The organism is Fulvimarina manganoxydans, assembly GCF_900176465.1.
Taxonomy (GTDB): Bacteria; Pseudomonadota; Alphaproteobacteria; order Rhizobiales; family Rhizobiaceae; genus Fulvimarina; species Fulvimarina manganoxydans.
Window position 1 is genome coordinate 1 of sequence record NZ_FWXR01000022.1, and the last position, 88,931, is coordinate 88,931.

Genomic DNA, 88,931 nt, shown 5'->3' on the forward strand with positions numbered 1-88,931 from the left:
ACAGACCGCCGGCGGCGATCAGACAAGAGCAAAGCATGAACATCAGGCAAGCCGCTTAAGCCCAGAATCCTGTCTCAAATCCTTGCCCCGGTACACCTTCGAAATCTCGGCTGTTCGCGGTTGCCACGACACAGTCATTTGCAGCCGCAACGGCAGCAATGATCATGTCGAGGGGACTCCTTGGCCGACCTTGGGCCTTCCCCTCCGCCATCAATCTCGCCCAGATCATGGCCGCGTCTTCATCGAAAGCCAGAATTCGCCCTTCGAACAGTTTCGGCGGACCTTCAGGGCCGGAAAACCAAGCAGCCAGCTCCCGGCGCTTCTGTCCGTCGGGCTTTTGAAGAATGCCTCGCCATATCTCGGCAATCGTCAACGTAGCAACGAACAAGTCCTCGTCACGGCGCTCGCCGAGCCATTGCAGGAGCAATTGGGACGGTCTCGGCTGAATCGCGTAGCTTAGGATGTTCGTATCGAGACAATATCGGGTCAAAACTCGATCTCGCGATCCCCGCCCTTTGCTCGCTCGAACTCGATATCCGAGCCGACGAGAGGCGAACGTCGCAGCGCTTTGATGACACCGCCTCTCCCCGATCGTCGCTCGTCATTCAGCAGTGCTTCCAACTCATGTCTGATGAGGGCGGCCTGTCCATCGTCCGCGATCAGTCTTTCCGCCAGAGAGCGGATAAGATCACGATCCGTCGACCGGGCGAGAACCTGGAATTCCTGCAAGCTCTCGGTCGGATGCGAGTGCTGGTCGGACATCGTTCTGTCTCCCATCCACGGCGTTGCTGCGGCAATGCGGGAAGCTTGGCGACCATCGCTTCCAGATCATTAGAGCATGATGCCGAAAAGTTGCATGACTTTTCGGATCACATCATGCGTCAAAACAAAAACTTAGAGCGAAATCGCGATTTCAGTTTATCGCATTTCGCTCTAACGGGAAGTCAGTCGCGGGTCGATCATGAAAGTCACTGGAGCTGAAGCGGCGGGGTGCGTCCCTGGTCCTCCAGCTCCCATTCGGCCGACCAATCGCGGCCCTTGCGAGACAGCGTCATGAAGTTGCGCTCCTCCACATAGACCGTCTTGATCGAGGGCAGGCGATGGAGGCGGATCTTACGCTTTGGAAGCGGGCTCTCGCCGAGCCGCGCCAGCATGGTGAGGACGACCGCATAGGCCTTGGGCGGGGCGCGATGGGCAATGCCGGAAGATACGAGCTGATGGAGATGGGTTCCATCGCGAAGCCGCATCTCGCCGCGCGTCGCCAGATGGATCTCGCCTGAGACGATGGTGATTGGCCCGGCGCCGCTCTCCTGATGATTGGCCAGCAATTTCAAAAGTCTGATCCATTCCTCGCGATGGGCTCGGCTCTGCCACTGATCGCGCAGATCATCCTCATATTTGCGGGCCGGCTCCACCCAATCGGCAACGAATTCGAGCCAGGAGAGGCGCGGCCCCATGACCGGCACGCTGGACATCAGGAAGACACGGTCGCCCTTGGGCGTCTCGGCCAGCATCCGTTCCAGGCCCGCCCAGCCCTTCGGGCCGAGCACGCGCTCCAGGCGGCGTTCGCTGCGAAGATCGGGCACGACGATGCTGTAGCCGGGATAGCGCAGGGCATAGCCGAGGCCTTCGCCCGTCCGGTCGGGCATCGCCGCCGGCAGATCGTCCTCGGTCGCGCCGAGCTGGAACAGAAGAAAGATCTCGCGCGCCGCCTCGAACAGGCCGCGGCCGACGGGGCCATCCAGAAGCGGTGCGGGATGGCTGCCCCAGCCGTCGATGATGTCGTGATCGTCCCACATCATCGCGCCCGGCACCTCGGCCGAGAGATGGCGCATGGCCGGCCGTGAATAGGTCAGGCAGTAGCGCTCCAGATAGAACAGCCGGATGGCGTTCTGCGCCGCCTCGCTCAAGGCCATGGTGCCGCGCTCTTCATCGGGCAGCGTGTTCCAGTGGACGATGTCCGGATGGCATTGGAGGACGTCGTCGGCATAGAGCTGGTCGCCGCCTTCCATGATGAGCGCGAAGGGCGAGACGGCGTGTTCGGCCGCGAGCCGGTCCCACATTGCGTCCCGCTCTTCGAGGGGCCGGTCCATGTCGCCGGCCTCCTGCCCGTTGCAGGAGACATAGGCGATGCGCGCATCGGCGGGCCCTGGCGGCATGATGCGAAATGTCTCGCCCTCGAAGTCATATGAAGCCGGGGCGTTTTCGGGCAGATCGAGGGAAAAGCGCCAGACGCTCGTCTCGAAGAGGTCCTTCAGATGCTTTGCCTCGAGCGCGCCATGGCCGTCCAGGGTCAGGCTCGGCGCGGGCTCGGCGCTCGGCCGCGCGACGATCGCATCGACATGGTGGACGCCCTCCGAACAGCCGCGCGAAACGAGAATCGGACCGGCGCGAAAGCCAGCGCTCGCGGGCGCGTCATGCATCTGAGCCTGCGTCATTGCAGCATCGTCCTCGTCGCGGGTTTCGCGAGCGGCGGAAAGGCCCGCCGCGCTCGTTAGGCGACTTATGCCGTCTTCGCCGCTTCGCAACAGGGATGAGGCCGGAGCGGCAAAAAGACTTCTGTGATGCCGCCGGCGGTCAAAATCTCTGCATCCGGTCCGATCGGCCCAGGATCAGGGCTCCTGCGGGGACGCAATCGGCTTTCTCATCCGTCATTTGGAAGAACGAAAGGGCTGTTCGATCACTCAGCGATCCCCGCCCCGGACACACCGGGAAGGTCGCCGAAACGCGCCGGATCGGGCTCGTTCGCATCAGCAGGATTTGCCGCCGAAGCGACCGGCGCCTTTTGCGGCTGGGTCGCCGCTTGCTGGCCCGTCAGCCCGTCGAGAAGGCTCTTGAAGGGGCTGCGGGCCGGTGCCTTTTCAGCCGCATCGAGCGCAAGAGCGCTGGTCGCGGCTCTCGCGCCGCCGCGCTCGTCCTGCCGAAGGGCCGCGAAGTCGAAGCTCGTCTTGCCCGCCGCGACATCGGCCTGTGTCGCGAGCCGCGCCCGGCTTCTCAGGCTCTTACCGATCTTCTCGTAGAAGGCGTTGCCTCCGGCAATCGCCACATAATGCATGTTCGGATAGGAGAAATTATAGCCGGCGGTGTGGAAGAACTTCGCTTCGCGCACATTCTCGGCCCGCTCGCCGCGCAGCACCTTGGCCGCCGTCGCCATGGCGAGCTCGCGGCCGGCATTCATCTCGCGGGTCATGACGCCCGGCGCGAATTGCCTCGGCTGGCCGACGACCGCGCAGACATCGTTCGGAAAGGCGGAGCTTTCCACACGGTTCATGACGACCGTCCCGACCGCCATCATGCCGGCCTCGCTGGAGCGGTTCGATTCGAAATACATCGCCCGGGCAAGGCATTCCCGCTCATCCGGGTTGACCGAGGCGAGAACCTCCTCGACAGGGGAGCGGCTTCCCATGCAGCCGCTCGCCAGGAGCGTTGAGACCAGCACGCCGGCAGTCGCCGCGGCACGAAGGGAAAAGATCGTCGTCGTCATGGCGGATAGCCGTCACGCCAGAATCGGGCGGCTTCACGACACAATCGGTTACAGTCCGTGTTCAGTCGTCCTGCTGTTGCCCTTGGGCATCAGTTTCAGCCATGGCCTCCAAGAAGCGATCAAGCCGATCCCGCCTTGAACGCTTCCGAATGGCGCTTGAAATTGTCGAGGATCGACTGCCAACCCTGACGCTGCAGCTCGACCGGATTCTGGGTCTCGGTGTCGAACGTGGTGGACACCTGTGTGCCGCCCTTCATCGGGGTGAAGGTTGTGCGAGCCTTTCGGCCATCCGCGATCACTAGCGTCAGCGCCTGTTGAGGCTCGACCTCTTCGAACGTTCCTGCAAAATCGAAGCCGAAGCTGCCGTCCCGTGCTTCCATGCGGGCCCTATAGGGACCCCCCACGCGAATGTCGGCGTCGGCGCTCGGACAGCACCAATCGGGCGAAGCGAAGTTCCACTGCGTAATATGATCGGGCTGCGTCCAGCACTGCCAGACGTGATCGACGGGCGCATCGATCCAAGTGCTGATCGTAATTGTGCTGATCGTGATGGGTTCGGATGTCATTGCTCTCTCCTCAGACAATGATCACCCGAACTTATCAGACCGGTGTCGCAGGGTCCCACAGAAGGCGCGCGAATGGGCGCCGAATACGTATCAGACCCGGCGTTCCACCATCATCTTCTTGATCTCGGCGATCGCCTTGGCCGGGTTGAGGCCCTTCGGGCAGGCCTGGGTGCAGTTCATTATCGTGTGGCAGCGATAGAGCTTGAAGGGGTCTTCCAGCGCGTCGAGGCGCTGGCCGGTGGCCTCGTCGCGGCTGTCGATCAGCCAGCGATAGGCCTGGAGGAGCACCGCCGGGCCGAGATAGCGCTCGCCATTCCACCAATAGGAGGGACAGGAGGTCTGGCAGCAGAAGCAGAGAATGCACTCGTAAAGACCATCGAGCTTCTCGCGGTCGGCATGGCTCTGGCGCCATTCCTTCTGCGGCTCCGGGCTCTCGGTCTGTAGCCAGGGCTCGATCGAGCGGAGCTGGGCGTAAGGCACGGTGAGGTCGGGGACCAGATCCTTGACCACCGGCATATGGGGCAGCGGATAGACCTTCACCGAACCGTCGATCTCGTCCATGCCCTTGGTGCAGGCCAGCGTGTTCGCGCCGTCGATATTCATGGCGCAGGAGCCGCAAATGCCCTCGCGGCAGGAGCGGCGCAGGGTCAGCGTCGAATCGACCTTGTTCTTGATCCACAGCAGCGCGTCGAGAACCATCGGGCCACAATCATCGAGATCGACATAATAGGTGTCGATACGCGGATTGTTCCCGTCATCGGGCGACCAGCGATAGATCTTGAATTCCCGAATATTGTTCGAGCCCTTTGGCCGATCCCAGGTCTTGCCCTCGGTCAGCGTCGAATTTTTCGGGAGTGCCAGTTCGACCATGGTCCGTCACATCCGGTCCTAGTTTTGGAATCGTTCGCAACATAACGAGTGCGCCGCAAAACGGAAGAGACGAAACAGCGCGGTTTTCGCCTCAAATCGATTAAGGGCTTAGAGCCTGTCCGGAAAACCCCTCGAGTCGGCTTGGCGGCTCTTAGGCTTTTTGGCCGAAACCGCCAAGCCTTGCGCGATGATGAGAGCGAAAGCGTCGGCGATCGCGGCCCGTCACAGGCCGAATCCATTACGCGGCAGACCCTTCCGCGCGGCGTTCGCCGATGCGGTTTTCGATCCGCCGCAGATCGCCTGCCGTGATGTAGCCTGCCTCCTCGGCAGCGGAAGCGGCCGCTTGCAGGGTCGGCGCAAGCGTCACCGTCACGCCGCTTTGACGCAAATCCTCGATACCGTCCGTGATGTGGTCTTTCAGAACGCCTTTGGTGACGTCCCGGATATGAACTTGCCTGATGCGCCCCGGATAGCGGCGCGCGGCATCGGCATAGATCGCCCCGTCATCCTGGCCGGAGTCACCGATAAGCAGGAAGGGCAAATTGGGACAGGCGGCGAGGATCTGGTCGATCATCTCGCCCTTGTGCCCGTCATGGCCACCCGTCAGCCATTTCGCCTTGTCGAGCCCGAAATCCTTGAGCATCATCGGCCCACGCGGAATTTCGTGAATGGTCAGGAAACGGTCGAAAAGATCGAAGAGGTTCCAGGGACTGGAGGAGACATAAAAGACCGGATGGGTCTCCGGCCCGTCGGCCCCCTTGGCCAGCGCGCGATAGAACTCCGACACGCCCGGAAAAGCGGTCCGACTTTCGGCGGAATTGGCTACGACGGTCCGCCAATGCTTCAGGAAATTGAAGGCGCCGGTTCTTACGATCGTATCGTCGATATCGGAAATGACGCCATATTCGGCTTTGTCCGACACGACACGGATCCAGGCTTCGGCCCCGAGCGGCGCCATATCGTAGCCGGGGGCGTCGATCAGTTCCAATTCGACGATCGCCCAGGGTGCTTCGAGCGGATCGGCGCCGGGGGGAATGACGAATTCGAAATAGCCTTCTTCGTCCGTGACGACCTGGCCCTTGGCTTCGCCGAAGCGCCAAGCGACCTTCGCCTTTCGGATTTCATCCGTCTCATAGCGTTTGATCGACAGGCGGATGTTCTGAATGGTCGAGGTCGTCGGCGGAGCGCCGATCGCGCCATTTTCCTCCAGCACACGGCCCCGCACCCAGACCCCGTCCGGGCCGGCGATCCCGTGAAAGGCGAGGATCATCGGCGTGCCGAGCCAGCCGGCCCGCCGCTTCACGGCAAAGCGCGCCCGGTCCCAGCGGTTCTCGACCCAATGCACGGTCCGTCGGAGCGCTCGTTCCACCATGCTTGGCCATCTAAGGAGACCATCACAAAAGCATAGGGCTGAGGATGAAGGCGCCGGCGATGGCATTGTCATGGGGCTTACCTGCCTGCCCAATAGGCAGGATATGACGCAAGGATAGGCATTTGCTGGGCTCAGTTGCCGATCACGAGCGTCCTCACGAGACGGTGGCGGCGATCTCGGCTTTGCGAAGAGGCAAAGCGCCAATGCGGCAGATTGCCTCCGCAGCACTGGGGGGCAACCGGACAAGGAGTTCGGAAATTCGCCGGGCTGTAGAACGGCGCCCATGACATTCACATGTCTTATTGGCGCACCAAGTCACGTCGTATCCCCACGGCACCGCACTTCAGAATAAGAGCGAGCCTCGACACTTCGTCATTCTCGGTCTCCGGACCGAGAATCCAGAGCGGCGTTTCAAGCTACGGAAACCATGGAGGAATGCTATCTTGCACCGCTTTTGGGCGGCGCCAAGCCTGGATTCTCGGCACGGTGGCCGAGAATGACGATGCGTGGCGGTGGGCGGCTTAAATCTCAACGGGTGGGAAAGTTGATACGCCGTCAGGCTGCTGATGTTGTTGCGTCTGGCGGACTTGTCGATTTCGTCAGCATGAGGCGGGCAAGAGCGTTTCATGACAGCTACCACCAACCCCGGACGGTAACCTAAACTTCCATTATTGCACATCGAGCAAAAAGCGGTCTGGCACGACCCTTGCAACGTTTCTCATCGTGCGGTGCGTCTAGGGTTCCGGCTCGTCTTCATCCTTCAAGGTGGGACGGGTGGCTGGTCCGAGAGACGCACTCCCCGCCGGCCGGCGGGGAGACACGGCGGGCCAAAATCCCGGGAGAACGCCGCACGGACCCGCGCGAGAAGCGGGCCGTCTCCCGGTCCTTATCGCGCGATAACCTCGTCGGTCGCTCCGGCTTGATGAGGCAAGGAAGAGATAGAGCGGGGTCGTGACGAAACGCCCGGCGCTCTCAAGCGACGAAAAGGATGACGCTTCATGAAGATGCTCGCCTCCGCCCTGGCCCTCACCGCCGCGACGATCCTCGCCACACCCGGCGCCACATTCGCGCAAGAAAAGACCGACTTCTCGGTCTGCTGGTCGATCTATGCCGGCTGGATGCCCTGGGGCTACATGCAGGATTCAGGCATCTTGAAGAAATGGGCGGACAAATACGGGCTGACCATCGAGGCGGTGCAGATCAACGACTATGTCGAATCGATCAACCAATACACCGCCGGCCAGTATGACGGCTGTTCGATGACCAATATGGACGCCCTGTCGATCCCGGCCGGCGGCGGCGTCGACACGACCGCCCTCATCGTCGGCGACTATTCCAACGGCAATGACGGCATCGTCCTGAAGGGCGAAGGCGAGGACACGCTGGAAAAGATCGCGGGCCAGTCGGTCAATCTCGTCGAGCTTTCGGTCTCCCACTATCTTCTCGCCCGCGCCCTCGACACGGTCGGCCTGTCGGAGCGCGACATCACCGTCGTCAACACCTCCGATGCGGACCTCGTCGCCGCCTATCAGACGCCGGACGTCACTGCCGTCGTCACCTGGAATCCGCTGCTCTCGACCATCAAGGCGATGCCGGAGTCCCACGAGGTCTTCGATTCCTCCCAAATTCCCGGCGAGATCATCGATCTGATGGTCGTCAACACCGACACGCTTCAAGCCAATCCCGATTTCGGCAAGGCTCTGACGGGGGCCTGGTACGAGACGATGGAGCTGATGCAATCGGGCGACGAAGAGGCGCTCAGCGCCATGGCAGCGGCCTCGGGCACGGATCTTCAAGGCTATAAGGATCAGCTCGCCACGACGCAGATGTTCTACGAGCCGGCGCAGGCGGTCGACTTCACCAAGTCGGAGAAGCTGCCCGAGACGATGACCTTCGTCGCGAACTTCCTCTTCGACCACGGCATTCTCGGCACCGGGGCGCCGAGCGCCGATTTCGTCGGCATCGCCTATCCGGGCGACAAGACGACGGGCGACACGAACAACATCAAGCTGCGTTTCGATACGACCTACATGCAGATGGCCGCCGACGGCTCCTTATAAGGGAACCGGACCATGCGGCTGATCAACCGCAAGCCCACTCGCCCGGCGCGCGTCGCGCTGGGCGCCCTGCCCTTCTTCTTGGCGATCCTGGCTTACGCCATCGGCAGCGCGATCCGCCGGGCGGAAAACCCGGCCGACAAGCTCCTGCCCTCCTTCGAGGCGATCGCGGCGGCCTTCTCCAACATGGCCTTCGTCGCCGATCGGCGGACGGGCGACTATCTTCTTTGGGTCGACACCTTCGCCAGCCTCGAGCGGCTGGCGATCGGTATGGCGATCGCCGCGTTTCTGGCGCTCGTCCTGGGCCTTCTGATCGGCGTCCTGCCGATCGGGCGGGCGCTGTTCTCGCCCTTCGTTTCGGCCTTCTCGCTCATCCCGCCGATCACCGTCCTGCCGATCCTCTTCATCGTTCTGGGGCTCGGCGAGGCGGCGAAGATTGGCCTCGTCGTCGTCGGCACCGCGCCTTTGATGATCCGGGCACTCGGCCAGGCGATCCTCGACATTCCGCGCGAACAGATCGTCAAGGCCGAGACCCTCGGTGCCTCCACCTGGCAGATGACGATGCGGGTGATCCTGCCGCAGCTCTGGCCCCATCTCATCCGCGCCGTGCGCCTCGGCCTCGTCCCTGCCTGGATATTCCTGATCTCGGCCGAAGCCATCGCCTCGACCGAGGGACTCGGCTATCGCATCTTCCTCGTTCGCCGTTATCTCGCCATGGATGTGATCATCCCTTACGTCCTATGGATCACGCTTCTCGCCTATGCGATCGATCGGGCGCTCGCCCTTCTGTCGAAGCGTCTCTTCGGATGGGCGCATCTCGCGGGGGAAAGCCTATGAGCTTCGTCACCGCCCGCCAGATCGCCGTCTCCTATGGCGATGCCCTCATCCTGGAACGAGTGTCGCTGGAGGTTCAAAAAGGGGCCTTCGTCACCATTGTCGGCGCGTCGGGCTGCGGCAAGTCGACCTTTCTGCGCATCCTTCTCGGCCAGGAGCAGCCGTCCTCGGGCCATGTAGAGATCGACGGCCACCCCATGGCGCCCGAGCCGGACCCCGAACGCGGCGTCGTCTTCCAGAAATATTCGGTCTTCCCGCATCTGACCGTCTTGCAAAACCTGATGCTCCCCTTCGAGCTGGAGGGATCGGCCTTTCTCGGCCGCGTTTTCGGGGCACGGAAGCGCGAGGCGCGGGACAAGGCGCAAGCGATGATGGAGACGATCGGTCTTGCCCACGCCGCGAAGCGGTTTCCCGCCCAATTGTCGGGCGGCATGCAGCAGCGCCTCGCCATTGGCCAGGCGCTCCTCAAACGCCCGAAGATTATGCTCCTCGACGAGCCCTTCGGCGCGCTCGATCCCGGCACGCGCAAGGACATGCAGGCGCTTCTCCTGGAGCTGTGGCGCGAGACCGGCATGACCGTCTTCATGGTCACCCACGACATTCAGGAGGCGTTCGAACTCGGCACGCGCCTCCTCGTCTTCGACAAGGTGCGCCACGACCCGCAATATCCGAACGCCTATGGCGCGACCGTCACCTACGACCTGCCGCTCGACCATGGCGAACGCAAGAAGACCGCCGCCATCGAAGCGGCCCTCATCCAATCGCAAACGGACAAGGCCTGAAGCATGAACGACACCCGTTTCGACCAACCCGCCCGCACGAGCCGCAAGGCCGGTGCCCGCAAAGGCCCAACGCGCACCCGGCTGCACCACCCCAATTTCGACGCCAAGGAAACGCGCGGCTGGAAGGCTTTGGAAGCCGAGGACAAGCTCTCGGCGGAAGGCTGGAAGCGCGAGGTTAAATGGGCGCTCGACATGGGCCTGCCCGGCGCGGACTCCATCACCGATAAGTCGATCCCGACCTTCGCGCGCGGCGAGCTTCCCCATTTCGCCGGCATCAACACCTTCCTGAAGGCCCCCTACGTCGAGAATGTGCGCGACGTCGGCAAATACGACGCCGCCGTTCTCGGCATTCCCTTCGATAGTGGCACGACCTACCGGCCCGGCACCCGCTTCGGGCCCCAGGGCATCCGCCGCATCTCGGCCCTCTACACCACCTATAATTACGAACTCGGCGTCGATCTGCGCGAGCAGATGACCTTATGCGACGCCGGCGACGTCTTCACCATTCCCGGCAATCTGGAAAAGTCGTTCGACCAGATCTCGCGCGGTGTCTCCCACGTCTTCTCGTCCGGGGCCCTCCCGATCATGCTCGGCGGCGATCACTCGATCGGTTTCCCATGCGTGCGCGGCATCGCCGAATGCACCTCCAAGCGCATCGGCATCATCCATTTCGATCGGCATATCGACATCCAGGAAAAGGATCTCGACGAGCGCATGCACACGACGCCCTGGTATTGGGCGACGAACCTGCCGAATGTGCCGGCGGTCAATCTCGTCCAGCTCGGCATCGGCGGCTGGCAGGTGCCCCGCCCCGGCGCCAAGGAGGCCTATAAGCGCCAGACCAACGTCCTCACCATCGAGGATATCGAGCATTATGGCCTCGAAAAGACCGCCGAGATCGCGCTGGAACTCGCCTGGAAGGACGCCGACGCGGTCTATATCTCCTTCGATGTGGACAGTCTCGATTGTGGCTTCGTACCCGGAACGGGCTGGCCGGAGCCGGGCGGCTTCCTGCCGCGCGAAGCCTTGAAGATCCTCGGCCTAGTCTCGGCGCCCGGCATTTGCGGCCTCGAAGTGGTCGAGGTCTCGCCGCCCTACGACACCTCCGACATCACCGCGCTGATGGGGGTCCGGGTCTGCGTCGAGGCGCTCGGCTCCATGTGCGCCCATGGCACGATGGGCAAACACAAGAGCATCATCGACAAGCCGGTGGCCTTCTGATCACCGGGCAGAGGACGAGACCCATGCATCGCGGTCACGACGACCATTTCCATCCCTATGACATGCCGCACGGCCATATGGGCGCTGGGCACAATGCTCAGGCGACGGCCCAATGGCAGCTGCCCCACGAGCATCACGCCCATGGCGGCGAGTCGCAGGACCACCATCACGAGGCGGATTTCGACCTCGTCGAAAAGGCCTTCGCGGAGGGCTTTTATGCCGCCAGCGATCCGACGAGCTTCCTGAGGCTCGCCGGGGTGCCCTTCCGCGCCAGGACGAGCGAGGGAACCGACCTCTCGCTTCTCCGGGTGGAAGAGACCTTGCGCGTCGACACCGGTTCTCTCGCCCCCCATCTCGGGGGCGGGAGCTTTCGCTACGACCCGCTCCCCGCCGCCATGATCTCCAAGCGCCGAGCGCTTGCCTTCCAATATTTCGACGGCAGCGAGGTGAGAACCTTGTCGCTCGAAGAGGCGCGAGGTCTGGAGCGGATCGAGCCGTAAGATCAGGAAGGCCCAGAAGCGCCGGCCGGTCGAAGGATGCCCGCCCGGCGCTATTCTTTCGCCCTGATCCCCATCAGGAAAGCGCCGATCTCGTGAAGCTGCCCCACGTTCCGATCTATGCCTCGCGCCGCTCGCCGGTCCTTGCCCGCAATGTGGTGGCGACATCCCAGCCGCTGGCCGCAGAAGCCGGAATCGCGGCCTTGCGGCGGGGCGGCAATGCGGTGGATGCCGCGCTCGCCGCCGCGATCACGCTCACCGTCGTCGAGCCGACCGGCAACGGTCTCGGCAGCGACGCCTTCGCCATTCTCTGGGACGGCAACCGTCTCCACGGCCTCAACGCATCCGGCCGCAGCCCCCGCGCCTGGACGCCCGACCGCTTTGCCCACCGCGAGGCGATGCCCGCCACCGGCTGGGAGAGCGTCACGGTTCCCGGCGCCGTCTCGGCCTGGGTCGCACTGTCGGAGCGCTTCGGGCGCCTGCCCTTCGCCGATCTCCTCAGCGATGCGATCCGCTATGCCGAAGACGGCTTTCTCGTCTCGCCTATCATCGGCGCGCTCTGGGCGCGTGGCGCGTCGATGCTCTCCGGCGAGCCCGGCTTTGCCGCCCATTTCATGCCGGGCGGCCAAGCACCGAAGGCCGGCGAGACCTTCGCCAGTCCCGATCTCGCCCGCTCCTTGCGGCTGATTGCCGAAAGCCGGGGCGAGGCCTTCTATCGCGGCGAACTCGCCGAGCGCATGGCGCGCTTTGCCGCCGACAACGGTGCGGCGCTGACTTTGTACGATCTCGCCGCCCATGAGGCCGACTGGCCGGGCACGATCCATCAGGGCTTTGCGGGCCGCGAGGGGGCGGTCGATCTTCATGAAATCCCGCCCAACGGGCAGGGCATCGCGGCACTGATGGCGCTCGGCATCCTCGAGCATTGCGGCATCGAGCGTTTCGCGCCCGACAGCGCCGATGCGCTGCATCTCCAGATCGAGGCGATGAAGCTCGCCTTTCGCGACGTTTCGGCCTTCGTCGCCGATGCGCCCCATATGACCGATCCGAGCACGTCCGATCTCCTCGCCCCGAGCTATCTGAAGGCGCGGGCCGCGCTCATCGATCAGGATAGGGCGATCGACTTTCAGTCCGGCGCGCCGAAGGCGGGCGGCACGGTCTATCTGTCGGCGGCCGACGAGGCCGGGATGATGGTCTCCTTCATCCAGTCGAATTATGCCGGCTTCGGCTCGGGCGTCGTCGTGCCGGGCACGGGCATCTCGCTGCAGAATCGCGGCGCGGGCTTCTCGCTTCGCCCCGACCATCCCAATCGCGTCGGCCCGGGCAAGCGGCCTTTCCATACGATCATTCCGGGTTTTCTCATGCGTGAAGGGGTGCCGGTCGCGAGCTTCGGCGTCATGGGCGGGCCGATGCAGGCCCAGGGCCATCTCCAGATGACGCTGCGCACCCAAGTCTGGGATCAGGACCCGCAAACGGCGATCGACGCGCCGCGTTGGCGGGTGATCGAAGGGCTCGCCGTCGCGGTGGAGCCGGCTATCGGCGAAAAGGTCCTCGCCGATCTGAGCGCGCGCGGCCACGAGCTCAGCCTGGAGCCGCCCGAGGCGAGCTTCGGCTTCGGCGGCGCGCAATTCGTGGCGAAGATCCCCGGCGGCTATGTGGCCGGCTCCGACCCGAGAAAGGACGGCGCGGCGGTGGGGTTTTAACGGGATCAGCCCGCCAGCCGCTTCACCCAGAACTGCATGTCCTTCTCGCTCTCCTCGATCTCGCCGATGTCGCGCCAGGACATGGGGGCGTGGATGGCGTCCATCTTGGCATAGCCGCGCTTCATCCAGAAGGGATCGAGCGGGCTGTAGTCCTTGGGCCGTGCCGGATGGTCGGGCGGGCGGATCACCGCGCAGAAGGCGACGAGCGAAAAACCTTGCTCGCGGGCCGCCGCCTCGCGCTCCTCGAAGAAGCGATGGCCGATGCCATATCCGCGCCAGTCCGGCAGGAGAACCGATTCAGCGCAATAGAAGACCGCGGCCGGATCGATATCGTTCTTGGCGAAGCTTTCGGCGAGCTGGGGCTGATGGTCGGCGAGCGGGGCGGCAGTCGAGGCGCCGACGATCTCGCCGGAGGGCGCCCGCGCCACGACGACGACCGCGCCGGGCGAGGCCACATAGGTTTCGAGATAGCGGCGCTCGTAAGCCGCATCGCCGGCATAAAGATAGGGAAAAGCCGCAAAGACAGAGATGCGCAGACGCGCCACCTCGTCGAGGACCGGCCGGATCGCCTCGCCGGTCAGTCTTTCGATCGTGGGTGTGCCTTGGCGATCAGCCATCGAAACCGAGCGTGCCCCGGCAGCCGGCGGTCTCGCCGCTCTTCAGACGTGGGTCCGCGACCCGTCCGATTTTGGCGATCGCGCCAGCCTCGTTGGTCAGGATGTCGAGCTCGCAGACATAGGTCGGCCCGGCAGCGGCCGCCGCCGCCGCTGGCGCCGCATCCGGCGCGGCAGGGGCCGCAACGGTCTCGGTGTAGCGCTTGCGCCATGTGTAGCGGGTGCCGCCGCCGCGATCGACATATTCGGAATAGGGCTGGCCATATTGGGAGAAGAAGCTCGTCGCGGGCTTGCCCGCCCAGCGCCCCTGAAGCGTCGTCGCGCCGGAAGCGCCCGCATCCGCCCCGCCGGTGCTCGTGCAGCCCTGAACCGCGACAAGCGGCAGCAAGCAGAAAAGCAAAGCCAGTCCCCGGTGGATCACCACGTCAATCCCTCTCGAATGACACACCGTCCCAGGATGGGACGCGCCACGCCCCTGATGGACGCGAGGGAACCCTTTCGTCAAGCGAGCATCTTGGGGCTCGTTCACCGGCCCGCCATCTCCCGCGCTAGGATCGCGACCCGATGCGCTCCGCGGCTGGGCGCGCCGGGGCTGGGCAGGCCTGTCATGATATTGCAATAATCGGAAGGATGCGCCCGAAGCCCATCCGACACGCCATGCGCGTTCGGGCCCTTTGGGCGCGAGAAGGCTTTGCCGGCCGGAACCGGACCATTGCCGTGCTGATCGCGCGGGGATAGGCAAGGGACGATCGGTCTCGTCCGCCCTCACCAGCGGGCGGGAAGCGGCAATGGGTAAAAGGGTTGAGAGATGACGCCGGACGCGTTCAAGGCCTGGCGCAAGAGCCTGGGGCTGAAGCAGAAGGACGCCGCCGACAAGCTCGGCCTGAAGAAGCGCGTCATCCAATATTACGAAAAGGGCGCGCGGGACGGCAAGAATATCGAAATCCCCAAAACCGTCGAACTCGCCTGCTTCGCCCTTTCCATGGGCGTTGAGACCTATGACGGCCGCCAACTCCCCGGCGCCGTCGCGATCGCGAGCGAGGGAACCGAGCCGGCGGGAGAGGTTATGCCAGCTTAAAGACCGCCTTCGCCGCAATTTCGTATCGCGATCGAAACAAGGATTCCGCGTCGAAAAAGCGAATGCACCAGCGCCAGCAGGTTTCCCCTTCCCTCGCCCCGACCTTGTCCCTATAAGGCGGCCTCAGCCTGATGACTCAATTTGCGACCGGTCGGACCGAGCGGCTTTCGAGATGAAAGCGCCGGATGGCCGGTCTTCGCACGCCGACAAGATGGACTGAACCCATGCCCAAACGCACCGACATTAAATCCATCCTCGTCATCGGTGCGGGGCCGATCGTCATCGGACAGGCCTGCGAATTCGACTATTCCGGCACGCAGGCGATCAAAGCCCTCAAGGAAGAGGGCTACCGGATCATCCTGGTCAATTCCAACCCGGCGACGATCATGACCGATCCCGATCTCGCCCATGCCACCTATGTGGAGCCGATCACGCCGGAAGTGGTCGCCAAGATCATCGAGAAGGAGCGGCCCGATGCGCTTCTGCCGACCATGGGCGGGCAGACGGCGCTGAACACGGCGCTCTCGCTCCAGCGCATGGGAACGCTCGATCGCTACAATGTGGAGATGATCGGCGCCAATGCCGCCGCCATCGACAAGGCCGAGGACCGCGCGCTGTTCCGGGAGGCGATGGCCAAGATCGGTCTGGAGACGCCGCGCTCGGTGCTCGCCAATGCCGCCGGGCCGAAGGCGGAGGACCGCAAGGCCCATGAGGCGCGCCGGGCGGAACTGAAGGCCGCGATCACCGATACCGACGCGCTCAACGCCGCGCTCGACAAGCTGGAAGCCGAATGGCAGCTCGGCGAGGCCGATCGCAAGCAGCGCTATATGGGCCACGCTTTGGCCGCGGCCGCCAATGCGCTCGACCATGTGGGCCTTCCCGCGATCATCCGCCCCTCCTTCACCCTCGGCGGCACCGGCGGCGGCATCGCCTATAACCGCTCGGAATTCTTCGAGATCGTCGAGGGCGGGCTCGACGCCTCCCCGACGACGGAAGTCCTGATCGAGGAGTCGGTGCTCGGCTGGAAGGAGTTCGAGATGGAGGTGGTCCGCGACCGGGCGGACAATTGCATCATCATCTGCTCCATCGAGAACGTCGATCCGATGGGCGTCCATACCGGCGATTCGATTACCGTCGCCCCGGCACTGACGTTGACGGACAAAGAATATCAGATCATGCGCAACGCCTCGATCGCGGTCTTGCGCGAGATCGGAGTTGAGACCGGCGGCTCCAACGTCCAGTTCGCCGTCAATCCCGAGACCGGGCGGCTCGTGGTCATCGAGATGAACCCCCGCGTCTCGCGCTCCTCGGCGCTCGCCTCCAAGGCGACCGGCTTTCCCATCGCCAAGGTCGCGGCTAAGCTCGCCGTCGGCTACACGCTGGACGAACTGGAGAACGACATCACCGGCGGGGCGACGCCGGCCTCCTTCGAGCCCTCGATCGATTACGTCGTCACCAAGATCCCGCGCTTTGCCTTCGAGAAGTTCCCGGGCGCAACGCCGATCCTGACGACGGCGATGAAGTCGGTCGGCGAGGTCATGGCGATCGGCCGCACCTTCGAGGAAAGCCTGCAAAAGGCGCTGCGGGGCCTGGAGACCGGCCTGTCGGGCCTCGACGAGATCGCCATTCCGGGGATCGAGGAGGGCGACGACCTCAACGCCGTGCGCGCGGCGCTGGGCACGCCGACACCCGATCGCCTGCTGATGGTCGCCCAGGCGATCCGCATGGGCACGAGCCTCGAACAGGTCCATGCCTCCTGCAAGATCGATCCCTGGTTCCTCGCAAGGATCAAGGCGATCATCGATCTCGAAGCGCGGGTGAAGGAGCATGGCCTGCCGCAGGATGCCGACAATCTGCGCTTCTTGAAGTCGGTCGGCTTTTCCGATGCGCGCCTCGCCCATCTTTCTGGCAAGACGGAGGTCGAGGTCGCCGATCTCAGGCGCTCGCTGGAGGTCCATCCGGTCTATAAGCGCATCGATACCTGCGCGGCCGAATTCGCCTCGCCCACCCCTTATATGTATTCGACCTATGAGCGGCCCTTTGCGGGCGCCCCGCGTTCCGAGGCCGAGGTGTCGGATGCCAAGAAGGTCGTCATTCTGGGCGGTGGCCCGAACCGGATCGGCCAGGGCATCGAATTCGACTATTGCTGCTGCCATGCCGCCTTCGCGCTCGGCGATGCCGGCTATGAATCGATCATGATCAACTGCAATCCGGAGACCGTGTCGACCGACTACGACACCTCCGACCGGCTCTATTTCGAGCCGCTGACGGCCGAGGACGTTCTCGAAATCCTGCGGGCGGAAAAGCAGGCCGGCACGCTGCACGGCGTCATCGTCCAGTTCGGCGGCCAGACGCCGCTGAAGCTCGCCGAGGCGCTGGAGGCCGCCGGCATCCCGATCCTCGGCACCTCGCCCGACGCGATCGATCTCGCCGAGGATCGGGACCGCTTCCAGAAGCTCCTCAACACGCTGACCCTCAAGCAGCCGCGCAACGGCATCGCCCGGTCGGTCGAGGAAGCGCGGGAGATCGTCAAAGAGATCGGCTATCCGGTCGTCATCCGCCCCTCCTATGTTCTGGGCGGGCGGGCGATGGAAATCGTCCATTCGCAGAGCCAGTTCGAGCGCTATATCAGTCAGGCCGTGGTCGTCTCCGGCAAGTCGCCGGTCCTGATCGACAGCTATCTGTCGGACGCGATCGAGGTGGATGTGGACTGCCTGTCGGACGGCACCGACACCCATGTCGCCGGCATCATGGAGCATATCGAGGAGGCCGGCATCCATTCGGGCGACTCGGCCTGTTCGCTGCCCGTCCATTCCCTGTCGCGCGAGATCACCGACGAATTGGAGCGCCAGACCCGTGAAATGGCGCTGGCCTTGAAGGTCGGTGGGCTGATGAACATCCAGTTCGCCATTCAGGGCGGCGAGATCTACGTCTTGGAGGTCAATCCCCGCGCCTCGCGCACCGTACCCTTCGTCGCCAAGACCATCGGCCGGCCGATCGCCAAGGTCGCCGCCCGCATCATGGCCGGCGAGACGCTGACCGACGCCTTCGCCGCCTATGGCGGCTTTGCCGACGTCAAGAACCTCAACCATATCGCGGTGAAGGAAGCCGTCTTCCCCTTCTCTCGCTTTCCCGGCGTCGACACGCTGCTCGGGCCGGAAATGCGCTCGACGGGCGAGGTCATGGGCCTTGCCGGCGATTATTCGCTGGCCTTTGCCAAGAGCCAGCTCGGCGCCGGCGTCGAGCTGCCGCGTGAGGGCACGGTCTTCGTCTCGGTCAAGGATTCCGACAAGCAGCGCATTCTGCCGACGGTCAAGCGGCTCGATGAACTCGGCTTCCGCATCATGGCGACGAGCGGGACCCAGCGCTTCCTGACCGAGAACGGCATTTCGGCCGAAAAGGTCAACAAGGTGCTGGAAGGCCGTCCGCATATCGAGGACGCCATGCGCAACCGTCAGGTCCAGATCGTGTTCAACACGACCGAGGGCGCGAAGGCTCTGTCGGATTCGCTCTCGCTGCGCCGGGCCGCTCTCCTGCACAAGCTGCCCTATTATACGACGCTCGCAGGTATGGAGGCGGCTGCGGATGCCGTTGCCGCCCTGAAGACCGGCAATCTTGAAGTCCGGCCTCTCCAGTCGTATTTTACAGCGGCGTGAAGCGAAGGCCGGTCTTTGAACGACCGGCCGCGTCGTTTCAGGTTTTCGCGGGTTCTTCGGACAGACGCCGCGAACAGGATTTCAAAGTCCGCTGAACCCGGCTGGCTCCGGGCGGCTCCTCGTCGCTCGGCCCGGCCTGTCTTTGTATCCCGGCCCCGGCCGGCAATGAACGAGAAGAAGACGCCCGGCGCGGTAGACGCGAAGGGCGTTTCGAGAAGGTGGAGGCCCTATGGAAAAGGTTCCGATGACGCAGCGTGGCTTCGAAGCGCTGAAGGAGGAACTGCGCCGCCGTCAGCAGGAGGAGCGCCCCCGGATCATCCAGGCGATCTCCGAAGCGCGCGCCCATGGCGACCTGTCCGAAAACGCGGAATATCATGCGGCCAAGGAATCCCAGAGCCTTAATGAGGGCCGGATTTCCGAGCTGGAGGATTTGACGGCGCGCGCCGAAGTCATCGACGTCACCAGGATGTCCGGCGACAAGATCAAGTTCGGTGCCACCGTCAAGCTGGTCGACGAGGAGACCGACGAGGAGCGCAGCTTCCAGATCGTCGGCGAGCAGGAAGCCGATGTGAAATCCGGTAAGATTTCCGTCACCTCGCCCATCGCCCGCGCCCTGATCGGCAAGAGCGAAGGCGACACGGTGGAGGTCGCGGCTCCCGGCGGCGCGCGCTCCTACGAAGTGCTGGAAGTCGTCTGGCGATAGAGCATGATGGGGAAAAGTTGCATGACTTTTCCTATCACATCATGTGTCAAGACAAAGGTTTAGAGCGAAATCGCGATCCCAACTCGGTCGCGTTTCACTCTAGGAGAGGCGCTGAGCGATGAGCGGAACGGCGGCCAAGCGGTGGACGCTTCAGGAGTTTCTCGACTGGGAAGAACGCCAGGAGCATCGCCACGAATTCGTCGATGGTGAAATCCGCATGATGACCGGCGGGACCAAGGGTCACGCCGGGATCGCTCGCAACATTCTCTTCGCTCTTTACGGCCGGTTGCGCGGCTCGCCCTGCCTTCCCTTCGGAAGCGACCTTCGGGTGACCATTCCGTCCTATGGCAATGTTCGCTATCCCGACGTGACAGTCGATTGCGGGCGCCAGGATCCTGATTCTCAAGAGGCATCCAAACCCGTCGTGGTCTTCGAGGTCCTGTCGAAATCGACCGCCTGGTACGACCAGACGCGCAAGCTCCGGGACTACGAGGCCTGCCCGGACATCCTGCATTATGTCTGCGTCTCCCAGTCCGAAGTGCGGGTCAGCGTTTGGCTGCGCGATGGGGATGGCCGGCTGGTGGCGCAGGACGACATCACCGATCTGACTGCGACGCTCGATCTGCCTGCGATCGGGGTCGATCTCGCCTTGGCCGATATCTATGAGGGCCTTGCGCCGATCTCGGAACCGCAAGCCTGATGCCGCGTCGGGCGCCATGACGAGACCGAACGCACGCGACCTCGAGGTTCTCGCGCCGAACTTCAAGCGGCGCCTGTCGGGCGTCACCTCGACGATCGTCCAGCTCGTCCCGCACCAATCGAAGCGGCTGCGCATCGCCTCCTGCGGCCCCGACGTCCTGCCCGCCAATGTGCCCCGCCTGCCCTATCGCGCGTTTCCCGGGCTCTGGCGGGCTCCCAAGACGCGCCCGACCCGCATCTGGCACGCCCGGCGAAACACCGAGATGCTGGCGGGCGTGATCATGCGGGATGCCTTTCGCATGCCGCTCTCCCTGGTCTTCACCTCGGCCTCTCAGCGCATTCACACCGGCTGGACGCGCTGGCTGATCGGCAGGATGGACGCGGTGATTTCCACGAGCGCCCGCACCGCCGCCTATCTTCGCGTGCCGAACAGCGTCGTCATGCATGGGATCGACACGGCGCGCTTCTCACCGCCTGCCGACAAAGCCGCAGCGAAAGCGGACATCGGCCTGCCGCCAGACAGGAAAATCGCCGGTTGTTTCGGTCGGGTGCGGCATCAGAAGGGTACGGATGTCTTCGTCGACGCCATGTGCGCGCTTCTCCCGCGCCTGCCCGACTGGATCGCGGTCGTGGCCGGCCGCACGACCGGCGAACACAAGCAGTTCGAAACCGATCTGAAGGAGCGCGTGAAGCGCGCCGGTCTCGAGACGCGCATCCTCTTCGTCGGCGAGCATTCGCCCATCGATCCCTGGTACAAGGCGCTCGATCTCTTCGTCGCGCCCCAGCGCTGGGAGGGTTTCGGCCTGACCCCGCTGGAGGCAATGGCCTGCGGCGTGCCAGTCGTTGCAACGACAGTCGGCGCCTTTCCCGAGCTCTTGGTCGAAGGCGAGACCGGCCATCTCGTCGAACCCGGCTCCCCGGACGCGATCGCCTCGGCTGCGGACACGATCATGAGCGAGGCGGTCTTGCGGGTGCGGATGGGCGAGCATGCCCTTGCCCATGCGAAGGCCCATTTTGATCTGTCCCGGGAGGCCCGGGAGATCGAGGCCGTCTATGAGGCGGTCTGGCGCAAGGCCGAGCGGCGCGAGACGACGGCCCGATAGACGATGCGCGCAATCGGCGTGATTTTGATCTTGTTCCTTCGACAGCACCGTGAGATCGTCCGGCAATGGCGAACAAACTCGATATTCCCGCCGACTTGACCGAACGCATCGAAGCTCTTGCGTCTCGATATCGTCTCGATGGAGCGCTGATCCTTCGCAGCGCCATCGAGGATGGCCGCTCTCTCGAATGGCAGGAGACCTATTTTCGCGAGGTCACCGCCGGTCTCGCTGAGGCCGAGAAAGGCGATTTCGTCGACAGCGAAGCCGTGACGGCTCTGCAAGCGCGCTTCCGCGCACGTTGAGGCCAGAGTCACCCGTCCTCCCCGGCCGACACGAAATCGGAGAAATCGACCTGAGGTTTGCGCATGGTCAGCCTCGTCAGTCGGCCGGCCTGATAGGGCAGAAGTGACAGCTGCGTCGCGAGGCGGCGCCAATGATAGGGGGCGTTTTTCGGCGCAAGGCTCGGCCGGCGGCGGGGCGCCCCGATCTGGCTCGTCGTGTCGATCGGGGGCTCGAAGCCTTCCGCCTTCAAGATATGCGCCTGGATGGCGAGGGCCGGCTCGGCCTGGCCGACGACGAGGCGGCCGCTGGCAAAGAGGAAAGCGTCGGACGGTCCCGCCCGGTCAGAAGCGGCAAGAAGGAGCTTGCGGGCCCCGCGCGGCGTGACGAGATAGGCGGCGGAGCCGGCCTTGTCGCGGGCGACCTGCGAGATGCAAAGCCCTTCGGCCATAGGCATTGCGCCGGTCCGTCCAAAATATTTGCGCCGGCCGATATATTCCAGATTGATCAGATCGAAGCGCTCGCCCGCCTCGCCCGGAAGGCTCGCAAGAGAGGCCGGCAGCCGGCGGGACAGAACCGCATCGTCCTCGAGAATGACGAGCGGTCGCATCTCCTCGCAGCAGCGCTCCCAGAGCGCCTTGTGGGAGAAGAAGAGGCCAAGTTCGGCGCCGCTCAAGGGGCGTTCCCAGCTTGCGGCGAGACGCTCGCGCTCAGCCTTGGCGATGTCGTCGGGTCCAAAGGCGGACAAGCGTTCCAGGGTGAGGCCAAGCCGGGCGCCCTGGTCCTCCATGAAGGCCCGCCGATCCCTCGCCCTGTCCAGATTGATGAAGACGAGGCTGACGTCTTCCAGGGCCATCGCTTCACTCCGTCCAGGTGCGCGGGAAGAGGAGGATGAGCACCGTGACGAGTTCCAGCCGGCCGAGCAGCATGGTGATCGACAGGATCCAGAGCGCGCCATCGGGCAGCGAGGCGAAATTGCCGGCCGGGCCGATGATCTGGCCGAAGCCGGGGCCCACATTGGCCAGCGCCGTGAGGGTGCCGGAAAAGGCCGTGATGAGATCGAGGCCGAACATGGACAGAAGCACGGTGCCCATGAGCAGGGTGCCGAAGAACAGGAAGAAGAAGATCGTCACTGTCTGGATGCCTTCCGGCGCGATCTCGCTATTGCCATAGCGCAGGCGGATGACGGCATGGGGCCGCACGAGGCGCCGGAAATTCGTCTCGACCAGATGATAGAGAATATAGAGCCGGTTCGCCTTGATGCCGCCGGCGGTCGAGCCGGCGCAGCCGCCGAGGAACGTGGCGAGGAAGAACAGACCGATCGCCGCATTCGACCAGAGGGTGAAATCCTCCGACGCATAGCCGGTCGTGGTGATGATCGAGACGAGATTGAAGGTCGAGGAGATCAGCGCCTCGCCGAAGTCAGTGCCGTTGATCACGCGGCGCGAGATTGCGATGGCGAGGCTGAGGACGAGACAGATGAGCAGGAAGAGCTTGATCTGCGGATCGCGCCAGAGATGGAAGCGGCGTGGCAGGAAAGCGCGGATATAGACGACGAAGGGCAGCGAGCCGAGGATCATGAACAGCGTCGAGGCGGCGAGAATGCGATTGTCATCGAAATAGCCCATGGAGGCGTCATGGGTCGAATAACCGCCGGTCGACAGCGTCGTCATCGCGTGATTGACCGCGTCGAAGAAGGTCATGCCAAGCGCCGTATAGACGATGGCGCAGGTGAGCGTCAGCGCCGTATAGGCCGCCACCAGCCCGCCGGTCAGCTGGTTGATGCGCGGCAGAACCTTGTCCGACTTGTCCGAGCTTTCCATGTGGAACAGCGCCATGCCGCCCGCGCGCAAGGACGGCAGAATGAGCAGCGCCATACCGATGATGCCGATGCCGCCCAGCCATTGCAGCAGCGAGCGCCACATCAGAATGCCGCGCGGCAGGGCGTCGAGACCGGAGATGACCGTCGACCCGGTCGTCGTCAGGCCGGACATGGATTCGAAGAAGGCGCCGGCATAGGTCAGATTGACCGAGGAGACATAGAGCGGGATCGCGCCGACCGTCGCGCCGAAAATCCAGACCGAGGTCGTGACGAGAAAGCCCAGACGTTGGGTGAAGCGGGGCTTTTCCTCGCGGGTCGCCACCGCGATCATGGCGCAGACCATGCCGATCAGCGCGCTCGAACCCACAAAGACCTTCCAGTCCGGATTCTCGTCGGCGAGATCGATCAGCGCCGGGACCAGCATCGCCCCGGCAAGGGCGAGGCCGAAATTCGCGGTGACATTGGCAATGGTCCTGAAAATGGCCGGCTCTCCATGGCATCGAACGGGATCGGGCGTCTGAAGTCCATTCGCCGACCGGTTCCGCATCGCCCCCGATGCGCATCGTTTCACTCAGCGAAACGCCCGGCCCTCAAAATTAAACCACCAAGCGATCTTAAAGCCGGATACCACTCTGTCGCCCGGCCCGGCGGTGCGACCGAATACTCCGTGCCGACCCCGCGCACAACGCCCGCATCTGAGACGCTCTGCCCGATGTTGCGGCGCTGCACGGCCTCGCCTATTGAACGGGCCAAGCATTACGTCCATCTGCCTCAGTGACCAAGAGCGAGGGCCATCATGAGCGAACGTCACGCCGAAGTCCTGATATTGGGTTCGGGACCTGCCGGATATACGGCGGCGATCTATGCCGCACGCGCCATGCTGAAGCCGTTGATCGTCGCCGGTCTCCAGGAAGGCGGCCAGCTGACCATCACGACGGATGTCGAGAACTATCCGGGTTATGCCGATCCCGTGCAGGGCCCCTGGATGATGGAGCAGATGAAGGCGCAGGCGCTGAATGTGGGCGCCGAGATGGCGAACGATCTCATTGTGTCGGCCGATCTCGATGTCCGCCCCTTCCGGCTGACCGGCGATTCCGGCACGGTCTATACCTGCGACGCGCTGATCATCGCGACGGGCGCCCAGGCGAAATGGCTCGGCCTCGATTCGGAAGCGAAATTCCAGGGTTTCGGCGTTTCGGCCTGCGCCACATGCGACGGCTTCTTCTATCGCGGCAAGGATGTCGTGGTGGTGGGCGGCGGCAATACGGCTGTCGAGGAAGCGCTCTATCTCGCCAATATCGCGAAATCGGTCACCCTCGTTCATCGCCGCGACGAATTGCGCGCCGAGCGCATTCTTCAGGAGCGCCTGTTTGCGATGGAGAACGTCTCCTTGCGCTGGAACAGCGAGATCGAGGAAATCGTCGGCGAGGAGAAGCCGATGAAGTCGGTGACCGGCGTGCGCCTGAAGGATCGCTCGACCGGCGACGTCTCCGATCTTGCGGCCGACGGCGTCTTCATCGCGATCGGCCATGCGCCGGCGGTCGAGCTTTTCGAGGGCAAGCTGAAGCAGAAGCCCTCCGGCTATCTCTGGGTCGAGCCGGGCACGGTCCGCACCTCGCTCGAAGGCGTCTTCGCCGCCGGCGATGTGGCCGACGACGTCTATCGCCAGGCGGTGACGGCGGCGGGCATGGGCTGCATGGCGGCCCTCGACGCCGAGCGCTATCTGCAGTCACGCCCTGTCGCGGACGAAACCAAAGTCGCGGCCGAATAGGCCATCTGGAAGGCGCGCGACCACCCGGCGACGCCGACGACCGCTTCCAAGGAGGCATTTGATCTATGGCCCTCGACTGGGACAAGCTGCGGATCTTCCACGCCGCGGCCGAGGCCGGGTCTTTCACCCACGCCGCAGAGGCCCTCAATCTCAGCCAGTCGGCGATCAGCCGGCAGGTCGCGGCCTTAGAACAGGAAGTCGGCGTCTCGCTGTTTCACCGTCATGCGCGCGGTCTCGTCCTGTCCGAACAGGGCGAGATGCTGTTCCGCACGGCCGACGACGTGTTGCAACGGCTCGAGACCGTTCGGGTCCAGCTCACCGAGACCAAGGAGAAGCCGACAGGCAAGCTTCGGGTGACGACGACGGTGGGCCTCGGTTCGGGCTGGCTGACGGAGCGTTCGAAGGAGTTTCTCGAACTCTATCCCGATCTCGAACTCCAGCTCGTCTTCGACAATGAGGAGATCGACCTGACCCTGCGCAAGGCGGATGCCGCGATCCGGCTGCGCCAGCCTCAACAGCCGGATCTCATCCAGCGCCGCCTCTTCACGGTGCATCTCCATGTCTATGCCTCGCCGACTTATCTCTCACGATTCGGCTCGCCGGAGACGGTCGAGGATCTCGATCAGCACCGCATCATCACCTTCGGCGAGCCGGCGCCCAACTATCTGCGCAATCTCAACACGCTCGAAACCGTCGGTCTGCCCGACGGCCAGAGCCGCTCACCGATCCTGCAGATCAACAATCTGATTGCCATCCGCTCGGCGATCGAGAGCGGCATCGGGCTTGGCCTCCTGCCCGATTACATGATCGATAAACGCTCCAAGCTCGTCCAGATCCTGCCGGAGATGGAGATGCCCACCTTTGACACCTATCTCTGCTATCCCGAGCAGATGCGAAACGCGGCCAAGCTCAAGGTCTTCCGGGACTTCTTGATCTCCAAGGCCCGGACATGGACCTTCTGAGGCGCCTCGGCTTCAGGCGAAAGCCGGCCGATGGAACGCGAGCCTTTGCCGATCGTCTCGTTTCCATGACAGACGACTTGATCGACGCCCTCCGCCCGGCCCCCTCCGTCGCGCTTGATGAGACGGGCCTGCCGCTGCGCATCGTCGCGATCGCCGACACCCATGGCGAGTCGAGGCTTTTCGCGCGTCTTCTTCAAGGGCTTCATGGGATCGAGACGGCACGCGACGCCGCCATCTATCTTCTCGGCGATCTCGTCGATAGAGGCCCAGACAGTCGCGGCTGCCTCGATATCGCGAGCCGCATTCTTCGAGAGCGGCCGGCCTCGCGGGTCTTTCTCGGCAATCACGACGAATGGTTCCTGCGCTTTCTAAAAGGCGATCTGAGCGAGGACGAAGCCCTGAACTGGCTGAGCCAGGGCGGGTCCGAGACGATCGAGAGCTACGGTCTTGCGGCGGATGGTAATCTGTCCCGTGTCAAAGACGCGGTGATCGAGACGGCACCGGATCACCTCGCGCTTCTCAACGAAGCCGAGGCGATCGGTCTCGTGGGCGATTTCGCCTTCGTTCATGCCGGTGTCGATCCGGCCAAGCCACTGGACGCTCAGGACCCCCATGACTGCGTCTGGATCCGGGCGCCCTTCATGCGCCATGAAGGCCCGCTTAGCCATGTGGTCGTCCATGGCCATACGCCCCAGAAGGGCCGCCGCCCGACGGTGACCGAGAACCGCATCTCGATCGACACCGGCGCCTGTTTCGTCGGAACCATGACGGCGGTCGTTATCGACCGGGCTGCCGGCAGCATCGACTTCTACGCCGTCGACCGGGGCGGCACCTTCTCGGAGATCGCGGCCCATCGGCTCGATCGCGGCTTCGGCACGGTTCTCGACCGGTTCGGCCCCAGCCGGCCGATGGCCGCCAAAGGCTGATCGGGCGCGGTCTGAGACGAAACCGGCCCGCCGAGGAAACGCTCGGCAGGCCGGATGGACCCTGAAAGGTCTCGCCTTCTGGCTTACATCCCCTTGGCTTTTTCCGCGATCGCCTGGATGCCGGCGTCATAAATGCCGCCGATCGCGTTCTCGGCCTCTTCGTCGGTGGCATTGGCCGCATCGAAGGTGCCGGACCAGGAGAGGGTCGCGGTATCCCCCTCGCCCGAGACCGAAATCGTCGATTCGTAATTGGCCACCGGAAGCGGGCTCTCGACGATCCGATAGGTATAGGTGTGGGCCGCATCGTCGCGCGAGACCAGTTCCTCGACGATGGTGCCGCCGCCCTTGAGGGTCAGCGTGCGCCGTTCCTTGCCGTCCGCTTCGCCATCCTCGCAGGATTCGACAGCCGGGTGCCAGTCGCCGATGGCGCAGAAATCGCCGACCACCTGCCAGACCGTATCCGGCGAGGCGGCGACCTCCGTCGACTTCTCGACCCCGAGCGCGAAAGCGGGCGTTGCCGCAAGGGCAAAACCGAAGGCGGCGAGCGGCAGAGCATAAGATTTCATGATGTGGTCCTCCCGAACATGAAAGCCGGCCATTCGCGCCAGGGATCGCCAATGGAAGAACGACCACGGCAACGCCGCGGCGCCATCTTACGGCCAGCTGGTTGGTCAGTGTCCGAGCGAGAATTTATCTCGCTGCCCGAGACTGACAAGCTGGCGGATGGGTAGAGCCAAGCAGATCGCGATGCTCCGAGGCTGACCACCGGCCTCGACAGCCGCCCGAGGCGTTTCCTCGGCGCCGGCTCCTTCTTAACATTTGGCATGTGGCGCATAAGAACGGCAACTGAGGCTAGACCCAAACAAAAAACGCCGCCCGCTGGGAGCAGACGGCGTTTCGCATTCGAATGTCTTTGGCTCAGGCTTACTGAACGGCCTGGGTGTTTGCCTCGTCCTGCAGCGCGGCGGCTTCGCCGGTCGCGTTCTGGCCCGGCGAGAAGGTCGCGCCCGAACCCGGAACCAGCGGCTGGTCGCCCGATGCCATGTCACCCGTCGTCTCGGCGGGCGTGCCGGCGGCGACGGCGTTCCGCTCGTCGGCTTCGTTCATTTCGATCTGCGATTCATTGCCAGGAATGATCGTCTCATTGGTCGCGTTCGCGACCGGTGCATCCGTCATCACATCCGGCTGGGCGGCGACGGCATCACGCGTGGCGGCATTGTTCTCTTCGATCACCGTCTCCGAACCCGGAACATTCGGGATGGCGTCCTGGGCGAAGGCCGGGAAGGCAAAGGCGGAAACGCCGGCGATGATGGTGGCGGTGCGAATGGTCTTCAACATGATTTTGCGTCCTTTGATGTCTGGCCACCGGGTCTCGGGCGGCCCGTCAATTTTCGCGAACCTTTTGTCTTGGCTCGTTCGGTCGGATAACGGCAGGATGGGCAGATAGTTTCCGGACGAACTGTCAACCGTGCGTGAACGAGAAAAGATCACGCATGACAGAACCGTGAAGGTACGAAAACCGGTTCGAATGACTGGTCTACTTGACGTTACGACGTCTCGATATTGGCGGCTCTGCGCGTTTCGTTTGCGCCGCTCCCCTCGCGAGGATCGGTTTTTCGTTCAACGATCAGGTCCCGATGGCTAGTCAAATGTGCCTCGATCGCGCGGCGACAGGCTTCCGCGTCGCGTTCTGTCGCCGCTTTCAGGATCGCCGCATGTTGGGGGATCGTCTCAGGCCGGAAACCATAGGTTGGCAGGATGGCGACGACCTGCTGGCGATAGCGCTCGAAACTGTTGCGATGGGCCTCGCGCAGCGTCGTCGACGGGCAGGCCGACATCAGCACCTCGTGAAACTCCCAGTCGATGCGTGTCCAGACCGGGATGACGGGCTTGATCTGCGCCATCTCGTTCATTCGATGCTCGATATGGGCGAGCTTGTGATGGGCGGCATAGAGCCTCGCCTCCCATTCCAGATCGCCATGAAGAAAGGCGAGCCGGGCCCCTTCGGCCTCCAGAAGCAGGCGATAGGCGAGCGTCTCCTCCAGCTTTTCGAAAGAGGCCTCGGGCATATGGAAGCCACGCTGCTCTTCCGTTGTCAGGAGCTGCTCGCCGGTCAGGCGCAGGAACACCTCCCGGATCGCCGTCGCGCCCATTCCGTATTCGTCCCGGAAGCGATCGGGGCGCAGGCGCTCGCCGGCCGCGAATTCTCCCGAAATCAGCCGCCCTTTGAAGGATTGGTACATCGCCTGGGGCGAGACACCGATGCGCCGTGTCGTCAAGGTCGCCCTCGCATGGCTCTCCCCCTCCTCCCACGAGTCCGCGCCTCCCTCGCGCCGATCTCGACATTTCTATTTTCGCGACTTGAGAAAATTTTCGAAATTATGTCAATCGACGAAAATGACGCTTGTCTGCGAACACAGGTTTGCTAGGGTCGCGGCGCCAGAAGGGAGTGCTGGCCAGACGGGAGTGGTCTCAAGGAGGGGTCGCTCGAGCTCCGGCTTGCCGCCTGAATTCTCGAGGGAGGAAATCATGACGATCATCAAGAGCGCGATCGCCGCGCTGACGGCCACCACGCTGCTCGCAGGCGCGGCGGCGGCCCAGACCACCACGCTGCGCATCCAGACCCATTACGGCCCGGAGACGCCGTCGGGTAAGCTCGCGGCCGAATTCATCGACGACGTCCAGACCATGTCGGGCGGCGATATCCAGATCGAGATGTTCTATTCGTCCTCGGTTGTGAAGACGGTCGAAGCCTTCGACGCCGCCGCCAACGGCATTCTCGACTGCGACATGACGGGCGGCGCCTATCAGACCGGCAAGAACCCGGCCTTCCAGTTCGTCGGCGACATCATGGGCGGCTACGACACGCCCTATCAGCAGCTGTCCTGGCTCTATTACGGCGGCGGTCTGGAAAAGGCCCAGGAGCTCTACAACCAGTTCGGCATGCAGCTGATCGGCTGGTGGATCTATGGTCAGGAATCCCTGGCTTCCTCGACGGAGCTCAAGGGTATCGACGATCTGAAAGAGTGGAACTTCCGCTCGCCTCCGGGCCTGGAAACCGAGATCTTCGCCTCGCTCGGCGCCAAGCCGACCGTTCTCGACTTCACCGAAGTGCCGACCGCGCTGGAGACCAAGCTGATCGCGGGCTCCGACGCGTCCGGTCTTGCGAACAATGTCGGCCTCGGCCTCTACGACATCGTCAACAACGCGACCTATCCGGGCTTCCACTCGATGCCGTCGGATCATCTGGCCTGCAACAAGTCCGTCTATGACGCGATGCCGGACGCCCATAAGCGCATCCTGAACGTCGCCATGCAGGCGCTCGCTCTGAAGACCGCGCTGACATTCGAGAAGAAGAACGCGGAAGCGGCCGCCCAGCTGCGCGAGAAGGGCGTCAATCTGTGGGATTGGAGCCAGGAGGATCGCGCCAAGTTCCGCGAGGCCGCTCAGGCCAAGTGGCAGGATTGGGCCGAGAGAAGCCCCGAGGCCCGCGCGCTGGTCGACAGCCACGTCGCTTATCTCAAGGAACTCGGTCTGATCGCGAGCTCCGATGGCGGCGAAGCCGGCAACGAGGCGGCCGCCGAGGGCCAGAGCGCCAACTGATCGCGCTTTCACGACAACAATGACTTGCGGGCCGGCAGGCGAAAGGCATGCCGGCCCGCCGACAAGCCAAGGACCAAGGGCGGGAGGCCAAGAATGGTCGAACATGAGAAGACCGGTCCCGTCGACTGGATCGTCTGGGGTTTCTCGCGGATCGCGATGTGGGCGCCCGCCTTCGTCGTGGCGATCATGTTCTACGAAGTGATCATGCGTTACATCTTCGTCGCGCCCACCTTGTGGGTAAACGAGATGAGCCTTTGGGTCGCGGGCGGCATCTATCTCTCCGCCGGGCTCTACGCCATGCAGCAGCGTAGCCATATCCGCATCACGCTGATCTACGATGCCTGCCCGCGATGGCTGCGGCGCAGCTTCGACATCATCTCGACGCTCTGCATCCTCACCTTCGCCTTTGTGCTTATTTGGGGCGGATATGGCGAAGCCTACGACAAGCTGATGCGCTGGGAGACCTTCGGCACGGCCTGGGACCCGCCGATCCCGGCAACCTTGAAGCCGGCGATCCTCTTCGCGCTTCTGGTTCTCTCCTGCCAGGCGATCTCCAATCTCATCGCCGATTGGAATGCCGATCCCCAAAGCGAGGATCCGGCCGAGGACTTCTACATCCCGACCGAGGATCAGCCGGACGGCAATACGCGCAAGCCCGCAGGCCGATAAAGCACTCCGCGACAAGCCAGCTTGTCGCGGCCTCCGGCTTTTGCCCACGTCAAAGCCCCGCCTCTTTTAGTTAAGGACGCCGCCGATGGACGTCGGAACGATCTCCCTCATTCTGCTTTTCGGCCTCTTCGCCCTGCTCGCGATCGGCATGCCGCTGGGCTTTGCCTCCGGCTTCCTGGCCGTCGTGACCATGGTGCTGAAATTCGGCCCCGACCTTCTGTTCCGCAATTTCGGCACCGGCCCGCTCGGCATTCTCTCCCAGCGCATCTACGGCGTCCTGACCGACTATGTCCTCATCTCGGTGCCGCTCTTCATCCTGATGGCGACGCTGCTCGAACGATCCTCGATCGCCAAGGATATGTATGAGAGCCTCAATATGTGGTTCTCGCGCACGCGCGGCGGCATTGCCGTCGTCACCGCCGTGATGGCGATCATCATGGCGGCAATGAGCGGTATCATCGGCGGCGAGGTGGTACTTCTCGGCCTCATCGCCCTGCCCCAGATGCTGCGCCTTGGCTACAACCAGAATCTCGCCATCGGCACGATCTGCGCGTCCGGTTCGCTCGGCACCATGATCCCGCCCTCGATCGTCCTCATCTTCTACGGCCTGACCACCGAGACCTCGATCCAGGCCCTGTTCCAGGCGGCCTTCCTGCCCGGCTTCATCATGGGCGGCCTCTATATCGTTTATATTCTGGTGCGCACGCGCATCAATCCGGACCTTGCCCCGCTGCCCGAGCCGAGCCCGGGCGACCTCACCGGTCTCGATAAGATCAAGGCCTTCGGCACGCTCGTCGGCTGGATCGCTGGTGCCATCGGCGTCCTTGTCGTGGCCTCCGCGATCATGCACGAGGTCCAGAATTCCGTCGGGGTCCTCAGAACCGGCGAATACGACCCGTTGGATCTGACGACGGTCCTGATCTGGGCGGTCGTCGCGGTCGCCGGCCTTCTTGGCCCCAAACTCGCTCTTCCCGGCTTTATCGTCTCCAAGACCTGGGAGATGACCCGCGGTCTCATCGCGCCGATGTTCATCGTCGTCGTGGTGCTCGGCTCGATCTATGGCGGCTTCACCGGCATCACCGAGGCGGCCGGCATGGGCACGGTGGCGGTTCTCATCATCATCATCCTGCGCGGCGAGTTCACGTTCAATCTCATCAAGGAAGCCTCGATGCGGACCTTCCGCTCGACCGGCGCGATCATCTGGGTGACCTTCGGCGCGACGGCGCTCGCCGGGGCCTACACGATCGCCGGCGGCCCGACCTATGTCGCCAATCTGATCGTCGGCTCCGATCTCGGCACTTGGGCGGTGCTCGGCTTGATGATGATCATCTTCCTCATCCTTGGCTGTCTGATGGACTGGGTCGGCATCGTGCTCCTCGTCATGCCGGTCTTCTTGCCCATCGTCCTGCAGCTGCCGATCGAGGAGATCGGCCTTCTGGGTGGGCTCGCGGTCGATCCGCGCTTCGTGTCGGTCTGGTTCGGCGTTCTCTTCTGCGTGAATATGCAGGTCTCGTTCCTGTCACCGCCTTTCGGTCCCGCCGCCTTCTATCTGAAGTCCGTCGCCCCGCCACACATCACCCTGCCGCAGATCTTCAAAGGCTTCATGCCCTTCATCGCCCTGCAGCTCTTCACCCTCGCCTTGATCTTCTTCTTCCCGGAGATCACCATGGCGTTCAGGTCCGAATAGCCCGGCCGGCAGGATCATGGTTCAGAACGGGCGCGATGGCTTTCAAGCGATCGCGCCCGTCGCCCGTTCACTTGAAAGCACCCCCATGCTCGACTTCATCCGTCTCGACGCCTCCGACAATGTCGTCACCCTCACAAAGCCCGTCCAGACAGGCCACGACGTCGATGGCGTCGCCACCACCAGCATGATCCCCAAGGGCCACAAAATGGCCATTCGCGCGATCGCCAAGGGCGAGGCCGTGCGCAAATATGCGCAAGTCATCGGCTATGCCTCGGTGGACATCGCGCCCGGCGATCATGTCCACACCCAGAACACCGAATTCCGCAACACGACCGCGACCTACGAATTCTCGACCGATCTTCGCCCGGCCGAGATGGTGCCGGAATCAGCCCGCGACAGCTTCATGGGCTATCGCCGCAAGAACGGCTCGGTCGGGACCCGCAACTATATCGCCATCACCACCTCGGTGAATTGTTCGGCGACCGCGGCGAGGCGCATCGCCGACCATTTCGGGCCTGACGAGCTCGCCGCCTATCCCAATGTCGACGGCGTCGTCGCCTTCGTCCACGGCACCGGCTGCGGTATGGCCGGCGACGGCGACGGCTTCGAGGCGCTGCAACGGGTCTCTTGGGGCTATGCGCGCCATCCCAACCATGCGGGCGTCCTGATGGTGGGTCTCGGCTGCGAGATCAACCAGATCGATTGGCTGCTCGAAGCCTATGGCCTGGAGCGCGGACCGATGTTCCAGACCATGAACATCCAGGATGTGGCCGGTCTTCGCCGGACGATCGAGCTCGGCATCGAGAAGGTGAAGGCGATGCTGCCGATCGCCAACGAGGCCAAGCGCGAGCCCTGCCCGGCCTCGGAGCTGAAGGTGGCACTCCAATGCGGCGGCTCGGACGCCATGAGCGGCATCACCGCCAATCCGGCCCTCGGCTATGCCTGCGATCTTCTCGTCGCCCAAGGCGGCACGGGGGTGCTGGCCGAAACGCCCGAGATCTACGGCGCCGAACATCTTCTCACCCGCCGGGCGATCGACGAGAAGGTCGGCCAGAAGCTGATCGAGCGAATCCGCTGGTGGGAAGACTATACGCTGCGCAACAAGGGCTCGATGGACAACAATCCCTCGCCCGGCAACAAGCGCGGCGGCCTGACCACGATCCTCGAAAAATCCCTCGGCGCCGCCGCCAAGGGCGGCACGACCCCGCTGACCGGCGTCTATAAATATGGCGAGCCGGTCACCGCCAAGGGCTTCACCTTCATGGATTCCCCCGGCTACGATCCGGCCTCGGTCACCGGCCAGATCGCGTCGGGCTGCAATGTCGTCGTTTTCACCACCGGCCGAGGCTCGGCCTTCGGCTCTAAACCGGCACCGTGCATCAAGATCGCGACCAACACCGACATGTATACGCGCATGGTCGAGGACATGGACATCAATGCCGGCGCCATGCTGACCGACGGCGTGACGCTGGAGGAAAAGGGCCGCGAGATCTACGAGACGATCCTGCGCGTGGCGTCCGGCGAGAAGTCGAAATCGGAAGCCCAGGGCTTGGGCGATGAGGAATTCGTGCCCTGGCAGATCGGCGCGGTGATGTAGTCCCCTTCCCCATAGCGGACATTTGGCCGGAGCTTCCGTAACCGCCCCTTGCAGGCTGCGCCATCTGTCGCCTATTTTACGACAGATGGCGCAGCATGGCTGCAAGACCGGGGGCGCGTGAGACATGGAACAGGGTGAATTTTCAAAGGTCACGTCGCTTCTCGGCGGCGAAGCGACACTGAGACAGGCTGTGAACTCGCCTTTCGAGGCCCATGAGCTGATCGAAAGCGGGATTCCCTCCGGCGCCCTGTCCGCCCTCAGGGCCCATATCGCCGATCTTCCCTTTGCCGCTGTCGAACGGGTGGTCGGCATCAGCCTGAGAACGGTGCAGCGTCACGAGGCGGAAGGCGGAAAGCGTCGTCTCAGCACCGAACAGAGCGGCCGCGCCTGGAAATTCGCGGAGATTCTCGGTAAAGCTACGGAGGTCTTCGGCACACAAGCTGCAGCGGAGGACTGGCTGAAGCGCCCTGCACTTGCGCTCGATCAGCGAACGCCCCTCGAACTCCTCTCGACGCCGGCCGGCACGAAGCTCGTCGAAGATCATCTCACGCGCCTGGAATATGGCGTCTATGAATGATCGCGCCGTCATTGCCCTTCGACACGAGCGGTTTTCGCTTCTGGCGTCTCGACGACGCTCGCTTTGCGAAGAGCTGGGATAGCGGCGAGGGCAGTTTCCGCGTCGGTGGACGGTGGAATGCGCCTGGCCAACGCGTCGTCTATGCCGCGCTCGATCCCTCGACGGCCATTCTCGAAGTCGCCGTGCATAAGGGATTTCGCACCCTCGACACGGTTCGGCATGTGCTGACCTCGGCCCGGATCGCCGATCCGAGCGCCGTGCATATCGTCATGCCTTCCGACATTCCCAATGCGAATTGGCTGACCCCAGGTCTTTCCAGCGCGGGTCAGAAGGCGTTCGGGGCCGACCTGCTCCGCCGGCATGCCGTGATTGCAATTCCCAGCGTCGTTTCGCGCCATAGCTGGAATCTGATCTTTCAGGTCCCCGCCGGTTTCGTTCTTGACGACATCCAGCAAGAGCCCTTCGCGCTCGATCCCCGACTTCATCCTCCGTCCTGAGGAACGCGCTGGGCATACCGTCCGTGAAAAACGAAGCCGCCGGGCCTTTCGACCCGGCGGCTTCCGCATTCCCGCTTGTCGTAAGCCGCGCTTACTCCGCGGCGACCGAGAACTGGTTCATCGTGTTGTCCTTGCCGCCGGCCTTGAGGGCCGCTTCGCCGGCAAAGTATTCCTTATGGTCGTCGCCGAGGTCGGAGCCGGCCATGTTCTGGTGCTTGACGCAGGCGATGCCCTGGCGGATTTCCTCGCGCTGCACCGTCTTGACGTAGCCGAGCATGGCTTCGTCGCCGAAATAGCGCTTGGCGAGATTGTCGGTCGACAGCGCCGCCGTGTGATAGGTCGGCAGGGTGATGAGGTGGTGGAAGATACCCGCCTCGCGCGCCGCATCCGCCTGGAAACTCTGGATCTGGCGGTCGGCCTCGATGCCGAGCTCCGTCACGTCATACTGGGCCGACATCAGCTTGGAGGCGTCATAGGCGCTGACGTCGCGGCCCTCGTTCGACCAGGTCTCATAGACATGCTGGCGGAACTTCAGCGTCCAGTTGAAGGAGGGCGAGTTGTTATAGACGAGCTTGGCGTTCGGGATGACCTCGCGGATGCGCTTCACCATGCCGCCGATCTGGGCCACATGCGGCTTCTCTGTCTCGATCCAGAGCAGATCGGCGCCGTTCTGGAGCGAGGTGATGCCGTCGAGGACGCAGCGATCCTCGCCCGTGCCGGGCTTGAACTGGTAGAGGTTCGAGGGCAGGCGCTTGGGGCGCATCAGCTTGCCGTCGCGCTTGATGACGACGTCGGACGGCTTCAGATCGTCGATCGAGACCTCCTCGCAGTCGAGGAAGGCGTTGTACTGATCGCCCAGATCGCCGGGCTCGGCCGAATAGGCGATTTCCTTGGTGAGGCCCGCGCCGAGCGAGTCGGTCCGGGCGACGATCACGCCGTCGTCGACGCCCATTTCCAGGAAGGCGTAGCGCAGGGCCCGGATCTTGTGGATGAAGGCCTCGTGCGGAACTGTGACCTTGCCGTCCTGATGGCCGCACTGCTTCTCGTCCGACACCTGGTTCTCGATCTGAAGCGCGCAGGCGCCCGCCTCGATCATCTTCTTGGCCAGGAGATAGGTAGCCTCCGCATTGCCGAAACCGGCATCGATATCGGCGATGATCGGAACCACATGGGTCTCGTGATTGTCGATCTCGTTCTGAATGCGCTGGGCCTTCGTCTCGTCGCCGGCCTCGCGGGCCGCGTCGAGATCGCGGAACAGCATGCCGAGCTCGCGGGCATCGGCCTGACGCAGGAAGGTGTAGAGCTCCTCGATCAGCGCCGGCACGGAGGTCTTCTCATGCATGGACTGATCGGGCAGCGGGCCGAATTCGGAACGCAGCGCCGCGACCATCCAGCCGGACAGGTACAGATAGCGGCGCTTGGTCGAGCCGAAATGCTTCTTGATGGAGATCATCTTCTGCTGGCCGACGAAACCATGCCAGCAGCCGAGCGACTGGGTGTATTGGGACGGATCGGCGTCGTATGCCGCCATGTCTTCGCGCATGATCTTGGCGGTGTATTTGGCGATGTCGAGCCCGGTCTTGAACTTGTTCTGGGCGCGCATGCGGGCGACCGCCTCGGGCTCGATGGCGCCCCAGGAATCGTACTTCTTCTTGAGGTCGGTGATGTATTGGATGTCGCTCTGATAGGTCGTCATCTCGGTGCCCCCTTTGGGAATGGAATTGTCAAATCTTGTAAGTCCGGTCTGCCAAGCGCGCCGGCGACTGCAAGAGCCGAAGGCGGCGGCTGAACCGCTTGGGTCTGTTGTGCGCCCTGAGCGGCCGCCTGTCGACGCAAGCCGGTGGTTCAGCTTGTCGAAATCGAGTCACGCTGTTGCACTGCGACAGGACAAAATCTGTCGATTTGTAAAGATTGTGACAGATCCATTTGCCCTCTGATCAGGCCACACGCCTTCCGATCCATGAATTTCGGCGGCTCTCGCCTCACTCCCGAGAGATCATAACGCTGTGAGACAATGACTGGCGCGCCGGCCCGAACGCGTGTTAGATCGGATCCCTGTCCATCAGGGCCGGCAGTCAATTTCCCCTCGCCCCACCGGGTATCCGCTTGGCGGAGGGGCCGCGTCCTTTAGCCTTCCGTCTCCCGGGCGAGACTCGTATCTGCCGACCGTCCTTCCGCCGGCAGATCGCGCCCCCCGCATGATCAGTCGAGTTGCCCATGGTCGGCCTTGCCTCGAAAGCCAGAGAAGACAGAGTGCTGCTCGGCATCGTGCTGACGCTCGCCGCCTATGCGGGCTTCTCTTGCATCGATTCCAGCGCCAAATGGCTCGCTTTGGCCGGGCTTCCCGCCTTTCAGATCGCCTTCATGCGCTATTTCGGCCATTTCCTGATCTCGACCGGGCTGATCGCCCGGGGCGGCGTCTCGCTCGATCGGTTTTCCACCGAGCGCTTCGGCCTCGTTCTGTTACGCTCGGTGCTGCTGATGGCCTCGACAGCGCTCAATTTCATCGCCGTACGCTATCTGCCGCTGACGCTGACCGGCACGATCATGTTTTTGGCGCCGATCCTCATCTGCGCCCTGTCCTTCCCGCTTCTGGGCGAGCGCGTCGGTCCCTGGCGCTGGTCGGCCATCGTCGTCGGCTTCTTCGGCGTCGTCATTGCCATTCGCCCCTTCGATGCCGACTTCCATTGGGCGGTGTTCCTGTCTCTGACGAGCGTCACCTGCATGTCCGGCTATTCGATCCTGACGCGAAAGCTCGCCGGCATCGTCGCCCCCGACACGATGCAGTTCTATAGCGGGCTCGTCGGCACGCTCGCGCTCCTGCCGCTGGCAATCCTCGTCTGGGAGATGCCCGAGACGGGGCTCGAACTGACGATCCTCGTCTCGATCGGCTTTTTCGGCTGGTTCGGCCACCAATTGCTGACGACTGCCTTTTCCTATGCTCCGGCCAGCGCCCTGACGCCGTTCTCCTATGTCTTCATCGTCTATCTAACGATCTGGAGCATCGTGCTCTTCGACGAATGGCCGGATCATTGGACCATCGTCGGCGGCGCGATCGTCGTCGCCTCGGGCCTCGTCATCTGGTTCCGCGAAAAGCGGCTCGACAAGGTCAAGCGCCTCGCGCCGCATCATTGAGGGGGTCGAAGGCTCTCGCCATCATCGAAAATCTGCGGAGCTGGCAAGCTAGGCAGCTTCAAAACCGTCAAGCCGATAAGGGCGAACGAGAAGATCGGCGGAGATCGACCATCCATTTGCGATCCGGTGGATCATCTCGACCGTCAGCGGGCGTCGACGCGCAAGAACGTCGTCGGCAAGGTCCGGCGTGCCGATCAAACCATTGAAGTCCTCGCGCGTCCTTTCGCCGGACAATAGGAACTGGTTTAGAAGCGAGATCGGATCGGGCGCTTCGACCGGCCAACGCTGCTCTTCATAGGCATTGACGAGGGTGGCGAGGACATCGAGTTTGTCCCCATCGTCGCTTCCAGGCACAGCACCCCAAAGTCGCTCGATTTCAGCCAGGGCCGCCGCATGATCCTGATCGCTTCGGATTGGGCGAATATCCATTCTGCGGCTCCCTTCAAAACTGCGACACAGTGCGCGCGTCGACGCGGTCGTATTCGGCATGTGTGCCGATGAATTTGATGAATGCGATGCCCCGATGGAAGTCGAAGGCCGCGATCAATCGGAAATTCCCTCCGGCAATCTCGAAACGGATGCGTTCGCCGTCAATGACTTTCGCCTTTGGAAAGGTCGATTGGACGTCGGCCGTGCTTCGCCAGGACGCACTTTTGGCGAGGGTATACCAATGGGCAAGCGATGGCTCGGCACGCGGATCCTTGCTACAAAAAGCGATCAGGGCCTGCCGAGAGATGATACGCATACCGACGCGGTCCTGCATTCCTCATGATCGGTTTGCTACCGAAAATGATCGCCGAACAGAAGTCCTTTTCACTCAGCGGATCCCAACCCCGTGAGAGTGGCACCCAACGCATTTGCGTGCCCGAACATTAATGTATACATTAATCGCCGAGACTGCGATTGGCGGCGAATCGCCGAAATGCGGCATCTTCCGAGGATATCATGACCACCGAGACCCCGAATAAGCTGCGCTCGCGCGCCTGGTTCGACAATCCCGCCAATCCCGACATGACGGCGCTCTATCTGGAACGCTATCTCAATTACGGGATCAGCCAGGAGGAGCTGCAGTCCGGCAAGCCGATCATCGGCATCGCCCAGACCGGCTCCGATCTGTCCCCCTGCAATCGCCATCATCTCGAACTCGCCAAGCGGGTGCGTGAAGGCATTCGCGACGCGGGCGGCATTGTCCTCGAATTTCCGGTCCATCCGATCCAGGAGACCGGCAAGCGGCCGACCGCCTCGCTCGACCGCAATCTCGCTTATCTCGGCCTCGTCGAACTCCTTTACGGCTATCCGCTCGACGGCGTCGTTCTGACCATCGGTTGCGACAAGACGACGCCGGCCTGTCTGATGGCGGCGGCGACCGTCAACATCCCGGCGATCGCGCTCTCGGTCGGGCCGATGCTGAATGGCTGGTTCCGGGGCGAGCGCACGGGCTCGGGCACCATCGTCTGGAAGGCCCGCGAGATGATGGCCGCCGGCGAGATCGACTATGCCGGCTTCATCAAGCTCGTGGCTTCGTCGGCTCCGTCCACCGGCTATTGCAACACGATGGGCACGGCGACGACGATGAACTCGCTCGCCGAAGCCCTCGGAATGCAGCTTCCGGGCTCGGCGGCGATCCCCGCGCCTTATCGCGACCGGCAGGAAATGGCCTGGCGCACCGGCAAGCGCATCGTCGACATGGTCCACGAAGACCTGAAGCCGACCGACATCATGACGCGCAAGGCCTTCGAGAACGCCATTCGCGTCAATTCGGCGATCGGCGGCTCCACCAACGCGCCGATCCATCTGAACGCGATCGCCCGCCATCTCGGCGTCGAGCTCACGGTCGACGACTGGCAGACGATCGGCGAGGACATCCCCCTCCTCGTCAATCTCCAGCCGGCCGGCGAATATCTCGGCGAAGACTATTACCATGCCGGCGGCGTGCCGGCGGTCGTCAACCAGCTGATGGAACAGGGCCTGATCCACGAGGATGCCCTGACCGTGAACGGCAAGACGATCGGCGAGAACTGCAAGGGCGCCGAGATCGCCGACGCCAATGTCATCCGGACCTATGACGACCCGCTGAAGCCGCGCGCCGGCTTCCGGGTTCTGAAGGGCAATCTCTTCTCCTCGGCGATCATGAAGCTGTCGGTCGTTTCGGAGGAGTTCCGCAAGCGCTACCTCTCCAATCCCGACGATCCGATGGCCTTCGAGGGCAACGCCGTCGTCTTCGACGGGCCGGAGGACTATCATCACCGGATCGACGACCCTTCGCTGAAGATCGACGAGCATTCGGTTCTGTTCATGCGCGGCGCCGGGCCGATCGGCTATCCGGGCGCAGCCGAGGTCGTGAACATGCGCGCCCCGGATTATCTCATCAAGCGCGGCATCACCTCGCTCGCCTGTATCGGCGACGGGCGCCAGTCGGGCACGTCGGGCTCGCCCTCGATCCTCAACGCCTCGCCGGAAGCGGCTGCCGGCGGCGGACTGGCCCTACTCAAGACCGGCGACAAGGTGCGCATCGATCTCGGCAAGGGCACGGCCGACATGCTGATCTCCGAGGAGGAACTGGCCGAGCGGCGCCAGGCACTCGAGGCGGCCGGCGGCTTCCCCTATCCGGATCACCAGAGCCCCTGGCAGGAAATCCAGCGCGGCCTCGTCGGTCAGATGGAGACCGGCGCCTGTCTCGACATGGCGACCGCCTATCAGCGGATCGCTCAGACCAAGGGCCTGCCCCGGGACAACCACTGACACCGACCGGTCCGGCCGGGTGCGTGAGGCCCGGCCATTCCCGCGTCCGGGCCGCCCGATGGCGGTCCTCCCCAACAGAAGACAAGGCAGAGACAAGACGTGTCGAAACGCTTGGAAGGCAAGATCGCCGTCGTGACGGCGGCAGGACAGGGCATCGGCCGGCGGACGGCCGAGCGCTTCGCGGAAGAAGGCGCAAAGGTCTATGCCTCCGATCTCGATCGGGCAAAGCTCGAAGGCCTTGATGCGCTGGGAATTACGACCGAAGCGTTGGACGTGACGGACAAGGAGGCCATCAGGGCCTATTGCGAGCGCCTGCCGACGCCTCAGGTGGTCTTCAACTGCGCCGGCTTCGTCCATCACGGAACGATCCTCGAATGCGACGAAGCGGCCTGGGACTTCTCCTTCGATCTCAATGTGAAGGCGATGCACCGCATCCTGTCGGCGCTTCTGCCGCGCATGATCGAGGCGGGCGGCGGCTCGATCGTCAACATGTCGTCGGCTGCCTCCTCCATCAAGGCGGCGCCGAACCGTTACGTCTATATGGCCTCGAAGGCGGCCGTCGTCGGCCTGACGCGCTCGATCGCGGTCGATTTCGTCGGCAAGGGCATTCGCTGCAACGCCATCTGCCCCGGCACGATTGAATCGCCGTCGCTGGAGGGCCGCATCGCCGATCTCGGCAAGAGCGTCGGCGGCACCGATAAGGCGCGCGAGATGTTCGTCTCGCGCCAGCCCATGGGGCGTCTCGGCACCCCGGACGAGATCGCCAATCTCGCGCTCTATCTGGCATCCGACGAAAGCAGCTTCACCACCGGCACGACCCAGGTGATCGACGGCGGCTGGTCGCTGTGATGGCGAGGGAATGACCGGAAAAGGGCGCTTTCCGGCAGAACCTGACCGACGCGACGCAACTCGGCCACGCCGAAGACGCGTGACACTCGGGCTCGGCCCCAGGATGACGCCGGCGAGAGTTTGAACGCCGATGCAGTTCGCCGAATGAGGATGGCATGGGTCATCGTGGCCTCGCCCCTGCCAGCGGCGTCAATATGGGAGGAAAACAATGCGGATTCTCGTCCTCGGAGCGGCGGGCATGGTGGGGCGGCGGTTGATCGACCGTCTTCTCGCCGAAGGGACGATCGCCGGCCAGGCGATCGACGTGATCGACGCCGTCGACGTGATCGCGGCTGAAATCCCGGCGACCGGCAGGATCACGATCGACGTGAAAGCGAGCGACGTCTCCGATCCGGACGAGATCACGGCGCTGATCGACAAGCGACCCGACATCATCTTCCATCTGGCGGCGATCGTCTCCGGCGAGGCGGAGGCCGATTTCGAGAAGGGCTACCGGATCAATCAGGCCGGCATGTCGCATCTTCTGGAAGCGATCCGGGCAAAGGGCGGGAACTACCGCCCGCGCCTCGTCTTCACCTCCTCCATCGCGGTGTTCGGCGCGCCCTTCGAGGAGCCGATCGGCGATACCTTCCTGATGGCACCGCTCACCAGCTACGGCACCCAGAAGGCGATCTGCGAACTCCTCCTCAACGATTACAGCCGCAAGGGCTTCGTCGACGGCGTCGGCATCCGCCTGCCGACCATCGTGGTGCGGCCCGGCAAGCCCAACAAGGCGGCCTCCAGCTTCTTTTCCGGCATCATCCGCGAACCGCTCGCCGGCCAGGAGGCGATCCTGCCCGTCGCCGACGACGTGCGCCACTGGGTGGCAAGCCCTTCGGCCGCCATCGGCTTCCTCATGCACGCCGCGACCATGGATACCGAGCGCCTCGGCGCCCGGCGCTGTCTGACCATGCCGGGGCTGTCCGTCACCATCGCCGAGATGATCGAGGCGCTGCGCATGGTGGCAGGCGACGAGGTGGCGGGGCGCATCCGCCGCGAGCCGGACGCAGTGATCGAAAAGATCGTCGCCGGCTGGCCGCGCGATTTCGCCGCCGATCGGGCACTTCAGGCCGGTTTCACGGCCGACCCGGACTTCGCCTCGATCATCAAGGCGCATATCGCCGACGAGAAACAAAGAGTCGCACAAGCGGGCGCGTAAAATGGGAGAAACGGACCGATGAACCAAACCACGGACACACCGCGGATCGGCTTTGCCGGCGTTGGCCTGATGGGCCAGGGCATGGCGAAGAACATTCTCGAAGCCGGCTTTCCGCTGACCGTCCTTGCCCATCGCAAACGCGAGCCGGTCGAGGACCTGAAGGGACGCGGGGCGGAAGAGGCGAGCGATGCCGCCGATCTCTGCGCGAGATCCGATATTCTCGTCCTCTGCCTGCCCGGCTCGCCACAGGTGGAAGCATTTGTCGCCACCTTCCTCGCTGGTGACTGCGAGGGAAAGACGATCGTCGACTGCTCGACCTCGAACCCCGTTTCGACCCGCGCGCTTGCCGAGAGCTGCCGGGAGAAGGGCGCGACGCTGATCGATGCGCCTTTGTCGCGCACGCCGAAGGAGGCCTGGGAAGGCACGCTCGACGTGATGGCCGGAGCGAGCGAGGCGGACTTTCAACGTGTGAAGCCGCTTCTCGAAAGCTTTGCCGGCAAATTGGTGCGAGTGGGCGAGACCGGCGCTGGCCATACGATGAAGCTACTCAACAACTTCATCTCTCTCGGCTATGCCTCGATCTATGCCGAGGCCTTTGCCATCGGCGCCAAGAACGGGCTCGATCCGGCGACGATCGACGGTGTCATTTCCGGCGGGCGCATGGACTGCCCCTTCTGGCAGACCTTTAAGCTCTTTGCGGTCAATGGCGATCGGGAGGCCCATAAATTCGCGCTCTCCAACGCCCATAAGGACATGCGCTACGTGGTCTCCATGGCGACGGAGTCGGGTGTCGCGACCCGGATGGCCGGGCCGATCAAGGACGGGCTGGCAACGGCCGAGGCGATCGGGCGTGGCGGGGATTATCTACCCTTCCTGACCGAGATCGTCGCCGAACTGAACGGCGTCAAGCCGCTCAAGACGACGACGGGCTGACCCCTTGATGGGCGCGGCGCTCTTGAAGGCCTGTTTCGCGATGGCTTGCACGGCAGGCAGGCCCTGCCCTGCCGCCGCCTGCCGCCGGACGGGCTGACCGGATGGCGGGGCGCGGGAGCGATCGGGAAAGACGGGGCGGACGGCGCGTCCTGCCGCGCGGCTCGCGGCCAAGGCCTTCGCGGGAGGGGATCGAGCGGCTGCCGGCGCGGGACCGGGCCTATCACGAACTGAAATTCCGCATTCTCGAAGGCCGCCTCGCGCCTGGCACGACGCTTCTGGAAACCGAGGTCGCGGATCTTCTCGCTCTCTCGCGCACACCCGTGCGCGAAGCGCTCATCCGCCTGGAGGAAGAAGGTCTCGTCGAGGTCAAGCCCCGTCATGGCGTGACGGTCAAGGCGCAGTCGCTGGAGGATATCCGCGAGATCCTCGATGTCTTCTCTGCTCTTGAAGTGAAAGCCGCCGGCCTTCTCGCCACACGCGGACTCGCTGCCGCCGACGCGGCCAAGCTATCGGACATGCTCGACGCGATGGAGGATCATACGCGCTCGGGCGAGATCGAACCCTGGTCGGAACTCGACGACGTGTTCCATTCGGAAATCGTCGCCCTGTGCGGCAATCGCCGCCTGCAACTCACTTTGCAGCAATATTGGGGGCAGCAATATCGGGCGCGGGTCGCGATCGTTCGCCTTCGCCCGCCCCCGTCCCAATCGGACGCCGAGCACCGGGCCATTCTTCATGCGATCCGGGACGGAGACGAACGCTTGGCGATGTGGCTGCATCGACAGCACCGCGACCGGGCGGATGCAGCTCTCATCCGCCTCCTGGCGACCCAACTCGACGTCTCCGTCGCGCCATAGGTTTCAACACGAGCGACGGGCCGCGAGAAGGGTATTCCTGATGCGTCGTTTCGCAAATGGTCGTTGGATCTGCAGAGTTCGAAGGTGAGACCGATACCCCCGACGCTTTATGATCCTCGAACTTGAAGAGTGTGGGGACCCATGCCTCCGCCGTCAGAGCGGCATTCGGGTCGAGGAAAACGAAGGCGAAAGACCGCAATCGTTTAGGACTTTGAAGAGCTTGCGAGGCATGGGCTCCCGGCCCTGACGGGACGAGGATGCCGACCGGCATCAATGGCTGCGACCAAACCTCTTATGCATTCATTTGAGGCAGGAGAACTAACGCGGCTCCTGGCCCGGAATGAGACCGCCCGATGGCGTCGAGGCTTCAGCCGTTGGCGTCACGCCGCCCTTGGTAGGCAGGCCTGAGGGCACGCCGCGATTGTCGCCGAGACCGAAGAGGAACGGTATACCCTGACTGACAGGACGCAGCACGACACGGCCGTCTGGCAGGCGGACGGGACGGCTTTCCTCACGCTCGCGCTCGGAAAGACGAACGCCGACAATGTCGTAGCCGTCGCGGTCTTTCAGCTGCGCGTCGGCTTGCATCGGCAATAAAAGGGGGGCGGTCAGAGCCGCCGAGACGACGGCAATGACCGAAAGAAAGGGTTTGCGCATGACACTACGCCTCCTTTTCCCATTCGACCCTCTCACCAGGCAATTGATCCCAGCGGACATATGAAAGCGCCGCTTTCGCATGGCTGCTGGCAGCCTGATCAGCCTTTTGCCTGACGAGAATTGACTGCAAAGGTCGTTTCTTCGTCGGGCTGTCTTACAGCGCCGTTTCCGAAGGAGTCTGGCCGGGTATGATGCCATCGGACGGGGTGCGCTGTTCCATGGGCGTCGGCTGGTCCATGGTGGTTCGATTTGCGCCGGTGCAACCGGCGAGAGCGGCGAGGCCCGCAAGGGCGATGATGAGGCTTTTCTGTTTCATGAGTGCGCAACGCGCCGAGAGAGCGGCGAGTTGCAACGGTTGCGATCACACAAAGGCGAGGCCGCCTGGGCGCCCCTCATCAGAAAGGACTAGAAGCGTTCGGGAATGTCGCGCTTGGGCTCGCCGGGATGCAGTTCGCTGAGAAGGCGATGGACGGCGCCGCGCACCCTTCCAAGCCGCTCGCCCTCGATCGCGCAGAACATCGTGAAGAGCCGGCCCTTCGATGTCCAGAAATACAAAGGCACGCTCAGCGCGCCGCCGCTCGCCTTGACCGAATAGATGCGCCGGGCAAAACCTTCGCCATTGAGATCGATGACCAGGGGTTTGTCGGCGATCGCCCAATCGCTCGCGGGCGCGGCTGGATCGGGAATGACCGGACCGGCGACCTCGTTCACCTTATGGGCGAGCCAGTTTTCGACCGGCCCCCAGGGCCAGACGGCCGGATTGGTCACATCCTCGACCTTCAGCCAGCGCGAGGCGGGTGGACGCGGCGGCGCGGCGGCATAAAGACAGGTGAAGCCACCGCCGCAATCGGGGCCGTCGCACGTGAATCGCTGGCCGACATCCATGGTCGCATCGGCGGCGGGACCGGCGGTCCAGCCGGGAACCGATGTCTCGGCTTTGGAAGAGGAAACGCCGACCGCAATGACGACGAGGCTTGCCGCCGCAAGACGTAAGGAGCCGAGGATCGAAGACGATCGGATCAAGAGAACCATCCCGTTGGCAAGGCAAGACTACTCTGCCGCCCAGCATAGGAAGGGAGCCTTGCCGAGACCTGTCGCGCCTGGCCTCTCGGAAATGGCCTCCAAGCTCAGACCTTGCGCGCGATGACGAGATGGCCCGGCGCCGGTTGGCCTTCCTGCATGCGCACGGTGATTGGCTGAAATAGCTCGATGTCAAAGCCTGCGGCGGATAGCGCTTCCCGCATATAGGCTTCGCCGTGATGGAAGCGCTGCGCCTTGCCGACCGCGAAAGGCCGCCCAGCAAGGCTCTCTTCGTCCATCGTCTCGGTGGAGACGGCCAAAAGGCCTTTGGAGGAAAGCCGCGCGGCGGCCTTGCCGAAAAACGGGGCGAGATCGCCGAGATAGGGCAGGACATCCGTCGCGACGATGAGATCGAACGCTTCGCCCGGCGCGCCGCTTTTTAAGAAGGCGACAGCCTCGGCGACGAAGAGCCGATCATAGACCTCCTTTTCGTAGCAGATCCCCACCATCGCTTCGGAGAGATCGACCCCCGTCATATGGCCCGAGCGCTCTCGAAGGATTTCGCCCGACAGGCCGGTGCCGCAGCCGAGATCGAGAACCCGCTCGAAGGCGCCGGCCTCATTCGGCAAGCGTTCGCCCAAGAGGGCAGGCACGCCATAGCCGAGCTGATGAACGAGAATGTCCTCGAAGGCTTCGGCATGCTGGTCGAAAAGCGTCGCGACATAGGCATCGCCCGCGCTTGCCGGCGTCTCCCCGGCGCCAAGGCCCGCCAGCCTGATGCGCACACCGCAATGATCGGCGGGGTCGATGGCGAGGCAACGCTGATAGGCGGCGACGGCAGCGGTCAGATCGCCCATCCGCTCGGCCGCCAGCCCCGCGTCATAGGCTTCGCCCAAGGCGTCCTCGTCGAATTCGGTGGTCAGGCTCGCGGTGCCGGCATCGCCAGGGCCGGGCTCGTGCCCAGCCTCAGGCGCCGCGATGGGGGTCTTCGGATCGAAGGGGGTGCTGTCACTCATGCCCGCCTCTTTAGCCGCCATCGCCGAGCGGAGAAAGACGCGATATCAGGCGCGCTTCGGTGAAACATCGCGCTGCGGGAAAGGCTTCTCGCGAGCGCGACAGGCTCAAACGCTACGGTCCGACCGGAGACGATCCGGCCGCAACACGTGCCCGGCGATGATTGCGCCGGGGCGGAGCGGCCCAAGAAAGCTCAGCGGCGTGACCAGGTCTGCGACTTGCAGAAGATTTTCAGCGCGCAACCCGTAAGCTTCATCGACGCGCCGTTGACCTTGGCGCTGCCGGCATAGGTCTTGTTCGCCGCAGGATCGGTGATCTCGCCCGAATAGGACCCGCCGCTGCCGCTCATCCGGCCGATCTGGCGGCCCTTGAACTGACCGGTCTGCAGGGTGATGCAATAGGCGTTGCCGCAAGGAGCGATCTTGGCAGTTTCGCCGCTGGCGGTCTTCCAGGAGCCGACGACGGGCTCGGCCGCACCGGCGGCACCAGCGCCGATCAAAAGCGCGGCGATGGCGAAAGTGGTTGATTTCAACATGCTGTCCTCCCGATTGTTTCAGGGATGCGCCTGCCATTCCCGGCGACCTCCGCGCTTCCCTTGACGTAAGAGTAAACGAAGGCGCGAGTGTGAGAAAGAGCAAAGTTCCGGCGCTCCTGCGACGGCCGGACATCTGCCGTTCCTACGGACGAGGATGGGAGAAACCGATCGCCCTTGTTGCTCTGCGACAAGGCAAAGGAGAGACACGTTTTTCGGAGCCCGAAGCCCCGCCTCGGACCCCGAAAAGATCGCCGCCTGTCGGCCAAGCGCGGCGATAGGTTCATCCGGGATCCGGCTGATGCAGATTGATCCCGTATCAATGCCCGCGCGGCTCTTGAGCGGCTCTTAAAATCCGGATCGCGAAGCGATCAAACGGATTTCGCATCAGTCGGCGACGGGGGTTTCCAGCGGAATACCGCCACCCTCGCCCGCCCGATCGGTCTGGAGCGGCAGCGGATTGGCGCTGGAGGTGTCGGGCGCCGACATGCCGATCGCGCCGATATTGTTCTGAAGACCGCCTGGGCCGCGGGGCTCCTCCTCATTGGCGCTTTCGCCCTCGCCGACGCCGGGCAGATTGCTTCCCGCGCCGATCGGCGCCAGAGCTTCGCCCTCGCCGGAGATGGTCGTCCCCGGCAGCGGTGCGCTGTCTTGCGATTGGGCGTAAGCGGGGCCGGCAGCAAGGACAGCCGCCATTGCCAGCGCGGCGAGAATAGGATTGCGATCGCGGGATGCGGCCATAGGGGAAGGCTCCTCGGGTCAGACGCCAGAAAGCTGTTCGACGGTTCGGATCACGGCTGTCGAATGACAGGGGGCTTCAGAGCCGGCAAGCGGGCTGGCTCGATCGCGTTCCCCTGCCAGGCTACCAGCCGCGTTCGATCATGTCGGTTTCAACGGCGAGACCCGCCCCGATGATCCCTCACGATCCCGTCAGACGAAGCAATATTGGTCAAGGGGAGAGGTCAGGCCGTGGCCGGCGAATCCACTGAAAGAAGCGCGAACAGATCGTCCGCAAGGCCAAGAAGGGCGTCCGCCGAAACGGAATTGAAGACCGCTGGCACCTCTTCGCCTGAGGCCATCATGTCGCCCACCCGCTCGTCGCTGAGCGGCAGATGGATGAAGCCGAACGCCTCGATCCCCAACCGGTCGGCATGGTGGGCGAGCTTATAGAGCGTATCGTTGCACAGATAGCCGCCTGCATTGGTCGACCATTCGAAATCCAGCCGATGGCGCCGCAGAAGACGCGCGAGATCGCTTAAAGGAAGGCGGCAGGCATGGGTGGCTGGCCCTTCGAGGATACTGGGACCGGCGGGAAAGCGACCAACGGCGTCCTCCAGGCCAAGCTCGCGCCGGTTGCGCGCGAGAAGCTCGATCCGCAGTCGCTCGGCCGACATGTGCAGTCCGAACAAGATCACACCCCGCGCGCCGCTCTCCTCGATCGCCGCCTGCAGCACCGGCCAGCTGTCGTCCCAGGAAACGGGGAGCGTCACCAGGGCGCGGCCGGGCCGTTGCGGCGCTTGGCGCAACGCCGCGACGAGATCGGCGCTCGGATTGAAGGGAGCGCCGGGAAAAGGCGCGAAACCGGCGATGAGAACCGTCATGTCGTTTCGGGAGCGTTAAGGTTTAGAGTGGCTCAAACCGGCACAGTCATCCTGCGAGGCGAACCACGTCAGAAAAGTTTTACTTGCCAAGCGGCGAGGTCCATAGCATTGATAGGCGTGTTCGGGCAAATTCGCGAACGCTAGGTATGGACGATTTGCGTATCGGAAGCGCCTCTTCCGGGCGGTCCTCTTGGGCCGCGATGTGTTGGTCCCTTTCCTGAGTCAAGACTTGCCTGCCACCGCCTTCGGGCGCAATTGAATGCCAAGGAAAAGGGTTCCGATCATGGCGCAGACCGGCACGGTCAAATTCTTTAACACCGAGAAGGGCTTCGGCTTCATCAAGCCGGACAATGGCGGCGCAGACATCTTCGTGCATATCTCGGCTGTCCAGGCTTCCGGTCTTCCGGGCCTCGAGGAAAACCAGAAGGTTTCCTTCGAGACCGAGCCGGACAAGCGCGGCAAGGGCCCCAAGGCCGTCAATTTGCAAGCGGACGCCTGATTTCAGGCTCGACCAATCTTTGAAACGATCCGCTTGGCGGATCGGATGGATGCCGGCTCTCGATGGGCCGGCATTGTTGTTTCTGGCCCCTAAAGCGGCGAACACCGTTTGGGTAAGCAGTCGCGAGCGAGAGACGAAACGCTGGGCAACCGTCTTTCGACCATCCGGCGCTCGCTCTGAAAGCCGCCACGCCCATCGAGCCCGAGCCACAGTCGCTCTCCCCTTGCGCCCAAAAGCGCAGGAGAGGTGATCCAGCCTTCAACTCGGGAGGATCGTTGATCTGACGGTGTCAGACAGTGACGGCATGCCCACCTCTTCGACCGCGACCATGACGAAGCATCGGGGGATCGCTCTCACCTGCAAGCGCTGCAGATATCTTTCGCTTCGTCATGCGCCTAAATCTGAAGCATGATGGGAAGAATTTGCACAGATCGTCGATAGTATCTTCCGTTAGTATAAGCGCCTGTATTTGGAACTTCGATTGATCGCGTTCCGCTCAAAGCGCGGAGCGGAAAAGAGGGTCCCGATTCTTCGACCACCCGGCGCGGCATCAAGGCGTTCAAGACCATCTGGCAATGCCGATCGATCGCCTGATCCGCTAAGGCCGAGGCTGGTTCTCCATCGGGGAAGGCCTCACGCCTCCAAACAGTGGAAGAAACCGCCCTTCCCGATCTCTTCCAGCGCTCGGCAACACGCGATCAGTTGCCGCCTCCGCCACCGCCCGCCGATGGCGCTTCGACATTCACGTCGGGAAGCTGAACGTTCACGTCTCCACTGCCGCCGCCGAAGAAGCCACCATTGAAGAGAAAGAAGCCACCGATCACGATGAGCGCGATAAGGAGGCCCGCGACGAGCCATCCGCCGCCGCCGCCACCTCCCCCCGAGCCTCGGTCATTGTTGACGATGACCGTGCGCTCACGCGGCTCATTCGGCGGTGTGTGGGTCATGCCTCTAGCTGCCTGTTCGTTGTTTATAATCCGGCTAACGAACAGGATCGCCAGAGATTGGTTCCCTCGAAGTCGGGTAAGGCTCGCATGGCGGACCTTGCTGCCATTCGGGAAAAGAAAATCGCTCCGGCCGAGCACCGCCTCAGCGTGCGTCCTTGGCCCGGCGTAACGAGCCGCCCGGCCTTTCGCCGAGCGGCAGTGTTTTAAAGGTTCAGGCGATCAGCTCGCAAAGCGCCCGGCGCTGGGCAGCGTGCGCATCAAGAACCAGTAGGAGAGACCGGCCGGAACGAGGCTGGCATACCAGGACATGCCCGAGAAGATCAGCGCCACGACGACGCCGATCGCCATCGCGATCACCGCAGCCCAGTTGACGCCCTGATAAGGGCCGTTCTCGTCATAGAGCTTGTCGAGATCGAGTGTCTGCCGGCGAAGGACGAAATAGTCCACCACAAGGATCGCGAAGATCGGCCCGAGAAAGGCCGAATAGGTCTGGATGAAGAGGTTCAGCCCGGCCGCGGACTCGTCCTTCACCAGCTCCCAGGGGAAAGTCGCGAAGGCGAGAAGGCCGACAAGGACGGCCGAGGTGCGGAATTTCAGCTTGAAGACATCCATCAGCGCGTAGGCCGGCGGGACTACATTATTGAGGATGTTGGTCGTCACCTGGGCAAAGGCGATAAAGAGCAGGGTGACGACGAGCAGGAGCTTGTTGTCGACGGCGCTGGCGAAGACCTTGATGGGATCGACCTCGCCTGTCGCGCCCGAGACCATGAGGCCGATCAGACCCATGAACAGCGTCGCCGGCAGGATCGAATTGGCATAGATCGCGACCTGACCGAGCGGCCCGACACTCTTGCGAAGCTCGCGCGAATAGTCCGACACGTTCAGCATCATCGTGCTGTAGATGCCGAGAAACAGCATCGTCGCGCCCCAGAAGGGCGCACCCCAGGTGCCTTCGACATTGACGAGGTTCGTCGAGATCTCGTCGCCATATTTCCCGATGACGCTGAAGAACATATAGACGAGCGCGCCGATGATGAAGATCGAGCCGATATTCTCCAACCACTTGATTCCGTGGAAACCGAGCACGGAGAGGCCGATCTGCAGGAATTGGAAGCCGACGAAGAAGACGACCATGTTGTCATAACCGAACAGCGTCGCCGAGACGAGGTTCAGCGCGCCGGCTCCGATCCAGCTCTGAAAGCCGAACCAGACGATTGCCGGTACGGAACGCACCAGCGCCGGAATTCGGCTGCCCGTAAAGCCGAAGGCCGAGCGCGCCTGGACCATGAAGGGGATGCCGTATTTATGGCCGGCCTGGCCATTGATCATCAAGGCGAGGCCGATGACCAGGCAGCCTATGGCGATGGCGAGCACGGTCTGAAAGAGGTTCAGCGTGCCGACCAGCCCCGAGCCGACGGTAAAGGTGCCGATCGAGACGCAGCCACCAAGCCAGGCAAAGAGATAGGACCAGGGGTCCATGATCCGCGTTGTCTGGGGCGCAAGGCTTTCCTCGCCAATCGCCTTTTCATTCAGCGGTTCGACGCCGGGCGCTCCGGTTTCGTTTATCGTGCTCATTGTCCGCTCTCCTCCCAATTCATTTTTCATTCTCCTCCCGGTTCCATCACATGATCGGCTCCGCATAGGCGCCGACCTTGCTCGTCTTCAGGCCACAGACGACGAGCGCCTCGACCATCCGCGTCGCCACCGTCACGCCGTCGATGACCGGCACGCCCGTCTCCTGAGTGAGCCATTCGGTGAGATCGGCCATGCCCGCACAGCCGAGAACCACGGCCTCGCAGCGATCCTCCTCGACCGCGCGCAAGATCTCGGCCCGCACCTTCTCGCGGGCACCCGACCCCTCTTCCTCCAAGGCAAGGACGGGGATCGCCGCCGAGCGGACACGCCGACAGCGATGGGACAGGCCATAGCCGTGAACGAGATGCTCGATGACCGGCACGGAGCGCGGCAGCGTGGTGACGACCGAAAAGGAGGTGGAGATCATGCTGGCGGCAGTCACCGCCGCTTCGCAAATGCCGAGCACCGGCCCGGAAAAGACCTCCCGACAGGCGCCGATGCCCGGATCGTCGAAACAGGCAACGACGACCCCGTCCAGGCTGTCCGCCTCGGCCTGTCTCAGGCGGGCGATCAGGCCGGGCACCGACATGGCCTCGTCGTGATGGCCTTGGATGCTCGGCGGTGCAGGCGGCTCGCCCGTTGCCGCGACGATCGTCGTGCCCTGGCTCGCCACGCGGCGCGCGCTCTCGACGATCTTGTCCGTCATCGACGCCGTCGAATTCGGATTCATGACCAGAATCTTCATGGCTTCTCCCTTGTCGCCAAAGATTGTCGACAAAATTTGTTAGCACGTTTCTGTGTGTTTGTCAGCAAGGCGTTGCGAGGTCCGATGATGATCGGCTAGAGCTTCGAGTATGAGCGAGAATATCCCTGCCGATCAGAGCATTGACGCTGCGCGCGTTCCCGAGGATGCGATCACGGCATCCATCCTCGCCGCCGTTGCAGAGCATCGCCTGCCGGCTGGCACCAAGCTCGGCGAACAGGCGCTGAGCGATCTGTTCGCGTGTCATCGCTCCAATGTTCGGCGCGCGCTGACGAGCCTTGCGGCGCAGCATGTCATCGAGCTTCAGCCCAATCGTGGCGCCTTCGTCGCCACACCGTCGCCGGAGGAATCCCGCGAGGTCTTCGAGGCCCGGCGCACGATCGAACGCACGCTTGCGCGGTTGGCGATCAAGCGGGCGCGCCCCGAGGATATCGCCGAAATGCGCCGGTTGACCGTTCAGGAAGCCGAGGCGCGAGCCAGGAGCGACAAGCCGGCCGAACTGCGTTTGTCGCGCGCCTTTCACATGCAGCTTTCGGTGATTGCCGGAAATAGTGTCCTGAGACAGTTCCTGACGGAACTGACCCTCCGGACGACCCTCATTCTCGGGCTTTACGGCGATCGCGGATCATCTTCCTGCGCGAAAGACGAACATGGTCCGATCGTGGATGCGCTCGAGGCGCGCGACGAAGCGCGTCTCGTCGCCCTGATCGACGAGCATCTGGCGCATTTGGAAGCCGGGCTCGACTTCGACTGCCCGGCGAACCGCGCAATGACCCTGGCCGAGCAGCTGATCCCGCAACGACCACTTTGAACGAAAGCCGTCGCGCCAGGATTATGCGGCGGCCAAGCCGTTTCCCGTTGCATCTTGGGGCGGCATAGGGATCTCAAACGGTCGGACGACCGAGATTCCCGGCTCCACTCTCCGCTCGGAAAGTCGCGACCACCGGCCAATCCCGTTCACGGGCTCTGCGGCCGAACTTCCGGCCGCCCACCTCTGCCCTGTTTCAATCGCCCGAAGGCAAGACCCCGAAGGCAAGCCCCCCGAGACAGCCCGAACGGGCGCTCCAGATCACTTCACGTCTGACGGAATGAAATACGCCCCTCATGACGGGAGCGAGGCATCTCGTCGTGAGCCTTGCCAATTGCGCCTTGAAAATTGAGCCTCGCCTCGCCGTGCTGCGCAAGATGCGGCCAGTCCCGGATCGGACGATCGGCAAGAACGGAAGGTGTGACACATCGCGCCGATTGGCAATCTTCTCCAATGGCTAAGCCACGGTTTTCACGGTCGAGATCGCGGCGGCCTACAACTGGCGGCTGGGAAGGGAGTCAATACGGTCGAACTTATCCGCATCGCTGATTTTCTCACTTTGCAGGATAAATTCCCGTCTTCCCTGAACAAGCCCGAAGAGCCATCCCGAACCGTGTCGGCGCGCTCACCGCTTCCATTCTGAGGCTTGACCTTTGCCAATCTTGAGGTACGCTAATCAATAGAACTCACCGACGCGTTCCCGCGAGGAGGCGGGCGCCGGCGACACGGAGGACATCCCCATGAAGCGAAGCCTGGCTCTCGCCGCGCTTTTCGGCGCGCTCAGCGCAACGAGCGCTTTTGCGCAGACCGAGATCAACATTCTCCGGGCAGCGACCAGCCCCGAGCAGGAGGCCTATTACGAGGGCATCGCCAAGGCCTATGAGGCCGAGCATGACGGGGTGACCATCACCTTCGAATATGTCGCGAACGAAGCCTATAAGGCCAAGCTCCCGACGCTGCTCCAATCCGATGCCCGGCCCGACATCTTTTACAGCTGGGGCGGCCAGACGCTTCTGGAGCAGGCGAAAGCCGGCTTCACCCAGCCGATCGGCGAGATGCTGCCGCAAGAGTTTCTTCAGACGATCCCCGAGGCAGGCCTCAACGCCTATACGGTGGACGGCAAGCTCTATGGCCTGCCGCTCTATGCGACCGAGGTGGTCGTCTGGGTGAACACCGAGCTGACAAAGAAGGCCGGCGTCGACCATACGGCGATCAAGACCTGGGACGACTTTCTCTCGGCGGTAAAGACGCTGAAAGAGGCGGGCGTGACGCCGATCATCGCCGGCGGTCAGGACAAATGGCCCCTGCATTTTTATTGGAGCTATCTGGCGGTGCGTGAAGGCGGCCCCGATGTCGTCACCAACGCCATGGCCGGTGAAAGCGGCGGCTTCGAGAACGAGGCTTTTGTCGAGGCGGGCAAGGATTTTCAAGAGCTGATCGAGCTCGAGCCGTTCCAGGCGGGCTTCATGGGCACGACCTATGAGACCGCAAGCGGCATGTTCGCCGACGGCGCTGGCGCCTTCCACGTCATGGGCGACTGGGACTATCTGCCGATGCGCGAGCGCTCCACCAGCGGCGAAGGCCTGCCCGATTCCCAACTCGCCATCATGACCTTCCCTGTGGTGTCCGATCCGGTCTCCGAAGGCGGTGATCAGGCGACGCTCGGCGGGATCAATGGCTGGGCCGTGTCGAGCTCCGCCGAGCCGGAAGCCGTCGACTTCCTCGCCTTCATGCTGAGTGAGGAGCATCAGAAGGAGGCTGCCCGCCAGCAGCTCTTCATCCCGATCGTCAAAGGAGCGGGTGAAGCACTGGAAAATCCCTTCTTCCGGGAGGTCAGCCAGCATATCGAGGCGAGCAGCTACCACCAGATCTTCCTCGACCAGTTCCTCGGCGCCTCGGTCGGGGCGACGGTCAACGACATCTCGGCCGATCTGGCGCAAGGGGCGGTGAGCCCGGAGGATGCGGCGGCACAGGTCCAGGAAGCCTGGGATTTCCGCTAAGTCGAAGGGTGGCTTGGATCGGCATCTGCCGGTTCGGGCCGCCTCCTTCGGCAGCTCCTTTAGGCAAGGAGGCGAAACGGGGCGGCATCGGCCCGCTAGCGATGGACGCATCCATCATCGCGGCCGGGACGGGGCGTGAGGCTCGAAAGCTCTGGATGCGCGGCGACTGAGGCACGGTGGCCGGGGCACAGCCCTCCGCGCATCGTCATTCTGGGGCCCCGTCCCGAGAATTGAGGCTTTGGTCCTGGCGACTGCGTCTTGAAGGCGGCTTCGTCGAGGACGTCGGAGACATCGAACGTTGTTCCGGATTTTCGGCACTGTGGCCGAGAATGACGAAGTTTCGATGCTCGCTTCCCGTTTCGTCCGAACTTCCGGTGCCGACGAGATAGAGGCCTGAAGGCGACGACCAGTTGGCTAAGCCGACGGCCAAACGACTGCCCCCTAAGAGAACAGGCCCCTTCGCCCTCGCCGAACACAAAAGACCGAGCAAAGCGGCGGACCTTACGCGCGGCCCGCTCGTTCGTTCCGCCGGACGGTTCGCCGACCGCTGCAAGGCCAACCGCTAGACCCATTCACCAAACGGGAGGGCCCTCAATGGCCAGCCTCGACGCGGCGCGTTCAAGCGAGCCGCTCTCCCTTCGCCTCAGGCGCGGGCTCGGCAACGGCCGCGTGACCGCCGTCCTGATCCTTCTGCCGCCGGCGCTGATCCTTTTCACGCTCTTCGTCATCCTGCCTCTATCGGAATCGGGCTATTACGCCTTCTTCAACTGGAACGGCTACGGCTCGCCGACCGACTATGTCGGGGTGGAGAATTTCGAGCGCATTGTCGGCCATTCGATCTTCCAGACCGCGGTCGGCAACACGCTGAAGATTGTCCTGATCTCGCTCTTCATCCAGATGCCGCTGGCGCTCGTGCTAGCGCTTCTGATCTATCGCAAGACGCCGACCAACGCCGTCTTCCGGCTGATCTTCTTCGTCCCCTATATTCTTGCCGAGGTCGCGGCCGGTCTCATCTGGAGCTTCGTCTTCGACGGCAATTACGGGGTTTCGGCCTCGATCGCGGCCGCCATCGGCAGCGAGCCCTATTTCCTTCTCGCCGATCGGGACTGGGCCTTCGTCGCGGTCATGACCGTCATCGTCTGGAAGTATTTCGGCTTCCATATGATGATCTATATCGCCGCCCTGCAGGGCGTGCCCGAAGACCTCATCGAGGCGGCGCGCATCGAGGGGGCGAGCCGCACCCAGATCGTGCGTTATGTCCAGGTGCCGCAGATCAAGCCGGCCCTCATCGTCAGCGCCTTCTTCGCGATCATCGGCGCCCTGCAGGTCTTCGACATCATCATTCCGCTCACCAATGGCGGACCGTCGAACCAGACCCACACCATCGTCACCTATCTCTACACCTTCGGCCTGACACGCCTGAATATCGGCTTCGGCAGCGCCGTCGGCGTCATCCTCTTCATCGCCGCCGTCACCGTCGCGGTCTTCTATCAGCGCTTCTTCATGAAACGGGGGGCCGTCGCATGAGCCGCGCCCAGCTTATCCGCAACATCGCGAGGGTCGCCTTTCTCTGCCTCGTCGCGAGCTTCGTTCTCGCGCCGATGCTCGCGACCGTCCTCGGCGGCTTCAAGACCAATGCCGAGATCCGCACGGGGGCGCTTGCCCTGCCCGAGACGTGGAACCTCGAATTCTACGCCTCGATCGCCGAGGATCCGATGTTCTGGCGCTATCTCCTGAACTCGCTCCTCATCTCGATCGGCTGCGTCCTTCTCACCCTCTTCGTCGGGGCGGCCGCCGCTTACGTCTTTGCGCAGATCCGCTTCTTCGGCTCGCGGATGCTGTTTTCCTATCTTCTCCTCGGCCTGATGTTTCCCTTCGCGACGGCGATCCTGCCGCTCTTCATCAAGGTCCGTGATCTCGGCCTTCTTGACACCTACTGGGCCGTCATCCTGCCGCAGACCGCCTTCGGCCTGTCGCTCGCGATCCTCCTTTTCCGCACCTTCTTCGAGCAGCTGCCGAAGGATTTGTTCGAGGCCGCCTATCTCGATGGCTGCGGCTATGTGCGGTTCTTCTTCCGCTTCACCCTGCCCCTCTCGACGCCGATCCTAGCGACCGTCGGGGTCTTCGTCTTCGTCCAGAGCTGGAACAACTTTCTCCTGCCTCTGGTCGTCCTCAATTCGCGCGAGGCCTTCACCTGGCCGCTCGGCATGATGCAGTTCCGGGGCGAATACGTCACCCAATGGAACCGGACGCTCGCCTTCGTGACGCTGAGCATCCTGCCGGCCATCGTCTTCTTCCTCGCCGCCCAGAAATACATCGTCGCCGGCCTGACCGGTGGCGCCGTCAAGGGATGACCACCGCCACAATGACCATGATCCAGAACCCGATCCTGCCCGGCTTCAACCCCGATCCCTCGATCGTCCGGGTGGGTGAGGACTATTTCATCGCGACCTCCACCTTCGAATGGTATCCGGGCGTCCAGATCCATCATTCCCGCGATCTCGAGAACTGGCGCCTCGTCAAACGCCCGCTCGATCGCGCCAGCCAGCTCGACATGCGCGGCGATCCGGATTCGGGCGGCGTCTGGGCGCCGTGCCTCACCCATTCCGACGGCCTGTTCTGGCTGATCTATACGGATGTGAAACGGCGTGACGGGGGGTTCAAGGACACCCACAACTATCTGGTGACCGCCCCTTCCATCGAAGGGCCCTGGTCCGATCCCGTCTATCTCAACTCGTCCGGCTTCGACCCCTCGCTGTTTCACGACGAGGACGGCCGCAAATGGCTGGTCAATATGATCTGGGACCACAACCATGTGGCGCCGGGCGACCGCTTCGTCGGCATCGCGATGCAGGAATATGACCCCAAGGCCGAGCGTCTGACCGGGCCGATCCGCAACATCTATCGCGGCACGCCCTCCAAATTCACCGAAGGTCCGCATCTGTATCGCCGCGACGGCTGGTACTGGCTCTTAACGGCGGAAGGCGGCACCGGCTACGACCACGCCGTCACCATCGCCCGCTCCAAGAGGCTCGAAGGGCCTTACGAGACCGATCCGCGCCAGCATGTGCTGACGGCGAAGGGAACCGAAGGCACGCTCCAGCGCGCCGGCCATGCGGACATCGTCGAGACGGCCGATGGCGACTTCTACATGGTCCATCTCTGCTCCCGGCCTTTGTCGCTCACCGACAATCGCCGCTCGCCGCTCGGCCGCGAAACGGCGATCCAGAAGCTCGAATGGCCGGCCGGCGAGTTTCCGCGTCTCGCCCATGGCGGAACGGCCCCGGCCGATCGGGTGGAGGCGCCCAAGCTTGCCGAACATCGCTTCGACCCGCCGCCTGCACGCACCGATTTTGCCTCCCCTGACCTGCCCCTCGCCTTCCAATGGCTGCGCACGCCGGAGCCGGGCCGGCTCTTCTCCCTCACCGAGCGACAAGGCGCCTTGCGGCTGTTCGGGCGCGAAAGCCCCGGCTCGGCCTTCGAACATGCGCTGATTGCCCGGCGACAGACCGACTTCGCCTTCGCCGCCGAGACGCAAACCGATGTGGAACCGGGGGACTATCAGCAGCTCGCCGGGCTGATCTCCTGGTATGGCCGCGACAAGTTCCACTATCTGGCGGTCTCCGCCGACGAGGCCGGCAACCGGCTTTTGACGGTCTATAGCTGCGCCGGCGATTTCCCCCTCGCGCGGCTCACCTTTCCGCTGGAAAGCCCGATCGCGCTGCCTCCTACGGGCGTCGTCCGGCTCGGCTGCGACGTCGACCGGGCCGACTTGCGCTTCCGCTACGCGCTCGGCGACAGCCAGGACTGGACCACTCTTCCCATCGTTCTCGACCAATCGGCGATCTCCGACGAGGCCGGGAGCGGCGAAGGCGCGAACTTCACCGGCGCCTTTATCGGCATGGCCGCCCATGACACCTCGGGCCGCGGCCGGCCGGCCGATTTCCTGTCATTTTCCTACGAGGCGCGCTGATGGCCGATGTTCGATTGGAAGGGATCACCAAGCGCTTCGGCAGCCTGACGGTCATCCCGGACCTTCATCTGACTGTCCCGGACGGTTCTTTCACGGTCCTGGTCGGCCCGTCCGGCTGCGGCAAGTCCACGCTTCTGCGCATCATCTCCGGTCTCGAGAACCCGTCGAGCGGACGCATTGCGATCGGCGGAAAGGACGTCACCAAGACCGAGCCGTCCCAGCGCGGCATCTCCATGGTATTTCAGTCCTATGCGCTCTATCCGCATATGACGGTCGCCCAGAACATCGATTTCGGCCTGCGGCTCGCCAAGACGCCCACGGTCGAGCGCGAGGCGCGTGTCGCGGAAGCTGCCCGCATCCTGGCGCTGGACGACTATCTCGACCGCAAGCCGGCGCAGCTTTCGGGCGGCCAGCGCCAGCGCGTGGCGATCGGCCGCTCGATCGTGCGCAAGCCCGAGGTCTTCCTCTTCGACGAGCCGCTCTCCAATCTCGATGCGGCTTTGCGCACCCAGATGCGGGTGGAACTCGCCCAGCTTCATCAGTCGATCGACGCGACGATGATCTACGTCACCCACGACCAGGTCGAGGCGATGACGCTGGCCGACCGGATCGTGGTCATGAACAAGGGGCGCATCGAGCAGGTCGGCGCGCCGATGGACCTTTATGACAGGCCGGAAACGGTCTTCGTCGCCGGCTTCATCGGCTCGCCGAAGATGAATTTCGTCAAGGGCGCGGCGATCGGGCACGAGGAGGCCGAGACCGTCGGCTTCCGGCCCGAACATGTGACGGTCTCGGACGGCGGCGAGGGCTTCGAGGCTCACACCAAGGTGGTCGAGACGCTCGGCGCCGACACCATCGCCTATGTGGAGGCCGACAGGCTCGGCGAACTGACCGTCAGGCTTCCAGGCCATATCCGCCTGAAGGCGGGCGAGACCTTAAGGCTCGCGCCGCAGGACGAATATCTTCACTTCTTCGATCAGAACGGACAGCGAATGGAGGTCTCCCGATGAGACGTTTGGGCATCGGCGTGATCGGCTGCGGCGTGATCAGCGAAATCTATTGCAGCAATATTCCGCGCTTCTCCAATCTCGCTCTGCGGGCGGTCGCCGATATGAGGGCCGAGGCAGCCCGGGCCAAGGGTAAGGCCCATGGCGTCCCAGCGGTCAGCGTCGACGAGCTTCTGGCGCGCGAGGACGTGGATATTGTCCTCAATCTCACAGTGCCTCAGGCCCATGTGGAGGTCGGCCTTGCCGCGATCGCGGCCGGCAAGCACGTCTATTCGGAAAAGCCGCTCGCGGGGAGCGTCGCCGAGGCGCAGCGCCTGGTGGAGGCGGCCGAAAAGGCCGGGCTTCGCATCGGCTCGGCTCCCGATACCTTTCTCGGCGGGGCCCATCAGAGCGCCCGCGCGCTTCTCGACGAGGGGCGGATCGGCACGCCGACGGCGGGAACCGCGACCTTGATGCTCGCCGGCCATGAGCGCTGGCATCCCAATCCCGACTTTTATTATGCCGGGCCGGGCGCTGGGCCGCTGATGGATATGGGCCCCTATTACATCACCGCGATGGTCCATTGCCTCGGCCCCGTCGCCAGGGTCTTTGCCCGAGGCGCCAAGGGACGCAGCGAGCGCGTCATCGCGACGGGCCCGCGCGCCGGGGAAGCCGTGCCGGTTGAGACCCCGACCCATATCACCGGCATCTTGGAATTTCACAGCGGCGCCCTCGTCCAGATCGCGACGAGCTTCGACGTGCGCGCCCATCTCCACACGCCGCTCGAACTCTACGGCACCGAGGGCTCGCTCGCGATTCCCGATCCGAACCGCTTCGACGGCACGGTCCGCCTGTTTGAGAGCGAATGGCGGGACCAGCCGACCACCCATGCCTTTGGCGACGACAATTGGCGCGGCCTCGGCCTTGCCGATATGGCGGCGGCGATCAGCGAGAACCGGCCGCACCGCGCCAATGGCGACCTCGCCTTGCATGTGCTCGACGTCATGGAGTCGGCGCTCAGATCCGTCGAGACCGGGCAGATGGAAACCCTTCGAACCGATTGCGTCCGGCCCGAGCCGATGGCGCGCGAGACCACACTGACAGAACAGGACGCGGCATGAGCCAGACCAACAAGACGGCCCTCATCTTCTATGGCGGCTGGGAGGGTCACGAGCCCGAAGCGACCTCGAAGATCGTCGAGACGATGCTCGCGGACGAAGGCTTCGTGGTGACGCGCGTCGCCGGCACGGACATCCTCTCCGATGGCGGTCTCGAGCGCTTCGACCTCATCGTGCCGATGATGACCCAGGTCGAGGTCGCCAAGGACGGGCTCAGCCATCTCGTCGCGGCGATCGAGGCGGGAACGGGTCTCGGCGGCTTTCACGGCGGCATGGGCGATGCCTTCCGCAAGGAGCCCGCCTATCAGTTCATGACCGGCGGCCAATGGGTCGCCCATCCCGGCAATATCATCGATTACCGGGTCGAGATCACCAAGCCGGACGATCCCCTGGTCGAAGGCATTGGCGACTTCGACTACCACTCGGAGCAATATTATCTCCATGTGGATCCCGGCATCGAGGTGCTGGCGACGACGATCTTCAGCGGCGAGCATGCCCCCTGGACCAAGGGAACCGTCATGCCCGTCGTCTGGAAGCATCGCTATGGACGGGGCCGTGTCTTCTACTCTGCCCTCGGTCACGTGGCCGCCGAGTTCGACGCGCCGCAGATGAAGGAAATCCTGCGCCGAGGCCTCGTCTGGGCCGCAAGTTGCGACTGAGCGCAGTCGAGGAACAACCTATTCGGCGTGTCTTACTCGGACGGGGCGATAAAGGAGCACCCTCGCCCAAGGGCGAAGCCGGAGCAGGATGTCGAATTCGGCCGCATTCGCCGTCAGCAGCGTCAAGCCGAACTTTTCCGCCTGCAGGAACAAGGCGCAGTCGTTGAGCGCCTTGGCCCGATCGTTCTTGGCATAGCCCTGCGTTCGGGCGAGGATGCCGGCAAGGACGGCGGCCGCCCCATGACGTCGGCATCCGGCACGAACAGGCGATGCCTCGGCATCGCCTCGACGATCCGTTTTATGGCGGCCTTCACATTCGGCATGCGCGGATCGTCTTCGCTGAGGAAGCCGATCGCGAAGATCAATTCTTGGACCGCGACCATCAAATGGTTCACAATGCGAATATCGGCTAGGCGGTCGACGGCGTCGGGCGCCGTTCCCTTCATCTGATCGAGATAGACACAGGTATCGAGAAGCAGCGGACCACCCGCAAAAGCCGTGTGCCCCAGAAAAGGCAGTGCGTCGTCACGGCGCCGGGCGAGCGTTCGGCCGGGATCGATCCGCTTGACGCGCTCGGCCGCAGCGAAGTCGAAGGCCACGGCGTCAGAGGCCGAAGTCGATCTCGGGATCGACCGTCCCGCGAACCTCATGAAACGCGTCCGCAAATTTGTCTTCGAGGGCGATGGTGGCCAATGCGAATTCGAGAAGTTCGGTATCCGAGGTGATGCCCGTCGCGGTCTTCGCCTTGTCGATCAGTTCGCGGCTCACCCGCCCCGCAATGCGTCCATCCTTGGCAAGGGTCAGGCCGTCTTCGGCAGCCGCCGTGAGGACGGCCTCCACCATCCGGCCGGACTTCAGCGACGGGACGACCATTTCGGATCGCAGATTTTCGCGGCCGCCTCTCTTCATGTCGCTCACCTTTAGGATGCCCCATGATGGGAAGTCGCGAACCCGCCCCTCACATACATAGGGGGCGATGCGGAACGCCGTCAGTAGCCAAGCGATGCCCCCTGAGCATGCTGCATCCGCGTTCAACAATTTGCTTTCATCGTTTAACATGACGATCTTCGGAGCGCGTTCAATCGAAAAGCGTGGGGCGCAAGAGGCGGGCAAGAGCAAGGAATGCTGCGAGCCTATCCTGTTTGCCTGCGACCCGACGAGCGATCCTCCCTTTGCCCGCTCCCACACGCGGCTTGACGGCTATCCTTTTCGTCGGGGGCGCCCTGCGACGTTCCTCGCTCGATCCCGTTCTTTGAAGAACGAGAACGACAGGCAAGAGCGAGGTTTCGTCTTGGCAAGTGGCAATGAACCGAACCCGGACACCGCGCGTGGCTGGTACACGATCTTCGGCAAGCGGGGCTCCCGGCCGTGGGGGCGGATGTTTCTCATCATCGGCGCCTTCATTCTCGTCGGCGGCCTTCTGGCCTTCGCCTTTTCCTGATTGAAAGGGATGAAGGGCCGAGCAGGGCCGACCATCCTTGGAGAGCTGACGCGATAGGCCTCAAGCAACGCCCGGATGCAGAAGCGGTCGGAGAAGCGGGTTCGGAAAACGCCGCTCCACCGTCACCGCATAGAAGGTCTCGGCGATATCGGGCAGTCGGGCAGCCTCGACGAGGAGCCCCGTCTCGATCTCGTCCTTGACGACGATAGGCGGGAGCACCGCCAGCCCCACATCTTCGCGCGCCAGAAGACGCATCATCGCCATATCCTCCACCTCGGCCGCGATCTGCGGGCGAAGGCCGAGCCGGTCGATCAGCGCGTCGAAGCCCGCACGCACGCCGCTATCGGCCGTGGGGAGGATGACCGGATGCGCGCTCAGACGCTCCGCAAGGTCCTTGGCCCCATCCGCCAGCCGTCTCGGCGTGCCGATCAGGCTGACCGGCTGTTCGGCCAGGCGATGGCTGACATAGGGGGTCAGCGCATCGCGCGGCGGCGCCTGATTGACGAGGGCAACGTCGAGGCTGAGCGCTTCCAGCGAGCGCAGGAGTTCGGCTGTTCCCCCTGAGCGCAGAACGAGTTCGATATCCGTGCGGCCGAGAAGCGGCTTCAAGAAGGCGATCTGGAAATTGCGGGACAGGGTCGCCAGCGCGCCGACCCGAAGCGCCTGACGGCTGGAGCCGGTCTCGCTGAGCGTGCTCAAAAGCTCCTCGCCCACGGCGAAGATCGTGTCGGCATGGTCGAGCGCGATGCGGCCGGCCTCGGTCAGATGCAAACCCCGGCCGCGTCGCTCGAACAAGGCATGACCGATCTGCTCCTCGAGCTTGCGGATCTGCACCGACAGGGCCGATTGGGTGAGATTCAGCCGCTCGGCCGTGCGCGTGAGATTGCCGTCATGGGCGACAAACCAGAAGTAGCGCAGGTGATTATAATTCAGTCCGCTCATGATCGTTCGATCATAGCGAATGATAGATGCGAAACAATGCATTTTATTTCGTGGGTCAGCGACGCTATTTCGCACTGCAATGTGTCTGAACCCGTTGCCCAAGGAGCGCTGCCATGTCCCTTGATCTCCTGCCGCTCGCGGCCCCTCTGCCGCTTCTGATCGCCGCCGCGATCGCCTTTCGCCGGCCGGGACGCCGCCCCCATCTCGTGCCGGGCCTGAGCGAGGCGGCGGGGCTGGCGGCCTTCGTCGTGACCGGTCTCGCCTGTGTCCTTCTGCTTGCAAGAGGCCCCGGCACCAGCCCGCTGATTGGCGTCGGCGGCATAGGGCTGTCGGCCCGTCTCGATGCCGTCAGCGTGGCGATGCTCCTCCTTGTCGGCTTCGTCGGCTGGATCGTCCTTCGTTATGCCCGAACCTATCTCGACGGCGAGGCGCGCCAGGGGCTCTTCATGGGCTGGCTCTTAACGGCGATCGCCTCGGTCCTTCTCCTCGTCCAGGCCGGCAATCTCGTCCAGCTGGTGATCGCCTGGATCGCCACGAGCTATTGCCTCCACAAGCTTCTCGTCTTCTATCCCGAGCGGGCGACGGCCCAGCGCGCGGCCCGCAAGAAGAGCCTGTTCTCAGGCCTCGGCGCGGCATCGCTCGTCGGCGCCGCGGCACTTCTCGCCATCACCTTCGAAACGACGGATATCGCGACGATCAACGCCGCCGCCCGTGCCGGCGGGTTGGACGGCTCCGCCCTTACCGCCGCCGTTCTTCTGGCCATCGCCGCCTTGTTGAAATCGGCACAGTTTCCGACCCATGGTTGGCTGACCGAAGTCATGGAGGCGCCGACGCCCGTCTCCGCCCTTCTCCATGCCGGGGTGATCAATGGCGGCGGCTTCCTGCTCGTCCGCTTCGCCGACGTCATGGTGGGCGCGCCCGGCGTTCTCGGCATGCTGGCGATCATCGGCGGCTTCACGGCGCTGTTCGGCGCGTTGGTGATGCTCACCCAGCCGGCGGTGAAGACATCGCTCGCCTGGTCGACCGTCGCGCAGATGGGCTTCATGATCCTGCAATGCGGTCTGGCGCTCTTCCCCCTCGCCCTTCTCCACATCCTCGCCCACTCGCTCTACAAGGCCCATGCCTTCCTCTCATCAGGCGGCGCGGTCGAACAGGTCGCCTCGATCCGGCGGCCGGGACCGATCGCCATTCCGAGCTGGGCCGCGGTCGGCCGGGCCTTTCTCGTGGCGCTCGTCATCTACGGGGCGATCGGCGCTCTCTTCGGCCTCGCCTTCGGCTTCGAGCACAAGTCGGCGCAAGCGCTGGCGCTGGGCGCGATCCTGATCTTCGGCGTCGCCTATCTTCTGGCCCAAGGCCTCGCCGATCAGGCGCCGCGCCTTCTGACGCGCCGGACCATGCTCTATTCGGGCTTAGCGGCGATCGCCTATTTCGCCCTTCAGCGGCTCGCCGAATGGCTGACGAGCGGAGCCTTGCCGGCAACGCCCGCGCCGGGACGCCTGGAATGGACGCTGATGACGCTCGCCGTCGTAAGCTTCGGCCTCGTCGCGGTCGCACAGGCGCTCTTCCCCCTCTGGTCCTCTCATCCAGCCGCCGCGGGCCTCAGGGTTCATCTCTCCAACGGTCTTTACGTCAACGCCGCGCTCGACCGCATGCTGGGCGGATGGGCGCTCCGCAAATCCTCGTAAGGGTCGAAAGGAAAGGACAAATCCATGCTGACGATCGCCGAGACCGCCTCGCCCTTCGACACCAAGACCATCCTCGATGCGGCCGACAGGGCCGGCCGCGCCATCCCGCCGCTCTGGCCGCTCGCCTCCAGCGTCGCCGTCAATCCGTTTCTCGGCCAGACGGGGGAGAGGCTCGAGGCCACCGCCGCCCGGCTGCGGCGTGTCGCCGGGACGCGCGCGACCATGCCGCGCAATTGGTATGCGGACCGGATCGACGCCGGTGAGATCGCCGATGCCGATCTTGCCGCGGCGCTCGAGGCCGCCCCGCCGGCCATACGCCCGGCGAGCCTCGCCGCCCTGAAGCAGGCGGCACGGATCGAGCTGCCCGAGCCGATCGCCCTGCCGACCCTGGCGGATCTCGCCGGAGAGGCGTCCGGCATCGACTGGCCGGGCTTTGTCGCCGAGCGCTTCGGCCATTGGGCGGCAGGTTATTTCGATCAGGGTCAAGCGCTTTGGGAAATGCCCCGCGCCAACGGCGCCTATCTGAGCTGGCGAGCGAGCGCCATTCATGATCTGACCCCCGAGATCGCCGGCCTCAAGGGCTTTGCCGCAAGCGTCGCCGCGACGCCGGAAACGGCCGCCGAAGCGATTGCCACTGCGGTCGAACACCTCGGCCTTCGCGAAGACGCGCTGGAGGCCTACTTCCATCGGCTCCTGACGAGCCTCGGCGGCTGGGCGCAGGCAGCGCGCTACCGGCTTTGGCAGGCCGAGCTGGCGGGAACGTCCGACACGAGCCTTACCGAGCTTCTCGCCATTCGGCTTGTTTTCGAGGTTGCGCTTCTCAGGCACTATCGCGACGACATCGCGAGACGCTGGCGCGCCGTCGCCGACGGCTTTGCCAAGCCTATTCTGCCAACCCCGGACGACCATATCGACGCGATCCTTCAAGAGGCGGCGGAACGAGCCTCCCAACGCCGGCTCGCCGCTCGCTTTGCCGAAGCCGCCTCGAAGCACCCCGGTGTCTCGGCCCCGTCCGCAGGGCGGCCAGCCCTGCAGATGGCCTTCTGCATCGATGTACGTTCGGAGGTGTTTCGCCGGTCCCTGGAAAGCCTCGATCCGGCGATCCAGACCCTCGGCTTCGCCGGCTTCTTTGGGCTGCGGGTCGATCACCATCGCTTTGCCTCCGATGTGGTGGAGGCGCGTCTCCCGGTGCTTCTGAACGCCGCGCTCGAGACGAGAGCGGGCGCGCCGACCGCCGAGATGGAAAACAAGGATCACGCCAAGCGGATCGCCTTGCGGGCCAAGCGCGCCTGGGGCCGGTTCAAGCTCGCGGCCATCTCCTCCTTCGCCTTCGTCGAAGCCACCGGGCCGGTCTATGTGGGTAAGCTCCTGCGCGACGGTTTGGGGCTGAAGGCCGACGGGCGGTCGGAGGATCCGCAGCCGCGTTTCGATCCGGAACTCGATCTCGAAACGAAGGTGGCGACGGCCGCGACGGTGCTGAACGCCATGTCGCTGACCGGCGGCTTTGCCCGGTTGGTGGTCCTGGCCGGCCATGGGGCGAGCGTCGTCAACAATCCCCATCACAGCGCGCTTCATTGCGGCGCTTGCGGCGGCTATTCGGGCGAGGTCAATGCGCGGCTTCTGGCCGGCCTCCTCAACGATCGCGCGGTTCGGGAGGAACTCGCCCGGCGCGGGATCGCGATCCCCGCCGACACGCTGTTCCTGGGCGCGCGGCACGATACGACGACCGACGGCGTGACGCTCTATGCCGAGGACCACGTCTCGCGCGACCATGCCAAGGATATCGACCGGGTCAAAGGCTGGCTGGAGGCGGCCGGCGCGCTCGCCCGGACCGAGCGCTCGCACCGCCTGCCGGGCGCCGACACGAGCGAAGCGGTGATGGCCCGGGCGCGCGACTGGGCCCAGTTGCGGCCGGAATGGGGACTTGCGGGCTGCGAGGCCTTCATCGCCGCGCCGCGTGCCCGCACGTCGAGCCTCGATCTCGGCGGCCGCGCCTTTCTCCACGATTACGATTGGCGGCGGGACGACGGCTTCGGCGTTCTCGAACTGATCCTGACTGCGCCGGTCGTCGTCGCGAGCTGGATCAGCCTGCAATATTACGGCTCGACCGTCGCCCCCGAGATCTTTGGAGCGGGCAACAAGCTTCTCCACAATGTCACCGGCGGGATCGGCGTTGTGGAGGGCAATGGCGGGCTGCTCAGAGGAGGGCTGCCTTGGCAGTCGGTCCATAATGGCGAGGACTTCGTCCACGAACCCTTGCGCCTGTCGGTCCTGGTCGAGGCCCCACGCGAGGAGATCACCGCGATCCTCGAACGCCATCCTGAGGTGCGCGCCTTGTTCGACAACAAATGGCTCCACCTCTTTGCCCTCGACGAGGCGGGGCGCTTGGCCTTTCGCTATGACGGCAATTTGGGCTGGGAGGACGCGACGGCGAACAAGGCAGAGCGCAAAGAGGCGGCCTGACGTCCTAGAAGGGCCGGCTGGACACACCTCGCCGGCCCTCGATCACTTCTCCCAATTGCTGCCGATCGGCTCGCGATCGAGCTCTTTCAGATCGTCGACGATGTCCTCGGCCTCTTCCTTATCGTCGCTATTGGCCCTTTCAGGTCGATCGATGGCGCTGGGCGTCGTCGTCAAAGCGAGCTTGAAGAGGATCGGGAAATGATCCGAGCCGATATGCTCGCGCCGATCCATCGAGACGAGCGAGAAGTGATCGTCATGAAACAGATGGTCGAGCGGCCAGCGCATCAGCGGATAGCGGGCATCGAAGGTGTTGTAGAAGCCGCGGCCGACGCGCGGGTCCAAGAGGTTCGACAGACGCTGGAAGAGCCGCGTCGTGTGGGACCAGGCGACGTCGTTGAGATCGCCGCAGACGATGGAGGGCATGCCGTCGTCCACGACGATGTGCGCCACCTTGACGAGTTCGGCATCGCGCCCGGCGGAGTCGGCATTGGGCACCGGCGGTTCGGGATGGACGCAATAGAGCCGGAAATGGCGCCCATTGCGCAGCTTCACGGTGACGAGGAAGGACGGGACCTTGTCCATCGCCAGGAAATGCACCTCCACGTCGTCGAAGGGCAGGCGCGAGAAGAGGATCATCCCATAAGAGTTGTCGTAAGGGCGCGAGACCACATGGGGGTGGCTTTCCCGCAAAGGCTCCAGCCCCTTCGCCCAGCCCTCGTCGGTTTCCATGAACAGGGCGAGATCCGGGTCCGCCTTCTTCGCCATGGCGAGCGCCCGGCCATAGTCGCGGTTCGACATCTTCACATTGGACGACAGGATCGAGACCGTGTTCGGCCCATTCGGATCGCCGCCATAACGCTGGGACTGGCGCCGGCCGAGCGGCGAGAACTTCGCCACCCAGAAGCCTTGCGCCGCTGCGATGATGAGAAAGGCGACGACGAGGCCCCACCGCCAGCCGGCCTCTGGCACGAGGACGCCTGCCGCGAGGGCGAGCAGGACCGAAAGCACCAGCATCTGCAGACGCGGAAACTCGAAGATGCGCACCGCGCCATGGATGATGCGCGTATAGGGAAGGGCCGTCGCGATCAGAAGAAGACCGGCGAGGACGGCGAGAATAATGGTTGCGATGCTCAAAGCATGCCCCCTTTTGCCAAGGTCTCGCGCAAAGTCTCGGTCGACGAGCTGCGTGAGCCGGGCGATGAAGAATGGCCGGAATGACGAAGCGGTGCCAGCATCGAAGGACATCCCGTTCGGCGGTTCGAAGGCGGCGGTTCGTTTGCTCAGCTAGGCGAAGGCATGAAAACGTCCATTGAACTTATGAAAATCGGCGCATGGGGCCGGTCAAAGCTCTTCCGCCCCGAAGTTTCGAAGATCCGATCCTGTTCCGTCATGAGCGGCCGACGGAATTTGACATTTCGCCCGGATTGATGTTTGTCGGCCCCAAATCCCGCGACCTTTGTCCGCGAGCCACCGACCGGGCCCCTCGTTCTGCTTGAACCGCAGATGAGACGAGCCGCCCGGAGGTCAACATCCGCCAGCGAGTTTCGCTCGCGGATGCCATACCGCTTTGGGCCATCGGTCTTTCGGGCGCGGGTTCGACCCACCACCTTTCGTGTGAGCGATGCGAAGGGATCGGAAGGAAGACGATGTTTGATTCACTCCAGGACCGCCTCGGGTCCATCCTGAATGGCCTCACGGGCCGCGGCGCACTTTCCGAAAAGGATGTGAGCGCGGCGCTGCGCGAGGTTCGTCGGGCTCTCCTGGAAGCCGACGTCGCGCTGGAAGTGGTGCGTAGCTTCACGGACCGGGTCCGCGAAAAGGCGGTCGGCGCCGAAATCCTGAAGTCGATCAAGCCCGGCCAGATGGTCGTCAAGATCGTCCATGACGAGCTCGTGGCGATGCTCGGCGAAACCCAGGTGCCGATCGACCTCAACGCGCCCGCTCCCGTCACGCTGATGATGGTCGGCCTTCAGGGCTCGGGTAAGACGACGACCACCGGCAAGATCGCCAAGCGGCTGAAGGAGCGTCAGAACAAGAAGGTTCTGATGGCCTCGCTCGACACGCGCCGGCCGGCCGCTCAGGAACAGCTGAAGGTGCTGGGCGAGCAGACCGGCGTCGACACGCTGCCGATCATCGCCGGCCAGGGACCGGTCGAGATCGCGAGCCGGGCCCATCAGGCGGCGCGCCTCGGCGGCTATGACGTCGTCATTCTCGACACCGCCGGCCGCACCCATATCGACGAGCCGCTCATGATCGAGATGGCCGACATCAAGGCGAAGGCGAACCCGCACGAGATTCTTCTCGTCGCCGACAGCCTGACCGGCCAGGACGCGGTCAATCTCGCTCGCTCCTTCGACGAGCGCGTCGGCGTCACCGGCATCGTGCTCACCCGCGTCGACGGCGACGGGCGCGGCGGCGCCGCGCTCTCCATGCGCGCCGTCACCGGCAAGCCGATCAAGCTGATCGGCGTCGGCGAGAAGATGGATGCGCTGGAGGACTTCCATCCCTCCCGTATCGCCGATCGCATTCTGGGCATGGGCGACATCGTCTCGCTGGTCGAAAAGGCCGCCCAGACCATCGACGCGGAAAAAGCCGCGGCGATGGCCAAGCGCATGCAGGCCGGCAAGTTCGATCTCGACGATCTCGCCGGTCAGATCCGTCAGATGCAGGGCATGGGCGGAATGGGCGGCATGATGGGCCTGATGCCCGGCATGGGCAAGATGAAGGACCAGATGGCCGCCGCCGGCCTCGACGATAAGATGTTGAAGCGCCAGCTCGCCATCATCTCCTCGATGACGGCCCATGAGCGCGCCAATCCCGACATCCTCAAGCACAGCCGCAAGAAGCGTATCGCGGCCGGCTCCGGCACCACCTCCGCCGACATCAACAAGCTGCTCAAGATGCACCGCCAGATGGCCGACATGATGAAGGCCATGGGCAAGGGCAAAGGCGGCGGCATGATGAAGCAGATGATGGGGGGTCTTGCCGGCAAGATGGGGCTCGGCGGCATGGGCGGAATGCCCGGCGGCATGCCGGACCTGTCCAAGATGGACCCCAAGCAGCTCGAGCAGATGGCGAAGGCCATGCAGCAGGGCGGCGGTGCCGGCATGCCCAATATGCCCCCCGGCCTTGGCGGCCCTGGCGGATTGCCGGGCTTGCCCGGCTCCGGTGGCGTGCCTGGGTTTCCCGGTTTGCCGGGGAAGAAGAAATAGGACCGCTCGATCAGAGACGATCCTGAGACCTGAGACGGACGCGGGCGAGAGACACAAGAAGGCCCGCGCCGACACACCTTAAGACAGAAGGAAGACTTAGACATGCCCGTGAAACTTCGCCTCGCCCGTGCCGGCTCGAAGAAGCGCCCCTACTACCACATCGTCGCCGCCGACGTTCGCGCGCCGCGCGATGGCCGCTTCATCGAGCAGCTCGGCTCCTGGAACCCGATGCTGCCGAAGGACGCCCAGCGCGTGACGCTCAACGAAGAGCGCATCAAGCATTGGCTGTCCAACGGCGCGACGCCGACCGACCGCGTCCTGCGCTTCCTCGACCAGGCGGGTATCGTCAACCGCCCGGCTCGCAGCAACCCGACCAAGGGTCTGCCGGGCAAGAAGGCCCAGGAGCGTGAAGCCGAGCGCAAGCAGCGCGAGGAAGAGGCCGCGGCCGCAGCCGCCGAGGCCGCCAACGCACCGGCCGAAGAGGCAGCTGCCGAGTAAATTCGGCGATCGGCCTGACGCGCTGCTTTCGAAGGGCCTTCGCTTGCGCAACGGACGATATGCCTGCGCGCGGCTGGAGCGGTCCTTCAAGAGCCTTTTGCAACGATCATTGATCGCAACCCGCAAGACGCGATCTCCGACCACCGAAAGTTAGCGTTAAGGCTTAAAAAGCATTATGCAGCCTTGGGGGCGGCGTCTGTCGGCGTCGCCCCTTTGTCGTATGAGGCCCGCCCTCAGCTTCCAAGGCCCGTTTTCCATGACCAACGCCCTTGCTACAACTTTAAAGCGGTATGCCCCCGAAGAGGCCGATGAGATCGCCAAAGGCGTCTTCGATCTCGCGCCCGTTCCGCTCTGGCTGGAAGACTATAGCGGCGTGAAGCGATTGCTCGACCGATGCCGGGCCGAGGGCGTGACCGATCTGAAGCGCCATTTGTTGGAGCACCCAGAGCTTGTCGAGGAAGCGGCAGGGTCGATCCGGCTTCTGGCCGTCAACGCCAAGACACTCGAGCTCTTCGAGGCCGAGAGCTTCGATACGCTGCAGGAAAACCTGTCCAGCGTGTTTTCCGGCGACATGTTCCAGACCCATGCCGGCGAGCTGGTCCAGCTCTTCGAGGGGCGAAACGGTTTCGAGAGCCTGGCGATCAACTATACGCTGAGCGGACGACGGCTCGACGTTCAGGTCAAGGCGCGCATCCTACCGAAGGGCCAAGAGGATTGGAGCCGGCTTCTCATCTCGACCGAGGACGTGACCGAACGGGAGGAGGCGGTCCGGGGTCTTGCGTCCAGCGAATCCTTTTCGCGCGGCCTCTTCGAACATTCGCCCGTCTCCCTCTGGGTCGAGGACTTTAGTGCGGTCAAGACGCTGATCGACGATGTGCGCCTGCGAGGCGTTACCGATTTTCGGACCTTCGTCGATGTTCATCCCGAATTCGTCGAACGCTGCATGAGCGAAATCCGGGTCATCGACATCAATCAGCACACGCTGGACCTCTTCGCCGCGCCCGACAAGGCAACGCTCCTGGCGCATCTGTCGGACGTCTTCCGTGACGACATGACCCCGCATTTCAAGGAACAGCTGATCGACTTGTGGGAGGGCAAGCTCTTCCACAGCCGGGAAGTGGTCAATTATGCCCTCGGCGGGGAGATGCTCCATGTCCATATGCAGTTCTCGGTGTTTCCCGGCCATGAGCGTGACTGGTCGCTGGTGCAGGTGGCCCTGACCGACATCACGGCGCGCAAGAAGGCCGAGGCCTATCTCGAATATCTCGGCAAGCACGACATCCTGACCAAGCTTAACAACCGCTCCTATTTCGACGACGAGCTCAACCGCCTGGAACGGCGCGGGCCGATGCCGGTGACGATCATCGCGGCCGATCTCAACGGGCTGAAGGACACCAATGACACGCTCGGCCATGCGGCCGGCGACGCGCTTCTGCGCCGGGCGGGCGAGGTCTTGCGTGAAGCCGTGCAGCGGCCGGCGACCGCCGCCCGCATCGGTGGCGACGAATTCGTCGTCATCCTCCCGGCTGCGGGCGAGGCTGAGGGACGTTCGATGATGACGGCGATCGAGGAGTTGGTCGAGGTCAACAACCAGTTCTATGGCGGCGGCCACCTCTCCCTATCGATGGGTCTCGCCACCGTGGGCGATGGCGAGCGGCTGGAAGACACCGTCAAGCGCGCCGACGCCCAGATGTATGAAGCCAAGCGCGCCTATTATCTGGAGCCCAAGCACGAAAGACGGCGCAATCGCACGACGCCACGCGTGTGAGCATTGGCAGCGGGCCTACAAAACGCGCCCCACCGCACGCCCGATCACGCGATGATCATCTCAGATCCGAGATCGGCTAAGGTCTGACCCCGCAGAATCAGCTCCGTGTAACCGAAATCGAAGTGAAGGCCATCGGCCTCCTGTCGCGCCAGCGAGAGGAACGACTGGCCATCGCCGGCGAAATTGAGAAGCTGGATCAGATCCTCTTCCACATCCGAGAGCCGAAAATCCTCGACGATCACGCATCCCGCGCCGGCGGCGTCGAAGACGAAGACGTCGTCGCCGAGCCCGCCATTCAGGAGATCGTTTCCCCCACCGCCAGAGAGGACGTCGGCGCCTTCGGCCCCATAGAGGAAGTCGTTGCCGCCACCGCCCGCCAGTCTGTCATTGCCGGTTCCGCCATGAAGCACATCCGAACGCCACGTGCCTGACAAAACGTCGTCGCCGGCAAGGCCGAAGACCAAGGAGCCGCTCAAGTGATCGTCGCCACCCGTTCCCTGGCGGCTGCTCGTGAAGGCGACGTCGCGATCGAGAAAGTCGAGCCAGCCGCTATAGCTGCGGTCTTCGAGCCTGTTATCGGCAATGTCGTAATGGCGGTCGAGATGGAGCGGCCCGGCAGCCAGGAAAGTGACGCGCTCGATGCCAGACGCGATGTCGATGCCATAATCTTGAGAGACAAAGGCGATCGTCCCGTCGCCGAGCCGGGTCACGGTCCAGTCGCTCATATCGCCCTGGAGCTGCAGCGTGTCGAGACCCCGCCCCCCTTCCACGCGGTCGGCGCCTGTCCCAGTCTGGAAGATATCGTTTCCGGCAAAGCCTTCGAAATAGTCGTTACCCCCCTTGCCGGCGAGACGGTCGTCGAAATCCGTGCCGATTAGAAAGGCGGAATCGCCGCAATGGTTAGGGTTGGAGGCCGCGGTGTCCTTGTCCTCGACAAAGATCGTGGAGCGTTGCAGCGCCGATAGATTGGAGACGATGACGAGACTGTCGCGCTCGGTGAATTCGTAAAAGCTCGAGGCGGCGATGCGCTCGATCGAATTGACGAGAAGACCCTGGACATGGGCCGACCAGCCGCCAGGAATGTTATACAAAGCGAAGGGGCCATAGGGCCAAGCCGGATTCGCATAGTCGTCGCTGAAGAGGATCAGGTTATCGGTCGAGGATTCAAGGCTGTAATCCTGGCCAATCAGACCCGGCGCGTTTTCGAGCGCGTCCTGCAAGGATCCGGCGTCCCCGGCCGCCCGATGGACGATGTCGTTCTCATAGCCGATATTGAGGACACGGTCGCCCTCGTCATAGATCTCCGGCACGGCATGGGCGATATAGCTGCTATTTGCGAAGAAGCCGCCTGCAAGACTGTCGGCATATTCGGCCATGATGTTGGTGTAGGCCGCGCCGAGCGAATAGCCGGTGACGAGGACGTCGCTCGCATCGACACCCTTGGCTATCGCGTAATCGCGGACTGCCGCGAGAATCGGCTCCATGTTTGGGGCGATCTCTCCGCTATTGAGTTGGGTATAATCGGGAAGATCGAGGAGCGAATTCGTCCCTGCAAAAGTCACCGACAGGCGCGTGACGGCGCCGCTCTCGTCGCGCTGTTCGAGAATTTGGGCTTGGGCGCCGGAATAGAGACGGCCGGTGATCGGACTTTCGATAATGTAGTAGCCGTCGAAGTCGCGGGCGCTTTCCGGCAGACCCAGCGCGGCCGGCTGGATAGCCGACCAGCCGCGCGGCAACTCCGCCGAAATGGCGTTCGCGGTAAGCCCGGCCGGCAGAAGGCTGCCCAGCGTGTTGATCCCCCGATCGAGATCGATCCCATAAAGTTTGTCGAATTGGACCTGGACCGCCAGCTTGAAAGTCGTCAGGGCCAGCTCGGTCGACTGTGCCGTGCTGTAGCCTTTATAATCGAACATCGCCATGAATTGCCTCCCAACTCGTTTTCCCATTTTGTTTCGAGCATTAGGGACAATATCGAACGTTTACGTCAAGTGCTGATTGCATTCGATCGCGATCAGGGTTCGGCGCTTGCGCTAGCCGGCGATCCTCGGATATGGCCGACCCTCACGATACCGCTGGTTCACACGGCCGATCTATGATCCTCCAATCCCCTGTCCTTCTTGCCGTCATCGGCGGCGCGCATGGCATTCGCGGCGAGTGCCGGGTCAAATCCTTCACCGAAGACCCTCAGGCCTTCGCGTCCTATGGGCCGCTCTACGACAAGGCGGGCCAGCGCTACACGGTGATGGCGGCCCGCCTGCAAAAGGCCATGCTCTTGGTGCGCTTCGCCGAAGTGAGCGACCGGACCCATGCCGAAAGGCTGAACGGGACGGAGCTTTTCGTCGATCGCTCCGTCCTGCCGGAAACGGAGGAAGAGGACGAGTTCTATCTCGACGATCTCATCGGCCTCTTCGCGCGCCAGGTCTCGGGCGAGCCCATCGGCGAGGTGGTCGCCGTCCACAACTTCGGGGCCGGCGATATTCTGGAGATCGAGCCGGCGAGCGGGCAGACCGTCATGATCCCCTTTTCCGAAGCCGCCGTCCCCGAAATTGATATCGAGGACGGTTTCATCCTCGTCGAGCCCTATGCGGCCGGTCTCGCGTCAATCGAGGAGCCCGAAGAAGAGGAGAATGGGGGCGAGGCGCAGGAGAGCCTTGATGAGCTGAACAGCGATGCGGGCAACGATGATTGACGGAGAGGACGCGCCGCGTCATGCCGGCAGACAAACCCCTGGGCGCACCAGCGGGAGAGACTTGCGCGGCTCCATTGGGCATCGATCGGCGTCGCCGAAAGTGCACCCACCGGCATTCGCGATAAACGCAAAGGATCATCCATGGTCATCGTCTCCGGCACACTCCGTCTTCTCGCAGACGATCTGCCCAAAGTGCGGGTCGCGGCGGCAACCGTCATTGCCGCGACGCGCGCCGAAGCCGGCTGCATCGTTTATTCTTTTGCCGAAGATCTCCTCGAGCCTGGCCTCATCCGCATCTATGAGGAATGGGAGAGCCGCGAGGCCTTGAGCGCCCATGGCCGCTCGCCCCACATCGCCACCTGGCAAGAGACGCTGCGCACCGTCACCGTTCTTGGCCGCGATCTCGACGTGACCGAGGCCGGCGCGCGCGAAAAGCTTGGTTGAGACGCAAGCGAGCCCATTGATCCATGCCTTTTGCCGCGACCATCCTCACCCTCTATCCGGACATGTTTCCGGGGCCCTTGGGCGTCTCGCTGGCGGGCAAGGCGCTGTCGCGTGGGGACTGGTCGCTCGAGACCGTCCAGATCCGTAACTTCGGTCGCGGCAAGCATCGCCTGGTTGACGACACGCCGGCGGGCGGCGGGGCGGGCATGGTCATGCGCCCCGATGTCGTCGCCGAAGCGATAGACCATGCGGCGCCCGAGGGCGACAAGCGGCCGAGGCTGATGATGAGCCCGCGCGGGCGCCCGCTCGACCAGGATTTTGTGCGCGGCCTCGCCGACGGTCCTGGCGCGGTCATCCTGTGCGGCCGCTTCGAGGGCGTCGACGAGCGGGTCATCGAGGCGCGCGGGCTCACCGAAATCTCGATCGGAGATTATGTGCTTTCAGGCGGAGAAATCGCCGCGCTGGTTCTTCTCGATGCGGTGGTTCGCCTCCTTCCCGGCGTCATGGGCAATGCGCTGTCGGGCACCCATGAGAGTTTCGAGGACGGGCTTTTAGAGCATCCGCATTATACGCGGCCGGCCGAATGGGAGGGGCGGATGATTCCGCCCGTTCTCACCTCCGGCGACCATGGCGCGGTGGAGCGCTGGCGCCGGACGGAAGCAGAGCGCCTGACGGCCGAGCGACGGCCGGACCTTCTGCGCCGTTGAGGGGCGCCGCCCCCGCAAATTCGCAAAGGTGGATCATCGCTTCCGGCGATGGCCGATTCCACGGGTTTTGGCGAGGTTCGTGTCGCTCCAAGGACTTGCGAGGCCGAAACGGGCTGACCATATTTTTACCGCCCGGAGGGAAGCGACCCGTCGGGCCCCTGTGAGATCGACAAGGTTTGTTCTTGAGGAGGATGCTTTGAACGCCGTTGATTTCGCCTCGCCCCTATTCGTGCGCACCAGCCGCAGTCTCGTCCAGGAAATCGCCTCGACCGCTGACGCGATCGATTTCCTGCTGGGTTGGACGGAAACCCGGCACGACATCCTGGCCGAAACGGTGCTGCGCGCCTGCTATGACGTTCAGCTTGGCCGCAAACCGGTGTCCGTCGTCGAAAAGGGTTTTAGCCAATTCGCTCGGCGGGCTGGCATTTTAGAGGATTCGATCAAGGTCATGCCCTGGATCGCGGCAGGCCGTCAAAATGGAGGCCATGTGCCGGCCTAAGGCAGGGATGCGGGGTCGATCGGCTTTCGGCCGTCGACCCCTTTTCGGGTGATCACAACATGGTTGTCCCTGCCTATTCGGTCGCCATTGCCCCACATGGCGGTCGATGAACCATCCGTCGAAACACTCTCATACGAAATCCGTTTGATCGCTTCGCGATACAGATCTCCAAGCCGCTCAAACGCCGCGCGGGCTTTGATACGGGATTAGCCTGAATCAGCCGAATCCCGTATCAGGCCGCGAGCGACGTCTCGGCCCAGTGGCGCGAAGGGGCTCGGCGTTCGGCTTCCACAAGCCGGAACCGGCCGAGAAGCTCGGAGAGTTCGTTGCTCTGGCCAACGAGATTGTGACAGGCGGCCGACGCCTCCTCGACCATGGTGGCGTTCTGCTGGGTCCCATGATCGATCGCGCCGATCGCGACATTGATCTCGGCAAGCCCCATATGTTGCGACTGACTGGCCTCGACGATCGTCTGGATATTGGTCTGGAGCGAGGTGATCCCCGTCGCGATCAGGCCGAGCGCGTTTCCGGCCTTGCCCACCAGATCGACGCCGTTGCGAACCTGATTTCCTGAGCGTTCGATGAGATCCTTGATTGTCTTGGCGGCGTTCGATGAGCGCTGCGCCAGTTCTCGAACCTCTTGAGCCACGACGGCAAAGCCGCGTCCCGCCTCTCCGGCCCGTGCCGCCTCGATGCCGGCATTGAGCGCCAACAGATTGGTCTGGAAGGCGATCTCCTCGATCATGTCGATGATCCGGCCGATCTCCTTGGAGGAGGCCGCGATCGCATCCATGGCGCTGACCGCGTCGCGAACCACCACCTCTGAGTCCTTGGCCTGGCGATGGGCGCTGTCGACGACGTCTCCGGCGTCACGCGCCCGCTCGGCCGTGGTGGCGACCGCCCGAGTCAGCTCTTCCGTCGTCGCGGCCGTCTGCTCGACCGCCGCGGCCTGCTGCTCGGTGCGTCTCGCCAGATCGTCGGAGGCAACGCGGATCTCGGCTGTCGCCCCATCGATGACGCTTGCCGCTTCCTGAACCTGCCCGAGCGCGGCGGACAGGGTTTCCAAAGAGCGATTGAAATTGTCGCGCAACGTGTCGAGCTCCGATCCAAAGGGCCGCGTCAGCCGCAGGCTCAAATCGCCATCGGCCAGCCGTTCCAGCCCGTCGCCGATCTCGGCCACGGCCCGAACGCGGGGGGTGACGTCGGTCGCGTATTTGACGATCTTCGAGACCTTGCCTTCCAGGTCGAAGATCGGATTGTACGAGGCTTGGACGAAGACCTCGCGCCCACCTTTGCCGACGCGCTTATATTCGGCTGAGAAGAACTCGCCCTCACCCAGACGCCGCCAGAAATCGGCATAGCTCGGCGAACGCACATAATCCGGTTCGCAGAACATCCGGTGATGCTGTCCGACGATCTCGGAGAGCTCGTAACCGAGCGTCTTGAGGAAATTCTCGTTGGCGCTGAGAATGGTCCCATCGACGGTGAATTCGATGACCGCCTGGGCGCGGCCGATCGCATCGAGTTTCGCATCGGCCTCGATCGAGCGTATCCGCGTCTCGGTGATATCGCTGGCGATCTTCACGACCTTCAAGACGCGCCCGCGACGATCGAGAATGGGATTATAGGAGGCTTCGATAAAGATCGGAGCACCGCTCTTGGCGATGCGCAGATAGCGGCCCGTGGCGAATTCACCCTTGGCCAGCTTCGCCCAGAAGGCCTTGTATTCCGCGCTCTCACGTTCCGTTTCGGAGACGAAGATCGCATGGTGACGGCCAATGATCTCGGATGCCGCATAGCCGACGGCCCGGCAGAAATTCTCATTGGCCGAAAGGATCGTTCCGTCCGGCTTGAATTCGATGATCGCCTGGGACCGCGAGAAGGCTTTAAGGACAAGATCGGCAACCGTCTTATCGGTCGAAAAGAAGGACATGGAGCACCCCCGCAATCGATGGATCATGAGTGATTTTTCAATCTCACTGATAAACCCCCGCCCTTGCGGAAACTTGAATCGTACGCGAACAATTGTGTCCATTGAGCTTGAAGAGGCGATCGTCGGATAAGACTTTGGAATCGGTCCGCGCCGTCTCCCCACGCTCGAAAGCCGGTGTCTATCCGAGGCGAATGCGACGAATGACGAGGAGCGCTCGATATCCTCTGGGCATCGGGAAGAGCCGCCATACCGTTTCGCTTTACGCCACAAGGCGAGCAAAGGCCTCAGCGATTGCGAACCAGAGGCGTGCGTCTCGGCCAGGGCGTCTTCTTTCTCTCCCGCACGAAGGTGAAAAGGCCGGAAAGACCGACAAGCGTCATGCCGCCAAGCGCGATCGCATCCGGGTATTCGGCGAAGAAGACGGCGCCCAGCACCGTCGCCCAGACGATCTGGCTGTATTGGGTCGGCGCGACGGAGGCGGCCGAGGCGAGACGCGTCGCAAAGACGAGACCGGTATGGCCGAGGCCCGAACACAGTCCCGCAAAGACCAGCAGCCACCATATATCGGCGCCGGGCATCTTGAAATCGCACAGCATCAGGACGCCGTTCAGCGCCGCCGAGGCGACGAGAACCGCGCCAATAATGGTGATCCGCCGCTCGCTCGCCCCGATGCGTCTGAGGACGAGGACCGTGCCCGCACCGCAGGCTGCACAAGCGATGGCGGCGAAATGGCCCGGCAGGATGGCCTGAAAGCCCGGCCGCACGACGAGAAGCGTGCCAAGGAGGCCGACGACGACGGCGCTCCAGCGCTTCCAGCCGATATCCTCCTTGAGGAATATCCGCGAAAAGACGGTCACGAAGATCGGCAGAAGGAAGATGAGGGCATAAGCCTCGGCGAGCGGCAGCGATGTGAAGGCGATGATGCCGGCGATCGTACCACCGGCGCCGAAGGCCATCCGCAGCGCCATCAGGCCCGGATTGGCGATCCGAAACGTATCGGCCCAGGAATCCTCGGGACGCTTGGTGAAGAGCGCCGGCAGAAAGGCAAAGAGCGAAACGAAGAAGCCGATCTCATAGACCGGCAGGCTCGGACCGAGCGCCTTCAGGGCGGCATCGCCGCAGGCAAAGACAAAATAGGCAAGAAAGGCCAGGAGGATTCCGGTCTGCATGGGGAGAGGATCGGCTCTTTGCGGGCGGCGCGGAACGGGGCGCGGGGCGAGCTTTAACGAAGAGGCCGGGCGCTGCCCAGCACCAGGCCGAGAATTCGCCAGATGGAGCCATCTGAAAATTGCATAGCTGAGATGCGAAAAATGCAACTCTAGACGAAATGATTTGCCAGCAGGCGGGCTCGCAAGGTCCGAGAGATCATGAAAAAGGACGGCGAGGGGAAGCCGTCCTTTTTCATTCTGCGGGGTGCGATCGAGGGGGATGATCGCTTGGGGGTGCCTGAACAACGGGGCCGTCAAAGCTTGGTTCCGGTATGACGCGAAAAAAATCGGCCGCTTTAAAAAAAAGTCGGCTCCATCCGATCCGGCGAACAGCTGCGATAGCTTTTCTTCATCATAGGTTCAGACGCCAAATGCCTATGGGGGAGCGCGTGAAACCAGAGACAGTCAATGGGCGTATCTAAGGTGCAAGGACTTTGTTAGGCTGCCTTCGCTCAGGTGTTTCGGCAGGTCGATATGGACCCGACGACCCTCCGTGCGACGCTCGAGTACGATTGAGATCGATTGAGATCGATTGCCGCGGAGCAATTCGTCGGCTTAATGTCACGCTTGCGCAGAGTTATGTTCGGCAAAGCGCTTCGGATCGGGACCGGAAATGGACAGAGCTGAGATGTCCGAGACCATGGCGCAGGGCCTCTCGCCCGACGATGTTGCGAGCGAGGAAGCCGCACAGCCTGCCCAAGAGCGCTTTTCCGCCGAACTCGTCGTGCGCGGTCAATCGGAGGCCCGTCGCCTCGTCGAGGAGATCGCCCCGACCCACATTCTCTCGATCCTGACGCCCGGCCGCGCCAATCTCGGTCCCAAGGGCTTTCCCGAAGAGCGTCATCTCGTCGTCAGTTTCGCCGATGTGGAGTCGGCAAAGGATACGGATGCCCCGAACGAAGACATGGTGCGACGTTGCCTGGCTTTCGCCCGCGCCATTCCGGCCGAGGGCCGGCTTCTGGTCCACGGGCTGCAAGGGGTGAGACGAGCGCCGGCCATGGGCCTCGGCCTTCTGGCGGACCGGCTTTCTCCGGCCGAGGCGGCCCAGGCGCTCAGCCCCGCCTGTAGTCAACCGGCCGATCCCCAGTCCCTGGTCATCGCCCTTTTCGACAAGGTGCTGGGACTCGACGGCCAGCTGAAAGCTGCCGCCGCCGCGCGTTTCGTGCCGGGTCGCAACACGCTGCGCCGCCGCATCGCCGGCGAATAGCGTCAGCTGGGCCCTGGAGGCGGACATTTACCGCTGGGGCACCATTCGCCGTTCTGGATGGCACAACCGCCCTGCAGATTGCCGGACGACTTGTTATATACGAGCTCATGAGCCTCTATCCTGCCGCAGCGCCGGCCGCGCCCCGATCCACCGACGCCCGTCTCGTCGCCGTTCTCGGGCCGACCAACACCGGCAAGACCTTCCTTGCGATCGAGCGCATGGTCGCCCATTCGTCCGGAACGATCGGCCTCCCCTTGAGGCTTCTCGCCCGGGAGGTCTATTCGAGGGTCTGCGAAAGGGTGGGCGCGGCCCATGTCTCCCTCGTCACCGGCGAGGAAAAGATCACCCCGCCCCATGCGCGCTATTCGGTCTGTACGGTCGAGGCAATGCCGCGCAAGCCGGGCACGGCGTTCGTCGCCATCGACGAGGTGCAGCTCGCCGCCGATCTCGAACGCGGCCACATCTTCACCGACCGCATTCTGAATGCCCGCGGCTATGAGGAGACCATGCTGCTCGGCTCGGGCACCATGGCGGGCGTTCTCGCCAAGCTCTTGCCCGGCATTCAGACGACGACGCGTCCACGCCTGTCGCATCTTGCCTATGCGGGCCAGAAGAAGATCACGCGCCTGCCGCGCCGCACGGCCATCGTCGCCTTCACGGCCAACGAGGTCTATGCGATCGCCGAGCTGATCCGGCGCCAGCGCGGCGGGGCGGCCGTCGTCCTCGGTGCACTCAGTCCGCGCACGCGCAACGCCCAGGTCGAGCTCTACCAGAATGGCGAGGTCGATTTTCTGGTCGCCACCGATGCCATCGGCATGGGCCTCAATCTCGACGTCGATCACGTCGCCTTCGCGCAAGATTGGAAATATGACGGCTTCCAGTTTCGCCAGCTGACACCGGCCGAATATGGCCAGATCGCGGGCCGGGCCGGGCGTCATCTGCGCGACGGGACCTTCGGTGTGACGGGTCAGGTCGATCCGCTGCCGGGCGAGCTCGTCGAAGCCCTGGAGGGACACAGTTTCGCGCCGGTGCGCGTTCTCCAATGGCGCTCGTCGAATTTCGACTTCTCCTCCGTCGACGCCCTGAAGGCCAGTCTCGACACCGCCCCACCCCAGGGCGAACTCGCCAAGGCCCTGCCGGCGGTCGACCAACGGGCGCTCGAATTCCTGTCCCGCGAGCCGGACGTCATGGACAAGGCGACGAGCCCGAAGACGGTGGAACTTCTTTGGGAAGCCTGCAAGCTGCCGGATTATCGGCGCATCGCTCCCGCCCAGCATGCCGAGATCATCGCCACGATCTATGCCGACCTCGCCACGCGCGGGAAGGTCGCCGAGGATTATATGGCGACCCAGGTTCGCCGGGCCGACCGCACCGATGGCGAGATCGATACGCTCTCCCAACGGATCGCGGAAATTCGCACCTGGACCTATATTTCGCATCGGCCCGGATGGTTGGCCGATCCGACACACTGGCAGGAAAAGACGCGGGACATCGAGAACCGCCTTTCCGACGCCTTACACGAGCGGTTGACGAAACGCTTCGTAGACCGCAGGACAAGCGTCTTGATGAGGCGGCTGAGAGAGAACGCGTTCATGGAAGCAGAGATCGGCAGCGACGGGACGGTGATGGTGGAGGGCCATGCCGTGGGCGAGCTGCAGGGATTCCGCTTTACGATCGATACGAGCGCCGAGGGGCAGGACGGCAAGGCGGTGCGTGCCGCTTCGCAAAAAGCCCTTGCTGGCGAGTTCGAAAAGCGGGCCGAGCGCTTTGCCAATGCGCCCAACGGCGATTTCGCGCTGGGCTCGGACGGGCTCGTGCGCTGGCTGGGCGCCCCTGTGGGGGTTCTGGCGGCAAGCGACGACCCTTTGAAGCCTCGGATCGTCCTTCTGGCCGACGATCAGCTGACCGGTCCCGCGCGCGACAAGGTCGTTGCCCGGATCGAGCGCTTCATCGCCTATCAGATCACCACGCTCTTGAAGCCGCTGGTCGAATTGAAGGACGGCGAGGGTCTCGAAGGCGCGGCCAAGGGCATCGCCTTCCAGCTCTATGAGAATTTCGGTCTCCTGCAGCGCCGCGAGGTGTCCGAGACCGTGCGCGGCCTCGACCAGCAGTCGCGCGCGGCGCTTCGCCGGCTCGGCGTGCGCTTCGGCGCCTATCACATTTTCGTGCCGGCTCTCATCAAGCCGGCCCCCGCCGGGCTCGTCACCCTGCTCTTTGCCGTCCACAAGGATGCCAAGGATCGGCCGGGCTATGGCGAAGTGCCGGGCCTTCTGGCGACGGGACGCACATCGGCCGTCGCCGATACGTCCTTCGACCCGGTCTTTTACGGTCTGGCGGGCTATCGCCTGCTCGGTCGGCGCGCCGTGCGCATCGATATTCTGGAGCGTCTCGCCGATCTGATCCGCCCGGCGCTCTCCTGGAAGCCCGGCGAAGGCAAGCGGCCGGAAGGTGGCTACAATGGCGGCCAGTTTCTGGTCACGCCGCCAATGATGTCGATCCTCGGCGCGACCGCCGAGGATATGGAGGAGATCCTGAAGGGTCTCGGCTATCGCGCCGAGCCGAAGGATCTCACCAGCGTCGAAGCCGAAATCGCGCGCTACGATGCCGAGGCTCAGGCCAAGATCGAGGCCGACCGCGCCGCCGCGGCTGCAGCCGCTGCCGAAAAGGCCGCCATATCGCAAAGCGAAGGCGAGGCCACAAGCGAAGCCCCAACCGAGGCATCGGCCGAAGCCGCACCCAGCGCGGAAACCGCGAGCGAAGGCGCTATAGACGAGACACCTGCGGCCGAGAGCGGGGACGAGACTGCTGCTCAGCCGGCTCCGTCACCAGTGACGGACGCACCGGCTGCCGATGCGGAGACGGCCACGGACGCGCTGTCGATGGCCGAAACGTCCGAGGCGGTTCAGACGCCCGATGCAAGCTCAACGAGCGACGAGACACCCAGCGAAGCCGCGCCTGCCGACGAGGTACCGGTGTCTTCGGGCGAGACGACCACGCTCGAGGCGGCGAGCGAAGCATCGAGCGAGGACGCCCCCGTGACGTCCGAGACGGAAACGAGCGCACCGGCGGAGCCGGAAGAGCCCAAGACCGTTCTCGTCTGGCGCCAGAACCGCAGCGAACGTGGTGGCCGTGGCCAGCGTCACGGCGGTCCGCGTCATCGTCAGGGCGGCGCTCCGGCAGATCGGCGCGGCGGCGATGGCGAGCGCCCGGCCCGCGGCGCGGAAGGCGGCGAACGGCCCCCACGCCATCAGCATGGCAAGCCGGGTCAAAAGCCCTTCAACAAGGGCGGCGGCAAGAAGCGCTTCGACAAGGATCGGGACGAACGGCAGGACGAGCGCCGCTTCGGCCATAAGGGTCCGCAAGGCGGTGGCCGCACTCAGGGCGGCGCGGGCGGTGGCAACGCCAAGCCCCAGCGCATCGACCCGGATTCGCCCTTCGCCAAACTCGCACAGCTGAAGGACAAGCTTGGCAAATAAGGCCGTCTCTCGCGATGCTGCCGGGGAACCGGCGGCAAGCGCTCAGCGCATCGACAAATGGCTGGTCTTTGCCCGGATCGTGAAGACGCGGAGCATCGCCCAGAAGCTCGTCGAGGGCCGAAAGGTGCGGCTCAATCGGGACAAGATCGACAATCCGGCCCGCAATCTGCGGGTCGGCGACGTGCTGACGGTCAGCTATGGCGGCCGGGTGCGGGTCCTGAAGGTCGAAGGCTTTGCCGAGCGGCGCGGCCCGCCGGGCGAGGCCCAAGGGCTCTATGTCGACCTCTCCCCCGACATCGCGACATCAGAACAGGATGCGCCCGAGATCGGCGAGGACGCTGAGGACGAGGCTTGAAGACCGGGACACTTCACCGCTCCGTCCAGCCTTTTCGATCACGCCGGAACGGCTTTGCGCCGAACCCACAAAGCGTGAGAGGAAATTTTCTTGTCAGTCGCGCGTGGAGTGTCTAGGCACGCGAAGACTGACGACCGGCAGACAATATATAGGCCGGCGACGATCCCGGTTTCCTCGACTTCAACAGGAAACCGGCGTGATGAGGGACGGCCGCGGCTCGCCTTCGCGGCCCCGACAGTTTGAGGATTCCGCATGACCTATCTGGTGACGGACAACTGCATCAAGTGCAAATACACCGACTGCGTGGAGGTCTGTCCGGTCGACTGCTTCTACGAAGGCGAGAACATGCTCGTCATCCATCCGGACGAGTGCATCGACTGCGGCGTCTGCGAGCCGGAATGCCCGGCCGAGGCGATCAAGCCCGACACCGAGCCGGGCCTCGACCACTGGCTGAAGGTCAACACGGAATATGCGGCCAAATGGCCGAACATCACCATCAAGAAGGACCAGCCGGAAGACGCCGAAAAGTTCGACGGCGAGGAAGGCAAGTTCGAGAAGTATTTCTCTGCCGAGCCGGGCTCCGGCGACTGATACGGTATCCGACTGTTTCAGTCGGGCTCCGTATCAAAACCCGCGTGGCGCTTGAGCGTTTTGGAACTCCGTATCGCGAAGCGATCAAACGGATTTTGTATGAATTGAGTTTGGGCAAAAGCCGGCGGCTCGAAGGGGCGCCGGCTTTTCACGTTTTGGGTGGCATGAGTACGCCATCCAGAGAGCCTGCTGCCCTCATCAACTGCGGGCGTAGACATCCTCGATGCGCACGATGTCGTCCTCGCCCGTATAGCTGCCGACCTGGACCTCGATGAGCTTCAGGTCGATCTTGCCGGGATTGTGCAGCCGGTGGACGCAGCC

85 protein-coding genes and 1 riboswitch are annotated in these 88,931 nt (G+C 63.7%); of the genes, 50 read left to right on the forward strand and 35 right to left on the reverse strand.

Annotation, left to right across the window (positions count from 1 at the left end; all coding sequences use genetic code 11):
* Window positions 1-55: 55 nt before the first annotated feature.
* The 7 genes from B9A15_RS18300 to B9A15_RS18330 form a co-directional block, all read right to left on the reverse strand.
* On the reverse strand, window positions 56-490 hold the full coding sequence (locus B9A15_RS18300) for a PIN domain-containing protein (protein ID WP_084411982.1): 435 nt from the start codon (window positions 488-490) through the stop codon (window positions 56-58).
* On the reverse strand, window positions 487-762 hold the full coding sequence (locus B9A15_RS18305) for a hypothetical protein (RefSeq protein WP_084411983.1): 276 nt from the start codon (window positions 760-762) through the stop codon (window positions 487-489). The genes B9A15_RS18300 and B9A15_RS18305 overlap by 4 nt, the downstream gene beginning before the upstream one ends.
* Window positions 763-968: 206 nt before the next feature.
* On the reverse strand, window positions 969-2,438 hold the full coding sequence (locus tag B9A15_RS18310) for an alkaline phosphatase D family protein (RefSeq protein ID WP_084412053.1): 1,470 nt from the start codon (window positions 2,436-2,438) through the stop codon (window positions 969-971).
* A 242-nt stretch (window positions 2,439-2,680) separates the two neighbouring features.
* Window positions 2,681-3,484 carry a cell wall hydrolase gene (locus B9A15_RS18315; protein WP_084411984.1) on the reverse strand — a complete coding sequence of 268 codons (804 nt, stop codon included), beginning with the start codon at window positions 3,482-3,484 and terminating at the stop codon, window positions 2,681-2,683.
* Between the two features lie 119 nt (window positions 3,485-3,603).
* On the reverse strand, window positions 3,604-4,050 hold the full coding sequence (locus B9A15_RS18320) for an SRPBCC family protein (protein ID WP_084411985.1): 447 nt from the start codon (window positions 4,048-4,050) through the stop codon (window positions 3,604-3,606).
* A gap of 90 nt (window positions 4,051-4,140) precedes the next feature.
* Entirely contained in the window at window positions 4,141-4,920 is a 780-nt protein-coding gene (locus B9A15_RS18325; RefSeq protein ID WP_084411986.1) for a succinate dehydrogenase iron-sulfur subunit, read from the reverse strand.
* A gap of 238 nt (window positions 4,921-5,158) precedes the next feature.
* Complete coding sequence (locus B9A15_RS18330; RefSeq protein WP_170923358.1) at window positions 5,159-6,292, reverse strand: App1 family protein phosphatidate phosphatase; 1,134 nt, start codon at window positions 6,290-6,292, stop codon at window positions 5,159-5,161.
* Window positions 6,293-7,015: 723 nt separating this feature from the next.
* Window positions 7,016-7,136: riboswitch (guanidine-I (ykkC/yxkD leader) on the forward strand.
* Window positions 7,137-7,296: 160 nt separating this feature from the next.
* Between B9A15_RS18330 and B9A15_RS18335 the strand changes: the two genes are divergently transcribed.
* The 6 genes from B9A15_RS18335 (at window position 7,297) to B9A15_RS18360 (ending at window position 13,383) form a co-directional block, all read left to right on the forward strand.
* Window positions 7,297-8,352 carry a putative urea ABC transporter substrate-binding protein gene (locus B9A15_RS18335; RefSeq protein ID WP_425292973.1) on the forward strand — a complete coding sequence of 352 codons (1,056 nt, stop codon included), beginning with the start codon at window positions 7,297-7,299 and terminating at the stop codon, window positions 8,350-8,352.
* A 12-nt stretch (window positions 8,353-8,364) separates the two neighbouring features.
* Window positions 8,365-9,186 (forward strand): ABC transporter permease, encoded by an 822-nt coding sequence (locus B9A15_RS18340; RefSeq protein ID WP_084411989.1) that lies wholly within the window; start codon window positions 8,365-8,367, stop codon window positions 9,184-9,186.
* Window positions 9,183-9,965 carry an ABC transporter ATP-binding protein gene (locus B9A15_RS18345; protein ID WP_084411990.1) on the forward strand — a complete coding sequence of 261 codons (783 nt, stop codon included), beginning with the start codon at window positions 9,183-9,185 and terminating at the stop codon, window positions 9,963-9,965. Before B9A15_RS18340 ends, B9A15_RS18345 begins: the two co-directional genes overlap by 4 nt.
* Window positions 9,966-9,968: 3 nt before the next feature.
* Window positions 9,969-11,186 carry an agmatinase family protein gene (locus B9A15_RS18350; protein WP_084411991.1) on the forward strand — a complete coding sequence of 406 codons (1,218 nt, stop codon included), beginning with the start codon at window positions 9,969-9,971 and terminating at the stop codon, window positions 11,184-11,186.
* A 23-nt stretch (window positions 11,187-11,209) separates the two neighbouring features.
* On the forward strand, window positions 11,210-11,686 hold the full coding sequence (locus B9A15_RS18355; RefSeq protein ID WP_084411992.1) for a hypothetical protein: 477 nt from the start codon (window positions 11,210-11,212) through the stop codon (window positions 11,684-11,686).
* Window positions 11,687-11,778: 92 nt separating this feature from the next.
* The gene (locus B9A15_RS18360) at window positions 11,779-13,383 is read left to right on the forward strand and encodes a gamma-glutamyltransferase family protein (protein ID WP_084411993.1); all 1,605 of its coding nucleotides are present in this window, start codon (window positions 11,779-11,781) and stop codon (window positions 13,381-13,383) included.
* Window positions 13,384-13,388: 5 nt separating this feature from the next.
* Here the strand turns inward: B9A15_RS18360 and B9A15_RS18365 are convergent, their stop codons facing one another.
* Window positions 13,389-14,000: a GNAT family N-acetyltransferase gene (locus B9A15_RS18365; protein WP_170923359.1), complete on the reverse strand. Its 612-nt coding sequence runs from the start codon at window positions 13,998-14,000 to the stop codon at window positions 13,389-13,391.
* Window positions 13,993-14,421 carry a hypothetical protein gene (locus B9A15_RS18370; protein ID WP_139798480.1) on the reverse strand — a complete coding sequence of 143 codons (429 nt, stop codon included), beginning with the start codon at window positions 14,419-14,421 and terminating at the stop codon, window positions 13,993-13,995. Before B9A15_RS18370 ends, B9A15_RS18365 begins: the two co-directional genes overlap by 8 nt.
* 384 nt (window positions 14,422-14,805) lie before the next feature.
* On the opposite strand from B9A15_RS18370, the gene B9A15_RS18375 reads away from it, so the two are divergent.
* The 6 genes from B9A15_RS18375 to B9A15_RS18400 all read left to right on the forward strand — a co-directional run bounded on the left by B9A15_RS18375 (window position 14,806) and on the right by B9A15_RS18400 (window position 21,538).
* Window positions 14,806-15,075: a helix-turn-helix domain-containing protein gene (locus B9A15_RS18375; RefSeq protein ID WP_084411995.1), complete on the forward strand. Its 270-nt coding sequence runs from the start codon at window positions 14,806-14,808 to the stop codon at window positions 15,073-15,075.
* 224 nt (window positions 15,076-15,299) lie between these two features.
* Window positions 15,300-18,731, forward strand: coding sequence for a carbamoyl-phosphate synthase large subunit (carB, locus tag B9A15_RS18380; RefSeq protein WP_084411996.1), 3,432 nt, complete (start codon window positions 15,300-15,302; stop codon window positions 18,729-18,731).
* Between the two features lie 229 nt (window positions 18,732-18,960).
* Entirely contained in the window at window positions 18,961-19,434 is a 474-nt protein-coding gene (gene greA / locus B9A15_RS18385; RefSeq protein ID WP_084411997.1) for a transcription elongation factor GreA, read from the forward strand.
* Between the two features lie 118 nt (window positions 19,435-19,552).
* On the forward strand, window positions 19,553-20,134 hold the full coding sequence (locus B9A15_RS18390) for a Uma2 family endonuclease (RefSeq protein ID WP_084411998.1): 582 nt from the start codon (window positions 19,553-19,555) through the stop codon (window positions 20,132-20,134).
* Window positions 20,135-20,150: 16 nt separating this feature from the next.
* Entirely contained in the window at window positions 20,151-21,236 is a 1,086-nt protein-coding gene (locus tag B9A15_RS18395; RefSeq protein ID WP_084411999.1) for a glycosyltransferase family 4 protein, read from the forward strand.
* Window positions 21,237-21,301: 65 nt separating this feature from the next.
* Window positions 21,302-21,538 carry a CopG family ribbon-helix-helix protein gene (locus B9A15_RS18400; RefSeq protein ID WP_084412000.1) on the forward strand — a complete coding sequence of 79 codons (237 nt, stop codon included), beginning with the start codon at window positions 21,302-21,304 and terminating at the stop codon, window positions 21,536-21,538.
* Between the two features lie 8 nt (window positions 21,539-21,546).
* Here B9A15_RS18400 and B9A15_RS18405 read toward each other — a convergent pair whose 3' ends face one another.
* Together B9A15_RS18405 and B9A15_RS18410 are read right to left on the reverse strand one after the other, a co-directional pair.
* A complete protein-coding gene (locus B9A15_RS18405) occupies window positions 21,547-22,371 on the reverse strand; it encodes a glycosyltransferase family 25 protein (RefSeq protein WP_170923360.1) in 825 nt (274 codons plus the stop codon).
* Between the two features lie 4 nt (window positions 22,372-22,375).
* On the reverse strand, window positions 22,376-23,761 hold the full coding sequence (locus tag B9A15_RS18410) for a TrkH family potassium uptake protein (RefSeq protein ID WP_084412055.1): 1,386 nt from the start codon (window positions 23,759-23,761) through the stop codon (window positions 22,376-22,378).
* Between the two features lie 372 nt (window positions 23,762-24,133).
* Between B9A15_RS18410 and trxB the strand changes: the two genes are divergently transcribed.
* The 3 genes from trxB to B9A15_RS18425 all read left to right on the forward strand — a co-directional run bounded on the left by trxB (window position 24,134) and on the right by B9A15_RS18425 (window position 26,996).
* On the forward strand, window positions 24,134-25,108 hold the full coding sequence (gene trxB, locus B9A15_RS18415; RefSeq protein WP_084412002.1) for a thioredoxin-disulfide reductase: 975 nt from the start codon (window positions 24,134-24,136) through the stop codon (window positions 25,106-25,108).
* A gap of 65 nt (window positions 25,109-25,173) precedes the next feature.
* Entirely contained in the window at window positions 25,174-26,070 is an 897-nt protein-coding gene (locus B9A15_RS18420; protein ID WP_084412003.1) for a LysR family transcriptional regulator, read from the forward strand.
* A complete protein-coding gene (locus tag B9A15_RS18425) occupies window positions 26,058-26,996 on the forward strand; it encodes a metallophosphoesterase (protein ID WP_084412004.1) in 939 nt (312 codons plus the stop codon). Before B9A15_RS18420 ends, B9A15_RS18425 begins: the two co-directional genes overlap by 13 nt.
* Window positions 26,997-27,079: 83 nt before the next feature.
* Here B9A15_RS18425 and B9A15_RS18430 read toward each other — a convergent pair whose 3' ends face one another.
* From B9A15_RS18430 to B9A15_RS18440, 3 genes are all read right to left on the reverse strand, one after another.
* Complete coding sequence (locus tag B9A15_RS18430) at window positions 27,080-27,562, reverse strand: SRPBCC family protein (RefSeq protein ID WP_084412056.1); 483 nt, start codon at window positions 27,560-27,562, stop codon at window positions 27,080-27,082.
* 358 nt (window positions 27,563-27,920) lie between these two features.
* Window positions 27,921-28,334: a hypothetical protein gene (locus B9A15_RS18435; RefSeq protein ID WP_084412005.1), complete on the reverse strand. Its 414-nt coding sequence runs from the start codon at window positions 28,332-28,334 to the stop codon at window positions 27,921-27,923.
* A 209-nt stretch (window positions 28,335-28,543) separates the two neighbouring features.
* A complete protein-coding gene (locus B9A15_RS18440; RefSeq protein WP_084412006.1) occupies window positions 28,544-29,275 on the reverse strand; it encodes a GntR family transcriptional regulator in 732 nt (243 codons plus the stop codon).
* A 250-nt stretch (window positions 29,276-29,525) separates the two neighbouring features.
* On the opposite strand from B9A15_RS18440, the gene B9A15_RS18445 reads away from it, so the two are divergent.
* The 6 genes from B9A15_RS18445 (at window position 29,526) to B9A15_RS18470 (ending at window position 35,626) form a co-directional block, all read left to right on the forward strand.
* Window positions 29,526-30,599, forward strand: coding sequence for a TRAP transporter substrate-binding protein (locus tag B9A15_RS18445; protein WP_084412007.1), 1,074 nt, complete (start codon window positions 29,526-29,528; stop codon window positions 30,597-30,599).
* A 93-nt stretch (window positions 30,600-30,692) separates the two neighbouring features.
* The gene (locus B9A15_RS18450; RefSeq protein ID WP_084412008.1) at window positions 30,693-31,268 is read left to right on the forward strand and encodes a TRAP transporter small permease subunit; all 576 of its coding nucleotides are present in this window, start codon (window positions 30,693-30,695) and stop codon (window positions 31,266-31,268) included.
* A gap of 85 nt (window positions 31,269-31,353) precedes the next feature.
* On the forward strand, window positions 31,354-32,955 hold the full coding sequence (locus tag B9A15_RS18455; protein ID WP_084412009.1) for a TRAP transporter large permease: 1,602 nt from the start codon (window positions 31,354-31,356) through the stop codon (window positions 32,953-32,955).
* A gap of 85 nt (window positions 32,956-33,040) precedes the next feature.
* The gene (locus B9A15_RS18460; protein ID WP_084412057.1) at window positions 33,041-34,552 is read left to right on the forward strand and encodes a UxaA family hydrolase; all 1,512 of its coding nucleotides are present in this window, start codon (window positions 33,041-33,043) and stop codon (window positions 34,550-34,552) included.
* A 124-nt stretch (window positions 34,553-34,676) separates the two neighbouring features.
* On the forward strand, window positions 34,677-35,129 hold the full coding sequence (gene parS / locus B9A15_RS18465; protein WP_084412010.1) for a type II RES/Xre toxin-antitoxin system antitoxin: 453 nt from the start codon (window positions 34,677-34,679) through the stop codon (window positions 35,127-35,129).
* Window positions 35,126-35,626: an RES family NAD+ phosphorylase gene (locus B9A15_RS18470; RefSeq protein ID WP_084412011.1), complete on the forward strand. Its 501-nt coding sequence runs from the start codon at window positions 35,126-35,128 to the stop codon at window positions 35,624-35,626. The genes parS and B9A15_RS18470 overlap by 4 nt, the downstream gene beginning before the upstream one ends.
* A 91-nt stretch (window positions 35,627-35,717) precedes the next feature.
* Here the strand turns inward: B9A15_RS18470 and B9A15_RS18475 are convergent, their stop codons facing one another.
* Window positions 35,718-37,322 (reverse strand): isocitrate lyase, encoded by a 1,605-nt coding sequence (locus B9A15_RS18475; protein WP_084412012.1) that lies wholly within the window; start codon window positions 37,320-37,322, stop codon window positions 35,718-35,720.
* A 557-nt stretch (window positions 37,323-37,879) separates the two neighbouring features.
* Between B9A15_RS18475 and B9A15_RS18480 the strand changes: the two genes are divergently transcribed.
* Window positions 37,880-38,761, forward strand: a complete 882-nt coding sequence (locus tag B9A15_RS18480; RefSeq protein ID WP_244557028.1) for a DMT family transporter — start codon at window positions 37,880-37,882, stop codon at window positions 38,759-38,761.
* A 48-nt stretch (window positions 38,762-38,809) separates the two neighbouring features.
* Here the strand turns inward: B9A15_RS18480 and B9A15_RS18485 are convergent, their stop codons facing one another.
* Together B9A15_RS18485 and B9A15_RS18490 are read right to left on the reverse strand one after the other, a co-directional pair.
* On the reverse strand, window positions 38,810-39,190 hold the full coding sequence (locus B9A15_RS18485) for a helix-turn-helix domain-containing protein (RefSeq protein ID WP_084412014.1): 381 nt from the start codon (window positions 39,188-39,190) through the stop codon (window positions 38,810-38,812).
* 13 nt (window positions 39,191-39,203) lie between these two features.
* A complete protein-coding gene (locus tag B9A15_RS18490) occupies window positions 39,204-39,524 on the reverse strand; it encodes a type II toxin-antitoxin system HigB family toxin (protein WP_244557029.1) in 321 nt (106 codons plus the stop codon).
* A gap of 182 nt (window positions 39,525-39,706) precedes the next feature.
* Between B9A15_RS18490 and B9A15_RS18495 the strand changes: the two genes are divergently transcribed.
* From B9A15_RS18495 to B9A15_RS18515, 5 genes are all read left to right on the forward strand, one after another.
* Entirely contained in the window at window positions 39,707-41,503 is a 1,797-nt protein-coding gene (locus tag B9A15_RS18495) for an IlvD/Edd family dehydratase (protein ID WP_084412059.1), read from the forward strand.
* Window positions 41,504-41,602: 99 nt separating this feature from the next.
* Window positions 41,603-42,352: an SDR family oxidoreductase gene (locus B9A15_RS18500; RefSeq protein WP_084412015.1), complete on the forward strand. Its 750-nt coding sequence runs from the start codon at window positions 41,603-41,605 to the stop codon at window positions 42,350-42,352.
* Window positions 42,353-42,560: 208 nt separating this feature from the next.
* Window positions 42,561-43,550: a D-erythronate dehydrogenase gene (gene denD / locus B9A15_RS18505; RefSeq protein ID WP_084412016.1), complete on the forward strand. Its 990-nt coding sequence runs from the start codon at window positions 42,561-42,563 to the stop codon at window positions 43,548-43,550.
* An 18-nt stretch (window positions 43,551-43,568) separates the two neighbouring features.
* Window positions 43,569-44,483 carry an NAD(P)-dependent oxidoreductase gene (locus tag B9A15_RS18510; RefSeq protein ID WP_084412017.1) on the forward strand — a complete coding sequence of 305 codons (915 nt, stop codon included), beginning with the start codon at window positions 43,569-43,571 and terminating at the stop codon, window positions 44,481-44,483.
* 101 nt (window positions 44,484-44,584) lie between these two features.
* The gene (locus B9A15_RS18515) at window positions 44,585-45,340 is read left to right on the forward strand and encodes a GntR family transcriptional regulator (RefSeq protein WP_084412018.1); all 756 of its coding nucleotides are present in this window, start codon (window positions 44,585-44,587) and stop codon (window positions 45,338-45,340) included.
* Window positions 45,341-45,658: 318 nt separating this feature from the next.
* On the opposite strand, the gene B9A15_RS18520 is transcribed toward B9A15_RS18515, so the two are convergent.
* The 7 genes from B9A15_RS18520 to B9A15_RS18550 all read right to left on the reverse strand — a co-directional run bounded on the left by B9A15_RS18520 (window position 45,659) and on the right by B9A15_RS18550 (window position 50,164).
* Entirely contained in the window at window positions 45,659-45,997 is a 339-nt protein-coding gene (locus B9A15_RS18520) for a hypothetical protein (protein ID WP_084412019.1), read from the reverse strand.
* A 154-nt stretch (window positions 45,998-46,151) separates the two neighbouring features.
* Window positions 46,152-46,313, reverse strand: a complete 162-nt coding sequence (locus B9A15_RS23050; RefSeq protein WP_170923361.1) for a hypothetical protein — start codon at window positions 46,311-46,313, stop codon at window positions 46,152-46,154.
* An 89-nt stretch (window positions 46,314-46,402) separates the two neighbouring features.
* Entirely contained in the window at window positions 46,403-47,020 is a 618-nt protein-coding gene (locus B9A15_RS18530; RefSeq protein WP_139798482.1) for a hypothetical protein, read from the reverse strand.
* Between the two features lie 104 nt (window positions 47,021-47,124).
* Window positions 47,125-47,940: a class I SAM-dependent DNA methyltransferase gene (locus tag B9A15_RS18535; protein WP_244557033.1), complete on the reverse strand. Its 816-nt coding sequence runs from the start codon at window positions 47,938-47,940 to the stop codon at window positions 47,125-47,127.
* Window positions 47,941-48,224: 284 nt separating this feature from the next.
* Window positions 48,225-48,566: a DUF2147 domain-containing protein gene (locus B9A15_RS18540; RefSeq protein ID WP_084412022.1), complete on the reverse strand. Its 342-nt coding sequence runs from the start codon at window positions 48,564-48,566 to the stop codon at window positions 48,225-48,227.
* A gap of 384 nt (window positions 48,567-48,950) precedes the next feature.
* Window positions 48,951-49,304, reverse strand: a complete 354-nt coding sequence (locus tag B9A15_RS18545) for a hypothetical protein (RefSeq protein ID WP_084412023.1) — start codon at window positions 49,302-49,304, stop codon at window positions 48,951-48,953.
* A gap of 221 nt (window positions 49,305-49,525) precedes the next feature.
* Window positions 49,526-50,164, reverse strand: coding sequence for a pyroglutamyl-peptidase I family protein (locus tag B9A15_RS18550; protein WP_084412024.1), 639 nt, complete (start codon window positions 50,162-50,164; stop codon window positions 49,526-49,528).
* A gap of 283 nt (window positions 50,165-50,447) precedes the next feature.
* Between B9A15_RS18550 and B9A15_RS18555 the strand changes: the two genes are divergently transcribed.
* A complete protein-coding gene (locus B9A15_RS18555) occupies window positions 50,448-50,663 on the forward strand; it encodes a cold-shock protein (protein WP_084412025.1) in 216 nt (71 codons plus the stop codon).
* A gap of 698 nt (window positions 50,664-51,361) precedes the next feature.
* On the opposite strand, the gene B9A15_RS18560 is transcribed toward B9A15_RS18555, so the two are convergent.
* The 3 genes from B9A15_RS18560 to B9A15_RS18570 all read right to left on the reverse strand — a co-directional run bounded on the left by B9A15_RS18560 (window position 51,362) and on the right by B9A15_RS18570 (window position 53,930).
* Window positions 51,362-51,610 carry a hypothetical protein gene (locus tag B9A15_RS18560; RefSeq protein WP_244557030.1) on the reverse strand — a complete coding sequence of 83 codons (249 nt, stop codon included), beginning with the start codon at window positions 51,608-51,610 and terminating at the stop codon, window positions 51,362-51,364.
* A 219-nt stretch (window positions 51,611-51,829) separates the two neighbouring features.
* On the reverse strand, window positions 51,830-53,185 hold the full coding sequence (locus B9A15_RS18565; protein WP_084412026.1) for an NCS1 family transporter: 1,356 nt from the start codon (window positions 53,183-53,185) through the stop codon (window positions 51,830-51,832).
* Window positions 53,186-53,231: 46 nt separating this feature from the next.
* Window positions 53,232-53,930 carry an aspartate/glutamate racemase family protein gene (locus B9A15_RS18570; protein ID WP_084412062.1) on the reverse strand — a complete coding sequence of 233 codons (699 nt, stop codon included), beginning with the start codon at window positions 53,928-53,930 and terminating at the stop codon, window positions 53,232-53,234.
* Between the two features lie 109 nt (window positions 53,931-54,039).
* Between B9A15_RS18570 and B9A15_RS18575 the strand changes: the two genes are divergently transcribed.
* The 8 genes from B9A15_RS18575 to B9A15_RS18610 all read left to right on the forward strand — a co-directional run bounded on the left by B9A15_RS18575 (window position 54,040) and on the right by B9A15_RS18610 (window position 63,492).
* Window positions 54,040-54,759: a GntR family transcriptional regulator gene (locus tag B9A15_RS18575; protein ID WP_084412027.1), complete on the forward strand. Its 720-nt coding sequence runs from the start codon at window positions 54,040-54,042 to the stop codon at window positions 54,757-54,759.
* 737 nt (window positions 54,760-55,496) lie between these two features.
* Window positions 55,497-56,756, forward strand: coding sequence for an ABC transporter substrate-binding protein (locus tag B9A15_RS18580; protein ID WP_084412028.1), 1,260 nt, complete (start codon window positions 55,497-55,499; stop codon window positions 56,754-56,756).
* A 594-nt stretch (window positions 56,757-57,350) separates the two neighbouring features.
* Window positions 57,351-58,283: a carbohydrate ABC transporter permease gene (locus tag B9A15_RS18585; protein WP_084412029.1), complete on the forward strand. Its 933-nt coding sequence runs from the start codon at window positions 57,351-57,353 to the stop codon at window positions 58,281-58,283.
* Entirely contained in the window at window positions 58,280-59,110 is an 831-nt protein-coding gene (locus tag B9A15_RS18590; protein ID WP_084412030.1) for a carbohydrate ABC transporter permease, read from the forward strand. The genes B9A15_RS18585 and B9A15_RS18590 overlap by 4 nt, the downstream gene beginning before the upstream one ends.
* Window positions 59,107-60,729 (forward strand): glycoside hydrolase family 43 protein, encoded by a 1,623-nt coding sequence (locus B9A15_RS18595; RefSeq protein WP_244557031.1) that lies wholly within the window; start codon window positions 59,107-59,109, stop codon window positions 60,727-60,729. The genes B9A15_RS18590 and B9A15_RS18595 overlap by 4 nt, the downstream gene beginning before the upstream one ends.
* Window positions 60,729-61,739, forward strand: coding sequence for an ABC transporter ATP-binding protein (locus B9A15_RS18600; protein ID WP_084412031.1), 1,011 nt, complete (start codon window positions 60,729-60,731; stop codon window positions 61,737-61,739). Before B9A15_RS18595 ends, B9A15_RS18600 begins: the two co-directional genes overlap by 1 nt.
* A complete protein-coding gene (locus B9A15_RS18605) occupies window positions 61,736-62,836 on the forward strand; it encodes a Gfo/Idh/MocA family protein (protein ID WP_084412032.1) in 1,101 nt (366 codons plus the stop codon). The genes B9A15_RS18600 and B9A15_RS18605 overlap by 4 nt, the downstream gene beginning before the upstream one ends.
* Window positions 62,833-63,492 (forward strand): ThuA domain-containing protein, encoded by a 660-nt coding sequence (locus tag B9A15_RS18610; RefSeq protein ID WP_084412033.1) that lies wholly within the window; start codon window positions 62,833-62,835, stop codon window positions 63,490-63,492. Before B9A15_RS18605 ends, B9A15_RS18610 begins: the two co-directional genes overlap by 4 nt.
* Window positions 63,493-63,614: 122 nt before the next feature.
* On the opposite strand, the gene B9A15_RS18615 is transcribed toward B9A15_RS18610, so the two are convergent.
* A complete protein-coding gene (locus B9A15_RS18615) occupies window positions 63,615-64,091 on the reverse strand; it encodes a hypothetical protein (RefSeq protein ID WP_342170523.1) in 477 nt (158 codons plus the stop codon).
* A 4-nt stretch (window positions 64,092-64,095) separates the two neighbouring features.
* Complete coding sequence (locus tag B9A15_RS18620) at window positions 64,096-64,401, reverse strand: hypothetical protein (protein WP_244557032.1); 306 nt, start codon at window positions 64,399-64,401, stop codon at window positions 64,096-64,098.
* A 382-nt stretch (window positions 64,402-64,783) separates the two neighbouring features.
* Here B9A15_RS18620 and B9A15_RS23055 point away from each other — a divergent pair, with 382 nt between their 5' ends.
* Window positions 64,784-64,933, forward strand: a complete 150-nt coding sequence (locus B9A15_RS23055; protein ID WP_170923362.1) for a hypothetical protein — start codon at window positions 64,784-64,786, stop codon at window positions 64,931-64,933.
* 60 nt (window positions 64,934-64,993) lie between these two features.
* Here the strand turns inward: B9A15_RS23055 and B9A15_RS18630 are convergent, their stop codons facing one another.
* On the reverse strand, window positions 64,994-65,875 hold the full coding sequence (locus tag B9A15_RS18630) for a LysR family transcriptional regulator (protein ID WP_084412035.1): 882 nt from the start codon (window positions 65,873-65,875) through the stop codon (window positions 64,994-64,996).
* A gap of 113 nt (window positions 65,876-65,988) precedes the next feature.
* Between B9A15_RS18630 and B9A15_RS18635 the strand changes: the two genes are divergently transcribed.
* Window positions 65,989-67,560: a proton-conducting transporter transmembrane domain-containing protein gene (locus B9A15_RS18635; protein WP_084412036.1), complete on the forward strand. Its 1,572-nt coding sequence runs from the start codon at window positions 65,989-65,991 to the stop codon at window positions 67,558-67,560.
* Window positions 67,561-67,584: 24 nt separating this feature from the next.
* A complete protein-coding gene (locus B9A15_RS18640; RefSeq protein WP_084412037.1) occupies window positions 67,585-70,023 on the forward strand; it encodes a YbcC family protein in 2,439 nt (812 codons plus the stop codon).
* A 42-nt stretch (window positions 70,024-70,065) separates the two neighbouring features.
* Here the strand turns inward: B9A15_RS18640 and B9A15_RS18645 are convergent, their stop codons facing one another.
* Window positions 70,066-71,157 (reverse strand): endonuclease/exonuclease/phosphatase family protein, encoded by a 1,092-nt coding sequence (locus B9A15_RS18645; protein ID WP_170923363.1) that lies wholly within the window; start codon window positions 71,155-71,157, stop codon window positions 70,066-70,068.
* A 512-nt stretch (window positions 71,158-71,669) separates the two neighbouring features.
* Between B9A15_RS18645 and ffh the strand changes: the two genes are divergently transcribed.
* The 3 genes from ffh (at window position 71,670) to B9A15_RS18660 (ending at window position 75,501) form a co-directional block, all read left to right on the forward strand.
* Window positions 71,670-73,235 carry a signal recognition particle protein gene (ffh, locus tag B9A15_RS18650; RefSeq protein ID WP_084412039.1) on the forward strand — a complete coding sequence of 522 codons (1,566 nt, stop codon included), beginning with the start codon at window positions 71,670-71,672 and terminating at the stop codon, window positions 73,233-73,235.
* Between the two features lie 102 nt (window positions 73,236-73,337).
* Entirely contained in the window at window positions 73,338-73,733 is a 396-nt protein-coding gene (gene rpsP, locus B9A15_RS18655) for a 30S ribosomal protein S16 (RefSeq protein ID WP_084412040.1), read from the forward strand.
* A 256-nt stretch (window positions 73,734-73,989) separates the two neighbouring features.
* Window positions 73,990-75,501, forward strand: coding sequence for a sensor domain-containing diguanylate cyclase (locus B9A15_RS18660; protein ID WP_084412041.1), 1,512 nt, complete (start codon window positions 73,990-73,992; stop codon window positions 75,499-75,501).
* A 44-nt stretch (window positions 75,502-75,545) separates the two neighbouring features.
* Here B9A15_RS18660 and B9A15_RS18665 read toward each other — a convergent pair whose 3' ends face one another.
* Window positions 75,546-77,420: a calcium-binding protein gene (locus tag B9A15_RS18665; protein WP_084412042.1), complete on the reverse strand. Its 1,875-nt coding sequence runs from the start codon at window positions 77,418-77,420 to the stop codon at window positions 75,546-75,548.
* Between the two features lie 173 nt (window positions 77,421-77,593).
* On the opposite strand from B9A15_RS18665, the gene rimM reads away from it, so the two are divergent.
* The 4 genes from rimM (at window position 77,594) to B9A15_RS18685 (ending at window position 79,840) form a co-directional block, all read left to right on the forward strand.
* Window positions 77,594-78,190 (forward strand): ribosome maturation factor RimM, encoded by a 597-nt coding sequence (gene rimM, locus B9A15_RS18670; RefSeq protein ID WP_084412043.1) that lies wholly within the window; start codon window positions 77,594-77,596, stop codon window positions 78,188-78,190.
* A 141-nt stretch (window positions 78,191-78,331) separates the two neighbouring features.
* Window positions 78,332-78,634 carry a putative quinol monooxygenase gene (locus B9A15_RS18675; RefSeq protein ID WP_084412044.1) on the forward strand — a complete coding sequence of 101 codons (303 nt, stop codon included), beginning with the start codon at window positions 78,332-78,334 and terminating at the stop codon, window positions 78,632-78,634.
* A 23-nt stretch (window positions 78,635-78,657) separates the two neighbouring features.
* Complete coding sequence (gene trmD / locus B9A15_RS18680; RefSeq protein ID WP_084412045.1) at window positions 78,658-79,341, forward strand: tRNA (guanosine(37)-N1)-methyltransferase TrmD; 684 nt, start codon at window positions 78,658-78,660, stop codon at window positions 79,339-79,341.
* Window positions 79,342-79,537: 196 nt separating this feature from the next.
* Window positions 79,538-79,840: a DUF982 domain-containing protein gene (locus tag B9A15_RS18685; RefSeq protein WP_084412046.1), complete on the forward strand. Its 303-nt coding sequence runs from the start codon at window positions 79,538-79,540 to the stop codon at window positions 79,838-79,840.
* A gap of 232 nt (window positions 79,841-80,072) precedes the next feature.
* Here the strand turns inward: B9A15_RS18685 and B9A15_RS18690 are convergent, their stop codons facing one another.
* Window positions 80,073-81,773, reverse strand: coding sequence for a methyl-accepting chemotaxis protein (locus B9A15_RS18690; protein WP_084412047.1), 1,701 nt, complete (start codon window positions 81,771-81,773; stop codon window positions 80,073-80,075).
* 284 nt (window positions 81,774-82,057) lie between these two features.
* Window positions 82,058-82,942: a DMT family transporter gene (locus tag B9A15_RS18695; protein WP_084412048.1), complete on the reverse strand. Its 885-nt coding sequence runs from the start codon at window positions 82,940-82,942 to the stop codon at window positions 82,058-82,060.
* Between the two features lie 667 nt (window positions 82,943-83,609).
* On the opposite strand from B9A15_RS18695, the gene B9A15_RS18700 reads away from it, so the two are divergent.
* The 4 genes from B9A15_RS18700 (at window position 83,610) to fdxA (ending at window position 88,610) form a co-directional block, all read left to right on the forward strand.
* Window positions 83,610-84,188 (forward strand): phosphatase, encoded by a 579-nt coding sequence (locus B9A15_RS18700; RefSeq protein ID WP_139798484.1) that lies wholly within the window; start codon window positions 83,610-83,612, stop codon window positions 84,186-84,188.
* A 107-nt stretch (window positions 84,189-84,295) separates the two neighbouring features.
* A complete protein-coding gene (locus tag B9A15_RS18705) occupies window positions 84,296-87,664 on the forward strand; it encodes a helicase-related protein (protein ID WP_084412050.1) in 3,369 nt (1,122 codons plus the stop codon).
* Complete coding sequence (locus tag B9A15_RS18710) at window positions 87,654-88,019, forward strand: RNA-binding S4 domain-containing protein (RefSeq protein ID WP_084412051.1); 366 nt, start codon at window positions 87,654-87,656, stop codon at window positions 88,017-88,019. Before B9A15_RS18705 ends, B9A15_RS18710 begins: the two co-directional genes overlap by 11 nt.
* A 252-nt stretch (window positions 88,020-88,271) precedes the next feature.
* Window positions 88,272-88,610, forward strand: coding sequence for a ferredoxin FdxA (gene fdxA / locus B9A15_RS18715; protein ID WP_084412052.1), 339 nt, complete (start codon window positions 88,272-88,274; stop codon window positions 88,608-88,610).
* Between the two features lie 198 nt (window positions 88,611-88,808).
* Here fdxA and B9A15_RS18720 read toward each other — a convergent pair.
* The coding region (locus tag B9A15_RS18720) for a cupin domain-containing protein (protein ID WP_139798124.1) at window positions 88,809-88,931 on the reverse strand (123 nt) is incomplete at its 5' end.

Coding starts and splice junctions, on each gene's coding strand:
- denD (WP_084412016.1), top strand. CDS start 42,561: ATGCGGATTCTCGTCCTCGGAGCGGCGGGCATGGTGGGGCGGCGGTTG.
- greA (WP_084411997.1), top strand. CDS start 18,961: ATGGAAAAGGTTCCGATGACGCAGCGTGGCTTCGAAGCGCTGAAGGAG.
- B9A15_RS18420 (WP_084412003.1), top strand. CDS start 25,174: ATGGCCCTCGACTGGGACAAGCTGCGGATCTTCCACGCCGCGGCCGAG.
- B9A15_RS18305 (WP_084411983.1), bottom strand. CDS start 762: ATGTCCGACCAGCACTCGCATCCGACCGAGAGCTTGCAGGAATTCCAG.
- B9A15_RS18575 (WP_084412027.1), top strand. CDS start 54,040: ATGAGCGAGAATATCCCTGCCGATCAGAGCATTGACGCTGCGCGCGTT.
- trxB (WP_084412002.1), top strand. CDS start 24,134: ATGAGCGAACGTCACGCCGAAGTCCTGATATTGGGTTCGGGACCTGCC.
- B9A15_RS18605 (WP_084412032.1), top strand. CDS start 61,736: ATGAGACGTTTGGGCATCGGCGTGATCGGCTGCGGCGTGATCAGCGAA.
- carB (WP_084411996.1), top strand. CDS start 15,300: ATGCCCAAACGCACCGACATTAAATCCATCCTCGTCATCGGTGCGGGG.
- B9A15_RS18520 (WP_084412019.1), bottom strand. CDS start 45,997: ATGCGCAAACCCTTTCTTTCGGTCATTGCCGTCGTCTCGGCGGCTCTG.
- B9A15_RS18580 (WP_084412028.1), top strand. CDS start 55,497: ATGAAGCGAAGCCTGGCTCTCGCCGCGCTTTTCGGCGCGCTCAGCGCA.
- B9A15_RS18485 (WP_084412014.1), bottom strand. CDS start 39,190: ATGGATATTCGCCCAATCCGAAGCGATCAGGATCATGCGGCGGCCCTG.
- B9A15_RS18310 (WP_084412053.1), bottom strand. CDS start 2,438: ATGACGCAGGCTCAGATGCATGACGCGCCCGCGAGCGCTGGCTTTCGC.
- B9A15_RS18470 (WP_084412011.1), top strand. CDS start 35,126: ATGATCGCGCCGTCATTGCCCTTCGACACGAGCGGTTTTCGCTTCTGG.
- B9A15_RS18340 (WP_084411989.1), top strand. CDS start 8,365: ATGCGGCTGATCAACCGCAAGCCCACTCGCCCGGCGCGCGTCGCGCTG.
- B9A15_RS18390 (WP_084411998.1), top strand. CDS start 19,553: ATGAGCGGAACGGCGGCCAAGCGGTGGACGCTTCAGGAGTTTCTCGAC.
- B9A15_RS18445 (WP_084412007.1), top strand. CDS start 29,526: ATGACGATCATCAAGAGCGCGATCGCCGCGCTGACGGCCACCACGCTG.
- B9A15_RS18450 (WP_084412008.1), top strand. CDS start 30,693: ATGGTCGAACATGAGAAGACCGGTCCCGTCGACTGGATCGTCTGGGGT.
- B9A15_RS18455 (WP_084412009.1), top strand. CDS start 31,354: ATGGACGTCGGAACGATCTCCCTCATTCTGCTTTTCGGCCTCTTCGCC.
- B9A15_RS18585 (WP_084412029.1), top strand. CDS start 57,351: ATGGCCAGCCTCGACGCGGCGCGTTCAAGCGAGCCGCTCTCCCTTCGC.
- B9A15_RS18425 (WP_084412004.1), top strand. CDS start 26,058: ATGGACCTTCTGAGGCGCCTCGGCTTCAGGCGAAAGCCGGCCGATGGA.
- B9A15_RS18495 (WP_084412059.1), top strand. CDS start 39,707: ATGACCACCGAGACCCCGAATAAGCTGCGCTCGCGCGCCTGGTTCGAC.
- rpsP (WP_084412040.1), top strand. CDS start 73,338: ATGCCCGTGAAACTTCGCCTCGCCCGTGCCGGCTCGAAGAAGCGCCCC.
- B9A15_RS18365 (WP_170923359.1), bottom strand. CDS start 14,000: ATGGCTGATCGCCAAGGCACACCCACGATCGAAAGACTGACCGGCGAG.
- B9A15_RS18610 (WP_084412033.1), top strand. CDS start 62,833: ATGAGCCAGACCAACAAGACGGCCCTCATCTTCTATGGCGGCTGGGAG.
- B9A15_RS18705 (WP_084412050.1), top strand. CDS start 84,296: ATGAGCCTCTATCCTGCCGCAGCGCCGGCCGCGCCCCGATCCACCGAC.
- B9A15_RS18700 (WP_139798484.1), top strand. CDS start 83,610: ATGTCCGAGACCATGGCGCAGGGCCTCTCGCCCGACGATGTTGCGAGC.
- B9A15_RS18675 (WP_084412044.1), top strand. CDS start 78,332: ATGGTCATCGTCTCCGGCACACTCCGTCTTCTCGCAGACGATCTGCCC.
- B9A15_RS23050 (WP_170923361.1), bottom strand. CDS start 46,313: ATGAAACAGAAAAGCCTCATCATCGCCCTTGCGGGCCTCGCCGCTCTC.
- B9A15_RS18350 (WP_084411991.1), top strand. CDS start 9,969: ATGAACGACACCCGTTTCGACCAACCCGCCCGCACGAGCCGCAAGGCC.
- B9A15_RS18330 (WP_170923358.1), bottom strand. CDS start 6,292: ATGGTGGAACGAGCGCTCCGACGGACCGTGCATTGGGTCGAGAACCGC.
- B9A15_RS18405 (WP_170923360.1), bottom strand. CDS start 22,371: ATGGCCCTGGAAGACGTCAGCCTCGTCTTCATCAATCTGGACAGGGCG.
- B9A15_RS18320 (WP_084411985.1), bottom strand. CDS start 4,050: ATGACATCCGAACCCATCACGATCAGCACAATTACGATCAGCACTTGG.
- B9A15_RS18600 (WP_084412031.1), top strand. CDS start 60,729: ATGGCCGATGTTCGATTGGAAGGGATCACCAAGCGCTTCGGCAGCCTG.
- B9A15_RS18640 (WP_084412037.1), top strand. CDS start 67,585: ATGCTGACGATCGCCGAGACCGCCTCGCCCTTCGACACCAAGACCATC.
- B9A15_RS18435 (WP_084412005.1), bottom strand. CDS start 28,334: ATGTTGAAGACCATTCGCACCGCCACCATCATCGCCGGCGTTTCCGCC.
- B9A15_RS18510 (WP_084412017.1), top strand. CDS start 43,569: ATGAACCAAACCACGGACACACCGCGGATCGGCTTTGCCGGCGTTGGC.
- B9A15_RS18565 (WP_084412026.1), bottom strand. CDS start 53,185: ATGAGCACGATAAACGAAACCGGAGCGCCCGGCGTCGAACCGCTGAAT.
- B9A15_RS18325 (WP_084411986.1), bottom strand. CDS start 4,920: ATGGTCGAACTGGCACTCCCGAAAAATTCGACGCTGACCGAGGGCAAG.
- B9A15_RS18515 (WP_084412018.1), top strand. CDS start 44,585: ATGGCGGGGCGCGGGAGCGATCGGGAAAGACGGGGCGGACGGCGCGTC.
- B9A15_RS18400 (WP_084412000.1), top strand. CDS start 21,302: ATGGCGAACAAACTCGATATTCCCGCCGACTTGACCGAACGCATCGAA.
- parS (WP_084412010.1), top strand. CDS start 34,677: ATGGAACAGGGTGAATTTTCAAAGGTCACGTCGCTTCTCGGCGGCGAA.
- B9A15_RS18560 (WP_244557030.1), bottom strand. CDS start 51,610: ATGACCCACACACCGCCGAATGAGCCGCGTGAGCGCACGGTCATCGTC.
- B9A15_RS18660 (WP_084412041.1), top strand. CDS start 73,990: ATGACCAACGCCCTTGCTACAACTTTAAAGCGGTATGCCCCCGAAGAG.
- B9A15_RS18665 (WP_084412042.1), bottom strand. CDS start 77,420: ATGGCGATGTTCGATTATAAAGGCTACAGCACGGCACAGTCGACCGAG.
- B9A15_RS18430 (WP_084412056.1), bottom strand. CDS start 27,562: ATGAAATCTTATGCTCTGCCGCTCGCCGCCTTCGGTTTTGCCCTTGCG.
- fdxA (WP_084412052.1), top strand. CDS start 88,272: ATGACCTATCTGGTGACGGACAACTGCATCAAGTGCAAATACACCGAC.
- rimM (WP_084412043.1), top strand. CDS start 77,594: ATGATCCTCCAATCCCCTGTCCTTCTTGCCGTCATCGGCGGCGCGCAT.
- B9A15_RS18545 (WP_084412023.1), bottom strand. CDS start 49,304: ATGGCCGCATCCCGCGATCGCAATCCTATTCTCGCCGCGCTGGCAATG.
- B9A15_RS18540 (WP_084412022.1), bottom strand. CDS start 48,566: ATGTTGAAATCAACCACTTTCGCCATCGCCGCGCTTTTGATCGGCGCT.
- B9A15_RS18395 (WP_084411999.1), top strand. CDS start 20,151: ATGACGAGACCGAACGCACGCGACCTCGAGGTTCTCGCGCCGAACTTC.
- B9A15_RS18345 (WP_084411990.1), top strand. CDS start 9,183: ATGAGCTTCGTCACCGCCCGCCAGATCGCCGTCTCCTATGGCGATGCC.
- B9A15_RS18460 (WP_084412057.1), top strand. CDS start 33,041: ATGCTCGACTTCATCCGTCTCGACGCCTCCGACAATGTCGTCACCCTC.
- B9A15_RS18490 (WP_244557029.1), bottom strand. CDS start 39,524: ATGCAGGACCGCGTCGGTATGCGTATCATCTCTCGGCAGGCCCTGATC.
- B9A15_RS18690 (WP_084412047.1), bottom strand. CDS start 81,773: ATGTCCTTCTTTTCGACCGATAAGACGGTTGCCGATCTTGTCCTTAAA.
- B9A15_RS18635 (WP_084412036.1), top strand. CDS start 65,989: ATGTCCCTTGATCTCCTGCCGCTCGCGGCCCCTCTGCCGCTTCTGATC.
- B9A15_RS18695 (WP_084412048.1), bottom strand. CDS start 82,942: ATGCAGACCGGAATCCTCCTGGCCTTTCTTGCCTATTTTGTCTTTGCC.
- trmD (WP_084412045.1), top strand. CDS start 78,658: ATGCCTTTTGCCGCGACCATCCTCACCCTCTATCCGGACATGTTTCCG.
- B9A15_RS18570 (WP_084412062.1), bottom strand. CDS start 53,930: ATGAAGATTCTGGTCATGAATCCGAATTCGACGGCGTCGATGACGGAC.
- B9A15_RS18335 (WP_425292973.1), top strand. CDS start 7,297: ATGCTCGCCTCCGCCCTGGCCCTCACCGCCGCGACGATCCTCGCCACA.
- B9A15_RS18315 (WP_084411984.1), bottom strand. CDS start 3,484: ATGACGACGACGATCTTTTCCCTTCGTGCCGCGGCGACTGCCGGCGTG.
- B9A15_RS18595 (WP_244557031.1), top strand. CDS start 59,107: ATGACCACCGCCACAATGACCATGATCCAGAACCCGATCCTGCCCGGC.
- B9A15_RS18550 (WP_084412024.1), bottom strand. CDS start 50,164: ATGACGGTTCTCATCGCCGGTTTCGCGCCTTTTCCCGGCGCTCCCTTC.
- B9A15_RS18375 (WP_084411995.1), top strand. CDS start 14,806: ATGACGCCGGACGCGTTCAAGGCCTGGCGCAAGAGCCTGGGGCTGAAG.
- B9A15_RS18355 (WP_084411992.1), top strand. CDS start 11,210: ATGCATCGCGGTCACGACGACCATTTCCATCCCTATGACATGCCGCAC.
- B9A15_RS18410 (WP_084412055.1), bottom strand. CDS start 23,761: ATGCTGGTCCCGGCGCTGATCGATCTCGCCGACGAGAATCCGGACTGG.
- B9A15_RS18555 (WP_084412025.1), top strand. CDS start 50,448: ATGGCGCAGACCGGCACGGTCAAATTCTTTAACACCGAGAAGGGCTTC.
- B9A15_RS18620 (WP_244557032.1), bottom strand. CDS start 64,401: ATGAAGAGAGGCGGCCGCGAAAATCTGCGATCCGAAATGGTCGTCCCG.
- ffh (WP_084412039.1), top strand. CDS start 71,670: ATGTTTGATTCACTCCAGGACCGCCTCGGGTCCATCCTGAATGGCCTC.
- B9A15_RS18590 (WP_084412030.1), top strand. CDS start 58,280: ATGAGCCGCGCCCAGCTTATCCGCAACATCGCGAGGGTCGCCTTTCTC.
- B9A15_RS18630 (WP_084412035.1), bottom strand. CDS start 65,875: ATGAGCGGACTGAATTATAATCACCTGCGCTACTTCTGGTTTGTCGCC.
- B9A15_RS18475 (WP_084412012.1), bottom strand. CDS start 37,322: ATGACGACCTATCAGAGCGACATCCAATACATCACCGACCTCAAGAAG.